Origin of the sequence: Paenibacillus sp. Root444D2 (assembly GCF_001426375.1) — a bacterium.
Lineage (GTDB): Bacteria > Bacillota > Bacilli > Paenibacillales > NBRC-103111 > Paenibacillus_E.
Map to the genome: position 1 here is coordinate 57,672 of NZ_LMEO01000012.1, position 115,343 is coordinate 173,014.

Here is a 115,343-nt window from a genome sequence, read left to right on the forward strand (position 1 = left end):
CCTTCGATATTTATAAAGAAGAAAGCCGCAAAAAATCTTGGTTGTTAGCTGCGTCCTATGCATTCATTTATATTTGCAATGTTTATCTCATTATTGGTTTTTCCAGTAAAAACTTGCTGTGGATGTATGCTCTTACTAGCGTCTTTGGTTTTACCGCGGTAGCCTTATTCACACGAGCAGCTTATTCTACAATTAGACAAGCAGATTCTTTAAGAAATGAACGATCTTTATACGCGCAAAAGGATGCGCTAACAGGATTATATAATTACGAAGAGTCACATCGCAGATTGGAACAATACATACAGCAAAAGCAAAGTCTAGTCCTTATTCTTATTGATTGTACGGATCTGAAGGCAATGAATACTACGCGCGGGTTTCAAGCGGGAAATTTCATTTTGAAGCAAATGGCTGACCTCTTGCAAATCTTATTTAAAGATTCCCTCTTTATAGCAAGATACGGCGGTGATGAGTTCGCTGTCGTTATGCCGCTAAATCCAGATCATGATTCAACCACATCTTTTAAGCTAAAGCTTGATTCTGAACTCCCTAAATTGACTGGCATTCAAATTACGTATGGCATTGCTAGCTATCCTTTGGAGGGTTTGACGAAGGATGATCTCATTTTATTAGCCGAGCATAACCTATTTATCAAGAAGCGGGAATCATGGTTAAAGCGCGAAGAGCATATGCTACGATCGGAAAAACTGAGAGTCGTCGGTGAGCTTGCTTCCGGGATGGCTCATGAAATTCGAAATCCGTTGACAACGGTAAAAGGATTTTTGCAAATCTCTAAGGCAAATGGTTACAATATTGAAAATTGGTATGCGATGATCATGGATGAAATTGATCGGATGAGTGATTTAACAGCTGAATTCCTCCAATTCTCAAAACCCCATCGCATTGATTTCCAGGTCGATTCTCTCCATGAGTGTGTACTCAAGGTCATTGCCTTGATGGAATCAGAAGCTACTCGTTTCGGCCACGAAATTCATTATCAAGAATGGATGGATCCTATTCTCGTTTGGATGGACCAAGATAAAATGATACAATTATTACTTAACATTATTAAAAATGCTTGCGAAGCCATGGAAGAGAACGGCATTATCCGCATGCAATTAAGCCGCGATCCGAAGAACGCGACTTTAATTATTGCAGATAACGGCCCAGGCATTCCAAGTGAACAGTTGGAGAAAATCTTCCATCCCTTCTTCACGACAAAAGCTGCCGGTACCGGACTTGGTTTATCTATTTGCTACAAAATCGTTCAAGATCACCAAGGGACCTTGGAAGTTGAGAGCGAACTAGGAAAGGGCACTCGTTTTATCATAACCTTCCCATTAGTTGAAGAAAATTCACAGAATGAAAAAACCGCTTTTCTCTAAAGCGGTTTTTTCATTCTGACATGCAGGATGCCAGCATCATAAAAAGGCTCATCCGAGATGACTTTATAACCAAGTTGGCTATAAAAGCCTTCTGCTTGACATTGTGCATCGAGGATCGCAGATGTACAATGCTCTTCGCGAGCTTGCTGCTCCATGGCAAGAATCATTTGTTTACCCAGGGATCGGCCCCTGTATTCTTTCAATACCGCTACCCGCTGCAGTTTAGCCGTATGAGGCTGATATTCATACCAACGAGCTGCTGCAACTGGCTGATCACCATCTACCATTAGAAAATGATGGCACGCTTCAGGTGATTCATCCTTTTCATCAATTTCCTCGTGCTCAGGTACTTGCTGTTCTTCAACGAACACTTTGAACCTTACTCCAAAACAGGCTTTTAATTGATCTTTCGTTGTGACTCGAATGATTTCCATGTGAACTTCTTCCTTTCTAAGAACATTTCTTGATCTTATCCCATTCAAGAAAAGTTGTCCACATGTACCGATTCATACTATTTCTTGTTTTCCAGCATATAACTAAAAGCACCTATGGCAATACCCAGAAGCGCTCCTCCCACGACTTCTCTTGGCAAATGACCTAATCGTTCCTTAAGTGCTTTACGTCTTCGTGCATGGTACAAACCCGGATGCTGTTTAGCCAATCTTTCGACTTGCTCATCAAGGTCATTCACTTCAACTGCAATCTCTCCAGCAGCCCGCCGGATTCCCATTGCATCATACATGACGACCGCTCCGAAAACCGAGCTCACGGCAAAATCAATTGCAGAAAGGCCTCTTTTCATCGCTATATAGGTTGCAAGCGCTGATACTCCCGAGGAGTGCGAGCTTGGCATCCCTCCTGTTTGGGTCAGTTGCGACCAATCCCACTTTCCAGTTTTCAAATAGAAAAGCGGTAATTTCATTACTTGAGCAGTACCAATTCCTAGGACTGCAGTTGTCAATGCTCGATTCATAACTTTCACCTCACTTCTAGCATCCATCACAGGTTTAGATTCTATTCGAAAAGTTTGATACAATAGACATGTTGAACAAGTTTTCCTACTGAAAACTAAGCCTATGCTTACGAAGAAAGTTTTCCTACTGAAAACTCTAAGGAGTGTTAATGAATGAATATTGCTTTTTTCCTTTTGCCTAAATCCGAAGTTATAACAACGACATTGCAAGCAACGCTTCGTCAAACATTAGAACGTATGGAATATCACCGCTATACGGCTGTGCCTATTCTTTCCGATGATGGTCATTATGTAGGTACGGTTACTGAGGGAGATTTATTGTGGTTTCTTAAAAATTCAGATGGCGTTGGCTTCGAAAATGCTCACCGCCATGTGCTGGCCGAGGTTCCTCTGCGTGTGCAAAATAAACCGGTACATATTCATGCCGAAATGGTCGATCTTATCGATTTGGCCAAAGTGCAAAACTTCGTTCCGATCGTAGATGATTCCGATAAATTCATCGGGATCGTTCGTAGAAGCGAGATTATCGAATACTGCGCGAAGCAGCTCGTGTTTAAATCCCCCTCCGCTGCAGGAGAGAGGTAGTCCAGGCGTTATGAAGTAAGCAGATGACTTGTGAGATCAAATAGGCGCTGCCCAGCATTAGAAATGGAAGCATACCGTACACATAACGATCTACCGGAATAAACACCATATGGACACCTAAGAACAAGAGAAATGCCACTGTTATATATTGAATTAAAGGCTTGCGAAAGCTGAAAATGATCATCGATATACTGCCTGCACCAATTAAGAAAGTGTGCAACTGTGTAAGTGCATTCGCATACCACGCTGGTACGGAAAAGGGATACGGTCCCACCCACATCGTTTTAAAAAATACAAGCAATTTTCCTATTGTCATCCATTTCATCCATAATAACGGTTCCTGGGCCAAACCTTCTTTAATCCGTCTCACACCTTCAGCGAATTGATGATCTGTATCGATATGGTCCCAATCAATTGTTCCTCGGAAATAGGGGTCCGTTCCTCCAAGGAACGGATTGCCTGCTTCCCCATTGGCGATAAAAATAAAAGAATGAAAAGTTATCCAATTCCGAATCCACCAAGGCATCATGATACAGGCAAAAGACGCAGCTGCTAGTAATCCATAGGCTGCGTCTATTTTCTTCGTTCTTACCCAAAGAAACATATAAGGAACAACAGCAAGGGGAAGTACATTCGGACGAATGAGGACGCAAAGCCCAAGCAGAGCCCCCATCCATAGATGATCCCGCCATTTGTTATCTTGTATGATACGCATCTGCATGTAGAGTAGCCCCGTAAAAATAGTCAAAAACGGAACCTCCGTCAAGATCAGTGAAGTTGACCAGACGTAGGAAGGATATACCGCGGCAAAAATGCCAGCGATTAGCCCTGTTATGGGGTTAAACATCCTTTTTCCAATCAGGAATAGGAATAGTATCGCTCCCAGTGAAATAAAGCAATTCATGATACGAACGACCATTAATGCCGGCTCCAGTTGTTCATGACCTGTAAGGCTAAATACAGCCGCTAAGAGCAGCGGAAATCCGGGTGTCACGAGTGAGTTAGGCACGGTATCGCGATAGGCGAATATGCCTTTTTCGAGCAATTGAATTGCTGTCTTCGTGTACTCTAATTGATCCCACTCAAGTGGTGGGTATTCAGCTTCAAGCACATAGTGCAGGCGTATATACAAAGCTGCAGCCATGAGCAGCAGCAAGCCAAGCCAAACTCCGCGTTTCATAAGATCCTACTCTCCTTATTAGAACGAACCTATCTAGCTAACAAGAAGGCGCCTCCAACTAAGAAGAGCAGCCCTACCCATTGCGATGATGTAAGCGTTTCTTTTAAAACCAACCAACCGAACAACGCACCTAGTACATACGCGATCGATTGGAGCGGATAAACACGACTTAGATCAAATCGGCTAAGAGCATAGAACCATATCAACGTAGCGATGCCATAAAGTAAGCACCCCACAAGAATATAAGGCTGCATCAGTACGGTTCCTAAATTTTGAATTCCTGTTAATGGCGTTCGATTGAGCGCTATTTTCCATACAATTTGACCACACACCAGTAAACATACATTTAGGAATACAATGAGAAGCGGAGCCGTCATCCGTATCATTCAGATCCCTTCCCTCGTAATTGTTCCTGCAGCAGTGCGACTTCCTGAATAAGTCGGGTTAGTTTGCGGTGGAGCTTAGATATGACAAGCGTTAAATGCATGATAAATACGAGTGAGAATAACAATCCCACCAGAAATAGCAACGAAGGTGCGTAGTAGATATGCATTCTGTGCGAAACCAAATCCAATAAGCTCGGAAACACACTAAACAATGCCATGATCAATCCTAGTACTAGCCAAAGAATGGCGTACTGCTCCTGTAGTTTTTGCCTACGAATAAGCTCTACGGAAATGAAAATAAACACCAAACAAAAAGAGATTGCCCAAACATACACATTCACGAATTATCAACTCACATTACGAATTCTTGTCATGCATACAGCTAGAGATACTTTAACCATATAGTAAAGCGATTTCACTGGGGTAATGGACGAATGTCCCGCTTTCCTCGCATGCATCAAAACTGATACTTCTTTCACTCTGAATTGCTGCCGTTCCAGTAAAACTACAGCCTCTACCTCCGGATAATCCTCCGGGTAATAGCGGGCGAAAAGCTCAATGATGGGTCGGTTCACCGCTCTAAAACCCGATGTAGGATCAGTGAAGGTTTTGCCAATCATCCAACTAATCATCCAAGTGAAAAAGAGAATGCCTAGTCTTCGATTCCATGCGGAACGATACGCGGTCTTCACCAGAAATCGAGAGCCGATGCAGCAATCAACATGCCCAGTCAAGATTGGTTCCATGATTTGAGCCAACGCTTCGGGATCATGTTGACCATCTGCGTCAATCTGAATAGCGATATCGTAGCCATTCCTTGCTGCGTACATGAAACCCGTTTGCATGGCGCCTCCAATGCCTAAATTGACAGGTAAATCGATTACAGCCGCATGTTGTAACGCACGTGCAACCGCTGAGGTACGATCCGTGGAACCATCATTGACAATGACAATATCCATTTCAGGCTGCTCTCGTTTTATGGAGGCCACCACGCCTGCTATTGTCATATCTTCGTTATAAGCCGGAATGATGGCAAGTGTCTTCATGAGGTCATTCCTTCCCTCCCTAAGTTCATCCATTCTTAACCATTTCTATTCCCAAGCATACCCCCTTCTTCATCTGATTAAACCAAATGGCAAGAACACTAATGGATAGGGCCCGTCGTAAAGAGACAAACTAAGAGGAAAACTTTGCTTGGAAAGGAAGGATATCCTTTTATTCGATTTTTACCGCAAAAAAAGAATGGGGTTTGGGTCCCATCCTTCCCATTATTAAAGCATCAATTAACCATTATACAATCAACACTTCCGTTATTTTCGATAAGGAAAAACCAAACTCCATTTAAGCTCTGACGAGACACGACTATTTAATGTGATGAGAGCAAACGTTGAAGCCACTTGACCCCAATAAATTAAAAACCTATGAAGAAGCCGTTGTGAAAACATGTGAAACCCTGATCATAAATTTGCTGAAGAAGTTCCAAAAAGCAAATGTGGATCCGTTAGGCTTTGGGTTGGATTATAGAGCTCATCACTTTGGCACAGTAAAAGAAGAATGGAAAGCGTGGCAAGCCCTCTATCATGAGTTAGAGTTTAACGTGAATATCCAGGTGAAACTTGATGGCGTGGGAGTTATTAAGTAATTTAGGAAGTTTCCATCGATGTGTCGATAACGCATGTACGTTCAACTTCCTCTTGTTGATCTTCTTGATCTCGCAGCTCTTGCCATTGTGATGGCTGAATTCCAAGCTGACTCATGACGTGATTAATATCGATTTCTCTCACGATTGCAACACCCCATCCAGGTTTGTCTCTTTCTTTTTGTCTACACTTTACTTTATCGGTCATTCTGCCATCTGTAAATATGGACATATTGTCGAATCGCCTAAAAAATCAACAAACCTTTCATTAAGTTCACTTAATGAATTAAGTTAGAATTCGACAAAAAAGACAAAAGAGCTGCTTTTTGCGGCCCTTTTGCCTTTTCATAGACGTTTTAAACTATTGTACTTGCCCATTCGACGATGCTCTGGATGAAACAAATTCGCTTGCCCAATCTACCATACCATTCATTAAAGTCAAAATAAGATTGACCGCATCTTTCTCATTTAATGTACCATTGGACTGACTGCTAACATATTGGGACGTTTTTTGTTCTAACTTTTCTACGAGATCCTTGATTTTCAATAAATCATTGGCTAAGTCCGTTACTTGCTGACCGTTCGCGTCACCTTGACCGGCCCTTTTACTTTGATTCTGATTCTGATCTTGGTCTTGGTCTTGACCCTGCGCCTGTTGATTAGAGTTAGAGGTTTGCTGATCACTGCTGCTATTATTAAATTGTTGCTGCCCCTGGCTTCCTTGTGAGCTTTGAGAGCTGTTAATCAACATCTTCTTTACTTGCTCTAGCTCGATGAGTACCATATCATTTTGTTTGGTTAGTTCATCCATTTGCAGCTTGAGATCCTGTGTTTTAATCATGTTGTCAGACAGCTCCTTCCATTATTTCACAACACCGCATGCAATTCGATTACCCGAATTACCGGATGGATCCGTCTTCAGATCATCTTCTTTCTCATGGATGACCAGACTAGCTCCCCCTTGCTTCAACAATGAATTAGGCTTGTCTAGAAGCAGCACTGCCGACTTTGTAATGGCATTGAACTTTCCATTTCCCTGTGCATCCACGACCAAATTGGGGAGATCCCCTGCATGGAAACCTTTAGGATTATGAAACCCGTGTTCCTTCTTAAATGGATTAAAGTGAGCGCCTGCCGATTCAAAGTTGGGGGCTTCACAGACTGCTTTTTCGTGAAAGTGTAAGCCATGTTTTCCTGGTGTCAGCCCGCTAACTTGGAGATCAATTTGAACTCCATCCTGAACAGATGTTAAATGGGCAGTACCTATAGGTTGGCCGCTCGAACCAATAAGTGAAACTTGCAGCTCTGAAGGTGGTGCTGCGGCTTCTGTCGTTACTGTGCTCTTCACACTTTGACATGCGGTAAGTACAAGCAACCCCAGACTGGCAGTCATGATGATCTTAATTGTTTTCATACTGGCGATATCCTCCCGAATACTTGGCTTTTACATAATCTACCCTTAGGATGCACAACTGCATTACACTGTAACCGCATTAAAAGAACAATTTTTTCATAATAAGCGTTCTATAGCAAAAAGCCCGTAATCTCTCGATTACAGGCTTGATTCATTTCATTATCTCATTATAAGATCGTCATAAGTTTCGCAATGATTTGCAGATTCTCTAGCTTCCTCTTGTAGAAATGGAACTCGACCTTCGTATGCTCGACGGCGTCTTCCATTCGCAAAACTTGCTGCTGTAAATCTTTGGTGTATGGCCACATCTCCGCTTGTCGGTGAAGCTCATTTTTCCCTGTAACCATTCCGTCCCCAATAACTTCACATTCTTTGGCTAGAAGCTGATGCTTTGCCCAGGCCAGTTCCGATACCGCATCCACATAGATGGCTTCTGCTTGTTTAAGCAATTCCGGTACAAGTTGTAACTCCAAAATAACATCCGAGCGATTCATTCGGATTCCTCCTAAGAGTTTTCGTAAGAAAACTAACTTCGTAAGCATAAGCTCAACTTAGTAAATCGTGAACTTTTACTGCTTCGCCTCATGTATATTCATAGAAAAAATAAAACATGCTTAATCGTACTATCAGGCGAAAACAAAGCATTTTCTCGTAGGATACGACTTATATTGCTATACGAATTTCACATGGAATGACAAACCGATTAAGGTTACATTAAATCTATCAAATCCCCCACTCCCCTACTTGTTTAGCCTGCTAGAAGCCGCTATGATGATACTATACGTATCAAAGGAGGTGACAATATATGAGCCAAGAGGAAGAAGTTGTACAAAATGAAGAAGAAACCGCCCCAGAGTCCACCGAAGAAGTGGTGAACGAAGAGGTGTCTGAAGAAGTTGCAGAAGCTACCCAAGAAGCTGCTGCTGCGGAAGAAAGCACGGAATCCGAAGAGGAATAATCATCCTAATTATATATTCTCCCCCAACCTATTGGTTGGGGGTTTATTGATGTTTGGAAGACAGTAAAAAAACTTGTAAATTTATTTAAATTTCATGAATAAATAATCTGAACATTCAAATAATACTGGTGTACCAAAAAAAAGGAGATGATTATGAATGGCTAGAAACAACACTTTAGTCGTACAACAAGCAAAGGCAGCATTGGATCAACTGAAGTATGAAGTCGCTCAGGAAATTGGTGTCCCTCTCTCCCCTAATGGTTACAACGGTAATTTGGCAACACGTGATGCCGGTGCCATTGGTGGCAACATCACGAAGCGATTAGTGCAAATAGCTGAGCAACAACTTTCCAGCTTCAAACGCTAATCCTTTGATGTAGGAGCAAGCAAAAAAGACTGATTCACTCGATCCTCCTTAGAGTGAAAATCAGTCTTTTCTTTTTTTCCTTCGAAATGATCATGTATTCCTTCAAATTCCTCACCAGTTTCCACGGAAGTATTCTATTCTGGAAATAGTTCTAGTATGATTACGTTGTCCGTCATCTGATAAAGGAGTGTTTACCTTGACTGAACAATATGAAATATTCCGTGATCCCTATCGCATGCTCATTCTTTTGGCTACATTAGTTAGCGAACAAAAAGGCGAAAAAGCTCTGCAATTTGACAATGTACCTTATTTCGAGAATGATACGTTCCTCATCCAGAACGAAAAGTTTGTATACAAAAAGATTCCCACCGAAATCACTTGGTATCAATTCCTAGGAAGAGACATTGCCTGCAATAAAGACTATACCCGCGAAGAATATAACAAAATGTTCGTTGATTGCCTTGCTTCTCTATACAACATCACATAATACATACACGGAGGCTGTAACAGCAGCCTCTTTTCATTGCATATGAAACCAAAAAAAAACGCTATCCATCGGAATCATCCGACTAGAATAGCGCTTCATTTTGAATCCTTATTTCTTTTTCACTTCTTCAACAAATACGTCACTTGCGTCTCGGTTACTCCCAAGCTCAAGGATCGTATATTTCTTCTCGCCAATCATGATGACATCTTCGATTTCTGGAAGCGGATCCCCTAAATATACAGTGCCTAAATATACATTACTGCTCTTCAAACGCAAATTCCAACGATGCTGTTGTTTCGTCATTTCCTTGTTCCTCCCAAGATCTACTGTCATCAAGTTACCATAAATCAAGCCAATATGAAAGCCCCACTATCAAACAAGCCCCTAAATATGGTACAGTAGTGTCAGATTGTCCGGAAGGGTTGACAGCTACTATGACAGCACAAGGAGTCTCAAAGGAAGAACTTTCCGCCCTGCTCCCCATAAAAGACGTAGGCCATGATTCATTGGCGAACATATCTTACATTCCCAGGTCCAAAAAGAAACGAGGAACGCTTCCGTTTTTCCAAAAGCTGTTCCGTAATTGGCGTAAATAAGAATGATAACCATCTGTTGACAATCACTTAAATCCTTGGTATATTACTAATTGTCTTCAAAAAACGACTTGTTAGCTCAGCTGGGAGAGCACTATCTTGACAGGGTAGGGGTCAGTGGTTCGAGCCCACTACAGGTCATACTAAGAAAGTCCTTACATTGTAAGGACTTTCTTTCGTTTTTCACCCCCAGCAAACAAAGGTTTATCATTTATTTACTGAGGTAATACTATCATATGCACTACCATTAGTATGCATGGGAGAGATATGATCGTATATGGATATAAAAACAAAGAATCTATTAATCAATGCACTAATCCTAGGATTAGGTTTTATGGGTGCCGTAGATGGCATCCTTTTTCACCAGTTTTTGCAGTGGCACCATGTCATTGACCACCATAATCATCGGATTGAGCTGTTCTCAGATGGTGTATTTAATTTATTTGTAACGCTGCTGCTAGTGTTTGCCTGCGTTCAAATATTTAAAGATGCTTCAAATGATCATCTGAGTTTCAACTGACGAAACTTTATCGGTTCAATGATTATTGGTGCCGGCGCTTTCAATTTACTAGAAGGTTTAATAGATCATCAACTCTTAGGCTTACATCATGTTAAACCTGCTAGTCCGAATTGGTTGATTTATGATATTGGTTACTTAATCTCAGGGGTGATTTTAATAATCATCGGATGCGATTATGTGAAGTTAAAGATTGACACTAGAAAAAAGGTACGATGAAACCGTACCTTCACGACTGCTCCTCACTCACCACAACGGAATCTCGTATCTGTTCAAAAGAAACAGGCGTATAATCCCAATGCTCCACACTCACATTAAAATAATGACGCCCCTCGTATTTCTGGCTGTGAATGTGGCCGTGTACATTGACGTAGGGCATTTGTTTATTCATATACATCGGCTCATGGGATAGGAAAAAGAAATTCTTATAAATGATCGGGTACTCGCTCACTTCGTCAAAACCGACTTCAAGCCACCAAGTTCTCGACCTTCCCCGATCGTGATTGCCTAGGATGAGGATTTTGTAACCATTTAGCTCCGAAACAATGGCTTTGGTTCGCTCTTTATTCAAGAAGGAAAAATCCCCTAGATGAAATACTTTGTCTTCTTGGCTGACGACAGCATTCCAATTGGTAATCATAGTCGCGCTCATTTCGTCTGCATCGGCGAAAGGCCGAGCTTCGAAATCAATAATGGATGAATGACCAAAGTGATGGTCCGATATAAAATAGGTATTAGCCATTGAATCCCACTCCTCTTCTACTACTTAAACTTCCACTTTTTCTCCACCATAAAGACCACAGCAAAGTAAACACAGGCAAAGCCCAAAGAAAAGGCGCATAGCCAATATACGCCAGTACGGGTACGCCTACTATTGTTCCACAGACGATCGCAAGCATGTTCCACGGAATCATAGCAGCTAGAATGAGGCTTGAATCAGCCACAACACGGGCAAGTTGACTGCGAGGAAATCGCTCTTCCCAAAAAGGAAGTAAACTCCGCCCCGTCATCATAATAGGCAATGTTTGTGTGCACGAAACAAGTCCAAGCCCAAGGCCAAATAGGGATGTTCGTACAGTCGCTGAAAGGAGTGAAGAGGACGTCGCCCCTAGCAGCTTTTGCATATAAGTCTCTAGGATACGATACTTTTCTAAAATGCCGCTGTAAGCACCCGCGAGGGCGATAAGTGCAATTAGCTCGGTCATGTTAGAAAGCCCTTTGGTTTGCAGCGAGTTAAATAAGCTGGAATGGTAACCAAACCACATATCATGCAGCCATTCATTCCAAGTCATTTGTTGCAAGCTCATGCCAATTACGATCGCACAAGCAATCGACAAGAGGAAGCCATTTCTTGTTTTCAACCTTAAAAGGATTGAAATCAATAGAACAAATACTGGCAGCAAGAGCCACAAGCTGTACCTAAAACCCGAAGCAAACTGCTGATTGTGTAACGTGATGTCACTTTGATGCCATTCTCCACGAAAATCGCAAACTAAGAAAAACCCCAGCGCGACACTTAGCGCACCTATTGTTGTGGGTAGTAAGGCTTTAAAAAGGACTTGCATGGATACGCCTGTTGAAGAAGCTACAAGTCTATTTGCACTGGAAAATGGTGAAGTCCGATCACCAACGAAAGCACCTGATACAAGTGCGCCAGCAACCATAGGAAGCGGGATATGCAGCAGCAGCCCCAGACCAATTAATGGGATACCCACAGAACTGAGTGTACCCGTAGATGTGCCCAACACCATAGAGATGCAAACGGAAAGTACAAATGAAAAGGTTAGAAAAAAACTAGGATCAACGATACTAAGGCCCAAATCGATCATAAATGGGATCGTACCGCTCAATGTCCATGTAGGGATAACCATACCAACTAGGGCAAGAATCCAAATGACCTCTTTGGTATGCTTGACACCTTCCAACATGCTTTTCAAGATGTTCCAAAATGTTGTTTCCGCTCGCCAAATAAGGAAAGCCAAGGTCAAAAGCCCCACTGAAAATCCAATCACCAAAGGAATATGTAAAAAATAAGCGACAGCAAGCCCTATAATCGTTATCGTGATAACTGCACTAAGTTGTCTAATCGTTAACATCGTCTAGGCTAACATCCCTTGTATCGTCCGTTTGGTTTCATGAATTGCTTCCTTCAGAGGCTTCGTCTCCCCTTGAAATGGATGAACAGAACCAAAGGTGTGGTTACCCTCAGGAATTCTAATCCAAGCAATGGCGGCATTTTGCTCAACAAGCCTCTTAGAACCTCGGATTCCTCTCTCTCCATCTTCCGTCCCCTGAATAAGGGCGATTGGGAAATTAGCACCGCTAATCCTTCCCACGATATCGAAACGCTCACGATTATGCTCCATATCTTCTAAAATTTCGAGGTCTAGCGGCATGTTTTGCTTCGTGCGACCGTTCATCGTGTACGTTCGTCCTGTTGCCCGCATCTCCGCTTTATTTTCCTCCGTAAACAAATCGACATTCGCAATCCCGTTCCAGCTAATCACACCGGCAATGTGTTCAAGATGATCAAGTGCATAGATCAAGCACACAGCTGCCCCCCTGCTATGACCTAAAAGAAGAACGGGTTTCTGAGTGGCTGAGCCTTCACGGTTACGAATATCATTCACAACAGCATCCAAATCTTCTAAATCTTTGGAATAAGTTTCTCGAGCAAATTTCTCAAGCTCCGTAAACTCAAGTAAGTCAGCTCCCACGCCGTTGTGCGAAAAATTGATCGAAATCACATCGACCTCTTCGGCTAACGCCTCAGCCGCATGCGGAAACATTCCCCAATCTTTGAAACCTTTGTACCCGTGACAAATAATTAAAGTCCCTCTGGCCGGTTGTGACAATGCTTCATAAAAGTCACCTCTTACAACACGATCAGTCTCTATCCATAGTTCAAACGGTTTACCCGTGCTTAGTTTCATTCGTATTTCCTTCCTCTCCAAACCGTGTTCTAAATCCTGCATACTTCTGTTATTTTATCACAAATCTAAATAGATCAGCATTAGCAGGACTACTGGTCATAAATTTAAGACATTTAGTAAAAACTTGATTATGTGCTTATAAAACTGAATGAGGAGGAAGCTAACCTATGCATCCACTCCGAGCAAACAGCTTGCTCCTAAAGCTGTTTTACTCACTGTTGCTTACAAACCTTCTTACAGCTGCAATAGGTATAAACACATGGGCTCACGGCTATATGCCACTGCTTGAAGAAACCGCGAGTTCCGGAGAGTTCCATCTGATCGTTAAAGTTTCACCTCATGCGGCTTATCAAACTGAAGCTATATTTGTAGATAAAAAATTGCAACGAGAGCTTGAAGATGGAGGAACTGGTACACCATTCATCGCACCGCTTCCCCCGGACACCACGCTTTCCTTTGACAAAAAAGGTGTGCCACAACGTTATGGTGTCACCCCGAATGGAGAAGTGGTAGATCTCGCGGCGAGACTCACGTTAAACATTTCAAGCACCGCTCAAGAAACACTGCGTTCGCAAGTTCAAGTTGTTAGAGCCAAGCATTATGGTGAAATACTTCCCTGGGAGGAGGCTAGTGAAGTCCTCCCCAAATACAGTAAATTCACCATCGTAGACGTGGAGAGCGGTCTCAGCTTTGAGGGGCAGCGCCGCGCAGGCTCGCATCATGCGGATGTACAGCCGCTGACCAAATCCGACTCTGCGACGCTCAAAACCATTTACGGCGGCGCCTGGAGCTGGGACCGCAAAGCAGTCCTCGTGAAGCTGAACGGCCGCACGCTGGCCGGGTCCATGCACGGCATGCCGCATGGCGGGGATGGTATACCGGGAAATGACTTCAACGGTCATTTCTGTATTCACTTCCTCGGGAGCGTGACGCACGGCTCCCGCTCCGTCGACCCGGCGCACCAGGTCATGGTGCACCGAGCGGCAGGCTTGCTGACGGAATACATCAGCAAGCTCTCGCCTTGGGCGCTGATCGACGTATGGATCAGCGCAGCGAACCAAGGTGACCTGCAGCTGCTGCAGGTCACCACAGGGCAAGAACAGGCGCTGCATGTGCGAAGCATGCGCCGCCTGTCCAAGTTCCCGGAGCGGGACGTGTCCCAGCTCCTGCAGCTTGACACCGCGGTCGACGTTTCGGCTACGCCGGTACGTCCTTCCGCGGTTGCGAACAGGCGCGTGCTCTTTCATCTCGAAAGAGCTTCGCTGGATGAGCGCTGGTATATCCGCAGCGCTGTCATGCAATAATAAAGCCCGGCATCTCAGGAGCTAGTCGAGAGATGCCGGGCTTATCATTTTTATTTTACAGTAATTTTACCCTTCATGAAATTCTTATGAGGCTCACAGAAGTACGTATACTCACCTGGCTTAGCAAACGTAACACTTTCCGATTCACCCGTCGCCAAAAGCGCTGTTTGGAAACTGCCATCATCCGCGACAGCGTTGTGTTTCACTTTATCCTTATTCGTAAAGATAACAGTCGAGCCTGCTTCAACGGTAATATCCCCTTCTTTGAAAGCAAAGCCCTCAATATTCACGTAATACGTTTTAGCTACCTCTTGCTCGGATCCAGAAGTCCCTCCGCTAACGAGATTAACCGTCCTCGTTGCTTCATCATACATGACCTTAATACCGAACACTTCAGCCAAAAAACGGGAGTGAACGAAGGTTGAACTGTTAATCAACTGAGCAGGACCGACCATCGATACTTTGGCGCCATCCACATTGGCTTCTGAGGATCCGATCATGAGTTTAACCGTTTTTGCGTCCTTCTTTACGGTTACCGTTTGGGTAGCGGCATCATAACCTACATCTGATCCAATGCCTTCTGCAAAGGCACGGTACGGCACAAACAAAGAGTTATCAATAAGGTAGGACTCATCGAGCTGCAAGGGCTTGCCATTCAAAGTGAGCTTCATATCGGATTTTACCTGCTGTTGTACCGCTGCTTTCATACTCATGTCAGCCGCCATGCTATCATGTCCAGGCTCATGTTCCTGAGCCGAAACTGATAAGATGCTTGTAGTGAGCAAACCGAAACCGAGTACAACCGCGAATAAACTTTTTTTCATATTAAAAATCCTCCTTTGAATTTGTACATCTACTCTATAGAGTAAACGTATCAATGGAGGATTCGGTTTACTTTCGAGCGATTATTGTTCCGGTTGACCCGAAACTCTGCGCAGCTCATTAGCCAGTCGATGAAATTCTTCCCTGGCAGCAGTGGACGACGTCGCCTCATATCCGGCCGAAAGGAAGGGTATAATTACATTGGCATCTTTAGGAGACAGCGGATACGACTCGGGAGGCTCGGGTACTGTTATCGTACTCCACCAACCTTCTTTTCCATACGATTCATCGTAATCCACGCCAATCCCATGCTCAACCACATCGTTCAAGTATTGATAAATGTTTATGAAATTAGACTTTTTACCTCCGCTCCAAGCATACGTTTGCCAAAAATGAGAGCAAGCACCCACATTACGGACGGCTTCCATCACGGCATAAGAACCATATACACCGGTCGTATACTCGGGTGTCGCCTCACTTGCTGCCCGGAGATAGGCAATAATGGTTGGCATTTGGGCACTTGAGGCGTCAAAGTCGACAGCAAAGTAAATACAGCTGCCAGGTGGTTGGCCCAGATCATGAGCAACCTGCACAGCCGTTGCCCCATCAGCCAAACCAGCACTTCTTCCTCCGAGAGCGCGATTCGCCGTTGTTTCGAAAACGGATACGATTTGGAGTCCTGCCTCGCTGATCGTGTCTGCTTCACTTTTGGTTAACGCCTTGTAACCACTCGGAACGAGATATCTGGCTACAAACAAGTAGCCATCATTGACGAAAGCAGCGGCGGTTTGTGCCGTTAAAGGCGTTGAACAATCAAAACCTTTGATCACTTTCTATCACCTATTTTCTACTAGTTTTCATACAGAATATGCATAACGAGGCTTGAGCGCTACAAGGACAAGTTGAAAGCCTATCCATGTAAACACAAATAAGGCTCTTTCCTTTAAAGAAAGAACCCGTAATTACTTCATCTTGGATGTCATTAACCTTCTTTTGTTCCGAACCTTTTTGCATTCCTAGCACGCGCACGTTCGACCTCGACCTCACGATTACGAGGCTCAGCATTGGTTACAAGCGAGTCCAACAGATTCCGGGCAACTAAACTAACCTCTTTGACAGCTTGATTGAAGGCCACCTCATTCGCCTTTGAAGGCTCAGTAAAGCCCGAGATTTTCCTTACAAATTGCAGCGAGGCCGCCTGAATTTCATCATCAGTAGCCAAAGGATCGAAATTGAATAGTGTTTTAATATTTCGGCACATAGCTTTCTCCTTTTGATATCGTAATAAAATTAATTTTACAATAACATCCGAAATTAAGCACACTATCCATTCATCGCGGCAAATAACCGATGCAGCTGGCGCATTTTCTCGATTATTGAAATAAACGAATAAAGGCCGACGAATATCGTCAGCCTCTATCTTTTTTCAACTATTCATTCTTGGTATTACTGATAACCTCGGTACGAAGAACCGTATGAATTGCCATAATTCGTTTGTTGTTGAGGTTGCTGCATATTTAAAGACTGAAAGCTGCTTTGAGCCGTTTGTTCAAGCTGTCTGCACAGCTGGGAAACTTGTTGTAATTGTTGAATAGCCATTTGGTGGCCTTGCAGCGCGGATTGTATGATTTGGACGGCTTTTTGTTCCCGTTGTGCTAGCTCTTCAAGTCTCAATGCGTTTTGCTGCTCTTGTTGAAGCATATGTTGGTACATCTGTGAAGATTGTTGCGTTTGGTTTATGAGTTGTGCAATGATCCCTTGCGTTTGTTGAAATTGGCTATTGATATTTTGGTCTTGATACATTGTAAATCCTCCTCATATTTGGATCTTAAGCTTCTACTAACTCAGGTCTTTTGATTTGTAGAGGCGGGGGGACAAGCCACCCCTTTTCTTTGCTTAGTCGAAGAGCCTTTAATCCGATAGCAGCCTTGGTGACATGGTACTTTGCAAAAAGAGCACCTACGTCTTCACGAATAGACTTGCCTATTACCTGACTGCAAGTGATCAGACCCGCCGCCAAATCTGCCGATACCATAGCTGCGATCTCGGGATCAGTGAATCTTGCCCCGATAGGTATCTCCTCTAATTTCGCTTTCGGGCGGTCAGGATGTACCGGATGAGGAACGATACCATTACTATTAAGAATTTCGTCGCACTCTTTGACTTCTAACTCGGCTTGGTTGATGACATCGCCGATGATTTCTTTTAAGTCTTTATCTCCAGCATGATAGCTTAAGGCTCTATAACCAGAAATACATCCCTTCGCTGCCATGGAGAGCTGCCAAACATCATAAACCTCCCCGTAATGCAAGGGCTCGTCTTTGGGTTTCCCGCTTAAAATCCCCATTCAAACCTCTCCTTCCTTATCTCGCTTTTAGCAACCTTGTATAAGATTTCTCATCGGGGTGACTTTTATTCCCACAAAAACAAAAAAACCTGATTTCTCAGGCTTTCGTCGATTTGCGTTATTGCCTTGATTGACTAGGATTGGTTAAACCATTCATTCTTTTGAACAATTCCTTATTGCATTGATATAACTCTCTAAAGAAAGCGTACTGCTCTTCGTAGACGGATCTGTTCTTCAAAATAGGCGAAATCGGTTTCTCAGCTTGCTTCACCACGATCTCACACGCTTCCTCTATAGATCTGTATACTCCTACCCCTACTCCTGCCATCATAGCCGCGCCAATACAGGCCTGCTCTTCCATAATGGATGGAAATAACTCACAGCTTAGCACATCTGCAAGTATCTGCAGCCATACGGCACTTTTAGCTCCACCACCGGCCATCACGATTCGGTCAACTCTTACACCCAATGCCACCAATACCTCCAACCCATCGCGCAGCCCAAAAGCTACTCCCTCCATGACTGCCCGAACCAAATGGGCTTCATTGTGCTTTAGCGTTAAACCGAACATAGCTCCTTTGGCGAAAGGGTCCATATGCGGGGTTCGCTCCCCTGTCAAGTAAGGTAAGAAAAGAAGCCCTTCTGATCCTGGGGAAACCTGAGCGGCACTTTCATCGAGTGATCTGCTATCCTTATTGTGGAGGATATTTTCTGTTAGCCATCTATGAGATAAGCCAGCATTCAGCATCGCCGCCATCATATACCATTTGCCTGGGACAGCGTGGGTGAAGGTGTGCGTTCGCAGCAAGGGATCATAGATAGGTGTTTCTACAGGGACAAACCATTGTCCACCTGTGCCCAATGTACATGAAGCCTGTCCCGTGTGTAAAATCCCATTGCCAATAGCCTGCATGGGTTGGTCTGCGCCGCCAAAGACAACAACAGTACCTGCTGGTATGGCACAATCATTTGCTACCTCAGTTGTCAGCGTTCCTGCAACCTCCCAAGGCTCATGAACGGTTGGCAGCAGTTCCGGATCGATGCCGAGCTGTCCCAACAGTTCACTAGACCAACACTTATTGGCTACATCATAAGCTAATGTGCCTGATGCATCTGTTGACTCGGTTCCTACTTCTCCTGTTAGCCTATACCTGATATAATCCTTTGGCAGCATGACTTTCCAAATCTTCTCATATGTATCCGGTTCATTCTGCTTTAACCACAACAGCGATAAAAGCAGAAACCCGGTCGCAGCCCGGTTCTGTACTAGCTTGCCAATCTGCTCGAGAGAATACTTCGCCTCAAGCTGTTCCTTTTGTTTGATTGAACGCTGATCGCACCAAATAATCGCCGGCCGAAGCACCTGTCCGTCCATCCCTATCGCAACAAGTCCATGCATTTGTCCAGATAAGCCAATAGCGTAACGGTCGCTGCTACGTATTCCTGCTTGCCTGACAGATTCAGATAAGGTTTGTTGTACTGCCTCCCAACATAGCTGAGGCTCTTGCTCCGCATAGCCGACCAAGGGCGAATGAATGTCATAACTTTGTTGAGATAAGCCTATCATCCGTCCCGCGGGGTCCATGGCAGCCGTCTTCACGCTGGAAGTCCCTAAATCTATTCCGAGAAGTGTTGTCATTATATATCCCCATCCATTTCTGCAAAAGTTCAGCCTGTTTTTACTGTCCAGTATGCTCATATCCCATCAGTGCCAGCATCGTGCATGAACAATTCTTCGACACTCAAGGTCGTTGTCCCTTTAGGAATATTTGATAAGCGTGCGACATTTCGGTCTAAAACGTAAAAAAAGCCTCTCCATATCATCGAAAAGTGATGAGATCGAGAGGCTTTTTTGATGTTATAAAATAATAAAAACCCTTATATACCAAGGGTTTCCGTGCTATGGGCCCAGAGGGACTCGAACCCCCGACCAATCGGTTATGAGCCGACCGCTCTAACCAACTGAGCTATAGGCCCACGATAAATTATTGGTTGCGGGGGCAGGATTTGAACCTGCGGCCTTCGGGTTATGAGCCCGACGAGCTACCGGGCTGCTCCACCCCGCGTCATTAGCTGCCGCTCAACAGCGACAAAAATAAATATACACTAAATGCGCGGTCTAAGTCAAGCGTTAATTTCTAGGGTACTTAGTGTAAATTACGTGTTATAACGTACGCCAAATCGCCCTTTTTTGGACTTAAATACTTCCACTTCTTGTGGACATTCATAGCCATAAATCCACCAATCTTCTTCCATTCTTTTCGCCAGGCAGCCCGCTTGAAACTTGGAATCGTATAATTTAGCCCAATATATCCAGTTCATTACATTCACTCCGTTATGTTCATATCGTTAATCCTATCTTATCCAAAATAAGGCCAGCTTATGAGCACTCCCCCCTAAGCAATGAGTTACCGCTCAATATAAAGCAAAAAAACTACTTGAAAGTGATCTAGAGATCAGCTCCAAGTAGCTTTTTCGTTGAATTATCTATTGTTTGAAAGTAGTCAACAACCGTTTAACAGATTCACCATATTCGTTCGTGAAAGTCTCAAATACTTTGACCTGAATCGGAAAGTCCAGTTGGTTGGATCTTGCATTTAGGTTAATTGTGTTTGTTCCATTGTACAAACGTCCTTCGCCTGACAAGGCTTCAACTGATTTGCCAACCGGATTTCCAACATTATCGAATAATTCGAATGAGAGCTTACTATTAAACTTATCTACCGTTACTTGCTTATCCGGTTTAATGTCCAGATCCAGCTTCAGCTTATAATCATACGTCATATTACCTTGGAAAATAGCTGAAATTGTCCAATCTTTAATAGTAATACCATACGGATACACGTTCAAAGTTTTGCTCGTTGGATCATTCTTCTGAACAGGTACTTTCGCCGTCGCAAGCAGTGATTTATAAGTCGTTTCTCCACTCACTTGTTGGCTGTAAAGGTTCATTTTGAGGCCTTCACCTTTTTCAGATGCTGGAAGTGCATACGAATAACTAACGACATACGAGGCATTAGGAACAACACTTAGTGCAGTAGCTTCCTGTCTTCTGCCTCCGTATGCATAACCATCTTTACTAACAAGCTCCGTTTGGATCGCCGGAATTGGGATCGGACGGTCACTGTTGTTCGTCAGTTTAAACTTCGCCACTGCCGTATTAAAGCCATCGTCTTCATTACTTGTTACATGTAATTCAACCAGCGAAACATCGACATTGGAAGGAACGAATTTATTCGTAGAATCCAGTTTAACTGGTGTACCTAAGGTATATTCAGGGGCTGGAATGACTCCCTGCGTCACAGCTCCTGTAGGGAGAAGAATATTAACACGTCCTACCCGATAGGTGTCTTCGTGGAACTTTCCATCACCCGTTGCAGTGGCAAAACTCTCTGGTGTCACTACATTCAAGCTAGTAAATTCCGTATCTAGATCTGTTGGAATAACAATATGGATATATTTCTTCTCACCTGGATCTAGTACGACGGAAGCTTCGGCGCGACTGCCGGAATAAACGTTATTTTCTGTTTTCCCATCAATCCCAAAGTTAGGTACGGTTTGACGTTCTTTGGTCGGATTCACGACTTGAATTTGAACAACTGTGGAAACGCCTTTGGCTGTGATTTCCTTATGAATGTCCACAGGTATGAATCCTAGAGTCGAGCGCAAAGAAGGTAAGGTAAACGCTTCTCCCCATTTCAGGATCGCGGTTGGTTTCGTTATGGTGCTGTCACTGCCATTCCATACGATACCAGAGTCAACGGCCACAGTAAGCAGTGTTGTTTCTTCTTTTGGATATACCTCAAGATTCACATCTACAAAGCTGAGATCGGTAAGAGCAACATCGTCAGTCCTTTCAACCGTCGTTAGGTAGCTGAGTTCCTGCTGGCTCTTGGGTTGAATAGATTTAGGGTTTTTGGCACTTGGCTGCAGCGTATATTCGATGCCATCAGCCATCCGAACCCGCAGTTCAAAGTCAGGTACACGAGAGATTTTACCACTCGTATTTTTAATTCGAATTACGGCACCCAATTTCGTTGAATCCGACTCGTGCTCATTGAGCATGCTTTTAATTTCGACCTCAATCTTATCCTTTAGCGCATAGCTTATATTTGTATTTGCTGCAGCTGCTGCTGCCAAGTTCAGATCATCCGCAGCCCATGCAGGAAAAGATGCTGTAGTTAAAAGTGCTGCTGTTAGAACAATGGTAGCTAGTGATCTCTTCATCGTCTTATTCACTTATTTCTCCTCCAATTATAGGGATCTTTGAGCAGGAGCTCAAAGTCTCTCCTTTTTAAGCTTCTGTTAGTTACCGACTTTTACTTTATCTTGATCTTTTAGTTGATGTTGACCGGATATAACAAGAATTTCGTCTTCTTTGACGCCGGAAATAACTTCCTGATTGGTCTCATTCAAACGGCCAAGTTCAACTTTACGCTTCTGTACCGTTTCACCATTCACAACAAAGACAAAATTATTACCGCCTTCGCGGACGATGCTAAGACTTGGAACGACAGGTACGTTTTGTTCATCATCTTTGGTGAGTTCTACTTGTGCCTTGGAGCCTGGTTTCAGCTTGCCATCCGGATTTGGAACCTCCAATTCCAGATCATAAGCTTTGGATTGTCCGTTAATCACATCCGATAAGTAAATCACTTTGGCTCCGGCTTTCGTCGTTACCCCTGGTATGTAGAAAGTCAATTCGCTTTTGCCTCTAACAAGGTTAGCCGATGCTTCGGTAAGCTGAGATTTGATTTTGACCGGATTCGTCTGTTGAACTTCCCCTACGCGGCCACCTGGCGCTAACGTTTGACCGACAGTAATATTGAGATCCGTTAACACGCCGGAAGCAGGTGCTTTTACCTCAAGATTGCTAAGAGTCCTCTCAATATTCCGCGCATTTACTTGCGCTGTTTCTAAACTAGTCTCTACTTGTGCGAGTGAATTCGTCTCTTGCAGTGTTTTCAGTGATCTACGTGCGCTTGCTAAATCTTTCTTTTTATTAATAAGCGCCGTTTCCGCCTGCTCTAGTTGAGATTTCGTTGCTGTGCCCAGATCATATTCATTGCGAACCGTGTTGTAGGCTTTCTCTAGATCACTAACGGAGGTCTCCAACTTAGAAACGCCATCCTTGGCATCTTCAATCCCGTTCGAATTCCTCTGTTTAGCCTCTGTAAGTCCTGCTTGCGCACCTTTTATATTAACAGAATTCAAATCCTTCTGAATCAAAACATCCGTTGGATCCAAACGGAAAAGCACATCGCCCTTCTCTACGATATCTCCGCGTTTCTTCACGATTTCAATGACTTCGCCACCAGACTTCGCGACAATATCTAATTGAACGGATGATACTACGTCTCCGACTTGTTCGACAGGCTCACCAATCTTTTGCTTGGCAATTTTGGCCGTTTTTACTACCTTAACCCCTTGCTCTGCTGCAGCAGTTGTTGCTGCTGGGCTTGCTGCTGGTGATGCGGAACATCCTACGGCTATCGCCGCGCTGAGCGCGACGACACCGAATAATTTAGTACTCTGTTTTATCATAAACAACTGACGTTTCATATTCGTTTTCTCCTTTTCCCCTGTTTAGCTTATTGGAGGGCAGATGTTGCTTGCTCCGATTGAATAGAATTCGACTTTCCTTTTTTCTTGAAGAGGCGGCCTTCTCTTTTCTTAAATAAGATCTCATACATAATAGGCACAATTACGAGTGTTAGTAGCGTTGAAGTTGTAAGACCACCAATAACAACGACAGCCAAACCTTTGGAAATAATCGTTCCTTTGGATAATCCAAGTCCAAGGGGCAATAATGCAATGATTGTTGCACCTGCCGTCATGATAATAGGTCTTAACCGCGTAATTCCCGCTTCAATAAGGGAGTCACGAATCGAATAATTTTGTTCTCTAAGCTGTTGTACACGGTCTACGAGTACAATCGCGTTCGTAACAACGATACCGATCAGCATGAGGAAACCGATGAGTGAAGTTACATTGATCGATTCGCCCGTTACTAGGAGTCCCAAAAGGCCACCAATTGCAGCAAGCGGCAGTGAAAACAGAATGGCAAGCGGTGCTCTAGCGTTTCCAAAGGCAATAACCATAACCATGTAAACAATGAAGATGGAAGCGATGATGGCCATAAACATTTGCATAAAGCTTTTATTAATATCATCGGATACGCCTTTCACTTCCCTAGTAACGCCTGAAGGAAGTTCTAACTTGGCTAACTCTTCCGTAATTTTCTTGCTGACGCCGCCTTTATCCGTGGCATCAATTTTCGCTTTTACACTGACGATTTGCTCTTGGTCTTCACGACTAATGTTATTTGGCGCTTCAATCTGCTTGACTCGAGCGACTTCATTTAACTGAATCGTTTGACCGGTAGGAGTCTTAACTAAGAAAGTACCCAGTTTATCCACAGAATTCTTGTAAGCAGGATTCAACATAACTTTGGTGGCATAGGTGACGTTATTAAATTTAAGATCGCCAAGCTTCTCTTCCGCAATCCAGGCGTTGACCGATTGTAAGATTTGAGCACTCGAGAGTCCATACAACCGTGCTTTGTTTTGATCTACTGTAATCTCTACTTCGGTTTTGGAATCACTCAAGCTATCTTTAATATCGTTAAGCTCAGGGAACTCCTTCAACTTGTCTTTAACCAGCTGCGATGCTTGCTTGAGATAAAGCTGGTCATCCCCTTTAAGGGAATAAGAGAAATCGGATCCAGTTGAGGTAGGAGGTCCACCGGTAAACAATTGTATATTCGCATCGGATCCTGGAGGCATCAGTTTCAACATATCTTCCTTGTACTTTTTGACACCTTCCGTCGCATCGGTTTCTGCTGTTAGCTCGAAAAACATCATCGCTCGATAAGCATATCGGTCACTGCTCTGGTTATAACCTACAAGGGATTCAATATACTTGAATGCGGGTTTGCCAGCTTTGTCCGTATGTAATTTCAAGTCTTTTTCAAGTTCTTTGGCCTTCTCATTCATCATTTCGATCGATGTTTCTCGTGGCATTTTAATCTCGATAACCCCTTGTTTAACGGCTTCACTATTGGGCATGAAAGCCACAGCTAAATTAGGAACTGTAATGATGATCGAGAGTATAAGGGCAACACCAGCCATCAATAATGTTTTGATGCGGTTATTTAATGACCATATAATTGCTTTTTTGTATTTCTCGGCCATAGGTCCCACGTGATTATCATCGTGATTGGTAAGCTTCTTGCTTCGAAGTACCATTAGCTTCGCAAGCATCGGGATCACCGTTAATGCAACGATCAATGAAGACATCAAGGCAACGACAAGTGTAATTGCAAAAGGACGGAATACTTCACCAACTACCCCGCTTACAAATCCAATGGGACCAAATACACCCACTGTTGTAATTGTAGAGGAAGTAATCGCACTAGAAACCTGTTTTGTCGCTAATTTAATAACAGATTCGTTACGCTCTTGAGCTCTTTGCAGTTGACTGTAGATATTCTCAATAACGACAATACTGTCGTCCACGACCCGCCCGACTGCAATGGCCATTCCTCCTAACGTCATGATATTAAGGGAAATGCCTAGAGGTCCCATGACTAGTAAGGTAACAAGAATGGAAAGAGGAATCGAAACAAGTACGATGATCGTCATACGTATATTACGCAGGAAGAGCAAGATCATTAATGAGGCAAGCACTGCGCCTAATCCGCCTTCTTGCACCATACCGTGGATGGAGTCTTTAATATCGTTGGCTGAATTATAAATTTTGTGGAATTTCACGCCAGGCAGCGTTTGTCCCCAATCTGTCATCAGCTTATCTGCACTATCTGCAAACTCTACAGCATTCGCTGCTTTCGTTTTGTAAAGCAGTACGCCAATGGCTGGTTGATCATCTAATCTTGCAATGAACTTGGACTCGCTGATAGCTTCAACTTTAGCAATTTGTTTGAGAAGAAGCGTATCGCCTGTTTTCGTTGTGATTTTCAAATTGTCCAAATTGTAAATCGTATCCATTTCACCTTTGACTCGAACCATCTGCGTGTTTCCATTGAAATCTACCGTACCCGCAGGGCTAGATACCAATGAGGCTTTGATCAAACCCGATACATCTGCTGGCGTTAGACCATAATTATTTATCGCAGGCGCATCCAGCTTAATGGTAAGTACTGCATCCTGATTGCCTACAGAATCGATATGGTCGATCCCTTTAAGCGCATTAAAGCCAGGAAGAATCGTGTCTTTGTAGGCTTTATCCAGCTCGGTTTGGTTCATTCCCGCCTCACCATAAACCGCTAAGTAATAGACCGGTTCGGAAGAAAAGCCTGCTGTTAACACTTTAGGCTTCTCAGAGCCTTGAGGCAGCTTAACATTGGAGATCAGGCTCTCCACATCTTTCTTAACATCTTCAGGCTTCTTGTCTTGGTCTAACTCCAGGATAATCTGTGAATAATTGTCCTGTGATCCGGAGCTCAGGGTTTTGAGTCCATCCAACCCTGCGACAGCCTTCTCTAGCGGCTTTGTAATTTCATCCAGCACATCCTTCGGAGGTGCTACATATGTAGTGCTAATAATGACGACCGGAAATGTAATATCTGGCATACTTTCTACCTTTAATGTGGTTGTAGAAAACGTTCCTCCTACGACCAACAGCAGCATGACGATGAAAACCGCTGCCACATTTTTCATTGAAAACTCGGTTAACTTAGACATTCTCACTTCTCCCCTATCACCAGCTTTAATACCTACATCCTTCGTTCTCACTCAATTATCATACTTGGAATTTCTTAACAAAACATAAACTAGAATTGAAAATTTTATTTTTTTCTCGGTCAGGATTTATTATAGCTCTTCATTTTGATAAAAACAGGTGAGTGAAGTCATATTCCAGTCATATATTGGTCATATGAGCAGCTAAACACTTATGACTTCTTGTGACCAAAATGAAAAAAGCGAAGGCTGAATGCCCTCGCTTCCAATAATGAATTAGTCCGTAGTGATAAACCAATCAGCTTTCTGTGTGGCCAGCAGCTTTCTCTGGCCTTGAAACTCGTCATAAATACTGAGTGTATACTTCTCTAAGAATTTGGTGTTATAAATGAGACCCGGATCTGGATTTGTAATCTTGAAATTCTCTCGCTTACCAAGACGCATCTTCGTATCTTCATCAGCGGTTGAGTCCCCGTTGATAACGTCGAAATCTTTGAAATCAAACTTTTTCTCAAATCGTTTAATCCCACCGCCATCTTCAAAAACAAGCAGCAAGTTATGGCCTTCGGTATTAATCTCTGTCAGTTTTTCTTTCGTTAGCTCGTAGTTGAATTTTATAGTAAATACTTTATCCTCAATCGATGTCCCAATTTTATCAATCGTAATGGTATAGGGGAATAATTCTACATTTTTAAGCGTTGTCGCAACATTCGTCTTCTCATCAGGCAGCCAGTAGGAAACTGGGTTCACATAGGAATCTGCAACGGCTTTCTCCCCTTCTGACAACTTCCCTTCTGTCACTGCTTCTCCAAGAAGTAAGCTCAAATTTGCTGTGGTGTAACCTTTTGGCACAGAAGCCCATACATTTAATAACGCTTTTCCAGTTGGACTAATCTTGTTCTTTACTTCAGCGACAGTTGCCGGGAAAACCGTTCCATCCGATGATCGGAAATTGGCGACGAACTTAGATACATTCGTGAAACGCTTCTCCAAATTGGTTGCTTCCACCATAGCGGAGTACATGATATTCGTTTTATCCTCATAAGTGGATACACTTCGAACTACATACTTCGCTTTACGTCCAATATCATTGGATGTGTAGGACTGCCCCATACCAATGAAAGGAATGGCCTGAAGCTCCGCCTGTGTGGAAAACTCCAGCACATCCGTTGCTGCAGTACTGCTTGTACCAGTATCCGTTCCTGTCGGAGGTGTATCTCCTTCATTCTCTTGAAGAACTAATTTAATTTGAGAAAATTCATATGTATATGGCACTTTACCAGCAATTTGCAAATTAACGCTCGCTCCTGCTCCCAATCCGATTACTTTAGCCGTCTGAATGAGCTTGGCATCGATTTTCACAGCGCCATCAAGAAGGAAATACCCTGATAATTTCGGGATAGGAAGTGACTCCTCACCTTTATTACTTAGTGTCAAATCGGCCGTTAACAGATCTTGATCTTCCCAAGGCAGTCGGTGCAAGCCATTAAGCTGCGTTGTATAAATACCTGATTTACTTGTGAAGGAATACTCCTTACCTACAGAGCCGCCTTCTTGCTGTGTAACGGCAGGTAGCCCAAAATTCGCAACGGAAACATTCAATTTCAAGTCAGGAATTGTTTCTGCAACTGCCAATTGCCAAGCTTCCGCGGTAACGGCTACCGGAATAGAACCGGATAGCTGAATTTCTTTGGTTTCCTTCGGATTGATCTTCAAATCTTTCAATCCTTTGGCTTCCAGCGGATAAAGCAGACCTTCTTTCGTGCGAATCGAGAAGAGGTAAGAAGGAATGGTAACGGTATGATTGCCAGCGTTCTCTAAAGTCAAATATACGGTGGGAACGTGATATTTTTCATTCTTGTTACTGACAAACTTTTTAATTGAAGCTTTCACGTTGGTTCCATTTACAGAAATTACTGCAGCACCATCTGAAGGCGTAACATCTGTATAGGTATCCGGTACCGCGACTTCACCCAGGACACGTTCAAAATTGGACTGGCTAAAATCCCATTTGATAAATTGGACAGCAAGATCTTGCAAGTTCGTGCTTGTATTAACGGTCGCATAGAACGTTAAATCTGTCGTTGAACCGGGAGCAACCCGGTTCTTATCCTTATCTGCAGGCAGCAAGCGTGCTGAAAATTGATTGCCGGATTTGCTTTTCAAACGAACCCAATAATCAATAAATTGCAGCTCACTGCTCCCTTCGTTGTGAATCGTAATGGTAAATGTCGCGAGCTTCCCGTTTTGATCAGGCAAAACATGGATCTGTTTCAATTCAAAGTAACTGCTGCCTGTGATGGAAACCTTACCGATAGTCGTAGTTATAGCAGATGGACTGCTATCTGCCAAAACAGGCGTTACAGCTCCGAGCGCCAATGCGGCAGACAAGGCAATGGTTGCCAAGCGATAGCGTTTCTTGATGTACATGATAATGAGATTCCTCCTTCATAATATGATCTTATTTGAAATTCCCTCCTGCCTTAGCCAGCAGGTACAGCCTGTTGTATCATCGGGTTCATAGGCGTATTCGGGTTTTCCTTCATTTGTTTAAGCATCGCATCGCCCTGGGTTTGCCATTGCTTGAGCGCTTCGCGAGCTGTCGTTTTCCCTTGAAGGACATTCATAAACTGAGTATGACCAATTTCTTGTACCTGATAAATGTTAGGATTAGTGCGATAAATTTTCGTGTTATTATCCATTGGAGCTGGTGTCACATTGTAGAAAGCTTCCATATGGAAGTCCAATCCATCTTTGGGCTTCAAATATTTGGAGCGGGCAACCAAGTTATAGGAGCTATGAGATTTCAATTTTGCCCAATCCTCGCCATTAATGAATTTTATGAATTTCCAAGCATCATCAGGGTTTTGCGCTTTGGCATTTATACCCATAATACCATTCATATAGATGGATCCGCCAACACCTTTTGCTTCCGGATGGGATGGGATCGTTACGACATCCCATTCGATTGGTGTATAGCCTTTAAAATTGGCTGCATTTTTGTTAGCATTCGCAAGCTGTTGAATTTGACCATAATTGATAATCGCCATAGCCAATCGGCCTGACATGAAATCATCATACGCAAAAGGGTTATTTTGATCATACTGACGGTTCATTTGCTTTTGCGGATCCATCATCTCTGGGAACACTTTTTCTTTTTGCATCTGAGCCATTTTTGTCCAAACTTTTTCCCATTGGTCCGTATCCACCGTCATTTTCTCACCGGCATCATCAAACATTTTCAATTGCAGTGGAGCTGTGTACATTTGCATGCCATAGAACAAATCTCCGCCTTGAGATTGCGTTGTAAAGGAGAAACCATTGATTCGACTCTCTCCTTCCCCTTTAACAAGGCGTTTGGAAAGATCGAAAGTTTCATCCCATGTCATCCCATCCTTCGGAAAATCGACTCCCGCATCTGTGAACATTTTCTTGTTATAAATGAGTGCCGAAGAGCTGAATGTCGGAGCAAGTGCGTAAAGCTTCCCGCCGCCTGCATTTTTCATGCCATCGATAACCGCCGGAACGATTCCTGCGGTGTCGAATTTATCTTTCGTTATTCGTTGATCCAGCTGTGTGAGCATGTTGCTTTCAATCATTTCCGGCAGCTGTTCATATCCAAGCATAACCACATCCGGCGGATTATCACCCTGCATCACTTCCTTCAGCTTCTCCATTGGATCGGGCATTTTCTCTCCAGGTTGAATGTTGCCATAGCGGTACTTCTCATCCATCGTTGGAATCATTTCAATCTTAATATTGGGATTGGCGAATTCAAATATTTCGGTGAATTGTTGTCTGAAATACTCATCATCACCTCCGTACATCATAGAAGTCGCGATCTTAAGCACGCGCTCCTGTTTATCATCGGTTTTTTCCCCTTTGGTACAAGCAACAGCTAGTGGAGCTACCATAACCAGTGTTAGGGTTGTAGCAAGCATTTTACGCGATAACTTTTTCATTTTGATTTTCCTCCAACGGTTTGTGAATTTGATTCCATTCGTTCGTTATCTTCACTCGTAGATAAATCTTTCGGTGCTTTAATCATAATTTTCTCGCCGTCAAACTCCATCGTAGCTTTACCGTCAATCTGCAGTGCGTTCAAGTAGGCCTTCGGAACCTGCAACCGTCCCGCACGGTCTAGAACCACATATTCCTCATGGTCTTCACTTGTGAGCCCAGCCGATGTTCCATCAAGCGTCGAAAACGAAGGATTGCGGGCAATAAACTCCGAACTTGTCATACCGTCTCGAATGGCAACGACTCGCCCTACTTTGCCTGCCATGGACATATCATGGGTAACAATGACAATCGTCACTCCCAATTCTTTATTCAGCCGTTGGAAAATAGAAAGAATCATATCCGCCGTCTTCGTATCCACCGACCCCGTTGGTTCATCCGCTAGCAGCAAACGCGGACGGTTTGCAAGCGAAATCGCAATAGCCACGCGCTGTTGTTCCCCACCTGACAGTTCTTGCAGCTTGTTATTCAAGCGGTGGCTGAGGCCCACCCATTCAAGCAACTGTTTCGCGTAGACAGGGTCATAGTTCCCGCTGAGCATCATTGGCATTTCCACATTCTCGAGCGCGGTGAGGTAAGAGACAAGATTGCGCGCATTATTTTGCCAGATGAAGCCGACCGTATGTCGTTTGTAATCAACCAGCTGCCTATCAGTAATCTTCAGTAAATCCCAATCGCCGACTTTCACTTGACCTGCAGAGGGGCGATCAAGCCCTCCTAATATGTTCAGCAATGTGGACTTGCCGCTTCCGCTATTCCCGATAATGGCCATAAGCTCACCGGCATCGATCTGAATGTTTAGCCCTTGCAAAGCGACAACTTCAATCTCGTCTGTTTTATAAATTTTGACTAAGCCTTCGCAAGTAATCACGCTATTTCTCCTCTCCCAGCTTCACAGCCTGATGAACGCGCAGCCTTCTAATGTGTAAGAACAGCAGCAGTGCCCCTGTTATCATCATGAAAGCAACCACGAAATATAGCTGATAGGTGTCTTTGGAATCGAAAACAACTCGGAACGGCGGCACCTGCGTCTTCACATTCTGGGAAGTTTGAAGGAAGGGCAGGAAGAAATAACTCGTTAATTTACCAATTCCGATGCCTAACGCGATGGACAACCCAGCTGTAAAGCCTTGCTCAAGGAGCAGCATGCCAGTCAATTGTTTGCGGGAAAGCCCCATGGCGCGAAGCACCCCAAACTGTACAACTCTGCTGGATAAATTGAAGAACCAATACAGCATATAGCCGATTAAGGACACGATCACAGAGACAAGAAAGCCCAGGCTAAGAATGCCAAAGACGCCGCCTCTTGCTGGAAGCTTCTTCTGAACAATAAGCTCGTTACGTACATCCTTTACGGAGGCTAGCTCAATCCCTTTGGCTTGCAGAGTTGCAACAATCGGTGCAACTTTAGCGTCAGGTTTCATTTTGAGCCATACTTCATAGGGAGTAGTAGGTGCCTGATCGTATATGTAATCCAAATTTGCTATGAAAAATGGAGCCTGATCCGGATATTGACTCGGCCAATATGGCAGGATACCAACAATCACGAATTCCACAGGTTGCTGACCGATGGTTATCGAAAGCAGATCACCCGCTTTAAGCGCATATTTACTTGCATAATTCGAAGGTATAATGACAGCTTGCTCATAGCTCCCGAGCAAATTCAAGTATTGATTCGGATGAGCTGGAAATAAATCGGGTCGGAACCAAGCAACTTTAGCAAAATCGGCATTATCGATTCCCATGATCATTCCCTGACCGGTTGATTTACCAGAAACAACAACGTTTCCTTTCATTTGCAAAACTCTGGCCGCAGCCTGGACGCCCTCAAGATCACGGAACATTTGAAAAGGCGGCTCGACGTAACGAATCTTGGAGGGTGCCTCCTCTCCAGGTTTCGGACCACCTTGACCTTGGCCTCCACCCGCTCCAGAGCCACCGCTGCCACCGTTATTACCTCCGGCACCAGATGTCCCGCCCCCCTGAGCTCCACCGCCGCTTTTCCCTGCGTTCGGATCCTTCGGCAGTTCGTCTGAGAATCCTTCCCATACGGTTTGCAGCACAACATCGGTACCATATTGATACATGATCCTCTCCGTCGAGTTCAGATCGATCGTACGTGCAGCCGAAGAATTGTACACGCCTAGGCCGAGCGTAAGAATGAGCAGAAGCATGAGCGGGTAGTAGGATTTGGCTGAGCGTGAAAGCTGAACAAGCGTCAAGTATAGCGGCACGGGAAGGAATTTCCGTCCAAGCCAGCCGAACAATCGCAGCAACCACGGAAAAATGCGCAGAAAGAAAAGTCCTAGCGCAAAGATCGAGAGTGCTGGAACGAAAAACAGCAGCGGATGAACCTGTAATTGATCGGTCGTTAGCCCTGTTTGTACGGACAATACTTGGCGTTGATCAAATAAGTAGAAGCCGTAGCCAACAAGTCCTAACAGTACGATATCGATGAACCACCGCTGCCATAGTGGCGAGCGATCTGACCTTGCGAGCTGCTGCTTATAGTTGACGATCGAAGATCTTGCGAAAAGGACAGCTGGAATCACACTGGCAAGAATCGCAATCAGAACTGCGAGCCCGCCGTAAAGCATCGCCTCATTCGTAAAACTAACAGGAATCGATTTACGATCAACGAACGTTAGAAATCCGCTGGAAGAGCCGATACTTTTGGCCATGAACCAGCCCATGAAGGGTCCAATCAGCAGTGCAATCGCCCCAAGTAATAAACCTTCCAGAAAGTATATTCCCACAATCTGCTTCGTACTGCCCCCACGGCTTCGCAGGATGGCAATCACACCACGCTGTCGATCAAGCGATTGTCTGGCATTCATCACAATGTAGTAGAAAACCATCGCAATCATTGGTGCCGCTAATGTGAATAATAAAATCTGCATCTGTAGACTTTGAGCTTTAAATTCAGTAAGAATCGGTTTAAACGAAACATCTACCTTTGTATTCTTGAGTTTTTGGAACAAATCGATATCCAGACGCTCCAAACGGTTCTCAAGTGGCGATAATTGACTGGTTTGGATATTCCGCAGATCGAATGCATAATACCAATTGGCGAGTTGAAGCGGAATCTTCTTCTCCGTCAACAACGTTTTCATGAAAACATCATCATGAATAATAAGTGCGTTTACTAACCCTTCTAAGCCTTGAAACCAATAAGCACTCGTTTCACTTTTGGGTTTGAAGGAACCAACGATCTTCACTTTTAACAATTGACTCCCGCCTGCACCCGAGACCGAATAACTGAATATATCCCCTACATGCAGATCGTTTCGAAACAAAGCTTCTTCTAGGACCACAGCTTCCAATATCCCATTTTGCACTTGCCCAGAAGCCATCTGGCCGATTGACCATTCAACCTGATCGGTTAATCCGCTTAATGTCGTTAATGTCATTTGTCGACGTTTACTAGGGTCTGCTTTTGTCCCATTTGCGGGAGTTAGCTGCGCTCCTTTGATGGTATAGCTTCTTGCATAGGTCTGTAATGGAAAGCCAACATCTTTCGGAATTTCATCTTGTATATACACATTGACGTCATTGAGCTCTGTAAGCCCTGCACGTTCTGTCCCAACAGCTTGATAGCGCATGAGCAATGAGCCTGCTGGAAGTCCCTCGCTCTTTTCTTCTAAAGATTTGGCGACGACTCGCTTCAGTGACCCATCGGCATACATCGGAATGCTCGTGGTAAAAGCAACAGCCATCACTAGTCCAAGCAAGGTGCTGAGCGTTAGCCAGCGGGTATTCCACATTTTCCGAAATAAAAACCGCAGCATCGGCATGGACATTAGCGACCCACTACTTTCTGTCCAGCTGTGAGACCTTTTACAATCTCCACATCCGTTGACGTCTGCTGACCAATTTCCACGTCCACTTCCTTCTTATTTCCTTGATTATCAATGACTTGGACATAATTCCGACCCGAATACGAGCGAAGTGCAGCCAGAGGGATCGTCGTGGCGTTTTCTTTTCTTTGTGTAATAATCGTGACACTTAGCGGTGTTCCTCGATTCAGCCCTTTCGGAAACTCACTAAGCTGAACGACCAAATAATTATCGATCGTGTCCTGCTCACCTTGCCCACCTTGACCAGGAAACCCGCCGTTATTATTGTTGTTGTTTCCAGCTTGCGGATTCGGAAGCTGCTTCACTTTCCCTTTGTGCTGGCCGGCAGAATTAATATCTACCTGCACATCCATGCCAATAGCTACTTTCTTCGCATCATCTGCACTAATACTTGCGGCCACAGTTAGTTCATTCAAATCAGCGAGAGTCGCAACGGATTCTCCGGACTTCACGGTATCGCCTTTCTTGGCTGTTACAGTGACAATGGTTCCGCTGAACGGAGCGAGCAGCTGCGCTTTACCAACTTGTGTTTCAAGCTTGGTCAGTTCTTCACGCTTCAACTCAAAATCAATCTTGGCCTGCTCGATTTGCTCAGGCGACATTTCATCCGCTTTACGTAGTGTTTCGATCATCGTAAGCTCATCCTTACGAGTTTGAAGCTTCTTTCGCTTCAGATCGCTCGCCATATCCGATACATCAAGCTCCGCGATCGGCTGCCCTTTTTCCACGGAATCCCCATTCTTCACAAGAATGGCACTGATCCGTTTGGCGGACATATCTTCGGAGAAAAACAGCTTCTCCTCTTGCAAAGCCATTAAACGCCCACTCCCTCTCACTTTCGTTTCAAGGGTTTCCGTTTTCACCGTGTATTCGGGCTTTTTGGAAAGCTTAGGTGGATTAATCGTCGGAAGCGATTCTTCTTCCTGCTCCATAGGCAAAAGTGAACACCCAGACGCAAATAGTATTGTTGAACATACAAGAAGTGCAGCTAATGGCTTCATCGTCCAATTACGTGACGAATCTTCCGTCCACCATTTCGTAAACATGATCGGCAACCTCCAAAATTGTAGGGTCATGTGTTGTCATACATATCGTGACTTGCTCTGCTTTCATAATGCTGCGGAAAACGGACATAATCTGCGCCCCCATTTGCGAATCCAGCTCAGCTGTAGGCTCATCCGCCAAAATAAGGGAAGGCCGATGCGCAATCGCCTTTGCAATCGCCACACGCTGCTGCTCACCACCGGAGAGCTCATACGGACGATGGTGCATCCGCTTGCCAAGCCCAACGAGTTCCAAGCAATGCTTCACTCGCTCTTTCCACTGGGAACGCGGAATACCTGCCATTCGCAGCGCTAGCTCGACATTTTCCCAAGCAGACAGCAAAGGCATTAAAGCATAAGATTGAAAGATAAAACCAATTTCCTTGCGACGTATCAACGTCCGTTCATCGTCACTGCTGAGATGAAAGGCATGCTCTTGAAACAAAATCTCCCCCTCATTCGGCTGATCAAGCCCCCCAATTAAATTAAGCAGCGTTGTTTTCCCGGAGCCGGATCGGCCTTTGAGCATGACAAGCTGCAGCGGTTTGAGCTCCATCTCAATCCCTTTCAGTACCTCTAACTTCTGGCCTCCAACTTGAAAGGAGCGGTGTACACCACTGACCGTTAATAACGGAGAATGAAGTTGGCTGTGACGAAAAGAGCGTTCATCAGAATGCGGCTCCTCATCGATAGCCAAAGCGTCAATTGCGCTTCTTTTGCGAAACCAGCTTGCCATTTGGTATAACTTCCTTTCATTTCCAAACTGTATGTATGATAAAATAGACGGCAGATCTTTCCAAAAGGTTTCATGAAACTGAAAATTTCCTGAAAGCTTTTTGACGATGTATCCGTTTGTATGAATCTATTAAAATATACTATGAAATGGAAAATATATCCATACATCGAATTGCCTATTTATAATAGCTCCGCTTCTCATCGCTATTTCCTCCTTCATCCTTATATTTGTAGGATAAAGCAGTTTTTTTAAGAAAAAAGCAGGGCAAATATAAAGTTTTTCTTAAATTATTGCAGTAGACGAACTTCAAACAGTGTTCGTTATTGCCTGTATGACGACCATCCCGGATACTTGATAACCGTTAATATCTACGAATAGACCTTCATTTTCATAGCATATCCATACTGGAATAATCATGCATCTAATCCAATTCAGAGGGAATAATAATATCGATCGAATTTCCGTTATGAATTGGGGAGGGCAATCTACATTGGCACTGTTTTTTACAAAGAAAAAGAAACGAAAACTACAATCTTCACATCCTACGCCAACCCCTTCTACCCAACAGAAGCTCGACTGCTCACTTTCAATGAATGCTTATGAATTACATGATATATTCGAAAATTGCAGTGAAATCGTCTTCAGAGAAATTACTTTCGGGACGTCTCAGAAGATACAAGCACAGATGATCTGGGTTGATGGCTTAGTCGAGCGTGAGCAACTTGAAAATGAAATTTTAGAGTCCTTATTACATAAATCTTCAAGTACGAAACTTCATCCTGATTCGGATAAGGAATCAATACTTGAATCAATAAAAAATAGTGTTTTAAGTGTTGCTCAGGTTAGCGAGCTAACAACCATCGGTGACGTTGTAGATAAAATTTTAACAGGTGAAACCATCGTACTTTTTGACCGCATCTCCATCGCCCTATCCATAAGCACCAAGGGCGGTGCGGTTCGCACGGTTTCTGAACCCCAAACAGAGGTCGTTGTTCGTGGACCTCGACAAGGATTTACTGAAAGCTTAAGAACCAATACAACGCTTGTTCGCCGAATATTAAAAACACCTAAACTAAAAACAGAAGTTTTCAAAATAGGTGTTTTAACAAAAACAGAAGTAGTGATTGCCTACATTCATGGGTTAGCAAGTCTTGAAGTGTTAGATGAGGTAAGAGAGCGACTCTCACAAATAGATGTGGACACTATTCTCGATAGTGCCTATATTGAAGAGCTTATTGAGGACCATTCTTATACGTTGTTCCCTCAAATTGCCCACACGGAGAGACCGGATAAGGCTGCAGCAGAATTGGCGGAGGGGAAAGTAGTTCTCTTTGTCGATGGCTCACCTTTTGTATTAATCATTCCCACAATTTTCTTTCAATTTTTTCAATCCAGTGAAGATTACTATGAACGATTTCCAATGGCATTTGCGGTTAGATTAATTCGCTATCTTTTCTTTGCTATTGCTCTCGTTTTACCATCTTTCTATATTGCAGTCATAACCTATCATCATGAAATGCTGCCTGCCCAATTACTCATTAGTATAGCAGGATCCCATGAGGGAGTACCATTCCCCACATTTATTGAAGCACTGTTAATGGAAATTACCTTTGAAGCGCTACGAGAAGCCGGGGTTAGACTTCCCAAACAAGTGGGACAAGCGGTAAGCATTGTCGGTGCTTTAGTCATTGGTGAGTCCGCCGTCCAAGCAGGTATTGTATCTACTGCGATGGTGATCGTAGTTGCCATTACAGCTATAGCTTCCTTCACCATCCCAGCCTTTAGCGTAGGTATTAGTATCCGATTAATGAGGTTCCCCTTGATGTTATTGGGTGCGGTCCTTGGTTTATATGGTATTATGCTTGGTTTGTTAGCCTTGTTGGTGCATCTCTGCTCACTAAGTTCGTTCGGGGTACCCTACTTCTCTCCCATTGCTCCATTTAAATGGAGAAGTATGAAGGATCTAATTGTTCGAGCCCCAATATGGGCAATGAACAGAGTCCGTTTGAGAAAACCAAACAGACTACCGAAGAAAGGAACGGAATGAAATGACTAGAATAGCTTTACGATTAAGCTATATGTTCATAATTCTTTTAATGATTGCCGGTTGCTGGGATCGGCAAGAAGTCGATAAGCTAGCCATTGTCATTGGTCTGGGAATTGATGTCATCTCTGGGCCGGAGCCGTTTCTAATTACTGCACAGGTCGTAAGCCCCTCTACTCAGAAAAGCGGCCAAGATGGAGGACAGGATAATCCATTTGTCATTCTTGCTCAAGGAAAAACAATCTCGGAAGCCATCCGTAATTTTTCCAAAGATACACCAAGAAAAATGTTTTTTGCTCACAATAACATCATTGTTATCGGTGAGAAGCTTGCCAAAACAGGCATTCAGGATTTCATGGACTTTTTAGATCGGAGCCCTCAATTTCGGAGAAATGCATGGCTCATGGTAACGCCTAAAACGGCTAAAGAAGTCTTACAGTCCAAATGTGATCTTCAAAAATACTCAGCAATCGGCATGAAAGAAATGATTTATGAAAGATATCATCCCTTCTCTAACAAAATGCAAAGAAAAGATACGATGAGCAGGCTAGAAGGCCCATCCGCTGCAGCCCTCGCATTAAAGGTTGATATCCTAGATGAGAATCAGCTTGAATCAAAAAAATTGAAGGAAGCAGGGAACACGGTTCAAAATCTGGATAAAAATTCAATTACAATTATGAAACAACTTCGGATTAGCGGTTTATCTGTATTCAATAAAGATAAATTTGCTGGGTACCTGAATGATGCTGAAAGTCAGGGACTGCTTTGGTTCCTTGGTGAGCATAAAGAATATCCGATAAGACTCTCTTGTCCAAATTCTGAACAAAAGTATATAGTTTTTCTTTTGAATCAAACGAATAAAAAACTGAAGCCAGTTTTGGATCATCAGCAATTGGGGATGAAAGTTGAGATTGGTAATAATGCTATTGTTTCGGAAAATAATTGCCCGGATCTAAGTCTTTTTAATCAACAAGATAAAACGAAGTTAGAGCAGCAATTGAATTTAGCCGTAAAGAAGCAAATGATGCAATCCCTAGATAGAGTAAAAGAATTGGGAACGGATGTCGTTCATTTTGCTGATGCCTTTTATCAAGAAAATCCCGCTGAGTGGCAGATGCTCGCCCATTCTTATGAGAAACGATTTTCGGAAATACAAGTTACGGTAGATGTAAAATCAAGGATTCGGTTAACCGGCATGACATCTGAGGCTCATACTCGCAACTAAAAGATGTCAGCTCTTTTTAGTACGAAGTGTCCCAATTATCCAGAGCAAGGACGGAATACCCAAGATCAGAATCGGCAGCGTAAACATTTCGGTAAAATATTTAGGATAATAGTAATCCGACTCCATAATGTTTCTTGGCAAGAGTGCAATAATGAAGACAATAGGAGCATTAAACCAGAGTATGTTCTTCCAGTTTTTCAGCTTCAGAAATTGCCCCATCCCATAGCAGGCTGCAAAGAAAATAACCGATAATCGAATGAATACACTAGCTAGCCAGACAACAACGAAAATGACGTCCACATTTTGAATAAAATCAACAACAGAGATCACTCGAATGATTTCAAAATAGGGATACCACATCTTTGCAGGCATATGGGGTCCGAAGGTTGTAATCACAAATAAAGTCGTCAAAGCAACCAGAAGACTTGCTACGAATGTTCCTATAACTGCAGCTGAAATCCCAGGTTTAGGGTTGGGCATAAACTTAATAAGCATAATGAGGATCACATTCTGTCCTATGATTGCTGCAGGCGGAAGTGCTCCTTTTAGAAGGGGCATGAGAGGAATGTCCTTAAACACGGGTAAAATGTATTCGGTGCGCCAGTTATTCAAACTTAGCAGTAACGTCAAAAAGACAATAAAGATGATTAGTGGCCCAATAAATTCAGCGCACCTCCCAATCACTTCAATACCTTGACTAACTGCGTACACAACAACAGCTAAAATGCCTGCGATAATGACCCAGGAAGGAGTGTGAGGCATAATTAAATTCATACGGTTCGTCAATTCACGCATAATCACACCTGTCACGGAGTACCATTGAGCAAAATAAATCAGTACCACAAAGCTTCCTAACCATTTTCCTAAAATCAACTGTGAATATTCAACAAAAGATTGATTGGGATAAAGTTGACTAAGCTTCGCGGCTGCATATACAGCCCATGCGCAGATCCCCCCGCAAATTAACATGGAGATCCAGGCATTTTTATGAGAAATGGCTATCGTTTGACCAATCGTTAACAATAAGGCTACACCAACAGCCATCGTGGTCATGAGCCAAAATATTTGATTGGCGGATAGCTGTGTTTTTGCTGGCCTCACTTAGCAGACTCCTCTACACATTATCTGACCAGTATTGACGTTAATCATTTCAAATATAACCAAAAAAAAGCTTGAGGTTCATCAAGCTTTTCGATTCCGGACCGTATTCTTATTAGACGATGATTTCGATATTTCACTAAAACAGATGCCCAGTAGGATTAAAATAACACCAACCCATCGAAGCCAGGATATCGTTTCGCCAAGTAAGAAATAAGCGCTAATAACTGTAATTGGAAGCTCCACAGCGCTAAGTATACCAGCCATTCTGCCGCCAATTCTCGGAATTGACACGAGCATAAATAATAAAGGCAATGCTTGTCCGACTAAACCTGTGATAATCCCCCATCCGAATAGTCCATTCCATAAAACCCCAGATGTTAAGTATGTGGGAGGATACATCGGAAATAGCGAAAACGCTCCTATGGTAAGGGTCAGTGCTGCGCGAACAATCGGTGAAGACTCATTACTCATATACTCGGGTAAATATAAACTTATTGCGAAACAAAGTGCAGCTAGTAAACCATATCCGATCGCTAACAATGAAAGATTCGGAAGCTTCGTTTGGAATAAGCCAACCGCTAATACCGTTCCCCCAAGAATGAAGGCTATTCCAATCCATTTCTGCGGCGATGGCAGTACACGTTTAACAATAACATCCAATAATGTAACCATCCAAGTGACTTGGAAGAGCAAGACAATACTTAAGGAAACAGGTAGAAGCGTTATCGATTTAAAATAGAAAAATATGGCCCAAGCTGATGTTATACCTGTTCCTATGATAAAGAGCCAATCCTTCCCTTGTGGGAACTTAACACGCTTAATAACTGGCAAAATCATCAGCCATAAAATAATCACGGCGAACCCATACTGTGCATTAGTCAAGTCCATGATAGTGAAGCCTTTATTATATAAGTAATCTACTAAAGGGGCTGTAAAGCCTAAGAAAGATGCTGCCAATAGCATAAGAAGTGTATAAATCCATGTTGAACGGAACATCGTTACCCTCCATTTATAAAACCTTGCTGCTAAACAAAATGCTCAAGTGCTATTTATTTCCCATAGGAGTATCTGCTTTAGGAGAATATACACCGAAATGGTCAAGACTTGATTCGCCATTTACTTGACCGGAAGCAGTGAAGTTAAATTTCAATTGATAATCTCCAGCATTATAAATAAGAACTTGTTGATTGTTGATTTGATCAATCTTATCAGGATTCCCTAATATTTTCTCAATTATGGATCTGGTTAATTGGGAAACATCTCGTGATGGGTCTGCTAGAGAACCATATGATCTAATTTCGTCAATGACCTCTCCCTTCCCAACAACAAAAGTAAAGCTTCCATGTCCCATCCCTAATGAGTAACTTTCCGAGTATTCACCTGTGGTATTCTTTGCATCAGGTTGACCTAGCTTCTGATGGATGTCATTGATCAATGTTTTGCCTACAATAAAATCTGTTCCTGAGACTTGCCCTTTTTGGGCTAACTCTTTCATTTGTTCCAAAATGACTGAATGATCAACAGAACCGGTGTCGGCGACTAGTCCATTATTTACCAATCGATCAAGTAATGTCGCTGCTTCAGCACGGGTTATAATCTTCTGAGGTAGGAAGAGGTTCATATCTTCACCCTCAATCACTTTATTTTTTATAGCAGTGGCTACATAAGGACGAAGCGAAATCGAAATATCTTTTAAATCGGAGAACCGTGTGCTCAGCAAGTCATCAGCCGATGTCGCATCAAGTAACTGAATTTTGGAATTTTGTTTGATAAGGGCTTTTAAGATAACTGCAGCGGCATCTTCTCTTTTTACATGTTGTAGAGGACTAAAGTCTATACCGCCATTCGTATTTGGATTGGAAGTAAAGAAGTCTTTCGTTTCTTCCACAAAATGATATGACCAGCGGTTCAGCGGAACATCATTAAAATCTTGATTGGTTGACTCGTTTTTCAAGTTGAACATTTTTGCAACCATAGTTGCCAATTCTTCACGATTAACGGGGTTATCGGGGTTAAATTGATTATCATTATCCCCGTCTACAATTCCTTTTCCAATAAGGTCTTTAATGTTTGCTTCAGCCCAATGGCCTACGATATCGCTAAGAATTGGCCTTACGCCTCCGGCAGTGTTTACTGGCAGTCCCGAATCGTTGAATTTGAATTTTTCTCCGACAAGTCCACTAGAGATATTTACACGTTGTCCGATATCATTGATTTGTTCTTTGACTCCTTTTATCGGATCTGAAACTTCCGAATTTGTTGCATATACAAATGAAGCTCCGCCAACTAATAAAGAAGTAATAGCAATTGAACTAATTAATTTAAAGTATTTCATTAAAAGAATCCTCCTAATACGTACATTATTATTTCCAATGGAGTGGATAATTAGTAACCGTAGGCACTTCAATCATGATAGCTTGCATACCTTCTATTTTGGATTGAAATATTACTTCCGACTCAGATTCCGACTCTATAATGACAAAATCCTTAAGGTTAAGAGAAAGATTTAATCTGAATCTTATTAAACAACCAAAGGACATTTCGACTTTACAAACATACAAACCATTGATCAATATTACTATTTCTATGATAATGATAAATTTTAGCAATGATAATGAAAGACACACAAAACGTACGCACTCCTGGTATCCAAGAATAATTACCCATTTAATAAATTTCCATTGAAGAGAATGATAAGAGTTCGAATAAACAGAACTAAGAGAACAACACTTAGTAACGCAAGAATCACAGCCGCGATGTCCATTAACAACCATGAATTTACAAACATCGCATACTTCAAAGCTGCATTACTAAGTGCCGCCATTGGAAAGCTTACAGCCCACCAAGAAGCCCCGAACGGTACCGACTTTTTGAACACTTTGACAAATAAGACAACGAATAAGAATAAACCAAAATAGAATAAGATTGATGCAAACTGATCAATACGCTGCATGAAATTCGTATAACCAAGAAAACCAACCTCAAACGGTGCAATCAGTATGATCAGTGATGGCGTTAACCCTGCTGGCATAGGGGCTTGATGAATGAGTCTTGAAACAATCATGGTGAAGAAAACTAAGGCAACAATACCTCCAATAGCCAAACACAAGAGATTCACCTCATGTGCCCATGTGAATGGCATTGTTCCTCCTGCAACAGCCACATCGATTGTAGCTACCCCGGGAATAAGCCATGCAGGAACCGCATTACCCTGTTCTTGGTTCCCGTTCAACAATCGAGAAACGATAACATAGCTTAGTATTAACGTTGTCACAGTCCCGATGATCCAAATAACCTGTCCCAAACTTTGGCTGTATGAACTAAGCACAGAAGAAAGCAGAAGAAGTGCAATTGTAATCGTACCGAAAAAATTTCCTGCTATGGGATGTGTAAATTCCCCCACAACTTTACGTGGATATAATACACATTTAGAAATGTAAGCAATGCTTAGCGCGATAAACATGATGACAGCAATGAGACCAATCACTTCTGCAATGATTGGGGATGTACCGAACAGTTTGCTAGATTGTCTCCATGCTAAAGACAAACCCGAGATCCCCATAACCGACCCGAATAAATTAACGGGCAGGAATTGTATAGAGCCCATTCCCTTGTGTTGCTGCACCACAGATGTTGTTTCCATAACAATCAACCTTCCTTTGTTTCCATTAATATGTTACCTAATTGATTGGTTAACCTGTTATCTATTTTAATATTCAACCTACCTTCCTGTCAACATAATCATTTGAAATCATTAATTTAAACCCCTACTTGCAACAAATAGACAAATTGTTTAAGCTTAACATATCCAGATAACTAGTCATTTATGAAAGTTGGTGATCATCCTTGACCTTAAAAATAGATTCGCTTATAACGATTGATTCACAATCACCATTACCAATTAACATTCAAATAAAAGAACAAATAAAATTGCTAATTGGCAGCCAAGTACTTTCTCCTGGAGATGATCTTCCTTCGACTAACCAATTAGCCGATCATCTTTCTATTAATCGAAATACTATCCAATGGGTTTACTCTCAATTAAAAGATGAAGGACTGCTAGTCATTCAAAAGGGTCGCGGAACTCGCATAGCAGATGAAAATAAAATCGAAGAATTTAAGCGAAGTAACCCTTACTATCCATTCGTTAAAGAAATGATGTCCCAGTCAAGTGAGGCGGGTTATCACTCAGAGCACTTACTTTTGGCAGGGTTTGCCTATTTGCAGCTTTATGGCAAACCTGTCAAAACCCATTCCACCTATTTGTTTGTCGAATGCAAGGTGCAATCATGCTACTTTTATTTAGATGAGATTGTAAAAAATACATCTGCTGAGATCCAGACGATTGATATCGATGCCCCAGAACACGAATTATTAGACTCGATTCGACGTGCTGATGTTATTGTAACGACATCGGAGAGAGGTGATCGTGTTAGAAACCTTAGCGGCGCTGCTGGTAAAACAATCATCACAGTAGGCGACCCGAATGATGTATCTTTGCTTCTCAATCTTATACGTCCATAAGTCTCCAAAATAGTAAAAGACCATTAATCGCCACCTTCATAGCGATTAACGGTCTTTATTTTTTAAATATATTTCACAAACTCGCCAATCGGTTTACGATAACCGCGCGGCCGCTGGCTTGACGTATCTTCTTTCCCTATCGTAATTAACATAGCTGGAACATAGCGTTCATCTATTTGAAGAGCCTCAATGAGCTTGTCTGCTTCAAAACCGATCATTGGACAAGTATCCCAGCCTTGATCTTTCGCAGTAAGCAACATGGCCGATAGACTTGCATTCCGGATCGCCTCATCTCGCTTGAACGGCTCTCCCCGTTCTTCATAGAAATTTGTCACTTGCTGCACTTCGGCATCTAACTCTTGTTTACTAAAGAATCCTAAATGGAAAAGTCCTTCATTTATTCTTGCAGAATCCTTATAGGCTTCCAAATCGCCAAGAACTACAATAACTGCAGACGAGCTTAGAATTTTGTACTGTTTATAAGAGGCATCATACACCTTCTGTTTCACCAAAGGGTCTGTGACAACAACATAATTAGCATGCTGTAAGTTATAAGCGGATGGTGCAAATTTAACCAGGGCAAAAATTTGCTCTAATTCTTTTTGTGAAATATCGATCCCTTGCGTGAATTTGCTTGCAGATCTTCTAGATTTTACAACCGATTCAAAATCATTCAACGTAAAGTCCCCCTAGCAATTTATGTAATAGATGCTCAATACTTTATTCTAGTAGAGTAATGACTCGATAGCAATATGAAATTACATTTTTCGACATTTTTCTATGATTCACCTAACACTGTTCAAGAAAGGTTCGATTACGAATCACATAATCCAGAACTTATTTGCAGGAATTTACTTGCATTTGGGGAACTTAAAAGAAGCAACAATCTAAATGGCTTATAAAGAAGGAGAAAACAAACATGATTGAAACGATCAAAACTTATTTGAATGAGCAAAGGGATCAACACATAGAGGAATTAATGCAGTTTTTGCGGATTCCGAGTATAAGTGCTGTCGCCGAGCATCAACCAGACATGATTCGTTGTGCAGAATGGACGGCTAAATCTTTGAAAAAAGCCGGTCTTGAGAACATTGAAATTATGTCTACTGGGGGACATCCCGTTGTCTATGCAGACTGGTTGCATGCTCCGGGTAAGCCAACTGCGCTTGTCTATGGACATTATGATGTTCAACCGGCTGAGCCGCTAGAGCTGTGGAACACACCTCCATTTGAGCCTGTGATACAAGATGGCAAGCTATTTGGCCGCGGCAGCACCGATGATAAAGGGCAATTGCTGCTTTATGCCAAAGTGATTGAAGCTTTTTTACGAACGCACGGCAGTCTGCCTGTTAATGTGAAGTTTTGTATTGAGGGTGAAGAAGAGATTGCGAGTAAGCATCTTCCTGCCTTCGTTGAAAAGTATAAAGATAAATTACAAGCCGATACCATTGTTCTTTCCGATACACAAATGCAAGGACCAGGAAAACCTGCACTTATGTATGGTCTTCGCGGGCTAGCAGGGTTTGAAATTACGGTCGATGGCGCAAATAGTGACCTTCATTCGGGCCTGTTCGGCGGCGCTGTTCAAAATCCGATTCACGCTTTATCGAAGGTGCTGAGTTCCTTCCATGATGAAAATGGTCGAGTAGCCGTAGAAGGCTTCTATGATCGCGTCATTGAGCTCTCAGACAAAGAACGCGAAGCCTTTAAACAAGTAGAACCCGACGCGAACAAGGTTCGATCGGACTTACATGTTGAAACACTATATGGGGAAAAAGGGTTTTCGTTCTACGAACAAACGACTTCTAGACCAACCTTGGAAATCACGTCCGTGAGCGGCGGCTTTCAGGGTGAAGGCATTAAACCAATCATTCCTAATCGTGCTAGCGCGAAAATAGCTTGCCGTCTCGTTGCCGCACAAGTACCCGAGGAAATCATGGATGCGGTTGAAAATCATATCCGCGCCATCTCGATGCCTGGTGTAAAAGTAACCCTAGACCGCCAGCTGCGCGGAAATCCTTTTATCACGCCAATTGACGAGCCAGTTATGGTAGCAGCTGCGGAAGCTTATGAGGATACCTATGGCGTTTGGCCTGTATATACTCGAAGCGGAGGTTCAATCCCTATTGTTGAAGTGTTGGGACGTGTATTAGACGCCCCCGTAGTGCTGCTTGGCTTTGGTTTGCCAGGTGAAAACCTGCACGCACCGAATGAGCATTTCCATTTGGTCAATTGGGATAAAGGTACAGAGACCATCAGCCGTTTCTGGCTGAAACTAGCCGCAATGAGTAAATAAACACTGAAAGGAAAGATCCTTAACATGAGTACGAATCACCTAACGATCCGCAATGCCAGCTTGGAAGACTTAGCAGAAATTGTACGAATTTATAATTCTACCATTGAAGGACGCATGGTTACGGCTGATACAGAACCCGTGACCACTGCGAGTCGCGAAGGCTGGTTTCATGAGCACTCAGCGGATTTCCGCCCTTTATGGGTATTGGAAAACGGCAGCGGTATTTGTGGATGGCTCAGCTTTCAGTCCTTTTATGGCCGCCCCGCCTATAACGCAACAGCAGAAGTCAGCATTTATGTCGATGAAGCTTTTCGCGGCCAAGGCATTGGTCGTTACCTGATGGAGCACGCAATAGAGGCTAGTCCAAAGCTGGGACTGAAGACACTGCTCGGCTTCATTTTCGGTCATAATGATCCCAGCCTCCACCTTTTCCGTAAATTCGGCTTCGCCAATTGGGCCCATCTGCCCGGCGTTGCTGAACTTGACGGAATCGAACGCGACCTCATCATTCTTGGTAAACGTGTAGGATAAAAAATAAACAAAGAGCGCTTTCCCCTTATGCCCGCGATTTCAAATCGCCTTCTAAGGGGACAAGCGCTTTTTTTAATAGAATTTATATGTTTTGGGTAAGGGGTAAGCAAAGCTTACCCCTTATTTGTTCGAGCGCTCCAGGTAAAGCGCGTTTTCCGCGCTTATTTGTACTAATAAGCCTTACTACAAGCCACTCAATTCGTCTACCATCTGAGCTTCAACCTCAATCTCTATCAACAACAAAGGATCAATTAAAGCCTTCACTTCAACCATCGTTGCCACGGGCTGCACGTCACGGAAAAACTCCCCATGTGCCCTGCCGAACTCCTGCCATAGCGAAATATCCGTCACATACATACGTGTTCGAATCACATCTGACATTTGCCCACCGAGTTCTTGCAGCGCCTGCTCAATCGTCTGGAGGACGAACCGCGTTTGTTCATACGGATTACCGATGCCAACTACCTCTCCATCCCTCATTGCTGTTGTGCCAGCAACTTCGATCCGGTCCCCCACCCGAATCGCCCGACAATAGCCTACAACCGGTTCCCAAGGTGAACCTGTAAATACCCTATTACGATTCATAACTCTCTTCCTCTCATTTTTGTAAATAAGCAGCTAACTTCTTCTGCAAGCCTTCTGTCACAGAAAGCAGCGGCAACCGAAGTGTTCCGGATTCAATGATACCTTGCTGCTCAAGCAGCCATTTGAGAGGTGCTGGATTTGGCTCTTCGAAAAGTAATCGAATGAGTGGCAGCAACTCATCGAATAGCTTTTTGCTCATCTCGTGTTGTCCCGCTTCAAAATGCTGATAAAACGATACAAACCGCTCAGTCATTACGTTCGCTGACGCGCTCATAACCCCTTTAGCACCGGAGCTAAGTGCCTCAAAAAGCAGTGAATCCTCCCCACACAAGACGGGCTTGGAGCCTAAACGAGTAAGCTCAGACACCAATCGGGTGTTAGGCGTACAGTCTTTCATACCTATGACACCATCGAGTTCAAGTATCGTACGCACGGTATCAAGTTCCAACGTCACTCCTGTGCGATGCGGTATTTCATATAAAATGACAGGCACACCAACGCTGGCTGCCCGGCGAAAATGTTCAATGATCCCTTGCTGACTCGGCCTATTGTAGTAAGGCACGACGACTAAAACGGCGTCAGCCCCTAATTTCCCAGCAGCCTCCGTCTTTTTCACCGTGGACAACGTATCATTCGTTCCTGTACCAAGTATGAGTGAAGCGTCTACTTGCGCAGCCTCGCGAGCTGCTTGTGCCGTATCGAATAAGATCGACATCTCCTCATTCGTAATCGTCGGCGATTCCCCTGTTGTCCCATTGACGACCAGTCCGTCTACCTCATCTTGAAATAAATTATAAGCAAGATTATAAAAAGAGGATGCATCCACCTCGTGTTCCTCATCAAACGGCGTAATAATGGGAACATAGATCCCATGTAAGTCTTTCTCTCTTAACATTCCAATCATCTCCCAGTCCTCATTCATTTGTATATTCACTTTAGCATGGATCATTGGATCACAGTTAGCTATAATAAATGATAAGACTCATCAAAAATTTTGATAATAAAGCGAGGGGTTCCCATGGATTTAACCTATTTCCGAACCTTTCGGGAGGTTGCACGGAGAAAGAGTTTTACACGAGCTGCTGAAGAATTGGGCTATGCGCAATCGAGTATTACGATGCAAATACAAAAGTTGGAACGAGAATATGGGGTCCCTCTTTTCGAAAGATACGGGCGTCAGCTTCGGTTAACTGCACCCGGTGAAAGCTTGCTAAAGCTAGTCTTGCAAATGCTTGACCTCTATGATCAATCCAAAGAAATGATAACAAGCGAAGTCAGTGGAACACTGACGATAGGTACGATTAACTCACTCGCTGCTTACTATTTACCACCCTATTTACATGTGCTGAAACAACAATTTCCTGGACTGAATATCCAGCTCTTCCCTGATAGTGAAGCTTCCCTTATTACCAAAGTAAGAGATGGGGACTATGACATTGGACTCCTACTAGATCGTTATCCTGCAGATACCACACTTGCTTGTACAAAGGTCAGGGAAGAACCTTTAGTTTTGGTGGCACCGCTTGAGCATCCGCTAACGAAACGAACACAAATACAGCTAACTGATTTTCAGCAAGCCGAATTTATCGTTACAGAAGAGGGCTGCATCTATCGAGGTATGTTTGAAAAGTTACTAAAAGATCATGCTGTCCCGCTTCAAATTGGATTTGAACTCGGTAATTTAGAAACCATAAAACACTGCGTCATGAATGGGCTCGGTATTGCCCTGCTGCCCCAAATTGCTGTACAGAACGAACTGGAACAAGGAAAACTTGCCCATCTTCCTTTTTCACATTCAGACTTGAAATTGGACCTTCAACTGCTGCTGCACCCCAAAAAGTGGATGTCCCAGCCTTTGCAAACATTCATTCGACAACTGACAGAAGGTTAACCTCCTCCAGAAAGAAAAACGGATACTTCGTCCTTTAGAGTCGATCAGCAGCTTTGTGAAGTTAGATGGGCTATACTGGTTACACGCCTAAAGGCTATTTGGCAAAATTATAGTTGTACCTCATTTCGAACCCATTTGTTACGAAACTGCCTTAATAGGACCAAATTGTTGTACGTTATGCAACATCTAAGGGAGATTAGATGGATTTAGGCAGCAATTGTTGCACTCTCTGCAACATCTTTCAACAACGAATAAGCCTTCATTCATCCAGCAACCTCAATCCAGGATATATGACAATTTATCCGGACCTCAATGTAGAGTAAGATTGGTCGAATGAATTGACGATCTCTTTTCTATAACATAGCCATCAGAGTTCTCACATGCTAAGTTACTTTAATTTAGGCCCGTCGCTCTACACTGTAAGTTCTCCCACAGAAGAGAAAAAAACATCACCCAAAACATATTAATTAAATAATGAAAAAAGAAGCTCTCCTTTTCGTAAAGGTAGAGCTTCTTCTGTTATGAACTTATATGCGGATATCGAGATTGCCACCCAAATGCGGTGTCGCTGAAGCGGTAACCAGCTGTTGGGATTTAGCAAAATCCTGTACTAAAGTACTAGATGAAGCTGCTTGCATATCACTTACTTTGCTTAAAAGCTGAAGGCCAACGGCTTGCTTCAAAGCATCTCCACCACTAATCGCAGTTAGAACACTATTGATATTCACGAGCACTCCTCCTCTCATCGTTCGGTAGCTGGCAAGCATACGGTGTAACCGAGTAGCCCCTATAGCTTTGCGTCTGTCGCTTTCGCGTCATTTGCCATTTCGCAGATGTTAGGCAGTACCTATCACTTATCCAGTATAGGATATACTTACATAATTCGTCAATCCTCGCAATTGAGCAAATACAGACCTACACACCAAACGCAGCAGGATTCAATCTCCAAGAACGAAGCAATTCCATGTCCTCTTGTTTGATTTCCCCCTTCTCCAGAGCCACTTCAAGCAGTGTAGAGTAGTTGGAAAGTGTGTACAGCGGCATATCAGCAGCTTGGAATGCATCGGTAGCTTTATCTAGCTGATAGGAGAAAATCGCGAGCACACCCAACGCTACAGCGCCAGCTTCTTTGACAGCAATAGCTGCTTTCAAAGAACTGCCACCCGTAGAGATCAGATCCTCAATCACGATCACCTTTTGACCTGGTTTCACAGTACCTTCAATCAAGTTTTCCTTGCCATGTCCTTTGGCTTTATCACGAATGTAGATCATCGGGAGACCTAGCTTCTGAGCAACCCAAGCGGCATGAGGAATGCCCGCTGTTGCCGTACCAGCAACAACCTCAGCATCCGGGAATTTCTCTTGAATCAAAGCTGCGAAGCCGTCGGCGATCGCTTCACGTATAGCCGGGTGTGACATCGTCAGACGATTGTCACAATAGATTGGCGACTTCAGGCCAGAAGTCCATGTAAAAGGCTGCTGCGGTCGAAGTGCCACCGCTTCTATATCTAATAATGACGCTGCAATATGCTGCGCGATTGTTTCGAGTTGACTCATATTCCTACCACCGTTCCTTCCGTTGTTAGACCAAGCATGCTAAACAATTGAATCGATAATCGCTTCAATTGCTGCTCTTGGATCCGCTGCGCCTGTGATCGGTCGGCCGATCACGACATAATCCGTCCCCTGCGCGAACGCCTCAACTGGTGTCATGATGCGCGATTGGTCGCCCACGTCGGCTCCCGCAGGGCGAATGCCTGGCGTCACGGTGACGAACCCGTCACCGCATGCTGCCTTAATCGCGGTCACCTCAAGCGGTGACGCGACGACCCCCTGAAGCCCCGCAGCATGCGCCAAGCGGGCATAACGAATGACGGCCTGCTCAACCGTACCGGTCAGGCCGATCTCGTCATTCAGCACCTGTACACTAGTGCTGGTTAATTGCGTCACGCCAATAACGATCGGGCGCGAACCACCTGCAGCTAGCCCCTTGTCAACACCCTCCAAGGCGGCTTCCATCATTTGCTTGCCTCCGGCAGCATGGACATTGAACACGTCCACCCCAAGGCGCGTCACGCTTTCCGCGCCGCCTTTGACCGTGTTCGGAATGTCATGCATCTTCACATCGAGGAACACCTTGTAGCCGCGATCCTTCAGACTCGCGACGAAGCCAGGACCCGCAGCATAGAACAGCTGCATGCCTACCTTCACGTAGCAAGGGATGCCTTCGAGCTGCTTTAGCAGCCCTTCAGCACCTTCTGCGTTCGCATAATCCAAAGCGACCATAATGCGTCCAGTAACATCTGTACGAGTTAGTGTACTCAAGTTCGTCACTCTCCTTAGAGTTTTGCTTTAGCAAAACTGACTTCGTAAGCATAGTCTTAGACATGAATTGGCATTGCACGTGAGGAGAAGTTGATCGCTTCAAGCATATTAACAAGCGCTCTTACTGTATCAAGTGATGTCATACAAACCACACCGTTCTCTACTGCTTCACGACGAATGCGGAAGCCGTCACGCTCTGGCTCTTTACCTTTGGTCAGTGTGTTCACGACGAATTGTGCTTCACCGCTGCGGATAAGATCCAGAATGTTAGGTGAACCCTCGCTCAGCTTATTCACAGTCGTTACCGGAAGACCAGCTTGTTCGATCGCTGCTGCCGTTCCGCCTGTTGCAATGATTTTATATCCAAGTCGATAGAAGCCCTTTAAGATTTCAATCGCTTCTTCTTTATCTTTGTCAGCAACCGTTACTACGACAGATCCTGCTGCAGGAATTTTCATCCCCGCTCCAATTAAGCCTTTATAGAGAGCTTTGGCAAAATTGATATCGCGCCCCATTACCTCGCCCGTCGATTTCATCTCAGGTCCGAGCGTCGTATCTACACGGCGCAGCTTCGCGAAGGAGAACACTGGCACTTTAACTGACACGTACTTGTCTTCCGGCCATAAGCCGCCTTGGTAGCCCATATCAGCCAGCTTTTGTCCCATAATGACGCGTGTAGCCACGTTGGCCATCGGGATGTTCGTTACTTTGCTCAAGAAAGGCACGGTTCTGGAAGAACGCGGGTTGACCTCGATCACATATACTTGATCGTTATGAATAACGAACTGGATGTTGACCAGACCAACTACGTTCAGCTCAAGGCCGATTTTCGTCGTAATGTCGATAATTTGTTGTTTAATCTCATCTGAGATGGATTGCGGCGGATAAACCGCGATAGAGTCACCGGAGTGAACCCCTGCGCGTTCAACATGTTCCATAATTCCTGGGATTAGAACCGTTTCTCTGTCGCAGATGGCATCAACCTCTACCTCTTTACCAAGCATGTAGCGGTCGATCAGGACCGGATGCTCAGGGTTGATTTTCACGGCATATTCCATGTAGCTCAGCAATTCTTCATCGGAGTAAACGATTTCCATTGCGCGTCCACCTAGGACGTAGGAGGGGCGAACGATAACCGGATACCCGAATTTCGCTGCTGTACCCACAGCTTGGTCAACCGATGTAACGGTGCCGCCTGGTGGTTGAGCAATCGAGAGCTTGCTAAGTAAGGCTTCGAATTTCTTGCGATCTTCCGCTGTATCGATACTTTCCAGATCGGAACCGAGAATGCGTACGCCCGCTTTGTGTAAAGGTGCAGCCAAGTTAATCGCTGTTTGACCACCGAATTGAACGATAACCCCGATTGGGTTTTCGCGTTCGATCACGTTCATCACATCTTCAAAGAACAGAGGCTCGAAGTACAAGCGATCGGACGTATTGAAGTCTGTTGATACGGTCTCTGGGTTGTTGTTGATGATAACCGCTTCGTAACCTGCCGCCTGGATCGCCCAAACCGCATGAACCGTGGAGTAATCGAACTCAATCCCTTGACCGATACGAATCGGACCGGAGCCCAATACGACCACTTTTTCTTTTGTTGTTTCCGTAACTTCATCTTCTTGCTCATAAGTTGAATAGTAGTATGGCGTTGAAGCTTCGAATTCTGCTGCGCAAGTATCTACCATTTTGTAAACCGGCTTGATATTTTGCTTCAAACGGTGCGTTCTGACTTCAGCTTCTTTGGTGAATGTCGAACAACCAGCCAAAGTACGAATCTCAGCAATCGCACGGTCTGTAAAGCCTTTGCGCTTCGTTTCGAATAGCAGCTCGTTTGTAAGTTCGCTAGCTGCAATCTCTTTCTCGTATTTAATCAGACCGTCCAGTTTGTTCAAGAACCACCAGTCAATCTTCGTCAAATTCTGCAATTGTTCCACGGTGTAACCTCTGCGATACGCTTCTGCGAGTAAGAACAGGCGCTCATCGTCTGGTTTTTGCAGGCGGTACTCGAGTGTTTCTTGATCGATAAGATCCGTCTCTTTTAGGAACAAGCGGTGTACGCCGATCTCTAGGGAACGAACTGCTTTATGAATGGACTCTTCGAATGTACGGCCAATCGCCATAACTTCGCCAGTCGCTTTCATTTGCGTACCCAGCTTCCGGTTTGCCGCTGTAAATTTATCGAACGGCCAACGTGGAATTTTGGAAACGATGTAATCCAAAGCTGGCTCGAAGCAAGCATAAGTTTGGCCTGTTACTGGATTGACTAGCTCATCGAGCGTGTAGCCAATCGCAATTTTAGCAGCCATCTTCGCAATCGGATAGCCAGTTGCTTTGGATGCAAGCGCTGAGGAACGGCTTACACGCGGGTTAACTTCGATTACATAGTATTGGAAGCTGTGCGGATCAAGCGCGTACTGTACGTTACAGCCACCTTCGATGTTCAAGGCGCGAATGATTTTCAGCGAAGCCGAACGCAGCATTTGATACTCGCGGTCCGACAAAGTTTGGCTTGGTGCTACAACGATACTATCTCCGGTATGTACACCTACTGGATCAAAATTCTCCATGTTACATACCACGATGCAGTTATCGTTCGCGTCACGCATGACTTCATACTCGACTTCTTTCATTCCCGCAATACTGCGCTCTACTAGACATTGACCGATTGGGCTGTAACGAATTCCGGAAGCAACGATTTCCGTCAACTCTTCCATCGTGTTACAGATACCGCCGCCCGTTCCGCCTAATGTGTAGGCAGGTCGAATGATGATTGGAAAGCCGATTTCGTTAGCAAAATCTACCGCTTGAGCAACCGTCGTTACGATAACGCTATCTGGTACAGGCTGCTCTAATTCTCTCATCAAGTCTCTGAAAAGGTCACGATCCTCTGCTTTCTCAATCGCCGTAAGCTGTGTTCCCAGAAGCTTCACGTTCTCGCTTTCTAGAACACCCGCACGAGCTAGTTCAACAGCCATGTTCAGACCAGTTTGACCACCTAGTGTTGGAAGCAATCCATCCGGACGTTCTTGACGAATGATTTGCGTTACAAACTCAAGAGTAATCGGTTCGATATATACTTTATCCGCCATGTTCGTGTCCGTCATGATCGTTGCAGGGTTGCTGTTGATCAGGATAACTTCCATGCCTTCTTCTTTAAGTGCTTGACAAGCTTGCGTACCTGCATAGTCAAATTCCGCTGCCTGACCGATGACGATAGGACCGGAACCGATAACGAGAATCTTTTTGAGTGTATTATTTTTTGGCATATTGCAGTTCCTCCTTCACAGATGTCGATGCCGTGGAAGCTTTCCACTGTGCAAGCATTTGCGCTTGGCGCGGCTGCTGTGGGTTATCGATTTTGTGCTGACGAATCAGCGAGACGAAATCATCGAACAAGTAGCTGGAATCAAATGGCCCCGGTGCTGCCTCAGGGTGATATTGAACCGAGAAGGCAGGGTATTTCTTATGTTTCAAACCTTCAATAGTACGATCATTATTGTTGATGTGCGTCACTTCAAGGTCGGTTCCTTGTACGGACTCTTCCTTAACTGTGTAACCATGGTTTTGCGATGTAATGTAACAGCGTCCAGATACGAGATCTTTAACCGGATGGTTACCGCCGCGGTGACCGAACTTCAGTTTATCAGTGTCAGCGCCGCAAGCCAGTGCGAACAGCTGATGACCCAAGCAAATGCCGAAGAGCGGGATATCGCCGAGTAAACCTTTAATCATTTCGACAGCGTGAGGTACGTCTTTCGGATCCCCAGGGCCGTTAGACAGCAGTACACCGTCTGGCGCAAGGCGACGAATTTGTTCAGCTGTAGCATCTTGAGGTACAACAACAACGTCACAGTCACGTTTGCTTAGATCGCGGATGATTCCGCTTTTAGCTCCGAAGTCTACGAGAACGATACGTTCTTTGTGTCCAGGTGCGCCGTATACACTTTTTGTGGATACACGAGCGACTTGATCCGTCATAAGTTGCGTTCCTCTTAGGATCTCAGTAAGCTCAGCAATGGATTTATTGGATGTTGTCAAAAGGCTTTTCATAACGCCGTGATGACGGATTTTACGTGTTAACATGCGCGTATCGATGCCGCTGATCCCAACGATGCCGTATTCTTTCAGCAGGCTACCCAGCGTATATTGCGCTCTCCAGTTACTAGGAATCTCTTCATGCTCACGAACGACAAAGCCATGAATGAAAGGACGTACGGATTCAAAATCATCCCGAATCACACCGTAGTTCCCCACCAAAGGATACGTCATGGTCACGATTTGACCGCAGTAGGAAGGATCGGAAAGCACCTCCTGATAACCTGTAATTCCTGTATTGAATACAACCTCGCCGACGGATTCACCTTCACTACCGAACGATTTTCCTGTAAAAAGAGTGCCGTCTTCCAGCAACAATCTTGCCTGCATGTTCTTTCAACTCCTTCGCTATTGTCAAACGATTCTCACGAACCGCAGATGTCATGCCTACAACTTCCATTTTATTGCATAAGACTTGCATAAAAAGCAATCATTCTGTATAAATATACACGATTTATCGATCTACGTACAGATCTTATTGCGGATTTTAGCTTGATTTAAACACGATTTAAGAACAATTTATGACCAAACGACTTTACCGGAAGCGATTGTAACAACTGGCCAGCCTTGCAGCTTCCAGCCGATGAACGGCGTGTTTTTGCTGCGTGAAACGATTTCTTCTTTGAGAACTTCGCGCTCTGTTTCCAAATCCACGATTGTGATATCAGCTGCGCTGCCTACTTCCAAAGTTCCGTATGGAAGACCGAATACGTCGGCAGGTTTTTTCGTCATTCGATCTACGAGGAAGCCTAATGACCATTTACCTGTAAGCACAAATTTCGTGTACAGCAGAGAGAACGCAGTTTCGAAGCCGAGTATGCCGAATGGAGCGAGCATCATGCCCTTCTCTTTCTCTTCTTCGGTGTGCGGCGCGTGATCTGTTACGATAATGTCTATCGTTCCGTCTTCCAAACCTTCAATGACAGCCTGCACATCGCGCGGTGTGCGCAGCGGCGGGTTCATCTTCCAGTTGGCATCGAGCCCTGGAATGTCTTCATCCGAGAGCACGAGGTGATGCGGACATACCTCGGCAGTTACTTTAATGCCGAACTGCTTCGCATGTCGGATCAGACGAACCGACTGCTCGGTGCTTACGTGGCACACGTGGTAGTGAACACCCGTCGCTTCAGCTAGCAGCACGTCGCGACCCACATGAATCGCCTCGGACTCGTTCGGGATTCCCTTCAGTCCGTGCTTCTTCGCGAACGCACCTTCGCTCACCGGCGCGCCAACCACAAGCGTGTCATCCTCGCAATGAGCGATGATTGGCATACCGATGGATGCAGCCAAGGCCATTGCATCTTTCATCATTTGCGCGCTTTGCACGCCGACGCCATCATCGGTGTAGCCGATGACGCCCGCTTCTTTCAGCGCAGCGAAATCGGTCAACTCGCGGCCGAGCTCGTTCTTCGTAATCGTGCCATATGGGAGAACACGGACGACACCTTCCGTCGCTGCTTTATCCAATATGTAGTTCACCGTCTCAACAGTATCGATCACAGGCCTTGTGTTGGGCATGCAAGCGATGGTTGTGAAGCCGCCTCTTGCAGCGGAACGTGTTCCGGTCGCGATATTTTCTTTATGTTCAAAGCCAGGCTCTCTCAGGTGGACATGCATATCGATGAATCCTGGAGTCACCAGTTTACCTGAGGCATCAATGACTTCATGGCCTTCGGTTTGTGGAGCCGAACCTTCTACTGCATCTATAACCTTTGCAATTTTATCGTTCTCTACCAAAATGTGTTTCTTCGCTTGTACATTATTTACATCGACGGTAAGTCCGTTTAAGATCCAGATACCCATTGTGATATTGTCCCCCTGTTTTATGATAAAGCTCGTTCGATGACCGCCATACGAATCGGAACACCATGAGCAATTTGTGTGAAAATTTTGGATTTCTCGTGTTCTACCAGCTCATCATCAAGCTCTACATTTCGATTGACCGGAGCAGGATGCATGATGATTGCGTGAGGAGCCATGCGGCTTGCACGCTCTGCAGTTAACCCGTATTGCTCGCGATATTCCTCTGCTGAGCGGATGATTCCTTTGTCGTGCCGTTCAAGCTGCACACGCAGCATCATAACTACGTCAGCTTTCAGTGCTTCCTCGAAGGACACATACGGTGCGAACTCAGCCAGCTCCGGTGCTTGCATGCTTTCCGGTGCGCAGAACTGAACTTTAGCTCCCAAGGCGATGAGGCCCCATAGGTTGGAGCGAGCGACGCGGCTGTGCAAGATGTCTCCGATAATGGAGACCGTCAAGCCTTTGATGGCGCCGAACTGTTTGCGCATTGTGTAGAAATCGAGCAGGGCCTGCGTTGGATGCTCGTTATTGCCGTCCCCCGCGTTAATGAGCGGGATTTTGATTTTCTCAGCCAGCTCTTGCAGGACACCATTCGGCTTTAATCGGATGACTCCGGCATCAATGCCCATGGACTCGAGTGTACGGACTGTATCGTAGATGGACTCCCCTTTTTGTACACTGGATTCAGCAGCGGAGAAATTCAGTACATCAGCTCCGAGCCGCTTTTGCGCCAGTTCAAAGGAGAACCGAGTTCTTGTACTATTTTCAAAAAACAAGTTGGAAACGAATTTGCCTTGAAATTGATTCGTCACTTTCGAAGAAGATTGTTCCCAGTAGGCAGCACGATCGAGTATGCTCGTTATCTCCCCTGCGCTTACGCCTTTCAATCCTAGAAAATGCTTGGTTTGTGTACTCACTATGCTCACTCCTGTTTCCCCCTCTGTTGAAGTATCATGACGCCGTCTTTATCATCGATTTCCGTAAGCAGCACTTCAATACTTTCACTTTTGGAGGTAGGTACGTTCTTTCCTACATAATCAGGGCGAATGGGCAATTCACGATGCCCCCTGTCCACTAGTACGGCAAGTTGAATCATTTGTGGTCTGCCCAGATCGATCAATGCATCCATGGCTGCCCTCACTGTTCTTCCGGTGTAAAGCACATCATCGAACAGGATGATTTTGCGGTCTTGAATTTGGATCTTGCCGCCTTCCTGGACATTTTCCACTGATTTCACCTTAACGCGATCATCACGATAAGAAGTGATATCAATCTCACCGACAGGAATCGGCACACCTTCAATTTCAAGAATTCGATCTGCTACTCGACTGGCCAAGTAAATACCGCGGGTCCGAATCCCAATCAAGGTACAATTCTCTACCCCTTTATTCTTTTCCAGTATCTCATGCGCAATCCGTGTTAGCGCCCTGCGAATTCCCATTTCATCAATAATCGTGTGTTCGGCCGTTTCATTCATCTTTTTCGCCTCCTGAGAGTTTTGCTTTAGCAAAACTGACATCGTAAGCATTAACTGAGTTTTCCGTAGGAAAACTTACATCGTAAGCATTGGCTGAGTTCCCTTGGAATACTGGCATCGTATGCATTCGCAGGTTTTCCTTTTGCAAAACCAAAAAACTCCTTGCCATTTGTTGGCAAGGAGTTACGAGTGCATAAAGATACAGAGCGGGGCATAAGGATGCGCACATCCCTAAGCTTAGTCATACACTGAATCCGCGACTCAGTATATCCCGTCTTTTCTCATCGACTACCTTGCCAGTCTCTCTGGACTGTTTTTAAAGGTACATATTTAATTAAAAGAATTATCCCACTTTCGACACGATAAGTCAATATCTATTTCAAGAACTTGCTTTGAGCTAGCGCTCAGCCATGTGTTATAATTTACATATGAGAAAACCTCTATCTAGGCCATTCATAGATGAGCGATCGCGTTTAACGCGGAGAGACTTTGGTCTACGACCAAAGATCCCTATATGAGGCTTTATCATCAATAAGAAAGCGGTTTTCGGAAACCAAAAACTTATACTTTCTTATGTGGTAAAAACACGAGCTTCGCCTGTTTTCTAACGAAAACTCAGTAAGGCTTAAGATGCCCGTTTTACTAGGGAAAAACGCTAAGGAGGAACCTATGTTCAAATTGTTTCGGCTTCTGAAACCGTACAAAGCTTCTGTGGTTGCGATTATTACTTTGATGCTCTTGCAATCACTGGCGCAGTTGTACCTGCCCACACTGCTCGCTGACATTGTCGATGTCGGGGTTGTGAAAGGAGATATTCCTTATATTCTCCGGTTTGGCGCTTACATGCTTTTAGTAGCGATGGGCGCGATGCTTTGTGTTATCATCGCAAGCTACTTGTTGGCACGAACGGCGACAGGATTCGGCAGGGATTTACGACGAACACTTTTTACCCATGTAGAAAGCTTTTCCTTGCACGAATTTGATAAACTCGGTACTTCCTCCCTCATTACCAGAACCACGAATGACATCGCACAAGTTCAGCAAGTGATTGTCATGATGCGCATGTTCATCGGCGCACCTACAATGCTAGTCGGCGGAGTCATCATGGCCACTTATAAGGACGCCCATCTCGCCATTGTATTAATCTCCATCATCCCGATTCTTGCACTAGCTATTGTGGGAATCATGCGTAAAGGACTTCCCTTATTCAAAGCATTACAGCTCAAAATCGATGGCATTAATCTCGTGCTGCGTGAAAATTTAACCGGCATCCGCGTCATTCGCGCCTTTAACCGTTCCGATCATGAAAAACGTAAATTCGAAAAAGCGAACTTGGATTATACGAAAACAGCCATAAAAGTAAATGTGATCATGGCTACGATGATGCCCATCATGATGCTTGTATTTAATCTTGGAGTTGTCGTCATTCTTTGGTACGGCGGAGTTCGTATTGATGCCAATCAAATGCAGATTGGTGACTTAATGGCCTTCATCCAATATGCCATGCAGATTATGTTTTCTATGTTCATGATGACGATGATTTTCATGATGATTCCACGTGCATCAGCTTCTTCTGTCCGTATTAATGAAGTTTTAGCCCATCAATCTAGCATACATAGCGCTGAAACGGCGAAATCTCTTGATACCAATCAAGCTGCAGTTGAATTTAAGCATGTATCCTTTAGTTATCCCGGGGCTGAACAACCAGCAATCCGTGATCTATCCTTCCGTGCTGAGCCTGGTGAGGTAACAGCAATTATAGGAGGAACAGGATCGGGAAAGACGACCCTCATTCATTTACTGCTGCGCTTCTATGATGTAGAGTCCGGCTCTATCCTCTTAGATGGTCATCCCCTGCCTGCTTTGAAGTTAGAAAGTCTAAGACAGCAAATCGGTTATGTCCCACAAAAAGCGGCACTTTTCTCAGGAACAGTTGCGGATAACATTCGTTTTGGACGTGAGATGGCAACGGATGAGGAGATTCAGCATGCTGCAACCACTGCGCAAGCAGCCGATTTCATCGCTGAAATGAATGAAGGCTATCAAGCTGTTCTCGCCCAAGGCGGAACGAATTTATCCGGTGGCCAGAAGCAGCGGCTTGCCATTGCTCGTGCACTTGTTCGTAAACCGAATATCTATGTATTTGATGATAGCTTCTCAGCCCTTGATTTCAAAACAGATGCTAAACTTCGTTCAGCTCTCAAAACTGAAACCGAACAAGCAACGATGATCATTGTCGCCCAACGTGTCAGTACCATTATGGACGCAAACCGGATTATCGTACTGGAAGAAGGACAAATTGCAGGGATCGGCACCCATTCAGATCTGATGAAAACATGTGCTGTGTATCAAGAAATTGTTGCTTCTCAGCTGTCAGAGGAGGAAATTGCATGAGCGTGAAACCAAAAGAGAAAGCTCCTTCTCAAGCGGGGGTAAATCCCGGTCACTTTGGCCGAGGCGGCATGGGTGGCATGGGAATGCCGGTCCAAAAGGCTAAGGATTTCAAGGGAACTATACGACGGTTGTCCAGGTATATGAGTCCTTTCCGTGTATCTATCCTATTTGTTTTTATCGCGGCTGTTCTCAGCACACTCTTCAGTATTATTAGTCCCAAACTCATGGGTAACGCAACAACCATATTGTATGAAGGCTCTGTCGCGAAGTTCAAAGGTGTTGCCGGCGCCAAAATTGACTTCGATGCCATTTTCCAAATCATCATTATTCTTGCAGCCCTCTACATCCTTAGCGCCATACTAACCTTCATCCAGCAGTGGATTATGGTCGGTGTCACACAAAAAATAGTATTTAATCTTCGTAGAGATATTAGTGAAAAGCTAACCCGAGTACCTCTCTCCTTATTCGACTCTCGCAGTCATGGGGACACGATGAGCCGAGCTACTAACGACGTAGATACGATTAGTTCTACCATGCAGCAAAGCTTGACGCAGTTGATTACTTCAGTTGTGACCCTAGTCGGGATCATTATTATGATGCTAACCATTAGTCCTTTGTTGACTTTAGCCACGATCGTAACCTTACCGCTAAGCATTTTGGGAACGAAGATGATTGCATCACGGTCTCAGAAGTATTTTAAAGGACAACAGAAGACACTCGGTGAACTGAATGGTCACGTGGAAGAAATGTATACGGGGCATACCATAGTCAAAGCTTTTGGCCGTGAGCAGAAATCTGTTGAGCAATTCAATGTAATTAATGAACGCTTGTATCATTCAGGCTGGCGTGCACAGTTTATCTCGGGGATGATATTCCCCCTTATGTCCTTTATTGGGAATATCGGCTATGTATTGGTCAGTGTGATTGGTGGCATCATGGTAACAAATGGGGCTATTAAAATCGGAGATATTCTTGCGTTTATTCAGTATTCAGGACAATTTGGGATGCCCATCGCACAAGTGGCTAATATAGCCAACGTGATTCAATCCACAATCGCCGCCGCGGAACGTATCTTCGAGTTATTAGATGAGACTGAGGAAGTACAAGAAATCACCCATGTAAAAACAGCCAAGAATGTCCAAGGTCATGTTCAATTTAAACAGGTTACCTTTGCTTACAAAGAGGATACCTCATTAATTCAAGATATGAATATCCATGTAGAGCCAGGACAAACGGTTGCCATTGTTGGCCCTACAGGGGCGGGTAAAACTACGATTGTCAATCTACTGATGCGTTTCTACGAATTAAAGGGTGGAACGATTTCCATTGATGAGGTAGACACACGCGAAATGTCACGCAGTCATCTTCGCGGACTGTTCGGTATGGTTCTGCAAGATACATGGCTGTTCAACGGAACAATTCGCGAAAATATCGCTTACGGACGTGATGGTGCCACAGAAGACGAGATTGTTAGTGCGGCTCGCGCGGCCTATGCCGATCATTTCATTCGAACCTTGCCGGAAGGTTACGATACCAGACTGAATGAAGAAGCATCCAATCTTTCACATGGGCAAAAGCAGCTTCTGACCATTGCTCGCGCCATACTTGCGGATCCAACCATTTTGATTCTTGATGAAGCAACGAGCAGCGTAGATACACGCACGGAAGTTTCCATCCAAAAGGCAATGAATAACCTGATGGAGGGTCGCACAAGCTTCGTCATTGCCCATCGTCTTTCCACCATTCGTGATGCTGATCTCATTCTTGTTATGAATCATGGCTCTGTTATCGAACAAGGAACACATGAACAGCTGTTGGAACAGCACGGCTTTTATGCAGATCTGTACTATAGTCAGTTCGCTCAAAAAGCTCTATGAATACACATTGGCTCAAATGCCGCCTTTCTGATAATATAGGAGAGTCAATCTAAATTTTAAGGAGATGTCACCATGAGCGAGATGAATACGTTAGAAATTATTCAGTTTATTAAAGAAAGCAAGAAAAAAACGCCTGTTAAAGTATACGTAAAAGGAAACCTTGAAGGTATTAACTTTGGCGAAGGCAGCCAATCCTTTATATCCGGCGGAAGCGGCGTTGTTTTTGGCGAATGGAGCGAAATTCAGCCTGTTCTTGAAGCAAACAAAGCGCAAATTGCGGATTTCGTCGTTGAAGCAGATCGTCGTAATTCTGCGATTCCAATGCTTGATCTGAAGCCAATCAATGCGCGAATTGAACCAGGAGCAATTATTCGTGATAAAGTACATATCGGAGATAACGCCGTTATCATGATGGGCGCTCTCATTAATATTGGTGCTTCTGTTGGCGATGGTACTATGATCGACATGAATGCTGTTCTTGGCGGTAGAGCACAAGTCGGCAAAATGTGTCATATCGGTGCTGGTGCAGTCGTTGCAGGCGTTATTGAGCCCCCTTCCGCACAGCCTTGTGTGATTGAGGATGATGTACTTGTTGGAGCGAATGCAGTGATCTTAGAAGGTGTTCGCATCGGAAAAGGATCTGTTGTTGCTGCCGGCGCTATCGTTACACAAGACGTTGAAGAATACACGGTTGTAGCAGGAGCACCTGCACGAGTGATCAAGAAAGTGGACGATAAAACGAAGTCCAAAACAGAAATTTTACAAGATCTGCGCACCCTGTAAGGTGTTCTGGAGGAATTCACCATGCTTAGCCCTTTTATAGAGCTGCGCCGTCAGCTTCATCAAATTCCGGAGCCGGGCTTTCAAGAGTTCAAGACGCAACAGCTACTCCTTGACCACCTAGCTAAGCTTCCTCAGGATAGACTGACGATTCGCACATGGCGCACTGGTATTTTGGTTTATATCAAAGGTACTAATCCGACCAAACGCTTCGGATATCGAGCGGATATGGACGGACTGCCCATTACGGAAGAGACTTCTCTTCCGTTTCCTTCCCAGCATCCAGGTTACATGCATGCGTGCGGGCATGATTTTCACATGTCGATTGGGATGGGTGTTGTTACCCATTTCGCTCAGCAGCCGATGAAAGATGACCTGGTTGTATTGTTTCAGCCAGCTGAAGAAGGTCCAGGCGGCGCTTTACCTATGCTTGCTGCTGAAGAATTGCAGGATTGGAAGCCCGACCAAATGGTGGCTCTCCATATAGCTCCTGAGTATCCAGTAGGCACGATTGCCACTAGGCCGGAGATCTTATTTGCCAATACGTCTGAGCTGTTCATTGACCTGCTGGGCAAAGGCGGACATGCTGCTTATCCGCACCAAGCGAACGATATGATCATAGCGGCGACACAAATGGTTGGTCAACTGCAAACCATTGTTTCTCGTAATGTGAATCCGCTTGATTCGGCCGTTATTACCATTGGTAAAATGGAAGCTGGCACTAAGCAGAACATCATCGCGGAAAAAGCCCGTTTGGAAGGCACAATTCGTACCCTTTCCGCTGATTCTATGAACAAGATTAAGAAACGCATCGAAGCCGTAGCTGCAGGAATCGAAAGCTCCTTCGAGTGTCAAGTCTCTATTGATTATGGCTCGAATTACCGCCAAGTGTTCAATGATCCTGCTTTGACAGTGGAATTCATGAACTGGCTGCGCGGTAAAGATAACGTACAGCTTGTGGAGTGTACAGAAGCGATGACAGGCGAAGACTTTGGCTACTTTTTGGAGCAAATACCTGGCTTCATGTTCTGGTTAGGGGTAGACACCCCGCATGGGTTGCATAACGCCAAGCTTGATCCTAACGAGAGTGCTATTGATGTAGCCATAGATACAATAACAGCCTATTTGCGGTTTAAATCTAGTTAAGTAAAGAAAAACCTCCAATCTACTTCAGAGTAGATTTGGAGGTTTTTCGTATTTTCATTTACATACCGTCGACTTATCAAATGCTTTACAATTAACTAGCTCACGCTAGCTTGTTTACAAATCGCTCAAGACGATCTAATGACTCTTCCAATACTTCTTGTGAATAGGCATAAGAAATGCGGATATAGCCTTCTCCATAAGAGGTAAAAGCATCTCCAGGAACAACAGCAACATGTTCCTCATGAAGCAGCTTCATGGTAAAGTCCTGAGAACTCAATCCGAATTTAGCAATGGATGGGAACAAATAAAATGCCCCATTCGGCTTCTCCAACTCGAAGCCCATTGCAAGCAGACGATCGTAGACATAATCCCTACGAACTTCATAGGCATTGCGCATAGGCAGCGCATCATCTACACCAACTGTTAAAGCCTCTAATGCCGCATACTGGCTTACAGAGCTTGCACAAGTTACATTATACTGATGCACCTTGACCATATGCTCCGTAATGTAAGCCGGCGCTAATGTAAATCCAACACGCCAGCCTGTCATAGCGTGGGATTTGGAGAGGCCATTAATGACAATCGTTTTCTCGCGGAGCTTGCCCATCGTTGCAATAGACTGATGACGAACACCGTACACAAGCTCGCTGTAAATTTCATCGGATAAAATAAACAATTCCCGATCTTCTAATAATTGAGCCAAATCGGTCAATTCCTGCTCCGTGAGTACTTGGCCTGTTGGATTAGATGGGTAGCATAAGATAACGCAGCGCGTGTTAGCTGTTAAATAAGGCTCGAGTAACTCAGCCGTTAGTTTCAAGCCATTCGGCCTGGTATCGACATAGACAGGGACTCCCCCTGCCAATCTGATTAATGGCTCGTACCCAGGGTAGATAGGTGCGGGAATAATAACCTCCGCCCCAGGTGTAAGAATGGTACGTAACGTAATGTCTACCGCTTGACTCGCTCCAGCGGTCACGATAATTTCATCAGCTGCGCGGTATTGTTGGCCGTATTTCGTGAGCACGAAATCGGATACCGCTTCACGCAATTCCAATAGTCCTGGATTTTGCGTATAAACCGTCTTATTTTGATCCAGAGCCCTTTGTCCCGCCTCAATTATATGCCGAGGCGTCGGGAAATCAGGCTGTCCAATCGTTAACGTCAAGGCACCCGGAATCGTGCTGACGAGGTTAGATATTTTGCGTATGCCTGAAATTTGAATGTCTTTCACTTGCGGATTAATCAGATGCTCCATGTGATTCACTCCTCTCCCACTCTGAAGAACCCTAGGATGTTCGAATTGTTTGCAGAAGATTGTCCATATCAGTTGGAATTGGCGCTTCAAATTGCAGCCATTCCTCTGTACGCGGATGCTTAAAGCCTAGAATGGCAGCATGCAGCGCCTGACCATCCATCAGCATCCCTTTGCTCTTACCATACATTGGATCACCAACAAGCGGGTGACCAATGAATTTCATATGCACACGAATTTGATGGGTTCTTCCTGTTTCCAGCTTCAGCTCCACCAAGGTAAAATCACCAAACCGTTCGATTACTACGAAATGAGTTACAGCATGCTTACTATTTTTCTCCGTTACTGTATACATCTTACGGTCATTTGAATCGCGACCGATCGGAGCGTCAATCGTACCTTGATCATGCTGTAGATTCCCATGTACCAAGGCAATATATTTGCGATTGACCGTATGAGCCTTTAACTGCTCAGCTAAGCTAGCATGTGCTTTGTCGTTCTTTGCTGACATGATAAGACCGGATGTGTCCTTATCAATCCGATGTACAATTCCAGGACGCAGCTCTCCATTGATGCCAGATAGATCCTTACAATGATACATCAATGCGTTAACCAATGTACCTGAGTAATGACCAGGCGCTGGATGAACGACAAGTCCCCTCTGTTTATTGATCACGATGACATCAGTGTCTTCGTATACCACATTAAGCGGAATGTTTTCCGCAGCAAGCTCAACACCCTGGGGTTCAGGAATGCGCAAAGAAATAACATCTTGTTCAGACAGCTTATAGTTTGGTTTTATGGCTTTCCCATTCACTTTAACATGCCCGTCTTTGACCCATTGCTGGACGAGTGTTCTTGATACATCTTCTTCCAATGCTTCGGTAATGAATTTATCAATACGTTCACTGGCATACTGCCCTTCAACCGTCCATTCGATAACATCATTTGCCGCGGCCTCAGATGAGGTCTGATTTGTGTTCATTCGTTGCTCCTTTTTTCTCTTTTCTCCAAGTAAGTAACGATTCTAAGAAAATCAGGATTACCCCGATCACAATGGCCGAATCAGCTAAATTGAAAATCGGATAAATATAATAAATGGCTTTGCCGAACAAGCTAAAATCAAAGGTAAACTGCAGGAAATCCACAACTTCACCGAATAAAGCTCGATCAATGAAATTACCGATTGCACCTCCTAGTAGAAGACTAAGCGCAAAAGATAGCAAAACTTTTCTTTCACGGATCGTTCGACGCATGTACCAGAGAATACCAATCACTACAATAAGGGTAATCACGATGAAAAACCATCTTTGGTTTTGCAAAATGCCAAATGCCGCGCCTCTATTACGATGCGACGTCAGGATAAAGAAATCACCCAGTACTGGACGCTCCTCGCCAAGCGGAATCCGTTTTACAATAAACCATTTGGATACTTGATCCAAAATAAATACGATGAGCGCATAAAAATAATATTTCATTATCTTTTCCTCCTAAGAGTGCTTTAGCAAAACTTATTTCGTAACAAGTTCCTTATTTCCTTAGTTTCAAGGAATTACCTCACTAAAAAAAGCTGTCACTCGGCATTATAACGGTATGCATCAGCTGTAAGAAAGGAGCTGTACACGACCTATGAGCCATTTATCCGAGGAGCAATTAAAAGAATTATATTTGCAATTATTGGAGGAAAAGGTTTATCTCGAGAAACATTTTGCCATAAATGATAATTATGGCCTGTCCAATTCTTTTAAAGATAGTACGGGAGAGCTCTCCATGTACGATAATCATCCAGGAGATATCGCCACAGAAATTTACGAACGGGAAAAAGATATTTCACTCAACGAACATGCTGAATTTCATTTAAATCAAGTCAATGAAGCCTTAGCTCGCATGGAGAGTGGAGAATACGGTATATGTGTGTTCAGTAAACAACCGATTCCCTTTGAGCGTCTTCAAGCTATCCCTACAACCATTTACAGCTTAGAACACGTTCCAGATCCTGACCGGTCATTCAGAAGACCTGTTGAAGAACAAATACTCTACCCACCTTTTGGCCGAACCAGCTTTGACGAACGTGACGATGAGACCGAATTCGATGGGGAAGATGCCTGGCAAATCGTTGAAAGTTGGGGCACCTCCAATTCGCCTGCCTTTGCTGAAGATCCCAATGTGGATCACTATAATGAAATGTATGTGGAAGCCGATGAGCACGTTGGTTATGTTGAGTCCTTTGAGAGCTTTGTTGCGACAGACCTGTATGGTGAACATGTCACTATTGTTAGAGGCAAGGCCTACAATGATTATATGCATAAAGGCGAGGGCGATCCTCTACTCGAACCAGAAAACCTTTCCTACTCGGAGGATGAGCAGCTCTAGAAAAAATAGGACTAACGAGCTTCGCATAAGCGAAAGCTCGTTTGCTTCCTTTTACTCGTGGTAATGAGCCGAAACAACGTCATTACATCTGGCACAAAGTGTCGGATGTTCTTTACTTTGCTCCACCTCAGGAGTCACTATCCAGCAGCGCTCGCACTTCTCGCCTTCAGCTACAGTGATAGCAATGGCAGCGTCCTTCGATTGATACACCTCAGCAGGAGTCTTTGTTCCGGGTTTATGCAGGCTCACAGCAGACACGATGAACAACTGATCCAATTGCTCCAATTGCATTAGTAAGTCGTAAGTAGCTTCATTCGGATATAGATGAACAGCAGCTCCTAATGAGTTACCGATGACCTTCTCTTTACGTGCTTCTTCGAGAGCTTTGAGAACTTCATCTCTAACATCAAGGAAGCTATTCCATTTATTTTCCAATTCTTCGTTGTATAAGCTTGAATCCACTTCCGGCAATTCTGCTAACTGCACGCTGCTAAGCTCAACTCCAGGAATGTACTTCCATACTTCATCAGCAGAATGCGGAAGAATAGGTGAGATCAGTTTCGTGATCGCAATTAAAGAAGCATATAACACGGTTTGCGAAGCTTTCCGAGCTGGATCATGAGGAGCGTTTGCATACAAACGGTCCTTGATAATATCTAGGTAGAATGAGCTCATTTCAACCGCGCAGAAATGATGAATCGTTTGGTAAACGACATGGAATTCATACGCTTCATAAGCCTTTACTACCTTCTCAATCATGCGATTCAAACGAATCAAGGCATAACGGTCGAGCTCCGACAAACTCTCCGTCGCTACGCGATCTGTTTCTGGATTAAAATGACTCATGTTCCCCAGCAGGAAACGCATTGTGTTGCGAATTTTACGGTAGACTTCCGTCGTTTGGTTCAAGATATTATCCGAGATCCGGTGATCCGATTGATAATCGACTGAGGATACCCACAGACGCAGAATATCAGCGCCTAGCTTACCACACACAACATTCGGATCAATCGTGTTTCCGATCGACTTGGACATTTTCCGTCCTTCTCCATCCAGTGTAAATCCATGGCTGAGAACGCCTTTATAAGGCGATTTCTCTCTTGTGGCAACACCTGTAATGAGTGAAGAGTTGAACCAACCACGGTACTGGTCAGAACCTTCTAGGTACAGATCCGCAGGCCACTGCAGCTCAGGACGCGATTCAAGGACAGCTACATGGCTAGAACCAGAATCAAACCATACATCCATGATATCCGTTTCCTTACGGAACTCACCATGACCACATTTGGAGCAGCTAGTTCCCTGAGGAAGAAGATCCTTCTCCTCCTTGATAAACCAAGCATTTGAGCCTTCTTGTTCAAATAACTGAGCTACATGTTCAATGGTTTGCTCATTGACAAGCGGTTCGTTACAGCTTCGGCAGTAGAAAATTGGAATAGGAACACCCCATGCACGCTGCCTCGAGATACACCAGTCTCCACGATCTGCAATCATGTTATGCAGGCGGATTTCGCCCCACTCTGGCGTCCACTTCACTTGCTTGATCTCATCCAGCATCTCTTGTCTGAATTTATCGATGGACGCAAACCATTGCTCTGTTGCTCGATAAATAACAGGCTTCTTCGTGCGCCAATCATGAGCGTATTGATGCTGAATTTCGCCAGCTTTAAGCAATAGACCTGATTCTTGCAGCTTTTCGATAATCAGCTTGCCGCCTTTTTCGTAGAACATGCCTTCAAAACCCGGTGCTTCAGCTGTGAAATGCCCTTGATCGTCAACAGGACACAGCACTCCGATGTTATAACGTTGTCCAATTGCGAAATCGTCTTCCCCGTGTCCAGGAGCTGTGTGTACGCAACCTGTACCCGCTTCCAGTGTGACATGCTCGCCAACCATCACAAGCGATTCACGGTCATAGAACGGATGCTGGCACGTAACGAACTCAAGCTCACTGCCTTTAACCGTCGACAATACTTCGTAATCGGTCCAGCCAATTTCCTTAGCTGCTGCTGCAAGCAAGCCTTGTGCAAGTACATATTTCTTCCCACCGGCTTGAACAACAGCATAATCGAACTCAGGATGAAGTGAAATGCCCAGGTTTGCAGGCAGTGTCCATGCCGTTGTCGTCCAGATCACAATCGCAGCATCCTGCGGCAGCTTGCCTTTGCCGTCTTTAACAGGGAACGCTACATAAATGGAAGTGGAGGTTTTTTCTTTGTACTCAATCTCAGCTTCTGCAAGGGCACTTTCGGAAGATGGGGACCAATAGACAGGCTTCAAGCCTTTGTAGACAAAGCCTTTTTGCACCATTTTACCGAACACTCGAATTTGCTGAGCTTCATAGTTCGGCTGCAGTGTGATATACGGATTCTTCCAGTCTCCGCGGATACCCAGACGCTGGAATTGGCTCTTCTGTTTCTCAACAGACTGCAAAGCATACTCTTTGCAATATTCACGAAACTCAGGGACGGTCATTTTTTTACGATCAACTTTTCCGCTATTTGTAATGACTTGCTCAATCGGCAAGCCATGCGTATCCCAGCCTGGAACGTAAGGTGCATCAAAACCTTGCAGCGTTTTAAATCGCACGATGATATCTTTTAACACCTTGTTCAGCGCATGTCCGATATGAATATCGCCGTTCGCGTACGGCGGTCCGTCATGGAGAATAAACTTGGTTCTGCCCTTACGACTCTCCTGTACTTTGGCATAGATGTCATCAGCTTCCCAATGCTCTTGCATTTTCGGTTCCGCCTGCGGCAAATTGCCTCTCATCGGAAACACCGTTTGCAATAAATTTAATGTTTTGCCATAATCCATGCCAACCACTCCATTCCTGCCTCAATCTTTATGTTGTCATACAAACAAAAAAAGCCTCTCATCCCCAAAAGGGACGAGAAACTTTAGCTCGCGGTACCACCCTCGTTAAAAAGCTAAATGAACTTACACCTCTGGTGTAATGAACACAAGCTTAATCACTCGATCATGTGTAACGGCATGACCCGTTTCTCTCTACTCGCTTCAAGAGACGCTCCTGGGGGATATTCGGTACGCTGCAGAGATTAGGTTCACACCAATACCCTAATTCGCTGACACTGCTAATACGACCTACTCGTTCCAGTCATAGCTTTGCTGAGATACATTTAACAGGAGTATAACCAATTCGTTAGGCATAGTCAATATGACAGCTACCTAATATCGATTCCTACTCTTCTTTATTTTCAAACTGCATACTTTGCCAGCCTTCTGTGCCCAGCAGCTCTAATTGTGCTTCAAGCAGTGTACGGAAGCGTGTGCGATATATGGAGGCTTGTTTCTTTAACTCTTCAATCTCCAAAGCAACCTTGCGTGAACGCGTCAAGGATTCGTTAATAATCCGGTCTGCATTCTTCTCAGCTTCCTTCAAGATCAGCTGTGCTTCTTTTTTGGCATTACTTCGCACTTCATCCGCAGCTTCTTGCGCAACGATAATCGTTTTGCTAAGTGATTCCTCAATATTCGTGAAATGGTCCAAACGTTCCTGTAGTGTCACCGTTTGATTCTGCAAGTCTTTATTCTCACGAATCAATGCCTCGTAATCCTTAATGACTTGATCCAGGAATTCATTCACTTGATCTTCATCATAACCGCGGAACGAGCGGGAAAACTCCTTATTATGTATGTCTAGCGGTGTTAATGGCATCAGTGCCCCTCCTTAGCGTTTTGCGCAGCAAAACTGACTTCGTAAGTATAAGCTGAGCTTTCTTCCAAGAAAGCTAGTTTGAACCCACATCTATACTGAATCAGTTCGACAGAAAATAAGCAATTCCTGCAAAGTTCGTGGATAAATGTTCCACATTCATGCAAATTTGCCGATCTTCACACGAATTCGTCCTTTTTTCGTTACGCCTTCCACTTCAAGCACCTTAAATCTGCCAAATCCTTGCAAAGACACCATGTCCCCCTCTTTAAGAGGCTTACTAGGATCTTCCTCCAGCTTCCAATTGACGCGACAGCGTCCAGCTTGAATGGGAACCAGTATTTTAGCTCGGCTTAGCCTGAATACATCGCTTACAATCCCGTCCATGCGCATCGATGCAACAGACAGACTCAGCTCGTCCAATTGTACTTGAGCAAGTTCCAGCTTATCTAACGCCAGCAATTCTGTCTGTACATGAACCCTATGTACTTGGGACAAGTTCAAATGCAGGTAATCCGCAGCATCCTGGGTAACCAAACAATGGCAGCCGCCCTCTATAACATGAATATCGCCAACCTTGTCTCGCTTCATGCCGAGTCCAAGAATGGCGCCCATGTAATCTCCATGTTCTAATGTTAGAAATTTGCCGTCTCCGGAAGAAACGGACAAGACCGCCATTGCCATATCTTCCCCATCCAAAGATCGGTAATCTGGGGCAATCAGAGCCCTTCTTCGTTCCGCGGCCGAGTATCCGCCATCTAGACGGCAGTGCACATCAGGGTGCCGATTCACGAGTGATGTCAGTATAAAAGCCTGTCTGGGATCTAGAAAATCCGTTAACTTTACAGCATGCTGTTCAGCTGCACGTTCTACCCAATCCCAGGCTTTATCGACAAAATGGTGTTCATCCGAATGAAAATGACCATAGAGTTCTTTTGGCAATGTTAGAACAACCCCACAATGAAATCGAGCACAGCTATAATCCCCATAACCACAAATCGCAGTGCGATTAAGGCCACAATCGGCGAAAGATCAATGAACCCTATGCTTGGAATGATTTTCCGGAAAGGGCTTAAATACGGTTCAACCAATTTTCCAAGGAGTCCTCCAACGAAGCTATCACGTGCATTAGGAAACCATGAGAGGATCAAATAGCCGATAATCATGAAATAATAAATTTCCATCAAAATACTAAGATAATAGTGAACGTAATTCACGTATGCATCCACCTCTGTGTTAGGATATGCGCCTATTCTTCACCCATCATCTCGGAGATGTGACCATGAATATCAACTGAATCTGGAGTACAGAGGAAGATATTTGGTCCTAGTTTGGATATAGACCCACTCAAAGCATATACCGTCCCGCTTAAGAAATCTACGATACGTATGGCTTGATCACCACGAACTCGCTGCAAATTGACGATCACAGCTCTTCTGGAGCGAAGATGATCTGCAATATCCTGTGTCTCTTCATAAGTTCGAGGTTCACTTAGCACGACACGTGCATTTTTCTGTGAATGAATGCTGACGACATTCGCCTTATTTTTATTACGTAATTCATAAGGATTGGTTTCAGGTTCTTCTGTGGCCTCCACAATACGCTCCCGCTCCACAACCTCTTCCTCTTCTTGCAGCCCAAGAAAATTCATAAATCGGTTATAAACACCCACTGTAGTTCCCTCCTTATCTTGTTCTTAAATCAGGTTAACTAAAGTTCTTTCCCTACTAAAACAGTACCCAAACGAACCCAAGTTGCACCTTCTTCAATTGCTACTTCAAAGTCTCCAGACATGCCCATGGATAACTCCGTTATCTCATACGGGAAAATTCTCCGTTGATTTAGATGGTCTCGCAATTCTCTCAATCCACGGAAGACAGGTCTTGTTGCATCGGCTTCCATCTCGTAAGGTGCCATGGTCATCAAACCTGTGATATGTATATGTTTTAGCCCACTAACTTCTGCAGCAAAATCAAAGAAATGCTCAGGTGCAATACCATACTTTGACTCTTCGCCGGAAACATTCACTTGCAATAAACAATTCACTTCAATTCCCAAAGCTGCAGCCTGCTTGTCCAGTTCTTTGGCTAGAGAAATCCGATCCAACGAGTGAATATAGGCGAATTTGCCAATGACGTCCTTTACTTTATTCGTTTGCAAATGTCCAATGAAATGCCAGGTTCCCCGTTCGTGGAGCGCTTCCCACTTCGGCTTTACATCCTGCCAGCGATTCTCACCGATGTGCAGAAGTCCTGCATCCAAAACGCTTTTGGTCGTCTCTAAGGAAACGTATTTCGTTACAGCAATAATCTTAGCTTCGTTCTCTTTCCGTCCTGACCGCTTACATGCTGCGGCGACACGGGCTTCAACCTCATCTTTACGGGATAGTAAACTCACTTATGCAGACACCTCAATTCAACGCTGTGCTTGCATCAATCTCCTCAAAGAAGACCAATCCAAGCAATCATTCTACCTGTAGAACCGCCTTCTTTTCGATGTGAAAAAAAGAGATCCGTGCTACAACTCGTACATAACTGAGATACTTCGATATGGGACGACAAAATTCCTGCTTGCAGTAACAATTTTCGGTTCAATTCTTGCAAATTCAGCATATACTTGCCATTTCCTTTGTCGACCATAACAGTTTGACGCTCTTCAGATGATGCTTTGACATCCGAAAGTACATGGTTCACACGATTAGCTACAGTCTCATCAACCTCATAGCAGCAAGCTCTTATGGATGGACCAATTGCCGCGCGAATGTCTGAGGCCTGACTACCAAAAGTATGTGTCATTAAGGATATAGTAGCCATGGAAATGTTTAACACTGTGCCTTTCCAACCTGCATGAGCAAGCCCGGCAACACGCATAACAGGATCATAGAAAAATAACGGCACACAATCTGCAAATTGCGCACAAAGAACGATCCCCTTCTCACTCGTTATGAAGCCGTCCTTCGCCTGAATGGCCGTTTCCCTGGATGTTCTGCCCATGCCCTTTTCCTGTAGACTTACTACAGTGACTTCGTTACCATGCACCTGCTCTGCATACGTAAATGCTTCAAACGGCAGTCCAACGGTTTCAGCGATCAACTCACGATTCCTCACCACATGCTCTGGTACATCGTTCACATGCAACCCGCAATTAAGTGTCGAATACGGCGCCTGACTCACTCCGCCATGGCGGGATGTAAAACCAACTGTTAATTCCCTGTACTGCTCCATCCAGCTTGCGATCGTAAATAGGACTGGCCCCTCTTCTTTCGCTTGTTTCACAAATGGTTCCACGGTTGTCTCTCTCCCCACACTTGGATCTTTACTTCCTTTTACTTTAGCACAAAATAAAAAGACACACGATGTTTGCTTCGCCTGCCCATAAAGCAGCAGCCTTCGCTCGTGTGCCTTCCGTCAATTACGGAATTGCTGATTGAACTCATAAACACCTTCGTTATCATCCGTTTGACGATAAGGCCGGACATCTTCTAATTTCACAAGAACGACATCCGCACCGATTTTCACAATATGCTTCCAAGGTATAATGACATCTGTCCCTGAACCAAACAACCCGAAAAATCGGCTTTGATTAGGTACAACAATCGATTCGATACGACCCTGACGCAGATCAAGCTCCAAATCACTGATTTGCCCGAGCTTTTTACCATCGACAATATTGATTACATCTTTCGTCTGGAAATCAGATATTTTCATGAGGCTATTCACCACGAATCTCATTAGGATTTTTAACTGATTTTGTACTAGTATATGTGCGGTGTGGGCAAAATGTCCTGAAAACCAAAAAAAGACCTTCACGGCTTGTCACAGCCGATCCAGTCTTTATGTTAATTACGATTTCACATGTTTCTGCATCTGACAGATGGCCGATTTCTCAAGCCTGGAAACCTGAGCTTGGGAAATGCCGATCTCATCGGCAACCTCCATCTGCGTTTTCCCTTCAAAAAATCGCATAGAGAGAATCATCTTCTCCCTAGCATTTAATTTACGCATAGCTTCACGAAGAGCAATCCCTTCAATCCACGACATGTCCTTATTGCGCTCATCACTGATCTGGTCCATAACATAGATGGGATCTCCGCCATCATGATAAATCGGTTCGAATAACGATACCGGGTCTTGAATGGCATCAAGCGCGAATACTACATCCTCCTTGGGCACATTAAGGGCCTCGGAGATTTCGTAGATCGTAGGCTCGCGTGAATTCTGATTCGTCAAGCTGTCTCTGACTTGCAGAGCCTTGTAAGCAATATCTCTTAAGGAACGAGAAACGCGAATCGGGTTATTATCTCGTAAGTAGCGGCGAATCTCACCTATAATCATCGGTACAGCATAGGTCGAGAACTTGACGTTTTGACTTAAATCAAAGTTATCAATGGCTTTCATCAAACCAATACAGCCAACTTGGAAGAGATCGTCCACATACTCTCCGCGATTGTTGAACCGCTGGATCACACTTAGAACTAACCTTAGGTTCCCATTGACCAATTTCTCTCTTGCAGCTCGCTCCTGTTTCGTCTGCAAATCAGAGAACAGTTCACGCATTTCAGCATTGGTCAGAACAGGCAGTTTGGCGGTATCAACACCACATATCTCAACTTTATTTCGGGTCACCGTGATTACCTCCCAAGGAGAAACATTACTGTTAATTATCCCCGTGAGCGGTTGATTTATTCCTGTCCTATCCCATGAAGAGCGACTTGACAAAAGGGTTTCGACTCGCTCCCTCCCGTGACTGCTGAACAATTTCGACATGACCCGTCAAAAAATATTTTTCAGACCATCTTATTAAATTCTTTACGAAGCCTTTTAATAATGCGCTTTTCCAATCTAGAGATATACGATTGTGAAATGCCCAGCAAGTCAGCGACGTCCTTTTGCGTTTTTTCCTCCCCGTCTTGCAGGCCAAAACGAAGCTCCATGATGATGCGTTCCCGCTCTGTTAACTTATCAAGTGCTTTATGAAGCAGCTTTCGATCTACCTGTTCTTCAATATTTCTGTAAATGGTGTCATTCTCGGTCCCTAAAACATCAGATAAAAGAAGTTCATTTCCGTCCCAATCAATATTAAGCGGTTCATCGAAAGAAACTTCCGTACGTATTTTACTGTTTCGTCTCAAGTACATGAGTATTTCATTTTCAATACAGCGGGAAGCATATGTAGCTAGCTTGATCTTTTTCTCAGGATCAAAAGTGTTCACCGCTTTAATTAGGCCGATGGCACCGATAGAAACCAAATCCTCGATATTGATGCCAGTATTTTCGAACTTTCTAGCTATATAGACAACCAATCTCAGGTTGCGCTCAATCAGCATAGCTCGCACTGCAGCATCCCCGGACGGTAACTTTTCCAATAAGTACTCTTCTTCTTCTCGCGTAAGTGGTGGCGGTAACGCCTCACTACCACCAATGTAGTAGATTTCTTCGCCTTTGAGACCTAATAGCATTAAAATACGATAGTACGCTAGTTGAAAAAGCATTTTCCACTTCAAGAACATGTTAGTTTCCTCCTAAGAGTTTTGCGTATGCAAAACTTTCATCGTAAGCATATGTAGAGTTTTGCTGCTAGCAAAACAAATTTCCTAAACCGAAGAAGTGGTGGTTTACGTTACTTATTACTCACCTTCATTTTGAAAGCGCTATCCTGCTGAAATCAAAGCTGGATGGATAATCGCTTGATAAGTGCCGTCACTGCATAGCTTTCCTCCATCAAGTCCGATAAGCACCTTAGACGCTTCAATTTGCAAATGATTATGGGTGATCACCACCTTATCCGGTTTAATGGCCAGCATGAATTGGGTATTCCGATTAACGCCACGGTATGGCACGAGACGCAATCGATCCTGCCAAACAAATTCCTCTACACCCAAACCACTTATGATCTGATCAACATCTGCCGATCGAATCCTTTGGAGCCATTCTACAGGCAATACATCCCCCCACTCAGACACTTCCATGACCATTACAGGGGTTCGTGTCAACGGGTCATACAATTGATTCCCCGTGTCTATTAAACCTTTACAAGAGGCTGTATAATCACCCACATGAATCGTTACTTCCGCCAAATAAGATGTCAACACCTCACGCTGTTTCGAACTCTGAAACACCGTTCGAAACCACCATAGCAAAGGTAAGAGCAGCACAAGCACAAACAGGAGGCCTCCAACCTGCACCTGAAACATGGCCACACCTGTTTGCGTAAACACAATCCCCTTCATCACATCAGACGAGGATGCCAGTACATAATGAATGCCGAACATACCACCGGCCACAGCAAAATTCACTAAAAGGAACGTTCCGATGTTTCTTAATAAATTTTGTAAGGAGCCAAACCCAAAAGCAGTCATAATCATACCGACACAGAACATACATTTCACAGAAAATGTAAAAAGAAATAACGGCACTGGCAAGAACATAATGACCACATAGGAAGCTCCCAAAACCGACGAACCTACGATTCTCCACCACTTGAACGATATTTTCCGCGTTTTAGCCGTTACGATAAGCATGGCCGCATCCATCAGAAAGTTCAGCAGGAAAATGAGATCCGCATAGACGACCACAATTTCCTCACCTCCAAGACGGATGCTTTTATAGTAATTTTTCTGACGAAACTTTAAGGTTCTAAATCAGTATATGGGAATCCAAATTCAAAGTCTGTCTAAACTTGCTAGTAGGATGATACTTTTTTTGTCAGTTGACGCGGCCTATTCCAAGCTAGAAAAGCCCTAAGAACAACAAAAAACCGAAGCCTCTACATCATGTAGGGCTTCGGTCTCTTTACAAATATTGTGTAATTATTTGTCGGTATTCCGTCCGCGATTACGCAGAAACGTCGGAATATCTAATTGGTCGTTAGAAGGTTGTGAACCAAAAGGTTTCAAGTTGTTCAAACGATTGTCTGGTGCAGGAGTTTCTGGTTGACCCGTGCCAGGACGTTTGATCGGTTGATGAACAGGCGCTGCCTTATGCTCGAAACCAGTTGCAATAACAGTAACGAGAATTTCATCTTTGAGTTTATCATCAATGACAGCTCCGAAAATCATGTTCACTTCGATATCAGATGCAGATGCAACGATATCAGCTGCTTCATTGACTTCGTACAAGCTGAGATTCACGCCACCCGTAATGTTCATCAGAACCCCGCGCGCTCCTTCAATGGAAGTTTCCAACAAGGGGCTGGAGATCGCTTTCTTAGCTGCTTCAGCTGCACGATTCTCACCTGTTGCCACACCGATACCCATGAGGGCCGAGCCGCGCTCTGTCATAATCGTTTTGACATCCGCAAAATCGAGATTGATTAATCCAGGTACAGCAATTAAGTCTGAGATCCCTTGTACACCTTGACGAAGTACGTTATCTGCTTCGCGGAAAGCTTCAAGCATAGGTGTCTTCTTATCTACAATCTCTAGTAGACGATCATTCGGGATAATAATAAGCGTGTCTACTTTCTCTTTCAATGCTGCAATTCCTTGCTCAGCTTGCAAAGAGCGTTTGCGTCCTTCAAACGTGAACGGACGTGTAACAACACCCACTGTTAAAGCGCCTACTTCTTTGGCGATTTCAGCAATCACCGGTGCTGCTCCAGTACCCGTACCGCCACCCATACCGGCTGTAACGAATACCATGTCTGCGCCGCGAAGCGTATTCAGAATTGTCTCCCTTGACTCTTCTGCCGCTTTCTTACCTACTTCAGGGTTCGCACCTGCACCTAGACCGCGTGTCAGTTTATCCCCGATTTGTAATTTATGCACAGACTTAGCTAAGTGTAAAGCTTGAGCATCTGTATTAACGGTGATAAACTCAACGCCTTTAACACCGTTCTCGATCATCCGGTTTACTGCATTGCTTCCGCCGCCACCAACACCGATGACTTTTATTTGAGCCAATTGGTCTAAATCCATATCAAATTCAAACATGTGAGTCATATCCCCCTAACTTTGCGTTCACTATATAAATTCACTGAAAAAATTTTTTACCCGTTCAAGAAAACCTGGTTTATTACTATCGGAGGATTTTTTTGCTGTTGTCTTCGTTACTACTTTCTTCGAGAAACCCGAATTCCGATTTTTCATATATTTGGATACGAATTGAATGATACCAACGCCACTCGTGTAGGAAGGATCACGTACTCCAATGAAATCCGGAACAGCGATACGTACAGATGTTGCAAGTTCAGCTTGTGCGACCGCAAGTATGCCTGGCATACAAACCGTTCCGCCTGTAAGCACATAACCACCAGCTAAATCACCATATCCTAAACGATGAACTTCCGCACGAATCATTTGGAAAATTTCTTCAACACGGGGTTCAATAATATTCGCGAGGTCTACTTGCGAAAACTCTTTTTCCACATTGCTTCCCATTCTCGTAACCTTAAAGACTTGATCGGGCGCTGAATCATCTACAGAAGCACAACCGTATTTCAGCTTTATTTTCTCTGCGATTTCGAGCTGAGTCCGGAGTCCAATTGCGATATCATTACTGATGTACTCGCCACCGATTTGAATCGTCGACGTTGCCACAAGATTACCTTGTTCAAATACAGCAATCGTTGCTGCCCCTGCACCTACATCAACAAGAACCGTTCCAACAACTTTCTCATCCTTTGATAAGGCTAACTGTCCAGATGCTAGCGACATCAAGATGAGGCCTGCAACCTTCAGTTCGGATTTTTCCACAACACGGATTAAATTATGTATCCCTGTCTTCGCTCCAGTGATAATTGTTGCTTCCACTTCTAAGCGAACACCAATCATGCCACGAGGATCATTAATACCTTCTTGTCCATCTACTAAGTATTGCTTAGGTACAACTCCAATAATTTCACGTTCGGGAGGTAATGCGATGACTCTAGCCGCCTGAATAACACGATCAATATCCTCTTCTCCGATTTCTCGGTCTTCATTAGAAACAGCGACAACACCATGACTAGATTGAAGAGCAATATGATTACCTGAAATTCCTACGTAAACCTCGGAAATTTGTACGCCGACCATTCGTTCAGCATGATCGACAGCGCTGCGAATTGAATTCACAGTTTGATCAATATCAACGATTGCGCCTTTACGAATACCCTCTGACTCGGCAGATCCCACACCTATTATATTAATGGTTCCGTTTACGACTTCCCCAATAATAGCTCGAACCTTGGATGTACCGATGTCTAAACTAACAATGATGTCATTGTTGCTCAAGCCCCTGGCACCTCCTGTAACTTGGGTAATAAAGTGAATTCCTCACAAATACTTCTATACGTATTCCACACAACCGCCATATTCCCTCTTTTTTCTACATTTTTTTTGCTAGTAAAAAAAGTCATTTACATATCTAGTCTTAATGATGAGAAAATGATATAGATCCTGTCTAGTAAATACTTAAATCAATGTAATGAACTGATAGATACCTAATTAACCATAAATCTAATTTTAACATTATTTTAAGTGATTGAGTAGCCCATTAAACGTTTTTTTGTCAGGAAGGACGCGCTGTTTCCTTTGGTGATGGTTTGGGCGTCGCTTTTGGAGTCGCCTTCGGGCTTGTCTTACCCCCATCTTTGTTCGAATCAGGTGTAGGACTTGGGGAATTGCCCCCAGCTTTCTGACCGGATGAATTGTTCGCTTCATTTTTGGAATCTTCATTGGGTTCGAAAGGAGCGTGATATTCTACTTCTAGCATTTTGATAACACCACTCGTAATATGATCTTCTTGTAAGCTTGCTATATAAGCAGGTAAATTGTCAATTTTCTCAGGTAAATAGGCAATGGTTGTATACACTTCAAATTGGGATCTTGTGTACAGTTTGATCTTGTCAGGGTATGGTTCCGATGGGTCCGGTTTAATTTCGGATATGTCAGAAAGCGCACTCTCCGGAATTTCTCCAAGCACTTTGCAAAGTGCGGCCTTATTCGGATCGCCGTCTGTCCACCCCGTCAAAATTGGCATATCTAAGGGAATGCTTCCTGCAGAAAGCTGCACGACAGCACCATCAGCAAGCACAGCCTGCTTCTTACCATCTGCTCCAATTTGGAACGCCACTTTCGGGAATTCTTCTACATTAATACGGATAATACCTGGAAAATGCTTCTTCACGACGGCTGTTTTGATCATAGGCATCTTGGCAATGCGCTGCTGGATAGCTTGTGAGCTAACTGCAAAGAAACGATCACCGATAGCAATTTGACTAGCTTGTCCAATTGCTTCTGAGGCCATGAGTTCATTTCCTTCAACCTCAATGGCACTTATTCGGCTAAGGGAAGATTGAAAAAACAAAATGATAAGAACAGTGATGAAAAAAACGAACAAGAAAATGAGCAGCTTCCGATTCGTACGCGCACGCGGCTTAGGAACAGGCAGAGTGGGTACTTTGCGGTCTTCTGACAAGATGGGCACCACCTATTATTTTCGTATGATAAACAAATGAAAACCGTGTATCCCCACCTGCAAGCAGGAAGGGATCCGCGGAAGTCATTCAAACATTCTACTCGCTTGGGACGGGTGATTGGCGATGCACGGAGGCTCCCAGCATGGAAAGCATATGTTCAATTCTATCATAGCCTCTATCAATATGATGAATTTGCTCAACGATCGTTGTGCCATGCGCAGCCAGACCGGCAATAACAAGCGCTGCACCGGCTCGCAAATCAGTCGCTTCAACTGTAGCTCCATATAGCCTTGGAACCCCTCGGATAAAGGCTGAACTCATATCTACACGGATATCCGCTCCCATACGGGAAAGTTCATCAACGTGTTTAAATCTACCTTCGAATATCGTTTCTTTCATTACGCTCAGTCCATCTGCTAGAGATAACAGCACCATGACTTGCGATTGAAGATCCGTTGGAAAGGACGGATGCGGTGAAGTAACAATTCGTTCGACCGGCTTCGGTCTAGTCGGACAGCTTACATGTATTATATCACCGTCCGTGATGATTTGAACACCTGCGCGCTTGAGGACATGGATAACCGAGGTTAAATGAGCAGGGTTCACCTTTTCCAAGGTTATATTTCCCTTCGTCGCAGCTGCTGCAACAAGGAATGTTCCGGCTACAATACGATCGGGTATGATGCGGTATGCGCAAGGAGACAATGACTCCACTCCGCGAATCGTAATGGTGTCCGTACCTGCGCCAATGATATCGGCGCCCATCGCATTCAGGAAGTTTTGCAAATCCTGAATCTCAGGCTCACGGGCAGCATTGTAAATCGTTGTGATGCCCTCTGCCTTAACAGCAGCCATCATAATATTTTCTGTTGCACCAACACTTGGGAAGTCTAGAACAATCTCGCTGCCGTGCAATGAATCTGCCTTACAAACAATTTTGTTGGCGAATTCTTCAATGTTGGCTCCTAGAGCCTGCAGACCTTTAAGGTGCAAATCGATTTTACGTTCACCAATCGCGCAGCCACCCGGTTGATAGACCGTAACACTGCCGAATCTAGCGAGTAGCGGACCCATTAGAAAGATGGAAGAACGCATCTGCCCCATCAATTCTTCTGGGATATGAGAGGAATGAGCTGTGGATGTTGTAATGGATACTGTATCCCCTTGCTGCTCAGCACGACAGCCCAGCGCGCGAAGAATGCGCAGCATGGTGTCAATATCGAGCAAATTAGGAACATTATGCAAGGTATGAGTGCCGCTAGCCAGGATGCAGGCTGCTAAAATTGGTAATGCGGCGTTTTTCGCGCCGTGTATCTGGATGGCTCCCGTAAGAGGTCTTCCACCTTCGATAACGAGCTTCTCCAAAGTTCCACCTCCGATTTACCTCTCACCCATCACCAGAACTTCCGGTACTAGCGATATGCCGTACTGTTTCTGTACGATTAGCTGTACCTCGCCTATGAGAGTGAGAACGTCCTCGGCTGTAGCATCTCCAGTATTAACAATGAAATTGGCGTGAAGCTTAGAGATTTCAGCTCCACCGACACGTTTGCCTTTCAGGCCAGCTTCTTCGATGAGCTTAGCTGCGAATCCCCCTTCGGGGTTGCGAAATACACTCCCAGCGCAAGCTAATTGAAGCGGTTGCGTGCGGAGGCGCCGATCCCGGTAAGCCGCCATGGCTCCCGCTATTTCTTTGCGCTCTCCAACCTGTAATTCAAAGACAGCTTCCGTTACAATGCCAGGCAATGTTTGCAGAATGGAATGTCGATAGGCATACTGCAAATCCTCCGCCTGCATCGTGACCAATTCCCCTGTGTCCAGGATGACTTCAGCCTGCTTGAGTATGCGTGACACATCGGACCCATGAGCCCCTGCATTCATGTAGACGGCGCCTCCCACAGAACCGGGAATGCCAGAAGCAAACTCCAGTCCGGTTAAACCCTCTTTGGCCGCTAGTACGGACAATTTAATGAACGAATAGGAACCACCTGCGTAGACCATCGCACCATCAAAGCGAAGCGTTTCTAACGCATTGCCAAGTTTAATAACGACCCCTCTAATGCCTTTATCACTTACAAGCAGGTTAGATCCTCTACCGATGACCGTCCATGGAACACCGCGTTCATATAGAAATCGGATGACAGCAGCTACCTGCTCTTTCGTTTGGGGGATAACGAGGCAATCAGCCGGACCGCCGATTTTCCATGTCGTATAAGGGGCTAGTCGTTCATTCGTTCGAATCTCGCCAATATTTGCTGCCTGTAAGTCGGATATTAACTGTTGCATGGGAAAACCTCCTTCACAGAACGTAGGGCGAAATTATCTTGAAAAGCAGCTTCAAGCTTCATAATTTCATAATACGGACCGAGTCGAAGATGGCCGGTCTTCGTTGTTTGGCGCCATATTAAGCCTTAGGTGTCTGTCACGGTTATAGTGTAGTTTATGTAAAATCGGATAGAGTGTGACAATCGCCTATTCGGTTTAGTAAAATCAAGGCGATAAGCTATAAGTTTCAATCAGTTTTACGATTGATGCAACCGCATCGCTTTCTTTTCGCGATTGCATCGCTGCCTTGTAGGCCTCTCGATTCGTATGAAGAGCTTCCACACGCTCTACGAGCGTATCGGCTGTTAAGGCTTCTTCTTGTATAACGTCCGCGTAGCCAGCTTTCTGAAAGGATTCCGCATTTAGAATCTGGTCTCCTCGACTTGCCTGCAGCGATAAAGGAATAAGCAGCATTGGCTTTTCCATGACTAAAAATTCATAAATAGATGTGGCACCGGCTCTTGAAATAACAAGCTCTGTCATTGCCAAAATATCGGGGAGCTCTTCATTCAAATACTCGAATTGTTTATACCCCCGGGTATTAGCAAGCTCTGATGCAATATTGCCTTTCCCGCATAGGTGTACGATCTGAAATTGAGCAAGTAATTGCTCCAGGTTGCCTCTGACAGCTTGGTTAATCACTTGTGAGCCTAGGCTGCCGCCCATCACCAAAATGACCGGTTTTTGCGAATGAAAATCACAAAGCTGGTAAGCGCGAGACGCTTTACCACTGAGAATGTGTTCACGTATCGGTAAACCTGTCAGCTCAGCCTTGTCTCTTTGAACATGCTGTAAGGACTCCGGAAAGGTTACGCAGACCTTGGTTGCAAAAGGAATTGAAATTTTGTTCGCAAGCCCTGGCGTTATATCCGACTCATGAATAATCACCGGAATTTTATTCATCCGACTGGCAAGAACGACCGGGACGGAAACGAACCCGCCCTTCGAAAAGACGATGGCGGGCTTCAAACGACGGAGCAATCTATAAGACTCATAGACGCCTTTCATCACTTTGAAAGGGTCTTTGAAATTTTTCAGATCAAAATATCGACGTAATTTTCCAGACGAAATCGAATAAAAAGGTACCCCTTCGCGTTCAATGATGTCTTTCTCGATGCCCGTAGCCGAACCTATGTATTTAATTTCCCAACCTAACTGCGCAAGCTTATGCATCAGCGCTATGTTAGGTGTAACATGTCCTGCGGAGCCTCCTCCGGTAAAGACAATCGTTTTCATTCCCCTGTCACCTCGAATAGCGGGATATATTGAGCAGGATGCCGACCGATGTCAGCATAAGCGTCAATGAAGACCCTCCTGCACTTATGAATGGCAAAGTAATGCCGGTTACCGGGAACATCCCAATAACAACACCAATATTAATAATGACTTGAACGGCAATCATGCCGATAATGCCTACAGCGATCAAACTGGCAAACGTATCTGGTGCAGTAATAGCTGCCCGCATTCCGCGCCATACAAGAATCGTGAAGAGCAGCAGCACAAGCGTACCGCCGATAAATCCAAGTTCCTCAGCAATAATGGAGAAAATGAAGTCCGTTTGCGGCTCTGGCAAATAGCTGTACTTCTGACGGCTCATACCAAGACCAAGCCCTACAAGACCTCCCGGTCCAATCGCATAGAGTGATTGAATCGACTGATAACCTGCACCTAACGGATCCTGCCACGGATCCAAGAATGCTGTAATTCGCTTCAAACGGTATGGGGCGGCAATGACGAGTCCGATAAAACCCGCAACCCCTATCATACCTAGATAAGAGAGATGAAGCAATCTCGCCCCCGATGTGTAGATGATGAGCAGCGAAGCTCCGACGAGAACAGCACCTGTTCCAAGGTCAGGCTGCAGCATAATGAGACCGAACGCTAAGCCCATAATGCCAAGCGGTGGCAATAATCCTTTTCTGAATAAGGTTATTTTCGCTTGGTTTTCGGATAACAAGTTGGAGAGAAAGAGAATCATCCCAATTTTCATAAATTCGGACGGCTGAATACCAAAGGCACCAATACCTAACCAGCTTCTTGCCCCACCGCGAACAACCCCGATGCCGGGAATCAGAACGATAATCAACATGGCAAAGCAAACAAAAAGCGCTACTCGGGCAAACCTTTTCCAAACTAAATAATCAACATTCATCGTAAAAAACATGGCGATAACACCCAAAACAGCAAATATAAATTGACGTTTCAAGTAGTAAAGGGAGTCGCCAAATTCGCGAAATGCAAGAACACTGCTAGCGCTGTAAACCATAATAACGCCAATTGTCAAAAGCAACAAGGTTGGAACAATAATCCAAATGTCAGGAGCGGACCGTGCTTTACCCATAACAGACACCTCTTCGTGTGTTGTGGGCGTCATCCATGATACATATCAGCAAGCAGCGACAATATCGCCAACCAAACAGCATATGTGGATAAGCCCTATTTAAAGGTTATGCACGGACTCCTTAAACATGCGTCCCCTGTCCTCATAGGAGGGGAACATATCCCAGCTTGCACAAGCAGGTGAAAGTAGAACAATATCTCCAGGTTCACTCATTTGCCAGGCTAGCTGAACGGCTTGTGCCACCGCGTCCGCTGCATCCTTAGCAGTATCGACGGTTTGAATGCGGCTAATCCCTGCCATCTCGGCAATATGCGTAATTTTCTCTTTCGTTTGACCTAAAGTAACGATACCTTTAATCCGCTCACGAAAAGTAGGCAGAAGTTCCATATAATCTGACCCGCGATCCAAACCTCCTGCAATCAGAACAACACGCTGGTTGAACGCCTCAATCGACTTTATCGAGGCCGCTGCATTCGTCGCTTTGGAATTGTTATAGAAGGTCACATCCTTCAACTCTCTAACGAGCTCCAGACGGTGTTCTACGCCTTGGAAGCTTCTGAGCACATCTGCTATGGCATCCAGCTGAACACCAGCGGTAATGGCTGCTGCCGCCGCTGCTAACGCGTTCTCGACGTTAAAGCTGCCTGGGATCCCCATTTCACTTGCCGGCATTATCGGCTTCACTTGGCCTAGTTCATTTGCATAAACAATGACCTCAGTCTCTACATCGAAGTAGACGCCAAAAGCGAGCTTTTCTTTCATAGAAAAAGGGAACAGCTTAGCCTTCAGACTAGGAATTAATGACTGGCAGACCTCATCGTCCCAATTCAGGATTGCCGTATCTTCTTCGGTTTGATTCGCAAATATTTTAGCTTTCGAAGCGATATAGTCATCCATTGAACCATGATAATCCAGATGAGTTTCGTACACATTTAACAAAAGGGCAATCGTTGGTCGGAACGAAGTCGTTCCTTTCAGTTGAAAGCTGCTAAGCTCAACAACCATCCAGTTATCAGCTGTAACTTCAGGCGCAGCCTCGGTTAATGCGCGCCCGATATTACCCGCTACAACGGGAGATAAACCAGCTGCGTCCAGCATTAAACCAATCAATGTTGTCGTCGTGGTCTTGCCATTCGAGCCCGTTATACCAATAATTGGAGCTTCACAGAATTGATAAGCAACCTCAACCTCTGTCACGACTTCAATTCCGAGCTCTTGTGCTTTGCGAATCGGCTCTATCGTATAGGGAATTCCTGGGTTCTTCACAACGAGAGAAACACCCTCATGCACCAAGGACTCCGGATGAAAGCCGCATACAACAGAAATACCCAGAGCCGTAAGTTCGTCGGCTTCAGGGCATGCGCTTCGCTCTTTTTTGTCGTTGACCGTGACCAAGGCTCCTTTTTGATGAAAAAGCTTAGCCGCAGCGACTCCGCTGCGAGCCAAGCCCAAAATAATCACTTCAAGTCCACGATAATCCCGCGGATGCATCATGCTCTACAACACCTCATTCATATATAATCCGAGTACAGCAAGCACGAGACCTACGACCCAGAATGTGATAACAACGCGCCATTCCGACCAGCCAACCAATTCGAAGTGATGATGGATCGGACTCATTTTGAAAACACGCTTGCCTCTCGTCTTGAAAGAAACAACTTGGATCACAACAGAAAGAATTTCAACCAAGAACACACCGCCAACAATCGCAAGCAGCAGCTCAGCCTTGGTCAAAATGGCAACAGCCACAAGGCCGCCACCAATCCCGAGCGATCCCGTGTCACCCATAAATACTTTGGCTGGATGCGCATTAAAAACGAGAAAGCCGAGTACGGCCCCAACCATGGCTGCCGAAAAAATAGCCGCTTCCGGCTGCGTATTATTCATAGCAATAACCGTGTAAGCACCAAATGCAATGGCACTTGTCCCTGCAAGCAGTCCATCAAGACCATCTGTAAAATTCACCGCATTCGATGCACCCAACATCAGAATGGCCATTAACGGAAAGTACAACCAGCCTGGGTTGAAGTGGAAAGCCACAAATGGAATATATAAGTCCGTGCTGTGCCCTTGTATGACAAGCAGGTAACAAACAATGGCGGAGATCAAGAGCTGACCGAACAGCTTTTGTTTCGCTGTAAGACCAAGTGATCGCTTGAAAATAATTTTGATATAATCGTCGAGAAAGCCAACTAACCCATAGCCTAATGAGGCTATTAACAGGATTAGAAGATCCGTATTTTTATCCGCAAAACGAAGCGTAGCAAGGGCCAGCGCGAGTAAAATAATGACCCCGCCCATCGTCGGTGTCCCTTGTTTTTTCAGATGCCCTTGCGGGCCATCCTCACGAATTTGTTGTCCGAATTTCATACGCCGCAAAATGGGTATAAAAAGCGGTCCCATAATAAGCGCAAGCACAAAGGCTACGCCCATCGTTAATAAAATTGCGTTTTCCACGTTGGTTCCCCCTGCTCGTTTTCGTCTTTCGAAAACGATCTACTGTTTCATCTTATAATTAAATATAACCGCCATCTAGGCTAGTAAGGCATTAACCACATGTTCGAGACGCATGCCGCGCGAGCCTTTTACGAGCACAAGGTCATCGGCTCGTACCTCAGCCCCGAGCTCTGCCGCGAGCTGCTCTTTGTCATCGAAGGCGCGTACGCACGCCTTCGGGAATTGCTGAGCCGCTTCATCCGCGATGTAACGGCCAAGACGGCCGAACGTGAAGACATAGTCTACACGTTCCGGAGAGAGCATCCGGCCAATGCCGCGATGGAACTCCTCTTCGTGCTCACCAAGCTCCAGCATGTCGCCGAGCACGAGGAACTTGCGACCGAAGCCGCTCAGCTGCTCGGTCAAATCGATCGCTGCCCGCATGGATGCCGGGCTGGCGTTATACGCATCGTTAAGCACAGTCAGCCCTGAGGCTGCTGTCAGCTTCTCGATGCGCATGCTTGTCATCTGCAGCGAGCGAAGTCCCGCTGCAATTCCCTCGGGCGAGACGCCGAAGGCCTCGCCGATGGCAATGGCTGCTAACGCATTAATTACATTATGCGTGCCAAGCAAGGGAATGAACAATTCCGGGTACACCGGTGAATTGATCTGGAAGTGCGCCCCGTCCGCATCCATCTGGATGTCGGTCGGGAACAGATCATTGCCCGCGCCGCTGCCGAAGCGGATACGGCGCAGCCCCTCTGGCAGGCCTCGCTCCGCGAGGGCCTGTTCAACCAGCGGTTCGTCGCCGTTGTAGACGAACAGCCCACCGCTGGGCATTCCGCTAATAATCTCGGCCTTAGCCCGAGCTATTTCTTCCCGCGAGCCCAGCTGAAGCATGTGCGATTCGCCGATCATCGTAATGATCGACGCTTCCGGCTCAGCCAGATGGGATAGCAGTTCGATCTCACCACGTCCACTCATCCCCATCTCGACCACGGCGAATTGCGTGGTCTCCTCAAGCTCGAGCAGCGTGAGAGGTAAACCAATATGATTATTCAGGTTTCCCCTTGTTTTATGCACTTGAAACGTACTGCCCAAAACGGCGGCAACTAAATCTTTAGTCGTCGTTTTGCCATTACTCCCCGTAATGCCAATAATGCGAACCGGCAGCTGCTTGCGATAAGATTTAGCCAACTGCTGCAGAGCTGTTAGCGTATCCTTGACGCGAATGATAGGCATGCCTTCTGGGGGGTGAGGATGGTCATCTTGCCATAAGGCAGCCGCAGCACCCTTGCTGTAAGCATCTGAGGCATAAGCGTGACCATCGAAATGATCCCCGATCAGCGGCACAAACAAACTTCCTGGTCGTATTGTACGTGTGTCGGTAGATATACCCATTATTGATATATCCCTATCCGCTGACGTTGAGGTCACCAGCACACTTTCAACGCCTAGCATGTCTGTCATTTGTTCCAACGTGCGCTCTATCATCGTCCTCTCCCCCTTATCGCAGCCTTAGCCACCAATCGATCATCGAAATCATGCTTGACCCCCATGACATCCTGATACGTTTCGTGGCCTTTTCCCGCTATCAATATTACATCTTTAGGGCCTGCCCCTTCAATAGCCTTTTGTATCGCTTTTTTGCGATCCACGATTAATTCATACTGTTCCTTTGGGAAATTAACCTCTTTTAGACCAGGAACGATATCATCCAGAATGGCATCTGGATTCTCCGTACGCGGATTATCTGAAGTCACATATAAATAATCACTATACTTGGCCGTAACCTTACCCATAAGAGGGCGTTTCGTTCGATCACGGTCACCACCGCAGCCAAACACAGTAATTACCTTACCTTCTGCAAAGTCACGTACAGTTGACAGGGCATTCTCTAGTCCATCTGGGGTATGAGCATAATCAACCAAGACTAAGTAATCCTGTCCCTCATTCACAACCTCCATGCGCCCATCTACGACCGAAATATCTTCTAAACTATTCCGGATCGCTTCAAGGGGAATCCCTTCAGCCAGTGCCGCTGCAATGGACCCGAGCGCATTGTACACGTTAAATTTACCAACTAATTTCATTCTGAAAAAAGCCTCTCCCGCAAAGGAAATAAGCTGAAATTCCGTGCCTTGAGCCGTAATTCGAATCTTTGTCGCCCTTACATCACATTCGTTCTCTATCCCATATGTAATAATTTGCGCCGCTGTCAGCTTACTGAACGTATGGGAAGCAGCGTCATCCGCATTTAAAATAGCATACTGACGCTCTTTGAAATCAGCTGAGAAACCATTCCCCAATCTAGAGAAGAGCAAACCTTTTGCACCTGCGTAAGCATCCATCGTTTTGTGATAATCCAAATGATCTTGCGTTAAATTCGTAAAAATACCCGACCGGAAATGAATGCCCTTCACTCGACCTAATTCCAAAGCATGGCTGGACACTTCCATAATGCAGTAATCCGTCTTTTGTTCACACATTTGGCGAAAACTGCGCTGTAAATCAACAGCTTCTTGCGTTGTGCGCTCCATTTCTGTATAGGTATCGCCGATTTTCATTTGAATCGTTCCCATAAGTCCCGTCGTGAAGCCTTGATCCCGCAATATTTTCTCGATTAAATAGGTCGATGTCGTTTTGCCATTCGTACCCGTAATCCCAATTAATTTCAGTTCTTTGCTGGGATAGCCATAGAAATGGGCTGATAAAGCTGCCATTGCATATCTCGCATCTTTCACAACAAGCTGGGGAATTGGCAAGTCAAGGACTCTTTCCGTTACAAGCGCAGAAGCCCCAAGCGCAATCGCTTTTGGGGCATAATCGTGACCATCTGCTGTCAGTCCAGGGATGCATAGAAACAAATCCCCTGCTTTTATTTTACGAGAGTCTGCTTCAATCCCAGTAATCTCTGTTTCAGCATCTCCATGTATGTGGGTAATGAGCAGTGCGGAAGCAAGCTCCTGAAGTTTCATGAGCAACCCTCTCCTTAACGTTTTTGCTACCTATTATTGACAATTTTATGCCTATGGAAAAGCTAAACATGTCTTACTTGCAAATCTTTTTTCGGGCCGTCCAAACCAGATTACTGCGGCGGTGCATTATTCGAGAGAAAAATGCGTATTGTAGAGCCTTGATCTACACGTGAACCCGGTTTCGGCGCTTGACTGATTACATATTTGCCACTGCCCGACTTAGCCAGCCTAAAATTCATGTTCAGATCTTCTAATATATCATCAACGGAGGCTCCAACCAAGTCCGGCACCTCAACAACCGGTATTTCACCATAGCGATACTCTTTATCAAGCTGGTTTTTATCCGGTTCGACTTTCATATACCGCAAAGCATCAGCCATCATATTCTTCACAAGCGGAGCTGCTATCAGACCTCCGAATTGAATCCCTTGAGGATCATCCACAGCTGCATAGATGACAATCTTCGGATTATCGGCTGGCGCGAAGCCAATGAAAGAAACAATATGCTCATCCGGCGAATAACGTCCGTTAATGACCTTCTGCGCTGTCCCCGTCTTCCCACCTACGCGATAGCCGTCGATAAACGCATTGCGCCCTGTGCCTTTGGCAACTACGCTTTCAAGCGCTTCGCGTACTTGCTTTGATGTGTCCTCCGAGATGACATTGCGCACAAGCTCGGGCTCTACAACATCAACAACCTCACCCGTATCCGGATTCGTAAACGATTTTGCTACATACGGCTTAAAAAGTCTTCCTCCGTTAATAGCCGCAGAGACAGCAGTAATTTGCTGGATCGGAGTGACCGACACCCCTTGACCGAATGCCGTCGTCGCAAGCTCAACAGGACCCACCTGAGACGGCTTAAACATAATCCCATTTTCTTCGCCGCCGAGGTCAATTCCCGTCTTTTTCCCAAAGCCAAACTTTGAAATGTAATCAAACAACTTTTCCTTGCCTAAACGCTGTCCCATAACGACGAATCCGGGGTTACAGGAGTTTTGGACGACTTGCAGCATCGTTTCACTGCCATGACCTCCGCGTTTCCAACAGCGGAGTCTAGCTCCTCCGACCTCAATAAATCCGGGATCGTAAAATTGTTCATTTTTTAAATCAACCTTTTTTTCCTCTAACGCTGCAGCTAGCGTAATTATTTTGAAAGTAGATCCCGGCTCATACGTTTTCCAAATCGGTAAGTTCCTGTTATAGGTTTCAGCCGGAAAATCCTTATAATTGCCTGGTTCATACGTAGGCCTGCTCCCCATAGCAAGGATTTCTCCATTATTAGGATCCATCATGATGGCAATAACATTTTGCGCCTTATACTGTACCATAGCCTGATCTAATTCTCTTTCAAGCACCGATTGCAAGTGACTGTCAATTGTCAGCTTCATATTGAGGCCGTCTTTTGGCTTCGTATAAGTATCCGTTGTCCCTTCCAACGTTCTTCCTGCTGCATCAGTCATATAAGATATGCTTCCGGCTATTCCCGTTAATTGGCTGTTATATTTTGCCTCAATGCCTGTCAACCCTTTATCTAATCCAGCAAAACCAAGAATATGGGCAGCTAACGAGCCAAAAGGATAATATCGTTTGTTATCTTCTGCTACTACAATACCAGGAAGATTTAGATTTCGTACTTCCTGCGCTTTTTCAATCGTTATTTTGCGTCCAGAAGGCTTGATATCGTTTTGGGATGTTTTCTTTGTAATCTGTTTATAAATGTCATCTTCGTTCCCTTGCAGCACTTCGGCAAGTTTGGCCGCAGTACTTCGAGCGTCTTGAATTTGAACAGGAATAGCGACTATCGTAGGTGTACTCATACTGTATGTCATTGTAATCCCATTGCGATCTTGAATTTCGCCTCGCTTGGGCGCAAAGTCTATTTTTCTCCGCCAACTATCCTCTGCTTTATTCGCTAAGTCTTGTCCAATCCATAGCTGGACATAAGCAAGACGGAGAATAAGTGCTGTAAAGATGACAGTGCCAATGATAAGCGCAGTAAACAATCTGCGACGAACGGTAACGTTAGAAACACGCATGAACGTTCAGTCTCCCTTCCCAATAAGTCAAGATCATTCCTAACATGACTATTCGGGACAAACAGGAGTTAGAACAAGCTCTCCATTAAGGCGTCTTTTTGGCCGTAGACCGCTGTGCTTCTGTTTTCGTATTCGACGTTGGTGTTGGCGTCGGTGTAGGTGTTGATGAACTTGCAGTTGAAGATTTATCACTTAGTGGTTTAAGCTGCAACGTCACACTTCTTCCCTCGCCTTCCCCCGTAGTGGCCTGATCCGAGACATATCCTTCACCGGAAGTTTGGCATTCTACTTTAAAGAAGGAGCAGGCTTCAACGGCATCTCGAAGTGATCTACCAACCAAGTTAGGCAGCGGCATTTCGTCAACAGTTTGCATCGCCACATATATTCGTTGTGTAGATAAGATTTCTGTACCTGCTTTCGGAAATTGATCAACAACCTTGGCTCCCTTACCGAAAACCTCAAGTGACAAACCGCTCTCTTTAGCTGTAGCCTTGGCGCTTTCTGCTGTCACATCTGTAAAATTAGGCACAGTTAGCTTATTCGCTTCTTTCGGCACCATTTTAGTTTGCTTATTCGAAGCTACGCCCATATATTGCAGCGATTCACCAACAATTTCTTTAAAAGCAGGAGCTAATACCTGCCCTCCTAAGTGATAGTTACCGCCAAGATCAGGTTGATCAGCGATTAACGTAACTAAGATACGAGGATTTTCAACAGGAGCGTACCCAATAAAAGATATAACCCACGAATCCGTGGAATAGGTCTTTTCACCGGGAAGGACTAAGTTAGCTGTCCCTGTCTTTCCTGCGACGCGGTAATCCTCCATAAAAGCAAGCTTACCTGTACCAATTTCTTGGTCAGATACAACTTGTTCTAAATATCCGCTTACTAGACTAGCTGTCTTTTCACTTACGACTTGCCTAACGACTTGTGGCGCAAAAGACTGAATGCTTTTCCCTGTTTTCGGATCGACAATATCCTTAACAATGTGCGGCCACATCAATTTACCACCGTTAGCCATCGCAGCATAAGCGGCTGTTTGTTGAATGGCTGTAACAACGACCTTTCCTTGTCCATACGTTGCTGTCGCAAACTCAGATGGATATTTCATATCGATTAAACCCGAAACTTCATTCGGCATATCAATATTCGTTTTTTGATCGAACCCAAATTTGTTAATGTATTCTTTCAACTTTGGAGAAGTTAGTTTCTCGTAACCCAATTTAACGAAGGCCACGTTACTAGAGCGCTTAAGGCCATCTAAGAAAGATATTTTCCCCCACCCAACGCGGTTATGGTCATGAAGCTCTCTGTCTTCAACCTTAATACTACCGGACTGGTACATCTCATTCGGATTAAATAGACCCTCTTCTACTGCAGCAGCTAAAGTTACTAGTTTAAACGTAGAGCCTGGTTCGTAGCGAGAGGCTACCGCATTGTTTTTGAAGTCACTTTGATCTTTAATCGTCCAATATGTATTGGGGTTAAAGGTAGGCGTATTGGCCATACCCAGAATTTCCATCGTTTGCGGATCAACTGCAATCGCCGTCAGGCTCTTCGGGTGCCACTTGTCATTTACTTTGGCGAGCGCGTTTTCCAAATAAAACTGAATATTTTTATCAATGGTGAGTCGCACATTGTTCCCGTCTTGCGCTGGCTTGAAATTGATCTTGGAATCAGGAAGTTCAACACCCTTTCCATCCTTCTCATAGCTTAACATCCCGGGAACCCCCTTAAGGGTTTGGTCTAATTTAAGTTCTAATCCTAGCGCAGCTTCGCCTTCTTTATTCGTATACCCTAGAATGTGAGAGGCTAGTGTTTCACCTGGATAATAGCGTTTCTTGTCTTCTAAAATATTAATTCCTACGTTAGCTTTTGCGTTTAACTTGAGTTTTGTTTGAAGCTCTGAAATTAACGCACGAACTTGATCTGCCTTCTCTTTCTCAATCTTCCAACCTTCATTTCTAATCTCTGTATAGACAGCAAAATCCGACCCATCCGGCTTCATTTTCGTTGCCCGCTCACGGATTTTATTGACAAGCGTAGGCTTCGTTACATCCGACTCTTTCAAAATTTCCGCTAATCCTTGCGTAACATTCTCAGCGATATGATAGCCATCAATCATTTTGGGATTAAGTGCAATGGTATACGACGTTGCTTCAACGGCTAGTACTTTGTTATTTCTGTCCAGGATACTTCCTCTAACAGGGGCTATCACCTTATCTGTTTCCCATTTCTTCTCGGCCTCCCCAAGCAACCATGAAGCTTCTACCACTTGAATCCAATAGACTTTAGAAATGAGGACAACAAAAAGAAGGGTGAAGAACCCTCCAATTAGCAAAGATCGCAGCTTAATTTTTTTTGTCATATGGAATACCTGCCCATTACGGTTTAGAAACTACTTTATTATTTTTGCTACTGCTTGTATTTGATTTTGTTTTCTCTGGAGTGACCAAACTTATTTTCTTTTCATCTCCTAAATTAAACCCAAGCCGTACAGCCTCACCCTTCATACGTTCAGGACTTTGCAGTTTCTCTACTTCTTGCTTCAAAGCACTGTTTTGAGCTTGCATTTCACGAATATCACTTTGCATTTTCAAAATATTAGCATTCATCTGATAAATAGCCGCGTAACGCCAGATAATAACACCCGCCACAATGACACAAAGGATTACTGTGAATAAATATAGCATTTTCTCTTGTGTCGGTAACGTTTTATTGCGATAAACAACCTTTGTTGTTTCTTTAATCTTCACTTTAGGTGCTGGAGCCGAACGTTTTGGATCGAGAGCCAAATTGCCTTGGATGTAAGATGGCATATTTTATTTCCTCCTTTGTGTCAAAGCTTTTCAGCGATTCGCAGCTTCGCGGATCTTGCTCTTTGATTGACTTCAAGCTCATGTTCACTTGGCACAATTGGTTTTCGTGTTACTAATTTTACAACTCCGGTCTTCTCGCAAACGCAATATGGAAGATCCGAAGGACAGGTGCATTTTTCAACGTTTTTCACAAAAAACTGTTTGCATATGCGATCTTCCAGTGAATGGAAGGTAATGACAGCAACTCTGCCTTGAGGGGCAAGACAACGGAGTGATTGCTCCAGTGCTTCTTCAAAAGCTCCTAACTCATCGTTCACCGCGATACGCAGCGCTTGGAAGCTTCGCTTCGCTGGATGACCGCCGGTCCTTCTCGCTGCAGCGGGAATACCTTCTTTGATCAGCTCGACCAGCTCACCTGTGGTTTCAATGGGCTGTTTGCTCCGAGCTTCTACAATAACGCCTGCGATCCGCCTGGAAAACTTCTCTTCGCCATATTCGAACAAAATTCGTGCGATTTGGTCAGCAGGCCACTCATTAACGATCGTTTTGGCAGTTAATGCCGTCGAACGATCCATCCTCATGTCAAGCTCTGCATCATGGTTGTAGCTGAAACCGCGATCCCCCTCATCAAGCTGAGGAGATGACACGCCAAGATCGAAGAGAATTCCATCCACCTGCGGCTTGCCATCACGAAGTGCTCTAGGCTCATTCAGGAGCACCTGCTCCAGCTCTCTGAAATTGCTTTTTACGATTTTTACGCGATCCAGGTAAGGCGCTAGCACAGTTTGAGCATTCGTTAGAGCGACTTCATCCTGATCTAAAGCAATCAGCAAGCCATTAGGACCTAACTTAGAAGCAATCAGGGAACTATGCCCTGCTCCGCCCATCGTACAATCCACGTAAACGCCATCCGGCTTTATATGTAAACCCTCAACAGATTCTTCCTTAAGTACCGTCACATGATGAAACACTTGGTGTCCTCCTAAGAGCTTTGCTTTAGCAAAGCTTTCTACGTAAACCTCTATAAATCAAAATTAAAATCGACGAGTTTCTCAGCTATTTCATTGAATGACTGTTCGGATTCATTGGCATAGCTTTCCCAAATTTGTTTACTCCAAATCTCAACTCGGTTGGAAACACCGATAACCACACAATCCTTTTCAAGTTTGGCATGGTCCACAAGGTTACCTGGAATGTTCGCTCTGCCTTGTTTATCGAGGTCACACTCCGTAGCACCGGAGAAGAAGAACCGGGTGAAGGCACGCGCATCTGATTTCATTAACGGCAGTGCTTTGAGCTTCTGCTCGAGTATCGCCCATTCCGATTGCGGATAAACGAATAAGCACTGATCCAGACCGCGGGTGATGACAAATGAGTCGCCGAGGGCTTCGCGAAACTTGGCCGGGATGATCATTCGGCCTTTCTCGTCGATGCTATGTTGATATTCACCCATGAACATAGCATGGCGCCCCCTTTTCCTCCACTTTGTACCACTTTCCACCACATTTGAATCAATATTCGCTAAAAATAAAAGAAATCCTGCTTTGAGAGCAGGATTTTCAAAATTATTTTCAATTTTAGGTCTATTCTGCGTCTTTTGTTCCTTGTTTCTCATCTTCAAGTGCGTTTAAAGAAGCATTTTGATCTTTGAGCTGTAATCGCATTTCTTGCAGTTGTTTATTTCTTTTGCGCCTGAATACCCAGATCGGTACACCAATCAACAGGCCAATAACGAGAATCGGGAATGCAGCTGCCAGGAAAACGAGAATACCTTGCATGACAGCAACTAGTACATTTAGGCTAGAATTCCATGCTTTTTGAATGCGTTCCTCTAATGTTAGCTTATTAGGATCAGATAACAGCGGCTTATTTCCCGTTTGCTGGTACATACGAAGCTCAATCGTCGAGAATGAGACATTTTGATCTAAATACCTTATTCGACCCTTTATCTGTTCAATCGCTTCTTGTACCTTGGAGAGCTCGTTTGAGAAAGCAAGCAGCTCATCCGTTTTTGAAGCCTTCTCCATAAAGCCCAATAATCTTGTTTCAACCATTTGTTTTGCTTTGAGGCGTGAATTAAGATCCACATACTCCTCTGTGACGTCCTGCCCCTGTACATTCCTTTGCAGCGATGGACTCATCTTCTCAAGGCCATCTAGCAAGGAGACAAACCCATTTGCTGCGACTTTGATCGTATATGTCCCGCCTCGTTCCCCCGTATTCGCATTTTCCGAAAACTGCAGAATGTAAGCCCCACTTAGCGCTACCAGGTCGCGGAGGGCCGTCTGAGCCTTGCTGTAGTCATCTACAGGCATGACCAAGTTAGCTCGGTAGATTAACTTACGATTAAATCCCGCTGCTTCATCGCTTCCGGTTGCTGGCATGACCGTGATCGGTGCATTTTTTACGTCAGAAGGCGCTTGCTCAGCGGCTCCGTCTTTTGACTTGGTCAAGGCATCTGCGTTGCTTGTTTTTCCTCCAGCAGCTGCAGCAGCGGGAGCCGCTGATTTAGCGTCAACTGACAGTGCCGAATCAGACTTTACAGCGTCGTTCGTCGCAGCCATTTTCATTTCTTTTGATGATGCTGCCGAGGAGTCACTTTTTGAAGAACTGCAGCCTGATAGCAGACTAATCAATAGTATACATGTTGCTAGCAGGAAAGAAATTTTCTCCCGATCAAATCTATACCTCTTTGTTTTGTTAGCCGAAATGCTGCTCTGCACGAACCTACAATTCCCTTCGCTTTTTAAGACCCCCATCTTGTCATCCCCTCGCTACCAAATATAGGTTATACACCCTATAAACGGGGGTTATGTTGGAAAGGTTGCAAGTCACCGAGTCACTTCAGCAAATAATTGCTGATAAAATAACCTTAGCCAATCCGTTGTTGCCCTTACACAAAAAAAAGAAAACCTCTCAGCCCACTCCAAAGTGGTCTGAAAGGTTCTCCAGAGCTTTTGAAAGCTCTCCAAAGCTCCCTAGATCTTAATGCTCCGCCCAGCTGTCCAGGTACATCTTCTGCTCTTCTGTCAACGAGTCAATGCTAGTTCCAAGGGATTCCAACTTGAAGCGAGCAACTTGCTCATCCAGCACATAAGGTACATTAACAACCGTTTTGCCTAATTTCTTGTACTCATCATTTACATATTTAAGTGACATAGCTTGCAGCGCAAATGTCATATCCATAATTTCAGCCGGATGACCGTCGCCTGCAGCTAAGTTAACCAAACGTCCCTCAGCAAGAATGTATACTTTACGACCGTCCGTCAGTTGGTATTCTTCAATATTACGTCTTACTGTACGCTTGGAAGAAGACATTGCTTCAAGTTCCGGTTTGTTTACTTCAACGTCAAAGTGACCTGCATTCGATAGAATCGCGCCATCTTTCATTACTTTGTAGTGCTCTCCACGAATCACATCACGATTACCCGTAACCGTTACGAAGAAATCTCCCAGTTTCGCCGCTTCCAACATTGGCATTACAGCAAAGCCATCCATGTAGGCCTCGACACCTTTAATTGCATCAATTTCGGTTACAATGACATTCGCACCCAAACCTTTTGCACGCATGGCCACACCTTTACCACACCAGCCATAACCGACAACAACAACAGTTTTACCAGCTACAACCAAATTAGTTGTACGGTTGATGCCATCCCAAACGGATTGACCTGTTCCATAACGATTATCGAACAAGTATTTACAGAAGGCATCGTTAACCGCGACCATCGGGAATTCAAGCTTTCCTTCTTTCTCCATCGCTTTCAGACGAAGAATACCTGTTGTTGTTTCTTCAGCTCCGCCGCGAACTTGTACAGCCAAATCTTTACGTTCGGAATGCAGAATAGAAACCAAATCGCCGCCATCATCAATGATCAGGTCAGGCTTCGTTTCGAGCGCTTTAATTAGCAGCTCTTTGTATTCTTCCGGACTCGGATTGTACTTCGCAAAAACGGTAATACCGTCCTCAACAAGCGCTGCACAAACGTCATCTTGTGTTGATAGCGGATTGCTTCCCGTAATCGTTACTTCAGCTCCACCAGCTTTTACTACTTTTGCTAAATAGGCTGTTTTCGCTTCTAAATGTAAGGAAATAGCGACTTTCAATCCTTTAAAAGGCTGTTCCTTCTCAAATTGCTCACGAATACGATTCAAAACAGGCATGTGCGCCTGGACCCAATCAATTTTCAAATGACCTTCAGGTGCTAATGCTATATCTGCCACAATACTTTTTTCTACAGTCGACATGTTAGTCTCCTCCTATAAATAATAAATTCGATGCAAACCATCCACAGGAATTGGTGTCTCAAGTAAATCTCGGAGCCATTCATTCCCATACCGATTCATATAAGCACACCCATTATACACTCTTTCTTGCGGCTTGGCGAACGGTACTATCGTTAGTCTTATGCGTTCTAATTGTCGTAACGCTGCATCGAATTGCGCCTTATATGCTTCTCCTGCTTTATTACGCAAATATTCGATTTGCTCCAGGATTTTCTCCAGATTCGTTTCTCCCAGCTTTTTAACCCCGGGATTGATCGCGGCTAGAGAATTCACAAGCGGCGCGTAGTTCACACTGAAATCCGATTTTACGGCATCGAAGCGCTCATTCAATTGCAATGTATCTTGCGCATCCAGCCATTCTTGCTTCTTGTGCTCAAAGCGCTCAAGCACGTCTTCAAATGTAAAACCATATTTGTTCATTTGCTTCTGAACCGTACCCTCGATCAAAGTAAACTCCATTCGCGGTGCTATGATCGGCATTTTCATGCCAAACTGTTCAAAAGCATGCTTCGTCAGCGACCAGTAAGCAATCTCACCCGGTCCTAAAACAGTAGCCAGAACAGGGAATAAAAATTCCTGCATCAGAGGCCGCGACATCACGTTGTTGCTCAAATTCTCAGGCATTGTTAATGCTAAATCTTGAAGCTGCTGTCTAGTATAGCAATTGTCCTGCTTCTTATCTGTAAATCGTTCACCTTCACGATGCAACAGCAGTCGCTGTCCATCTGCAAATACAAACAAATTAGCTCCGTCTTTGCTTATTTCAGCTTGACTCTCATATCCTGCTTGCCAGGCAGCATCCTGACTCTTCTGTAACGATCCAGAGAATGCTTCATTCTCAAGGATCAACTTCTCAAACATGGGCGCTTCCAAAGCTCGTAGGGAAGGTTCATCGGAATCAATGAGGACAAGCCCGTATTCGCCAAAGAGGATAGCCATCCAGCGAGCAAAAGCTTCAGATAATGTCGCCCCATCCTCTGTTATTCCCTCCAGCTTAGCAATTAGAGAAGCTTTAAACTCTGTATCCATTAGAGATTGATCTAACGCCGTCAAGGCCTCTTTCCATGCTTCAGGTTCAATAGGCAGCCTACTAACGGATGTGCGGCGCCCTGTCGGATGATCAACCTTGATTTTCTCAATATGCTGAGCATTCGATAGCGTATACGTATGGTTCACTTCATCGAAATCATGATCCTCACCAGCAATCCAAAAGATCGGCACAACTGGGCGTTGTAATTTCCCGCTCCATTCACGCGCCAATTGAACAATGGTTATGGCTTTGTACAAAACAAGCAGCGAACCGCCGAACAATCCGGCTTGCTGGCCACCCACAATGGCAAGTGCATTCTTATCAGCCAATGCTGAGATTTGGTCAAATGCAGCCCGTGCATTTCCTATTCTCTTATTATATTGCTGTAAAACTTGAACTAAGCGCCCTCGATCAACTTGGAGTGAGGTCTTTGGTTCATCTAACCATTGCACTCGGGACTGCCAGTCTTCCAAGTTTCCAAAGTGGTAAGGATACAAAGCTTTAGCTTTATCCGTTTGAGCTATGTAATCTTCCGCTAACTTCTGATTTTTCTTCCAATGAAAAGTTTCCATTTGCATACGCGACTAGTGTCTCCTCTTCATACCAAATAAAACGACTATTCTTTGATTGTACACGTAAGGTCAGCAATCGTCAAAACTGTATTTTTAATAATTACAATTGGACGTTAAAAAGCCGCCCCCTGCGGGGGCGGCTGGACAATTTTAATACAAATGACAAGCTACGAAGTGATTTGGTTCCACTTCTTTGGATGGCGGCATCGATTCCGCACACTGCGGCATTGCTTGCGGACAGCGTGTACGGAACGGACATCCGCTAGGCGGATTAAGCGGACTTGGTACATCACCTTGTAGAATAATGCGCTCACGTGTACGCTCAATTTCCGGATCTGGGATCGGAATCGCAGAAAGCAGCGATTGTGTGTAAGGATGAAGCGGCTTCGCGTAAAGTGCGTCTGACGTGGTCACCTCAACGAGGTTACCAAGGTACATAACGCCGATACGATCGGAAATATGCTTAACCATCGCCAAATCATGCGCGATAAACAAGTAAGTCAAGCCCATTTCCTTCTGCAATCTCTTGAACAGGTTGACAACTTGAGCCTGTACGGAAACGTCTAATGCAGAGATCGGTTCATCCGCAATAATAAATTTCGGCTCAATCGCAAGTGCACGGGCAATCCCGATACGTTGACGCTGACCGCCGGAAAACTCATGCGGGAAACGATTGGCATGCTCATCGTTCAAACCAACGGCACGAAGCAATTCCATCACGCGCTCTTTACGTTTAGCGCCTTTGTACAAACCATGAATATCAATACCTTCAGCAATGATATTTCCAACCGTCATACGAGGGTTCAAGGAAGCGTAAGGATCTTGGAATACCATTTGCATATTCCGATTAAAATCTTTCAGCTTCTTGCCCTTCAACTTATGAACATCTTCACCGTCGAAAATAACTTCGCCTTCTGTTGCATCATAAAGCTTGATAATCGTTCTACCCGCGGTCGATTTCCCGCATCCGGATTCCCCTACGAGACCAAATGTTTCACCGCGGTTAATTTCTATGGAGAAATTGTCAACAGCTTTCAATATTTTACCGTTGCCAAGATTAAAATGCTTCTTCATGTTACGAATTTGTAAAATAGGTTGATTAGATTTAGACATGTTGATGACCTCCCACTCCTACAGGACGTTCAACCTTCGGTGCATCTGGGTGCAACAGCCAGCAAGCGGCACTGTGTGTCTCAGAAATCGAAGTATGCTCTGGATCTTCTTCCAAACAATGATTCATAGCATATGGACATCTAGCTGCAAATGCACAACCTTTTGGAGGTGCGAATAGATCTGGAGGCGTACCCGGAATCGGCACAAGCTCTTCATTGCTATTCGTATCCAATCGCGGCACTGAACGAAGCAAGCCCCATGTATATGGATGCTGCGGCTCGTAGAAAATTTCATCTACTGTGCCTTGTTCAATAATTTTCCCAGCGTACATAACGACAACACGTTGAGCCATATCAGCTACAACACCAAGGTCATGTGTAATTAAGATAATAGATGAGTCCGTTTTAACAGAGATCGTCTTCATCAAATCAATGATTTGCGCTTGGATCGTCACATCAAGAGCCGTTGTTGGCTCATCCGCGATAAGCAGTTTAGGCGAACAAGCAAGTGCGATAGCAATCATAACACGCTGACGCATACCACCGGAGAGCTCATGCGGATATTGATGAATACGGCCCTCTGGAGAGTTAATGCCTACAAGCTTAAGAATTTCAATCGCTTTCTCTGTTGCAGCCTTTTTGCTCAAACCTTCATGTTTGATCAAACCTTCAGTAATTTGATCGCCGACTTTCATCGTCGGATTCAATGAAGTCATCGGATCCTGGAAAATCATACCCATTTCAGATCCACGAATTTTCTCCATTTGTCTGTTGGAAAGCTTGGTAATATCCAATTTCCCGTCAAACATGATAGAACCGCTTTTTATATAACTAGGCGGAGTAGGAATTAAACGCATGAGCGTTTGTGCCGTAACGGATTTACCGCAACCGGATTCACCTACAATCGCCAACACTTCACCTTTTTTCAAAGAAAAAGATACGCCGCGAACAGCTTGAACTTCTCCTGCATACGTCCGGAAAGAAACTCTCAAATCTTTTACTTCAAGTAAATTGTTATTGGTGCTCATCATTATTCACCCCTTCTTACTTGCGCATTTTTGGATCAAGCGCATCACGAAGCCCATCGCCGAGTAAATTGAAGCTTAAAAGAATCAAGCTGAAAATAATAGTCGGGAAAATAAGGCGATGCGGATATAACCGGATATAGTTGGCGCCGTCAGATAGCAAGTTACCCAGCGATGCGAGCGGCGGCTTAACACCAAGACCAATGAAGCTAAGGAACGCTTCCGTAAAGATAGCAGCTGGAACAACAAACGTAATTTGCACGATGATGATACCTAACGCATTAGGAATCAAGCTGCGCATAATAATTCTCATTGGTGATGCACCAAGTGTACGAGAGGCAAGCACGAACTCTTGCTCTTTCAACGTTAGCATTTGACCACGCACCAAACGCGCCATTGGAACCCAACCTGTTATGGCCATAGCCAAAATAATAGATGGAATACCAGAACCGATAACCATAATGAGTAGAATGGCGATTAGCAAGAAAGGAATCGCATATACGATTTCAATCGTACGCTGCATCACTTCATCAACTTTCCCGCCATAGTAGGCAGAAATACCGCCATAAATAACACCAATAACCAAATCAATGATAGCTGCGATAATCCCAATGAATAATGAGATACGTGTCCCCCACCATACGCGAGTCCATAAATCGCGGCCGAAGTCGTCAGTACCAAACCAATGTTCTCCGCTTGGAGGCACATTTTTTACTTTTAAGTTTTGAGTCTGATAATCGTAGCTTGAAACAAAAGGAACAATAATCGCAAACACGATTAAAGCAACTAATATAATTAAGCCAGCCATAGCCAGTCTATTTTTCTTAAGTCGTCTCCAAGCGTCCTGCCAATAATTGAGCGATGGTCTAACAATTTTATCGCCAGTTAGAGATTTATTTGAAACGGGAGCAAACTTGTAGTTATTCTCTGTTGATTGATTTGGAGTTTGCATTGTTTATTTCCCGCCTTTCCCAAGACGAATTCTAGGGTCTACAAAGCCATACACTACGTCTGTAATAAAGATTACTAAGATAAGAATGCTTGAGTAGAAAATGGTTAATCCAGAAATCATCGTGTAATCATTGGAATAAACCGATGTTACAAAGTGTTTACCCAAACCTGGCACAGAGAAAATTTGTTCAACAACTAGCGTTCCTGTGATGACGTTTACAAATATTGGACCTATAATTGTGATAACTGGTAAAATGGCATTTCTTATCGTGTGCTTAACAACTACTGTGAAATTGGTTAAACCTTTGGATTTAGCTGTCTTAATGTAATCCTGATTTAGAACGTCCAACATGGACGTACGCATCAAACGTGCCAAGATGGCAATGGTTCCGAATGAAAGCGCAAGTGATGGTAAAATACGATAGCTTGGACCTTTCCATAATCCTGCAGGGAGAATACCCCATTTAACACCGATATAATAAGAAAGCAATGGACCAAGAACAAATGATGGGATAGATACACCCAGAATCGCAATAAACATGGCCGTGTAATCGCCTGCTTTATTATGCTTCAAGGAAGCAATAATCCCTAAAGCAAGACCTGCAATAATAGCAATAGCGATAGAGATTAACCCAAGTTCTAGTGAAGAAGGAAATGCTTGTTTGATAATATCAGTAACTTTGTGAGCAGGGAATTGATAGGAAGCTCCTAGATCGCCATGGATGATATTGTTCATGAATGTCAAGTACTGTTCCCATAATGGCTTATCTAAACCGTATTGCTTCATCAGCATCTCTTTCGTCGCTTTAGGAATCCGTTCAGAGCCTTCTCCAAGTGGATTACCTGGTAAGTTTTTCATCAATACGAATGTAAATGATGCAATTAGCCATAACGTAATAAGCGCATATAAGAAACGGCGAAGAATGAACTTAACCATATTGCTCCTCCTTTATTAAAATTAACTACTGCTTAGAAATTTAGAAGAGGCCGCTCCACGAGGTGCGAACGGCCCCTTCTTGTAACAACTTAACTATGAAGCTTTTGATTACTTAATACTAGTCCATTTCAGTTCCCATTCTTGACCAAATGATGGAAGAATCAAACCGTTAACTGAAGGTTTTTTCAAGTAAGCACGTGTACGGAAGTAAAGTGGTGCTACACCTTGATCATCCATCAGGATTTTCTCAGCATCAATCATTGCTTTCGCACGTTTGGAAGGATCGACTTCTGCTTGAGCTTGCTTAATTAGTGCGTCATATTGCGGGTTGCTGTAGTCGCCTTCATCAAACTCTCCGCCAGTTACCCACATATCTAAGAATGTCATTGGATCGTTGTAATCCGCGCCCCATAGGGAAAGAACGATTTCGAAGTCATGCTTCGAGGACAACTCGATACGCAATGCATGCGGAACTGGGTTCGCTTCTGCTTCGTATCCAAGGTTTTGTTTCCATTGTGCAAGGATGAACTCAAGTGATTTTTTCGCAGTTTCTGTATCATCCGCGTTCACTTTCATTTTAGGAAGAGCTGTTAAACCAGCTTCTTTCAAACCTTCAGCAAGCAATTGTTTTGCTTTAGCTGCATCGAACTTAGGTTGAGTTTCGCCAGCAGATTTACGGAAGTCGCCGCCTGCACCGTCAGAAGTACCGCCAGGCACTAGACCTGTAGATGCTACAGAACCGTTAGCAAGAACTGTATCAACATAAGCTTGACGATCGATCGCCATACCTAGAGCTTGACGAATTTTCTTGTTAGCCAAGGCAGGAACTTTTTTCGTTTGGTACATCAAGTAAGAGTTAGTCAACTCAGGTTTAGGCAAGTTATCTGGTTTACCTGCATAAAGTTTAAGTTGATCGCGGTTGATTTCAGCCAAATCAGCTGCATCTGTTTCATATAGGTTAAGTCCTGTATTTGTATCTTTTACGATATTGACAGTTGCTTTCGTAAGTTTAACGTTAGCAGCGTCCCAATATTTCTCGTTTTTAACAAGTTCAAGTGTTTGGCCATGATCCCATTTGCTCAAAATAAATGGACCTGCACCAATTACTTTATCAGCTTCTGCTCCATATTTATCGCCAGCTTTTGTAACGAAATCTTCTCTTTGTGGCAAGAAAGTTCCGAACGCAAGCATTTGTGTAAAGAAGGTAACTGGTTTCTCAAGTTTAATTTCAAGTTGTTTGTCGCTAATTGCTTTTACGCCAAGTGCATCTTGGGCTTTTTTAACATCTTCAGGTGTTTTCGCTTTTGTTACAGCTTCTCCACCTTTAATCCAAGCTACTACGAAGCTATATTGACCTTTTGTCGCTGGATCTAATGTACGTTTGAAAGAATAAACGAAATCTTGTGCTTTTACTGGTTGACCATCAGACCAGTTCGCATTGTCGCGAATGTCGATTGTGTAAGTTAGACCATCAGCAGAAATTTTAGGGAAATCTTTTGCAAGTCCAGGAGTTGCTTTGCCGTCTTTGTCAGTACGATAAAGACCTTCGTTAAATGCGCTAATGAATGTGAAAGCAGCATTAGCTGTTGCTTTGGAGCTATCCATAACAGGTGGCTCTGCAGTAAAGTTGATTTTAATTTCTTGCGGTTTGTTAGATGCCGCAGGAGCTGTTGTACCTTTAGTATCCCCAGTCGGAGAAGCAGATGGTTCCTCTTTTTTGGCACAACCAATTGCCACACTACCCATAAGCGTTAATGCTACTGCTGTAGAAACCCATTTCGTCGCTTTCATAAAACTCCTCCTTTAAAATATGTATCTAAACATCTATGGTTAGGTGTTTTGATAGTTTTATTCACATAAACCTTACACCTTAAACCCAAAAACAAATGAAACCGCTTCATACGTGTCAGTATATCTGACTCGAACCTCTGGTAAAAAAAATTACTAGACTCCACGCAAGGAATTATAACATATAACTATGCTTTGTCCAGAACTAATTTCATCTTCATCAACCTAAGATAAAATTTTAATTCACCTTTGTTAAAATAATATGAAGAAAAAGGTCCTATACGGTTTCTAATTATACAACCATCGGTCAATAAAATCTAGACGGATTTCATTGTTATTTTCTACAATTCTTAAATAAATATTACAAACATACACTAAAAATTGATTTATTCACATTATTTCCACAAAATCGTCTTGCTTAGGTCGAAAATATATAATTTTTCCCGATATGCAGGAAAAATAGCAGGATGTAAAGTGCTGATAGACCCAGAAAACTAAGCCTCCAAACTACCCTGCTGACCTTTAATAATTCGGTTTTTCCTTTCAAATGCGTCTGATAACCACCAATGATCCCAAAAGCGATGAGCAGCACGAGCGCAATTAGCCAGAAACCAAAATTCGTATGAAACAATTGATTCCACATCAATGAAACAGAGCCTAACAGAAATAACGTCGTCACGTCCATGGTAAGTCTCGTTGTCATCTTCTTATCTCTAAGAAAAACAAAGACTAGAAACCACAAAAGGATAAACGTAATAAACGGTGCCACTGCTAAGACTGCATATAACGTAGAAATCCAACTGGCTAACACATTCATCATCAAGAATTCACCTACTTATTCTAGGGCTTTCACTAATTGGAACACGGTTTGGTGAGTCGGAATCTCAAGATTTAATTCTTTTGCCATTTTTACTAGGCTTCCGTTAATATAATCGATCTCAGTTCGTCTGGACTGTTCAATATCCTGAAGCATAGATGAATGATTTAAGTTAGTGGCTTTACAGACACTTAGCAGCGTGTCCCATAGATCATCAGGCAGTAAAATCCCCTTGGCAGTCGCCACCATACGAGTTTCTTGGTAAAGGTTATTCATGAGGGAGAGCGTCCAGGGTGAAAGCAGCAGATCTCCGTTTTTCACACGTAAAATGGCCGTAAGCGGATTAATTACAGCATTTATCGTCAGCTTGCTCCAAATCCTTACATCCATGTTCTTCGACATCATTGTATGAAATCCTGCCTTCTCAAGCATCTCAACTAACAAAATATGTGTTGAATTTACAAAATGATCTGAATCTTCCGATGTTCCTATATAACTGATACCATGTCCGGTGTGAGTAACTGCTGTTAAGCCCTCTCGTCTAGCCCCTTCCGTCGTCACAGCGAGCAGCAAGCGATCCCGCCCAAGCTCTTCTCCTAACCTCTCTTCATGCCCTATTCCGTTCTGAAAACTAATTAAGTAGGTGTCTTTAGACATTTGGGACTTCAAATTGTTGATTAATTCTTGTGTAATCGCAGGCTGTTTGACCATGAGAAATATGTAGTCAAAATGATGTAAAGACAGTTTAACCGTTTCTGCCTCTTCTATATAATAACGAAAATCTATGTCCCCATTACGAGTAGTCTTAATTGCTTCTGCAGTTCCATCCAACTCGATCCCCATCTGATCTAGCTTATCTGCTTGTTCTATCGTTCTTGCAATGACTGTCATATGTTCACAAAAAGCAGACAACTTGGCAGCGAATAGCAGTCCTAAGGAGCCTGCACCAATAATCATAATGCGCATCTCATGTCCCCCTTTACATACAATTCCCATTATACAACAAAAAAGCCCCAGTCCAAGGGCTCTCCTTGTTCTGAAGCTTCTATATGTAAGGACGGGCGGCAAACTCAATCTACTCTTTCTAGGTTACCATTCGCATCCATCTTGAACCGCGGCTTCTCTTCTTCCTCTTCTTCAACGAGGAAGGCCATTTTCCTAGCACGATCCATAATTTGAATCAATGCTTTATAATCATCATTCACAACACGATAATCGGTCTCAACTTCATTAACTTGCTTATTCAACTTGTTGTTTTCTCTGCCCAATCTATCTAGTTCGTCCTCTTTGTCTTGCAGCTCTTTTTCCAAATTTTTAATATGACGATTCATATCTTGGTACGTGTTTCTCCATTGTCTTAGAAACCGGATCACAGCGTCAATCGATAATGTTTCTTCCGTGAATGTCTCTACTTTGCCTGTAGACAACTCAGGTCCATCCAGCAGTCCAATGGAAGAAGAACCGGAAATCGAAACGGCAGCATGCTTTTTGAGCTGCGTTCTTTTCTGACGTTGTGCTTTGGCAATCTGAATAGCCGCTTCATATTTTTTCCTTACAAAACTGTTCCAACGGAATCCACATGCTGCCGCTGTACGCCCAATGCGCTCTCCAACCTCTTCGAATGCAGATAATTGTGTGCTACCCTCTCGTATGTGACGCAGTGTCACTTCCGCTAAGATTAAGTCGTCTTCATCGCTCCAAGCATCTTGTCTAATTGCTGACATATGGTCGAACCTCCTAACATAATATAGGGATCTTTGGTCGGAGATCAAAGTCTCTCCTCTGTGGGATCTTTGGTCCATAGATCAAAGTCTCTCCTCTGTGGGATCTTTGGTCCGTAGATCAAAGTCTCCTCCGCGGGAACTTTGGTCAAAGATCAAAAACTCGCCTATTGGGGATGCATCATAATAAAGAATCAATTCGTAGAGAGCAGGGATAAATTGATTCGTGCCATTATTATTATTTCTATGCCCGTACTAGAGTTCATAGAATCTATTTGATACTAAATGGTATTGCCAAATTTTTTGTCACTCATACATGGGATCCCGATAAAAAGACATACTACTACTATCTGATGAAATGTTTTCAATTTCGTCACCGTTTGACGGTTTACACCGCTCATTTCAAACGGTATAATGTGTTGTAGTTAAAGTGCAACGTGGTATGAGAGGGGGATGTTACGAGAATGGATCGCATGTTTCGGGTTCTAGGTTTTTGGACACTTGTTATCGCACTAATGAGCTTAGCTGGCGATATGATACCTATGTCTCTGATTTTCTTTTTTCAAACTGCCGTATTCGTCATTCTAGGCTATATGCGCTTGTCAGAACGAACTTACATATTGTTGTTCTGGGGATATATGATTATTTCCTTCAGCGGATTTACGTATTGGTCATTTTTCAAAATGTCTGTCTAAACCCCACAACAATAACAACAAGCAAAAGGGTGAACCGACTGTTACTCAGCGGCTCACCTTTTTTTCATTGATAACTGCATGTTTGCTTGCAATGAACACTTTGAATAACTCACTCATTTGATCACTTAGCAGCAACTGCCTAATTGACCGATTCCGCTTAGACACTTCACTAAAAGGGTTCGGATCAAAGTGGTCTTGAAGTCTTTGCAATATCCCTTGCTCCACCAGAAACTCCCGTTGCGTCTGAAGTTTGCAGTAAGTAAAGCCACTCTGTTTTGCAACTAATTGACAAGAACTGAAATTAACATGTGATGTCATATCCTGCTCACCCTGGTGGATGAATGGATTATCTTGAGCTTGATGTTTGCGATAGCACATTAAAGTTCCATTATAACGGTGAGGAGCGAATAGTTCTTCTGCTGTATCGCCATAATCAATGATGATGCAGCTGCCGCTTTGGATCCGTTCAGCCACACGTGAGACCCAACTTTCAGCTTCAAGGTTTATCTCCCCTATTTGACCATCCAACCATTGAACTTTGGTGCGTTCTAGGAAGTCTAATATATGTCGGGAGCTGATAGTAAGCCAAATTTCTTGAAAAATCTGCTCCTCCTCTTGCCATTTCACATAGGACTCTTGGAAAAGCATATCTTTATAGCGTATTCGGTGGATCGGGAAAGCATCCAATAGCTCATTCGCAAGAACATAAACCTGATCTTTCGGCGTCTGAGCCAACCATTCTGTTTCACTTGAGAATTGAATAACTTGTGCGTGTTCTTCAAGCGCTGTTCGCTGCTGCTGACGGTGATATGTACTAGATTCAATGATTGTATAGGTTAATCGAGCATAAACGGCGGGATCAGTTCGCTTTATTTCGCCCATGATGTGAAGGGCCATTCGCCCGTTGCCTCCCCCCCATTCAACAATATGAACGGGTTCTATATGAGGACTTTCACTATTCAGCTGCTTACAAATAAATGATGCCACTATTTCCCCCATTACTGAACCAATAGAGGAACTTGTATAGAAATCTCCCTGTTTACCAATTTTCGGCCTCTCATTTCGATAATACCCATATGGTTCGCTGTATAGACAAATATCCATATAGTCTCTGAATGTGATGGCTTGCAATTCCGCTGACTGAATGGCCTCTTTTAAGGCTGTCACAACACTTGGGTGTCCGAGCTGATGATTCAATGAAGAACCCTCCAATTCTTTACTTAAAGACAAAACATAAGGAAACCATTATAATGAAGAAGGATTTATGGAAGGAGAGACAGAAAAGCATGTCAAAGAAGTGGATTACCTTAACAGCGGTATCGGCAATCAGCCTAATATCGTTAACAGCTTGTACAGACAACACGAAGATCAAAGAAGCACTCGAACAATCCCTAACTAAACAAAAAGAAATGAAATCTTACACCTTCGATGG

At 44.3% G+C, this 115,343-nt stretch carries 108 protein-coding genes, 3 tRNA genes, 1 pseudogene, 1 riboswitch and 1 other annotated feature (2 of these 114 cut by a window edge); of the genes and pseudogenes, 22 read left to right on the forward strand and 90 right to left on the reverse strand.

Annotated features, from left to right (window positions below):
* On the forward strand, positions 1 to 1,382 hold the 3' portion of the coding sequence (locus ASD40_RS08985; protein WP_057302979.1) for an ATP-binding protein. The gene continues 238 nt to the left of window position 1, outside the view; 1,382 of the gene's 1,620 nt are visible here — the last part of the coding sequence; its start codon lies off the left edge, out of view; its stop codon occupies positions 1,380 to 1,382.
* On the opposite strand, the gene ASD40_RS08990 is transcribed toward ASD40_RS08985, so the two are convergent.
* Both ASD40_RS08990 and ASD40_RS08995 read right to left on the reverse strand, forming a co-directional pair.
* A complete protein-coding gene (locus ASD40_RS08990) occupies positions 1,379 to 1,816 on the reverse strand; it encodes a GNAT family N-acetyltransferase (protein WP_057302980.1) in 438 nt (145 codons plus the stop codon). The two genes, ASD40_RS08985 and ASD40_RS08990, sit on opposite strands and share 4 nt — an antisense overlap.
* A gap of 77 nt (positions 1,817 to 1,893) precedes the next feature.
* Positions 1,894 to 2,355, reverse strand: a complete 462-nt coding sequence (locus ASD40_RS08995; RefSeq protein WP_057302981.1) for a divergent PAP2 family protein — start codon at positions 2,353 to 2,355, stop codon at positions 1,894 to 1,896.
* 153 nt (positions 2,356 to 2,508) lie between these two features.
* On the opposite strand from ASD40_RS08995, the gene ASD40_RS09000 reads away from it, so the two are divergent.
* The gene (locus ASD40_RS09000; RefSeq protein ID WP_057302982.1) at positions 2,509 to 2,940 is read left to right on the forward strand and encodes a CBS domain-containing protein; all 432 of its coding nucleotides are present in this window, start codon (positions 2,509 to 2,511) and stop codon (positions 2,938 to 2,940) included.
* Here ASD40_RS09000 and ASD40_RS09005 read toward each other — a convergent pair.
* Genes ASD40_RS09005 through ASD40_RS09020 form a run of 4 tightly spaced genes read right to left on the reverse strand, consistent with a single transcriptional unit; the run spans position 2,909 to position 5,552 of the window.
* Positions 2,909 to 4,120, reverse strand: coding sequence for an ArnT family glycosyltransferase (locus ASD40_RS09005; RefSeq protein WP_057302983.1), 1,212 nt, complete (start codon positions 4,118 to 4,120; stop codon positions 2,909 to 2,911). The genes ASD40_RS09000 and ASD40_RS09005 overlap by 32 nt on opposite strands.
* Before the next feature lie 29 nt (positions 4,121 to 4,149).
* Positions 4,150 to 4,506 carry an EamA family transporter gene (locus tag ASD40_RS09010; RefSeq protein ID WP_057302984.1) on the reverse strand — a complete coding sequence of 119 codons (357 nt, stop codon included), beginning with the start codon at positions 4,504 to 4,506 and terminating at the stop codon, positions 4,150 to 4,152.
* Positions 4,503 to 4,847: a DUF2304 domain-containing protein gene (locus tag ASD40_RS09015; RefSeq protein ID WP_057302985.1), complete on the reverse strand. Its 345-nt coding sequence runs from the start codon at positions 4,845 to 4,847 to the stop codon at positions 4,503 to 4,505. The genes ASD40_RS09010 and ASD40_RS09015 overlap by 4 nt, the downstream gene beginning before the upstream one ends.
* Positions 4,848 to 4,853: 6 nt before the next feature.
* On the reverse strand, positions 4,854 to 5,552 hold the full coding sequence (locus ASD40_RS09020) for a glycosyltransferase family 2 protein (protein WP_057302986.1): 699 nt from the start codon (positions 5,550 to 5,552) through the stop codon (positions 4,854 to 4,856).
* A gap of 341 nt (positions 5,553 to 5,893) precedes the next feature.
* On the opposite strand from ASD40_RS09020, the gene ASD40_RS09025 reads away from it, so the two are divergent.
* A complete protein-coding gene (locus ASD40_RS09025) occupies positions 5,894 to 6,148 on the forward strand; it encodes a Ger(x)C family spore germination C-terminal domain-containing protein (protein ID WP_057302987.1) in 255 nt (84 codons plus the stop codon).
* A gap of 1 nt (position 6,149) precedes the next feature.
* Here the strand turns inward: ASD40_RS09025 and ASD40_RS09030 are convergent, their stop codons facing one another.
* The 4 genes from ASD40_RS09030 to ASD40_RS09045 all read right to left on the reverse strand — a co-directional run bounded on the left by ASD40_RS09030 (position 6,150) and on the right by ASD40_RS09045 (position 8,053).
* Positions 6,150 to 6,377, reverse strand: coding sequence for a hypothetical protein (locus ASD40_RS09030; protein WP_057302988.1), 228 nt, complete (start codon positions 6,375 to 6,377; stop codon positions 6,150 to 6,152).
* Between the two features lie 129 nt (positions 6,378 to 6,506).
* Positions 6,507 to 6,986, reverse strand: a complete 480-nt coding sequence (locus ASD40_RS09035; RefSeq protein ID WP_057302989.1) for a hypothetical protein — start codon at positions 6,984 to 6,986, stop codon at positions 6,507 to 6,509.
* A gap of 21 nt (positions 6,987 to 7,007) precedes the next feature.
* On the reverse strand, positions 7,008 to 7,559 hold the full coding sequence (locus ASD40_RS09040; RefSeq protein WP_057302990.1) for a superoxide dismutase family protein: 552 nt from the start codon (positions 7,557 to 7,559) through the stop codon (positions 7,008 to 7,010).
* A gap of 167 nt (positions 7,560 to 7,726) precedes the next feature.
* Positions 7,727 to 8,053, reverse strand: coding sequence for a hypothetical protein (locus ASD40_RS09045; RefSeq protein ID WP_047672455.1), 327 nt, complete (start codon positions 8,051 to 8,053; stop codon positions 7,727 to 7,729).
* A gap of 311 nt (positions 8,054 to 8,364) precedes the next feature.
* Between ASD40_RS09045 and ASD40_RS37125 the strand changes: the two genes are divergently transcribed.
* From ASD40_RS37125 to ASD40_RS09055, 3 genes are all read left to right on the forward strand, one after another.
* Positions 8,365 to 8,517, forward strand: coding sequence for a hypothetical protein (locus tag ASD40_RS37125; RefSeq protein WP_156389946.1), 153 nt, complete (start codon positions 8,365 to 8,367; stop codon positions 8,515 to 8,517).
* Positions 8,518 to 8,674: 157 nt separating this feature from the next.
* Positions 8,675 to 8,884: an alpha/beta-type small acid-soluble spore protein gene (locus ASD40_RS09050; protein ID WP_057302991.1), complete on the forward strand. Its 210-nt coding sequence runs from the start codon at positions 8,675 to 8,677 to the stop codon at positions 8,882 to 8,884.
* A 187-nt stretch (positions 8,885 to 9,071) separates the two neighbouring features.
* A complete protein-coding gene (locus tag ASD40_RS09055; protein ID WP_235549209.1) occupies positions 9,072 to 9,371 on the forward strand; it encodes a hypothetical protein in 300 nt (99 codons plus the stop codon).
* 108 nt (positions 9,372 to 9,479) lie between these two features.
* Here the strand turns inward: ASD40_RS09055 and ASD40_RS09060 are convergent, their stop codons facing one another.
* Positions 9,480 to 9,674: a hypothetical protein gene (locus ASD40_RS09060; RefSeq protein WP_057302992.1), complete on the reverse strand. Its 195-nt coding sequence runs from the start codon at positions 9,672 to 9,674 to the stop codon at positions 9,480 to 9,482.
* A 358-nt stretch (positions 9,675 to 10,032) separates the two neighbouring features.
* Here ASD40_RS09060 and ASD40_RS09065 point away from each other — a divergent pair.
* Positions 10,033 to 10,105 (forward strand) — tRNA-Val (locus ASD40_RS09065).
* A 136-nt stretch (positions 10,106 to 10,241) separates the two neighbouring features.
* Positions 10,242 to 10,700, forward strand: a pseudogene (locus ASD40_RS38530) (DUF2243 domain-containing protein).
* 10 nt (positions 10,701 to 10,710) lie between these two features.
* On the opposite strand, the gene ASD40_RS09075 reads toward ASD40_RS38530, so the two are convergent.
* Genes ASD40_RS09075 through ASD40_RS09085 form a run of 3 tightly spaced genes read right to left on the reverse strand, consistent with a single transcriptional unit; the run spans position 10,711 to position 13,414 of the window.
* The gene (locus ASD40_RS09075) at positions 10,711 to 11,223 is read right to left on the reverse strand and encodes a metallophosphoesterase (protein WP_057302994.1); all 513 of its coding nucleotides are present in this window, start codon (positions 11,221 to 11,223) and stop codon (positions 10,711 to 10,713) included.
* The gene (locus tag ASD40_RS09080) at positions 11,216 to 12,577 is read right to left on the reverse strand and encodes a Na+/H+ antiporter NhaC family protein (RefSeq protein WP_057302995.1); all 1,362 of its coding nucleotides are present in this window, start codon (positions 12,575 to 12,577) and stop codon (positions 11,216 to 11,218) included. Before ASD40_RS09080 ends, ASD40_RS09075 begins: the two co-directional genes overlap by 8 nt.
* Positions 12,578 to 12,580: 3 nt before the next feature.
* Positions 12,581 to 13,414, reverse strand: coding sequence for an alpha/beta hydrolase family protein (locus ASD40_RS09085; RefSeq protein WP_057302996.1), 834 nt, complete (start codon positions 13,412 to 13,414; stop codon positions 12,581 to 12,583).
* A gap of 167 nt (positions 13,415 to 13,581) precedes the next feature.
* Here ASD40_RS09085 and ASD40_RS09090 point away from each other — a divergent pair, with 167 nt between their 5' ends.
* Positions 13,582 to 14,718, forward strand: coding sequence for a hypothetical protein (locus ASD40_RS09090; RefSeq protein WP_057302997.1), 1,137 nt, complete (start codon positions 13,582 to 13,584; stop codon positions 14,716 to 14,718).
* 50 nt (positions 14,719 to 14,768) lie between these two features.
* Here ASD40_RS09090 and ASD40_RS09095 read toward each other — a convergent pair whose 3' ends face one another.
* The 18 genes from ASD40_RS09095 to ASD40_RS09175 form a co-directional block, all read right to left on the reverse strand.
* Positions 14,769 to 15,542 carry a stalk domain-containing protein gene (locus ASD40_RS09095; protein ID WP_057302998.1) on the reverse strand — a complete coding sequence of 258 codons (774 nt, stop codon included), beginning with the start codon at positions 15,540 to 15,542 and terminating at the stop codon, positions 14,769 to 14,771.
* An 81-nt stretch (positions 15,543 to 15,623) separates the two neighbouring features.
* Positions 15,624 to 16,370, reverse strand: coding sequence for a DUF1906 domain-containing protein (locus tag ASD40_RS09100; protein WP_057302999.1), 747 nt, complete (start codon positions 16,368 to 16,370; stop codon positions 15,624 to 15,626).
* A gap of 152 nt (positions 16,371 to 16,522) precedes the next feature.
* Positions 16,523 to 16,801: a DUF2277 domain-containing protein gene (locus ASD40_RS09105; RefSeq protein WP_057303000.1), complete on the reverse strand. Its 279-nt coding sequence runs from the start codon at positions 16,799 to 16,801 to the stop codon at positions 16,523 to 16,525.
* A 185-nt stretch (positions 16,802 to 16,986) separates the two neighbouring features.
* Positions 16,987 to 17,343: a hypothetical protein gene (locus tag ASD40_RS09110; protein ID WP_057303001.1), complete on the reverse strand. Its 357-nt coding sequence runs from the start codon at positions 17,341 to 17,343 to the stop codon at positions 16,987 to 16,989.
* Between the two features lie 25 nt (positions 17,344 to 17,368).
* Positions 17,369 to 17,887 carry a DUF3231 family protein gene (locus ASD40_RS09115; protein WP_057303002.1) on the reverse strand — a complete coding sequence of 173 codons (519 nt, stop codon included), beginning with the start codon at positions 17,885 to 17,887 and terminating at the stop codon, positions 17,369 to 17,371.
* 118 nt (positions 17,888 to 18,005) lie between these two features.
* The gene (gene xylB, locus ASD40_RS09120) at positions 18,006 to 19,526 is read right to left on the reverse strand and encodes a xylulokinase (protein WP_057303003.1); all 1,521 of its coding nucleotides are present in this window, start codon (positions 19,524 to 19,526) and stop codon (positions 18,006 to 18,008) included.
* A 264-nt stretch (positions 19,527 to 19,790) separates the two neighbouring features.
* Positions 19,791 to 19,864 (reverse strand) — tRNA-Ile (locus ASD40_RS09125).
* Positions 19,865 to 19,876: 12 nt separating this feature from the next.
* Positions 19,877 to 19,953 (reverse strand) — tRNA-Met (locus ASD40_RS09130).
* Positions 19,954 to 20,044: 91 nt separating this feature from the next.
* Positions 20,045 to 20,209 carry a hypothetical protein gene (locus ASD40_RS38175; protein ID WP_164484139.1) on the reverse strand — a complete coding sequence of 55 codons (165 nt, stop codon included), beginning with the start codon at positions 20,207 to 20,209 and terminating at the stop codon, positions 20,045 to 20,047.
* 165 nt (positions 20,210 to 20,374) lie between these two features.
* Positions 20,375 to 22,126 (reverse strand): hypothetical protein, encoded by a 1,752-nt coding sequence (locus ASD40_RS09135; protein ID WP_057303004.1) that lies wholly within the window; start codon positions 22,124 to 22,126, stop codon positions 20,375 to 20,377.
* 66 nt (positions 22,127 to 22,192) lie between these two features.
* Positions 22,193 to 23,449, reverse strand: a complete 1,257-nt coding sequence (locus ASD40_RS09140; RefSeq protein WP_057303005.1) for an efflux RND transporter periplasmic adaptor subunit — start codon at positions 23,447 to 23,449, stop codon at positions 22,193 to 22,195.
* A 29-nt stretch (positions 23,450 to 23,478) separates the two neighbouring features.
* Positions 23,479 to 26,589 (reverse strand): efflux RND transporter permease subunit, encoded by a 3,111-nt coding sequence (locus tag ASD40_RS09145; RefSeq protein WP_057303006.1) that lies wholly within the window; start codon positions 26,587 to 26,589, stop codon positions 23,479 to 23,481.
* A 273-nt stretch (positions 26,590 to 26,862) separates the two neighbouring features.
* Positions 26,863 to 29,016, reverse strand: a complete 2,154-nt coding sequence (locus ASD40_RS09150; RefSeq protein ID WP_057303007.1) for a hypothetical protein — start codon at positions 29,014 to 29,016, stop codon at positions 26,863 to 26,865.
* A 53-nt stretch (positions 29,017 to 29,069) separates the two neighbouring features.
* Positions 29,070 to 30,548: an ABC transporter substrate-binding protein gene (locus ASD40_RS09155; protein WP_057303008.1), complete on the reverse strand. Its 1,479-nt coding sequence runs from the start codon at positions 30,546 to 30,548 to the stop codon at positions 29,070 to 29,072.
* Positions 30,545 to 31,477: an ABC transporter ATP-binding protein gene (locus ASD40_RS09160; protein ID WP_082562139.1), complete on the reverse strand. Its 933-nt coding sequence runs from the start codon at positions 31,475 to 31,477 to the stop codon at positions 30,545 to 30,547. Before ASD40_RS09160 ends, ASD40_RS09155 begins: the two co-directional genes overlap by 4 nt.
* Before the next feature lies 1 nt (position 31,478).
* Positions 31,479 to 34,406, reverse strand: a complete 2,928-nt coding sequence (locus tag ASD40_RS09165; RefSeq protein ID WP_442952641.1) for an FtsX-like permease family protein — start codon at positions 34,404 to 34,406, stop codon at positions 31,479 to 31,481.
* The gene (locus ASD40_RS09170) at positions 34,406 to 35,509 is read right to left on the reverse strand and encodes an efflux RND transporter periplasmic adaptor subunit (protein WP_063860117.1); all 1,104 of its coding nucleotides are present in this window, start codon (positions 35,507 to 35,509) and stop codon (positions 34,406 to 34,408) included. The genes ASD40_RS09165 and ASD40_RS09170 overlap by 1 nt, the downstream gene beginning before the upstream one ends.
* On the reverse strand, positions 35,472 to 36,242 hold the full coding sequence (locus tag ASD40_RS09175; protein WP_082562140.1) for an ABC transporter ATP-binding protein: 771 nt from the start codon (positions 36,240 to 36,242) through the stop codon (positions 35,472 to 35,474). The genes ASD40_RS09170 and ASD40_RS09175 overlap by 38 nt, the downstream gene beginning before the upstream one ends.
* Before the next feature lie 490 nt (positions 36,243 to 36,732).
* Between ASD40_RS09175 and ASD40_RS09180 the strand changes: the two genes are divergently transcribed.
* The gene (locus ASD40_RS09180; protein WP_057303009.1) at positions 36,733 to 38,289 is read left to right on the forward strand and encodes a spore germination protein; all 1,557 of its coding nucleotides are present in this window, start codon (positions 36,733 to 36,735) and stop codon (positions 38,287 to 38,289) included.
* Between the two features lies 1 nt (position 38,290).
* Positions 38,291 to 39,511 carry a Ger(x)C family spore germination protein gene (locus tag ASD40_RS09185; RefSeq protein WP_057303010.1) on the forward strand — a complete coding sequence of 407 codons (1,221 nt, stop codon included), beginning with the start codon at positions 38,291 to 38,293 and terminating at the stop codon, positions 39,509 to 39,511.
* A gap of 6 nt (positions 39,512 to 39,517) precedes the next feature.
* Here ASD40_RS09185 and ASD40_RS09190 read toward each other — a convergent pair whose 3' ends face one another.
* The 4 genes from ASD40_RS09190 to ASD40_RS09210 form a co-directional block, all read right to left on the reverse strand.
* Complete coding sequence (locus tag ASD40_RS09190; RefSeq protein ID WP_057303011.1) at positions 39,518 to 40,612, reverse strand: GerAB/ArcD/ProY family transporter; 1,095 nt, start codon at positions 40,610 to 40,612, stop codon at positions 39,518 to 39,520.
* 81 nt (positions 40,613 to 40,693) lie between these two features.
* Entirely contained in the window at positions 40,694 to 41,608 is a 915-nt protein-coding gene (locus tag ASD40_RS09195) for an EamA family transporter (protein WP_057303012.1), read from the reverse strand.
* Between the two features lie 49 nt (positions 41,609 to 41,657).
* Positions 41,658 to 42,947, reverse strand: a complete 1,290-nt coding sequence (locus ASD40_RS09200) for a DUF4309 domain-containing protein (RefSeq protein ID WP_057303013.1) — start codon at positions 42,945 to 42,947, stop codon at positions 41,658 to 41,660.
* A gap of 324 nt (positions 42,948 to 43,271) precedes the next feature.
* Entirely contained in the window at positions 43,272 to 44,255 is a 984-nt protein-coding gene (locus ASD40_RS09210) for an SLAC1 anion channel family protein (RefSeq protein ID WP_057303015.1), read from the reverse strand.
* A gap of 203 nt (positions 44,256 to 44,458) precedes the next feature.
* On the opposite strand from ASD40_RS09210, the gene ASD40_RS09215 reads away from it, so the two are divergent.
* Positions 44,459 to 45,136, forward strand: coding sequence for a GntR family transcriptional regulator (locus ASD40_RS09215; RefSeq protein ID WP_057303016.1), 678 nt, complete (start codon positions 44,459 to 44,461; stop codon positions 45,134 to 45,136).
* Between the two features lie 62 nt (positions 45,137 to 45,198).
* Here the strand turns inward: ASD40_RS09215 and ASD40_RS09220 are convergent, their stop codons facing one another.
* Positions 45,199 to 45,813 carry a nitroreductase family protein gene (locus ASD40_RS09220; RefSeq protein ID WP_057303017.1) on the reverse strand — a complete coding sequence of 205 codons (615 nt, stop codon included), beginning with the start codon at positions 45,811 to 45,813 and terminating at the stop codon, positions 45,199 to 45,201.
* Positions 45,814 to 46,055: 242 nt separating this feature from the next.
* Between ASD40_RS09220 and ASD40_RS09225 the strand changes: the two genes are divergently transcribed.
* Positions 46,056 to 47,432 carry a dipeptidase gene (locus ASD40_RS09225; protein ID WP_057303018.1) on the forward strand — a complete coding sequence of 459 codons (1,377 nt, stop codon included), beginning with the start codon at positions 46,056 to 46,058 and terminating at the stop codon, positions 47,430 to 47,432.
* Between the two features lie 24 nt (positions 47,433 to 47,456).
* Positions 47,457 to 47,963 carry a GNAT family N-acetyltransferase gene (locus tag ASD40_RS09230; protein ID WP_057303019.1) on the forward strand — a complete coding sequence of 169 codons (507 nt, stop codon included), beginning with the start codon at positions 47,457 to 47,459 and terminating at the stop codon, positions 47,961 to 47,963.
* Between the two features lie 183 nt (positions 47,964 to 48,146).
* Here the strand turns inward: ASD40_RS09230 and ASD40_RS09235 are convergent, their stop codons facing one another.
* Positions 48,147 to 48,548, reverse strand: a complete 402-nt coding sequence (locus ASD40_RS09235) for a RidA family protein (RefSeq protein ID WP_057303020.1) — start codon at positions 48,546 to 48,548, stop codon at positions 48,147 to 48,149.
* 13 nt (positions 48,549 to 48,561) lie between these two features.
* Positions 48,562 to 49,443 carry a 4-hydroxy-tetrahydrodipicolinate synthase gene (gene dapA, locus ASD40_RS09240; protein ID WP_057303229.1) on the reverse strand — a complete coding sequence of 294 codons (882 nt, stop codon included), beginning with the start codon at positions 49,441 to 49,443 and terminating at the stop codon, positions 48,562 to 48,564.
* Between the two features lie 123 nt (positions 49,444 to 49,566).
* Between dapA and ASD40_RS09245 the strand changes: the two genes are divergently transcribed.
* On the forward strand, positions 49,567 to 50,439 hold the full coding sequence (locus ASD40_RS09245) for a LysR family transcriptional regulator (RefSeq protein ID WP_057303021.1): 873 nt from the start codon (positions 49,567 to 49,569) through the stop codon (positions 50,437 to 50,439).
* 527 nt (positions 50,440 to 50,966) lie between these two features.
* Here the strand turns inward: ASD40_RS09245 and ASD40_RS09250 are convergent.
* The 9 genes from ASD40_RS09250 to ASD40_RS37130 all read right to left on the reverse strand — a co-directional run bounded on the left by ASD40_RS09250 (position 50,967) and on the right by ASD40_RS37130 (position 60,287).
* The gene (locus tag ASD40_RS09250) at positions 50,967 to 51,167 is read right to left on the reverse strand and encodes a putative motility protein (RefSeq protein WP_057303022.1); all 201 of its coding nucleotides are present in this window, start codon (positions 51,165 to 51,167) and stop codon (positions 50,967 to 50,969) included.
* A 20-nt stretch (positions 51,168 to 51,187) separates the two neighbouring features.
* Positions 51,188 to 51,273: riboswitch (cyclic di-GMP riboswitch) on the reverse strand.
* Positions 51,274 to 51,354: 81 nt separating this feature from the next.
* Entirely contained in the window at positions 51,355 to 51,996 is a 642-nt protein-coding gene (pyrE, locus tag ASD40_RS09255) for an orotate phosphoribosyltransferase (protein WP_057303023.1), read from the reverse strand.
* Between the two features lie 39 nt (positions 51,997 to 52,035).
* Positions 52,036 to 52,725: an orotidine-5'-phosphate decarboxylase gene (gene pyrF, locus ASD40_RS09260; protein ID WP_057303230.1), complete on the reverse strand. Its 690-nt coding sequence runs from the start codon at positions 52,723 to 52,725 to the stop codon at positions 52,036 to 52,038.
* Between the two features lie 95 nt (positions 52,726 to 52,820).
* Positions 52,821 to 56,030 carry a carbamoyl-phosphate synthase large subunit gene (carB, locus tag ASD40_RS09265; protein ID WP_057303024.1) on the reverse strand — a complete coding sequence of 1,070 codons (3,210 nt, stop codon included), beginning with the start codon at positions 56,028 to 56,030 and terminating at the stop codon, positions 52,821 to 52,823.
* Positions 56,017 to 57,189, reverse strand: coding sequence for a glutamine-hydrolyzing carbamoyl-phosphate synthase small subunit (gene carA, locus ASD40_RS09270; protein WP_057303025.1), 1,173 nt, complete (start codon positions 57,187 to 57,189; stop codon positions 56,017 to 56,019). The genes carB and carA overlap by 14 nt, the downstream gene beginning before the upstream one ends.
* A 189-nt stretch (positions 57,190 to 57,378) precedes the next feature.
* Entirely contained in the window at positions 57,379 to 58,662 is a 1,284-nt protein-coding gene (locus ASD40_RS09275; protein ID WP_057303026.1) for a dihydroorotase, read from the reverse strand.
* A gap of 20 nt (positions 58,663 to 58,682) precedes the next feature.
* Positions 58,683 to 59,588 (reverse strand): aspartate carbamoyltransferase catalytic subunit, encoded by a 906-nt coding sequence (locus tag ASD40_RS09280; RefSeq protein WP_057303027.1) that lies wholly within the window; start codon positions 59,586 to 59,588, stop codon positions 58,683 to 58,685.
* Positions 59,585 to 60,139, reverse strand: coding sequence for a bifunctional pyr operon transcriptional regulator/uracil phosphoribosyltransferase PyrR (gene pyrR / locus ASD40_RS09285; RefSeq protein ID WP_057303028.1), 555 nt, complete (start codon positions 60,137 to 60,139; stop codon positions 59,585 to 59,587). Before pyrR ends, ASD40_RS09280 begins: the two co-directional genes overlap by 4 nt.
* Entirely contained in the window at positions 60,132 to 60,287 is a 156-nt protein-coding gene (locus tag ASD40_RS37130) for a hypothetical protein (protein ID WP_156389949.1), read from the reverse strand. Before ASD40_RS37130 ends, pyrR begins: the two co-directional genes overlap by 8 nt.
* 521 nt (positions 60,288 to 60,808) lie before the next feature.
* On the opposite strand from ASD40_RS37130, the gene ASD40_RS09290 reads away from it, so the two are divergent.
* The 4 genes from ASD40_RS09290 (at position 60,809) to ASD40_RS09305 (ending at position 66,336) form a co-directional block, all read left to right on the forward strand.
* Positions 60,809 to 62,533, forward strand: coding sequence for an ABC transporter ATP-binding protein (locus ASD40_RS09290; RefSeq protein WP_057303029.1), 1,725 nt, complete (start codon positions 60,809 to 60,811; stop codon positions 62,531 to 62,533).
* Entirely contained in the window at positions 62,530 to 64,410 is a 1,881-nt protein-coding gene (locus ASD40_RS09295; RefSeq protein ID WP_057303030.1) for an ABC transporter ATP-binding protein, read from the forward strand. Before ASD40_RS09290 ends, ASD40_RS09295 begins: the two co-directional genes overlap by 4 nt.
* 72 nt (positions 64,411 to 64,482) lie before the next feature.
* The gene (gene dapD / locus ASD40_RS09300; protein ID WP_057303031.1) at positions 64,483 to 65,193 is read left to right on the forward strand and encodes a 2,3,4,5-tetrahydropyridine-2,6-dicarboxylate N-acetyltransferase; all 711 of its coding nucleotides are present in this window, start codon (positions 64,483 to 64,485) and stop codon (positions 65,191 to 65,193) included.
* A 21-nt stretch (positions 65,194 to 65,214) separates the two neighbouring features.
* Positions 65,215 to 66,336 (forward strand): N-acetyldiaminopimelate deacetylase, encoded by a 1,122-nt coding sequence (locus ASD40_RS09305; protein ID WP_057303032.1) that lies wholly within the window; start codon positions 65,215 to 65,217, stop codon positions 66,334 to 66,336.
* Positions 66,337 to 66,436: 100 nt separating this feature from the next.
* On the opposite strand, the gene ASD40_RS09310 is transcribed toward ASD40_RS09305, so the two are convergent.
* From ASD40_RS09310 to lspA, 3 genes are read right to left on the reverse strand one after another with little or no spacing between them, the layout of a single operon-like run.
* Entirely contained in the window at positions 66,437 to 67,594 is a 1,158-nt protein-coding gene (locus tag ASD40_RS09310; RefSeq protein ID WP_057303033.1) for an aminotransferase A, read from the reverse strand.
* 31 nt (positions 67,595 to 67,625) lie between these two features.
* Complete coding sequence (locus tag ASD40_RS09315; protein ID WP_057303034.1) at positions 67,626 to 68,576, reverse strand: RluA family pseudouridine synthase; 951 nt, start codon at positions 68,574 to 68,576, stop codon at positions 67,626 to 67,628.
* On the reverse strand, positions 68,551 to 69,069 hold the full coding sequence (gene lspA / locus ASD40_RS09320; protein ID WP_057303035.1) for a signal peptidase II: 519 nt from the start codon (positions 69,067 to 69,069) through the stop codon (positions 68,551 to 68,553). The genes ASD40_RS09315 and lspA overlap by 26 nt, the downstream gene beginning before the upstream one ends.
* A 151-nt stretch (positions 69,070 to 69,220) precedes the next feature.
* Between lspA and ASD40_RS09325 the strand changes: the two genes are divergently transcribed.
* Positions 69,221 to 69,964 carry a molecular chaperone DnaK gene (locus tag ASD40_RS09325; RefSeq protein ID WP_057303036.1) on the forward strand — a complete coding sequence of 248 codons (744 nt, stop codon included), beginning with the start codon at positions 69,221 to 69,223 and terminating at the stop codon, positions 69,962 to 69,964.
* Positions 69,965 to 70,015: 51 nt separating this feature from the next.
* On the opposite strand, the gene ileS is transcribed toward ASD40_RS09325, so the two are convergent.
* The 38 genes from ileS to ASD40_RS09515 form a co-directional block, all read right to left on the reverse strand.
* Positions 70,016 to 72,784 carry an isoleucine--tRNA ligase gene (gene ileS / locus ASD40_RS09330; RefSeq protein WP_057303037.1) on the reverse strand — a complete coding sequence of 923 codons (2,769 nt, stop codon included), beginning with the start codon at positions 72,782 to 72,784 and terminating at the stop codon, positions 70,016 to 70,018.
* A 66-nt stretch (positions 72,785 to 72,850) separates the two neighbouring features.
* Positions 72,851 to 73,098, reverse strand: a binding site (T-box leader).
* A gap of 71 nt (positions 73,099 to 73,169) precedes the next feature.
* Positions 73,170 to 73,646 (reverse strand): DivIVA domain-containing protein, encoded by a 477-nt coding sequence (locus ASD40_RS09335; RefSeq protein WP_057303038.1) that lies wholly within the window; start codon positions 73,644 to 73,646, stop codon positions 73,170 to 73,172.
* Positions 73,647 to 73,802: 156 nt separating this feature from the next.
* Positions 73,803 to 74,585 (reverse strand): YlmH family RNA-binding protein, encoded by a 783-nt coding sequence (locus tag ASD40_RS09340; RefSeq protein ID WP_057303039.1) that lies wholly within the window; start codon positions 74,583 to 74,585, stop codon positions 73,803 to 73,805.
* Between the two features lie 2 nt (positions 74,586 to 74,587).
* A complete protein-coding gene (locus ASD40_RS09345) occupies positions 74,588 to 74,827 on the reverse strand; it encodes a YggT family protein (protein ID WP_057303231.1) in 240 nt (79 codons plus the stop codon).
* 65 nt (positions 74,828 to 74,892) lie between these two features.
* Positions 74,893 to 75,315, reverse strand: coding sequence for a cell division protein SepF (locus ASD40_RS09350; protein ID WP_057303040.1), 423 nt, complete (start codon positions 75,313 to 75,315; stop codon positions 74,893 to 74,895).
* A 38-nt stretch (positions 75,316 to 75,353) separates the two neighbouring features.
* The gene (locus tag ASD40_RS09355) at positions 75,354 to 76,040 is read right to left on the reverse strand and encodes a YggS family pyridoxal phosphate-dependent enzyme (protein ID WP_057303041.1); all 687 of its coding nucleotides are present in this window, start codon (positions 76,038 to 76,040) and stop codon (positions 75,354 to 75,356) included.
* A 44-nt stretch (positions 76,041 to 76,084) separates the two neighbouring features.
* A complete protein-coding gene (pgeF, locus tag ASD40_RS09360) occupies positions 76,085 to 76,930 on the reverse strand; it encodes a peptidoglycan editing factor PgeF (RefSeq protein WP_057303042.1) in 846 nt (281 codons plus the stop codon).
* A 120-nt stretch (positions 76,931 to 77,050) separates the two neighbouring features.
* Entirely contained in the window at positions 77,051 to 77,350 is a 300-nt protein-coding gene (locus ASD40_RS09365; RefSeq protein ID WP_047672367.1) for a YlmC/YmxH family sporulation protein, read from the reverse strand.
* Between the two features lie 135 nt (positions 77,351 to 77,485).
* A complete protein-coding gene (sigG, locus tag ASD40_RS09370) occupies positions 77,486 to 78,268 on the reverse strand; it encodes an RNA polymerase sporulation sigma factor SigG (RefSeq protein WP_057303043.1) in 783 nt (260 codons plus the stop codon).
* Positions 78,269 to 78,429: 161 nt separating this feature from the next.
* On the reverse strand, positions 78,430 to 79,152 hold the full coding sequence (sigE, locus tag ASD40_RS09375; RefSeq protein ID WP_047672364.1) for an RNA polymerase sporulation sigma factor SigE: 723 nt from the start codon (positions 79,150 to 79,152) through the stop codon (positions 78,430 to 78,432).
* Between the two features lie 141 nt (positions 79,153 to 79,293).
* The gene (gene spoIIGA / locus ASD40_RS09380) at positions 79,294 to 80,217 is read right to left on the reverse strand and encodes a sigma-E processing peptidase SpoIIGA (RefSeq protein ID WP_057303044.1); all 924 of its coding nucleotides are present in this window, start codon (positions 80,215 to 80,217) and stop codon (positions 79,294 to 79,296) included.
* 234 nt (positions 80,218 to 80,451) lie between these two features.
* On the reverse strand, positions 80,452 to 81,573 hold the full coding sequence (ftsZ, locus tag ASD40_RS09385; protein WP_029196512.1) for a cell division protein FtsZ: 1,122 nt from the start codon (positions 81,571 to 81,573) through the stop codon (positions 80,452 to 80,454).
* Between the two features lie 30 nt (positions 81,574 to 81,603).
* Positions 81,604 to 82,851 (reverse strand): cell division protein FtsA, encoded by a 1,248-nt coding sequence (ftsA, locus tag ASD40_RS09390; RefSeq protein ID WP_057303045.1) that lies wholly within the window; start codon positions 82,849 to 82,851, stop codon positions 81,604 to 81,606.
* Positions 82,852 to 83,128: 277 nt separating this feature from the next.
* The gene (locus tag ASD40_RS09395; protein WP_082562156.1) at positions 83,129 to 84,046 is read right to left on the reverse strand and encodes a cell division protein FtsQ/DivIB; all 918 of its coding nucleotides are present in this window, start codon (positions 84,044 to 84,046) and stop codon (positions 83,129 to 83,131) included.
* A gap of 88 nt (positions 84,047 to 84,134) precedes the next feature.
* Positions 84,135 to 85,403 (reverse strand): UDP-N-acetylglucosamine 1-carboxyvinyltransferase, encoded by a 1,269-nt coding sequence (murA, locus tag ASD40_RS09400; protein WP_057303047.1) that lies wholly within the window; start codon positions 85,401 to 85,403, stop codon positions 84,135 to 84,137.
* Between the two features lie 15 nt (positions 85,404 to 85,418).
* Complete coding sequence (gene murB / locus ASD40_RS09405; protein WP_057303048.1) at positions 85,419 to 86,324, reverse strand: UDP-N-acetylmuramate dehydrogenase; 906 nt, start codon at positions 86,322 to 86,324, stop codon at positions 85,419 to 85,421.
* Positions 86,325 to 86,528: 204 nt separating this feature from the next.
* On the reverse strand, positions 86,529 to 87,599 hold the full coding sequence (locus ASD40_RS09410) for an undecaprenyldiphospho-muramoylpentapeptide beta-N-acetylglucosaminyltransferase (protein ID WP_057303049.1): 1,071 nt from the start codon (positions 87,597 to 87,599) through the stop codon (positions 86,529 to 86,531).
* A 7-nt stretch (positions 87,600 to 87,606) separates the two neighbouring features.
* Positions 87,607 to 88,704, reverse strand: a complete 1,098-nt coding sequence (gene spoVE / locus ASD40_RS09415; RefSeq protein WP_057303050.1) for a stage V sporulation protein E — start codon at positions 88,702 to 88,704, stop codon at positions 87,607 to 87,609.
* Between the two features lie 99 nt (positions 88,705 to 88,803).
* On the reverse strand, positions 88,804 to 90,198 hold the full coding sequence (gene murD, locus ASD40_RS09420; RefSeq protein WP_057303051.1) for a UDP-N-acetylmuramoyl-L-alanine--D-glutamate ligase: 1,395 nt from the start codon (positions 90,196 to 90,198) through the stop codon (positions 88,804 to 88,806).
* A 3-nt stretch (positions 90,199 to 90,201) separates the two neighbouring features.
* Positions 90,202 to 91,137: a phospho-N-acetylmuramoyl-pentapeptide-transferase gene (mraY, locus tag ASD40_RS09425; RefSeq protein ID WP_057303232.1), complete on the reverse strand. Its 936-nt coding sequence runs from the start codon at positions 91,135 to 91,137 to the stop codon at positions 90,202 to 90,204.
* Between the two features lie 99 nt (positions 91,138 to 91,236).
* Positions 91,237 to 92,634 carry a UDP-N-acetylmuramoyl-tripeptide--D-alanyl-D-alanine ligase gene (locus ASD40_RS09430; protein ID WP_057303052.1) on the reverse strand — a complete coding sequence of 466 codons (1,398 nt, stop codon included), beginning with the start codon at positions 92,632 to 92,634 and terminating at the stop codon, positions 91,237 to 91,239.
* Complete coding sequence (locus ASD40_RS09435; RefSeq protein WP_057303053.1) at positions 92,631 to 94,118, reverse strand: UDP-N-acetylmuramoyl-L-alanyl-D-glutamate--2,6-diaminopimelate ligase; 1,488 nt, start codon at positions 94,116 to 94,118, stop codon at positions 92,631 to 92,633. The genes ASD40_RS09430 and ASD40_RS09435 overlap by 4 nt, the downstream gene beginning before the upstream one ends.
* A gap of 110 nt (positions 94,119 to 94,228) precedes the next feature.
* Positions 94,229 to 96,157: a stage V sporulation protein D gene (locus ASD40_RS09440; RefSeq protein WP_057303054.1), complete on the reverse strand. Its 1,929-nt coding sequence runs from the start codon at positions 96,155 to 96,157 to the stop codon at positions 94,229 to 94,231.
* Between the two features lie 85 nt (positions 96,158 to 96,242).
* The gene (locus ASD40_RS09445) at positions 96,243 to 98,525 is read right to left on the reverse strand and encodes a penicillin-binding transpeptidase domain-containing protein (RefSeq protein ID WP_063870747.1); all 2,283 of its coding nucleotides are present in this window, start codon (positions 98,523 to 98,525) and stop codon (positions 96,243 to 96,245) included.
* Between the two features lie 16 nt (positions 98,526 to 98,541).
* Positions 98,542 to 98,976, reverse strand: coding sequence for a septum formation initiator family protein (locus tag ASD40_RS09450; RefSeq protein ID WP_063870748.1), 435 nt, complete (start codon positions 98,974 to 98,976; stop codon positions 98,542 to 98,544).
* A gap of 20 nt (positions 98,977 to 98,996) precedes the next feature.
* Positions 98,997 to 99,947: a 16S rRNA (cytosine(1402)-N(4))-methyltransferase RsmH gene (gene rsmH / locus ASD40_RS09455; RefSeq protein WP_057303055.1), complete on the reverse strand. Its 951-nt coding sequence runs from the start codon at positions 99,945 to 99,947 to the stop codon at positions 98,997 to 98,999.
* Between the two features lie 50 nt (positions 99,948 to 99,997).
* A complete protein-coding gene (gene mraZ / locus ASD40_RS09460; protein ID WP_029196525.1) occupies positions 99,998 to 100,435 on the reverse strand; it encodes a division/cell wall cluster transcriptional repressor MraZ in 438 nt (145 codons plus the stop codon).
* Between the two features lie 124 nt (positions 100,436 to 100,559).
* Positions 100,560 to 101,735 (reverse strand): DUF4349 domain-containing protein, encoded by a 1,176-nt coding sequence (locus ASD40_RS09465; protein WP_057303056.1) that lies wholly within the window; start codon positions 101,733 to 101,735, stop codon positions 100,560 to 100,562.
* A gap of 226 nt (positions 101,736 to 101,961) precedes the next feature.
* On the reverse strand, positions 101,962 to 103,224 hold the full coding sequence (locus ASD40_RS09470; RefSeq protein WP_057303057.1) for an adenosylhomocysteinase: 1,263 nt from the start codon (positions 103,222 to 103,224) through the stop codon (positions 101,962 to 101,964).
* A 12-nt stretch (positions 103,225 to 103,236) separates the two neighbouring features.
* Positions 103,237 to 104,871, reverse strand: a complete 1,635-nt coding sequence (gene bshC / locus ASD40_RS09475; RefSeq protein ID WP_057303058.1) for a bacillithiol biosynthesis cysteine-adding enzyme BshC — start codon at positions 104,869 to 104,871, stop codon at positions 103,237 to 103,239.
* 144 nt (positions 104,872 to 105,015) lie between these two features.
* A complete protein-coding gene (locus ASD40_RS09480) occupies positions 105,016 to 105,978 on the reverse strand; it encodes an ABC transporter ATP-binding protein (protein ID WP_057303059.1) in 963 nt (320 codons plus the stop codon).
* The gene (locus tag ASD40_RS09485) at positions 105,971 to 107,008 is read right to left on the reverse strand and encodes an ABC transporter ATP-binding protein (protein WP_057303060.1); all 1,038 of its coding nucleotides are present in this window, start codon (positions 107,006 to 107,008) and stop codon (positions 105,971 to 105,973) included. The genes ASD40_RS09480 and ASD40_RS09485 overlap by 8 nt, the downstream gene beginning before the upstream one ends.
* 13 nt (positions 107,009 to 107,021) lie before the next feature.
* Positions 107,022 to 107,954: an ABC transporter permease gene (locus ASD40_RS09490; protein ID WP_057303061.1), complete on the reverse strand. Its 933-nt coding sequence runs from the start codon at positions 107,952 to 107,954 to the stop codon at positions 107,022 to 107,024.
* Positions 107,955 to 107,957: 3 nt separating this feature from the next.
* The gene (locus ASD40_RS09495) at positions 107,958 to 108,890 is read right to left on the reverse strand and encodes an ABC transporter permease (protein ID WP_057303062.1); all 933 of its coding nucleotides are present in this window, start codon (positions 108,888 to 108,890) and stop codon (positions 107,958 to 107,960) included.
* Positions 108,891 to 108,998: 108 nt separating this feature from the next.
* The gene (locus tag ASD40_RS09500; protein ID WP_057303063.1) at positions 108,999 to 110,681 is read right to left on the reverse strand and encodes a peptide ABC transporter substrate-binding protein; all 1,683 of its coding nucleotides are present in this window, start codon (positions 110,679 to 110,681) and stop codon (positions 108,999 to 109,001) included.
* Between the two features lie 415 nt (positions 110,682 to 111,096).
* Entirely contained in the window at positions 111,097 to 111,498 is a 402-nt protein-coding gene (locus ASD40_RS09505) for a DUF3397 domain-containing protein (protein WP_057303064.1), read from the reverse strand.
* Positions 111,499 to 111,513: 15 nt separating this feature from the next.
* Positions 111,514 to 112,461 (reverse strand): ketopantoate reductase family protein, encoded by a 948-nt coding sequence (locus tag ASD40_RS09510; RefSeq protein ID WP_057303065.1) that lies wholly within the window; start codon positions 112,459 to 112,461, stop codon positions 111,514 to 111,516.
* Between the two features lie 104 nt (positions 112,462 to 112,565).
* Positions 112,566 to 113,219 (reverse strand): RsfA family transcriptional regulator, encoded by a 654-nt coding sequence (locus tag ASD40_RS09515; protein ID WP_047672335.1) that lies wholly within the window; start codon positions 113,217 to 113,219, stop codon positions 112,566 to 112,568.
* A 461-nt stretch (positions 113,220 to 113,680) separates the two neighbouring features.
* Here ASD40_RS09515 and ASD40_RS09520 point away from each other — a divergent pair, with 461 nt between their 5' ends.
* Positions 113,681 to 113,911: a DUF2626 domain-containing protein gene (locus ASD40_RS09520; RefSeq protein ID WP_029196536.1), complete on the forward strand. Its 231-nt coding sequence runs from the start codon at positions 113,681 to 113,683 to the stop codon at positions 113,909 to 113,911.
* Between the two features lie 45 nt (positions 113,912 to 113,956).
* On the opposite strand, the gene ASD40_RS09525 is transcribed toward ASD40_RS09520, so the two are convergent.
* The gene (locus ASD40_RS09525) at positions 113,957 to 115,108 is read right to left on the reverse strand and encodes a class I SAM-dependent methyltransferase (RefSeq protein ID WP_057303066.1); all 1,152 of its coding nucleotides are present in this window, start codon (positions 115,106 to 115,108) and stop codon (positions 113,957 to 113,959) included.
* An 89-nt stretch (positions 115,109 to 115,197) separates the two neighbouring features.
* Here ASD40_RS09525 and ASD40_RS09530 point away from each other — a divergent pair, with 89 nt between their 5' ends.
* Positions 115,198 to 115,343: the start of a hypothetical protein gene (locus tag ASD40_RS09530; RefSeq protein WP_156389950.1), read on the forward strand. It continues 820 nt past the right edge of the window; only the first 146 of its 966 coding nucleotides appear in the window; the start codon lies at positions 115,198 to 115,200; its stop codon lies off the right edge, out of view.

Coding starts and splice junctions, on each gene's coding strand:
- ASD40_RS38175 (WP_164484139.1), bottom strand. CDS start 20,209: ATGAACTGGATATATTGGGCTAAATTATACGATTCCAAGTTTCAAGCG.
- ASD40_RS09145 (WP_057303006.1), bottom strand. CDS start 26,589: ATGTCTAAGTTAACCGAGTTTTCAATGAAAAATGTGGCAGCGGTTTTC.
- ASD40_RS37125 (WP_156389946.1), top strand. CDS start 8,365: ATGAGCCAAGAGGAAGAAGTTGTACAAAATGAAGAAGAAACCGCCCCA.
- carA (WP_057303025.1), bottom strand. CDS start 57,189: ATGCAGGCAAGATTGTTGCTGGAAGACGGCACTCTTTTTACAGGAAAA.
- ASD40_RS09470 (WP_057303057.1), bottom strand. CDS start 103,224: ATGTCGACTGTAGAAAAAAGTATTGTGGCAGATATAGCATTAGCACCT.
- ASD40_RS09505 (WP_057303064.1), bottom strand. CDS start 111,498: ATGATGAATGTGTTAGCCAGTTGGATTTCTACGTTATATGCAGTCTTA.
- ASD40_RS09035 (WP_057302989.1), bottom strand. CDS start 6,986: ATGATTAAAACACAGGATCTCAAGCTGCAAATGGATGAACTAACCAAA.
- ASD40_RS09200 (WP_057303013.1), bottom strand. CDS start 42,947: ATGAAATACTTTAAATTAATTAGTTCAATTGCTATTACTTCTTTATTA.
- murB (WP_057303048.1), bottom strand. CDS start 86,324: ATGCAACAGTTAATATCCGACTTACAGGCAGCAAATATTGGCGAGATT.
- ASD40_RS09010 (WP_057302984.1), bottom strand. CDS start 4,506: ATGATACGGATGACGGCTCCGCTTCTCATTGTATTCCTAAATGTATGT.
- ASD40_RS08990 (WP_057302980.1), bottom strand. CDS start 1,816: ATGGAAATCATTCGAGTCACAACGAAAGATCAATTAAAAGCCTGTTTT.
- carB (WP_057303024.1), bottom strand. CDS start 56,030: ATGCCAAAAAATAATACACTCAAAAAGATTCTCGTTATCGGTTCCGGT.
- ASD40_RS09185 (WP_057303010.1), top strand. CDS start 38,291: ATGACTAGAATAGCTTTACGATTAAGCTATATGTTCATAATTCTTTTA.
- ASD40_RS09085 (WP_057302996.1), bottom strand. CDS start 13,414: ATGAAACTAAGCACGGGTAAACCGTTTGAACTATGGATAGAGACTGAT.
- ASD40_RS09080 (WP_057302995.1), bottom strand. CDS start 12,577: ATGTTAACGATTAGACAACTTAGTGCAGTTATCACGATAACGATTATA.
- ASD40_RS09140 (WP_057303005.1), bottom strand. CDS start 23,449: ATGAAACGTCAGTTGTTTATGATAAAACAGAGTACTAAATTATTCGGT.
- ASD40_RS09495 (WP_057303062.1), bottom strand. CDS start 108,890: ATGGTTAAGTTCATTCTTCGCCGTTTCTTATATGCGCTTATTACGTTA.
- pyrE (WP_057303023.1), bottom strand. CDS start 51,996: ATGAGTCAACTCGAAACAATCGCGCAGCATATTGCAGCGTCATTATTA.
- ASD40_RS09020 (WP_057302986.1), bottom strand. CDS start 5,552: ATGAAGACACTTGCCATCATTCCGGCTTATAACGAAGATATGACAATA.
- ASD40_RS08995 (WP_057302981.1), bottom strand. CDS start 2,355: ATGAATCGAGCATTGACAACTGCAGTCCTAGGAATTGGTACTGCTCAA.
- ASD40_RS09110 (WP_057303001.1), bottom strand. CDS start 17,343: ATGTATCAAGACCAAAATATCAATAGCCAATTTCAACAAACGCAAGGG.
- murD (WP_057303051.1), bottom strand. CDS start 90,198: ATGATGCATCCGCGGGATTATCGTGGACTTGAAGTGATTATTTTGGGC.
- mraY (WP_057303232.1), bottom strand. CDS start 91,137: ATGGGCGTAGCCTTTGTGCTTGCGCTTATTATGGGACCGCTTTTTATA.
- ASD40_RS09095 (WP_057302998.1), bottom strand. CDS start 15,542: ATGAAAAAAAGTTTATTCGCGGTTGTACTCGGTTTCGGTTTGCTCACT.
- ASD40_RS09520 (WP_029196536.1), top strand. CDS start 113,681: ATGGATCGCATGTTTCGGGTTCTAGGTTTTTGGACACTTGTTATCGCA.
- ASD40_RS09235 (WP_057303020.1), bottom strand. CDS start 48,548: ATGAATCGTAATAGGGTATTTACAGGTTCACCTTGGGAACCGGTTGTA.
- ASD40_RS09050 (WP_057302991.1), top strand. CDS start 8,675: ATGGCTAGAAACAACACTTTAGTCGTACAACAAGCAAAGGCAGCATTG.
- ASD40_RS09435 (WP_057303053.1), bottom strand. CDS start 94,118: ATGAAACTTCAGGAGCTTGCTTCCGCACTGCTCATTACCCACATACAT.
- ASD40_RS09040 (WP_057302990.1), bottom strand. CDS start 7,559: ATGAAAACAATTAAGATCATCATGACTGCCAGTCTGGGGTTGCTTGTA.
- ASD40_RS09090 (WP_057302997.1), top strand. CDS start 13,582: ATGCATCCACTCCGAGCAAACAGCTTGCTCCTAAAGCTGTTTTACTCA.
- pyrR (WP_057303028.1), bottom strand. CDS start 60,139: ATGAATGAAACGGCCGAACACACGATTATTGATGAAATGGGAATTCGC.
- ASD40_RS09230 (WP_057303019.1), top strand. CDS start 47,457: ATGAGTACGAATCACCTAACGATCCGCAATGCCAGCTTGGAAGACTTA.
- xylB (WP_057303003.1), bottom strand. CDS start 19,526: ATGACAACACTTCTCGGAATAGATTTAGGGACTTCCAGCGTGAAGACG.
- ASD40_RS09500 (WP_057303063.1), bottom strand. CDS start 110,681: ATGAAAGCGACGAAATGGGTTTCTACAGCAGTAGCATTAACGCTTATG.
- ASD40_RS09170 (WP_063860117.1), bottom strand. CDS start 35,509: ATGTTTACGAAATGGTGGACGGAAGATTCGTCACGTAATTGGACGATG.
- ASD40_RS09005 (WP_057302983.1), bottom strand. CDS start 4,120: ATGAAACGCGGAGTTTGGCTTGGCTTGCTGCTGCTCATGGCTGCAGCT.
- spoVE (WP_057303050.1), bottom strand. CDS start 88,704: ATGGGTAAAGCACGGTCCGCTCCTGACATTTGGATTATTGTTCCAACC.
- ASD40_RS09075 (WP_057302994.1), bottom strand. CDS start 11,223: ATGGCTAATACCTATTTTATATCGGACCATCACTTTGGTCATTCATCC.
- ASD40_RS09275 (WP_057303026.1), bottom strand. CDS start 58,662: ATGGGTATCTGGATCTTAAACGGACTTACCGTCGATGTAAATAATGTA.
- ftsZ (WP_029196512.1), bottom strand. CDS start 81,573: ATGTTTGAATTTGATATGGATTTAGACCAATTGGCTCAAATAAAAGTC.
- ASD40_RS09105 (WP_057303000.1), bottom strand. CDS start 16,801: ATGTGCCGAAATATTAAAACACTATTCAATTTCGATCCTTTGGCTACT.
- mraZ (WP_029196525.1), bottom strand. CDS start 100,435: ATGTTCATGGGTGAATATCAACATAGCATCGACGAGAAAGGCCGAATG.
- ASD40_RS09295 (WP_057303030.1), top strand. CDS start 62,530: ATGAGCGTGAAACCAAAAGAGAAAGCTCCTTCTCAAGCGGGGGTAAAT.
- ASD40_RS09365 (WP_047672367.1), bottom strand. CDS start 77,350: ATGAAAATATCTGATTTCCAGACGAAAGATGTAATCAATATTGTCGAT.
- bshC (WP_057303058.1), bottom strand. CDS start 104,871: ATGCAAATGGAAACTTTTCATTGGAAGAAAAATCAGAAGTTAGCGGAA.
- ASD40_RS09150 (WP_057303007.1), bottom strand. CDS start 29,016: ATGTACATCAAGAAACGCTATCGCTTGGCAACCATTGCCTTGTCTGCC.
- dapA (WP_057303229.1), bottom strand. CDS start 49,443: ATGTTAAGAGAGAAAGACTTACATGGGATCTATGTTCCCATTATTACG.
- ASD40_RS09480 (WP_057303059.1), bottom strand. CDS start 105,978: ATGTCTAAATCTAATCAACCTATTTTACAAATTCGTAACATGAAGAAG.
- ASD40_RS09445 (WP_063870747.1), bottom strand. CDS start 98,525: ATGACAAAAAAAATTAAGCTGCGATCTTTGCTAATTGGAGGGTTCTTC.
- ASD40_RS09245 (WP_057303021.1), top strand. CDS start 49,567: ATGGATTTAACCTATTTCCGAACCTTTCGGGAGGTTGCACGGAGAAAG.
- ASD40_RS09440 (WP_057303054.1), bottom strand. CDS start 96,157: ATGCGTGTTTCTAACGTTACCGTTCGTCGCAGATTGTTTACTGCGCTT.
- ASD40_RS09115 (WP_057303002.1), bottom strand. CDS start 17,887: ATGGGGATTTTAAGCGGGAAACCCAAAGACGAGCCCTTGCATTACGGG.
- ASD40_RS09000 (WP_057302982.1), top strand. CDS start 2,509: ATGAATATTGCTTTTTTCCTTTTGCCTAAATCCGAAGTTATAACAACG.
- ASD40_RS09515 (WP_047672335.1), bottom strand. CDS start 113,219: ATGTCAGCAATTAGACAAGATGCTTGGAGCGATGAAGACGACTTAATC.
- ASD40_RS09335 (WP_057303038.1), bottom strand. CDS start 73,646: ATGCCATTAACACCGCTAGACATACATAATAAGGAGTTTTCCCGCTCG.
- ASD40_RS09310 (WP_057303033.1), bottom strand. CDS start 67,594: ATGGAGCATCTGATTAATCCGCAAGTGAAAGACATTCAAATTTCAGGC.
- lspA (WP_057303035.1), bottom strand. CDS start 69,069: ATGAAATATTATTTTTATGCGCTCATCGTATTTATTTTGGATCAAGTA.
- dapD (WP_057303031.1), top strand. CDS start 64,483: ATGAGCGAGATGAATACGTTAGAAATTATTCAGTTTATTAAAGAAAGC.
- ASD40_RS09490 (WP_057303061.1), bottom strand. CDS start 107,954: ATGCAAACTCCAAATCAATCAACAGAGAATAACTACAAGTTTGCTCCC.
- ileS (WP_057303037.1), bottom strand. CDS start 72,784: ATGGATTATGGCAAAACATTAAATTTATTGCAAACGGTGTTTCCGATG.
- ASD40_RS09345 (WP_057303231.1), bottom strand. CDS start 74,827: ATGGAAATTTATTATTTCATGATTATCGGCTATTTGATCCTCTCATGG.
- ASD40_RS09060 (WP_057302992.1), bottom strand. CDS start 9,674: ATGACGAAACAACAGCATCGTTGGAATTTGCGTTTGAAGAGCAGTAAT.
- ASD40_RS09195 (WP_057303012.1), bottom strand. CDS start 41,608: ATGTTCCGTTCAACATGGATTTATACACTTCTTATGCTATTGGCAGCA.
- ASD40_RS09045 (WP_047672455.1), bottom strand. CDS start 8,053: ATGAATCGCTCGGATGTTATTTTGGAGTTACAACTTGTACCGGAATTG.
- ASD40_RS09430 (WP_057303052.1), bottom strand. CDS start 92,634: ATGATAGAGCGCACGTTGGAACAAATGACAGACATGCTAGGCGTTGAA.
- ASD40_RS09165 (WP_442952641.1), bottom strand. CDS start 34,406: ATGTCCATGCCGATGCTGCGGTTTTTATTTCGGAAAATGTGGAATACC.
- ASD40_RS09290 (WP_057303029.1), top strand. CDS start 60,809: ATGTTCAAATTGTTTCGGCTTCTGAAACCGTACAAAGCTTCTGTGGTT.
- ASD40_RS09155 (WP_057303008.1), bottom strand. CDS start 30,548: ATGAAAAAGTTATCGCGTAAAATGCTTGCTACAACCCTAACACTGGTT.
- ASD40_RS09210 (WP_057303015.1), bottom strand. CDS start 44,255: ATGGAAACAACATCTGTGGTGCAGCAACACAAGGGAATGGGCTCTATA.
- ASD40_RS09315 (WP_057303034.1), bottom strand. CDS start 68,576: ATGAACACAAATCAGACCTCATCTGAGGCCGCGGCAAATGATGTTATC.
- pyrF (WP_057303230.1), bottom strand. CDS start 52,725: ATGGTCGCTTTGGATTATGCGAACGCAGAAGGTGCTGAAGGGCTGCTA.
- ASD40_RS09510 (WP_057303065.1), bottom strand. CDS start 112,461: ATGCGCATTATGATTATTGGTGCAGGCTCCTTAGGACTGCTATTCGCT.
- sigE (WP_047672364.1), bottom strand. CDS start 79,152: ATGTTCTTGAAGTGGAAAATGCTTTTTCAACTAGCGTACTATCGTATT.
- ASD40_RS09465 (WP_057303056.1), bottom strand. CDS start 101,735: ATGGGGGTCTTAAAAAGCGAAGGGAATTGTAGGTTCGTGCAGAGCAGC.
- ASD40_RS09030 (WP_057302988.1), bottom strand. CDS start 6,377: ATGTCCATATTTACAGATGGCAGAATGACCGATAAAGTAAAGTGTAGA.
- ASD40_RS09450 (WP_063870748.1), bottom strand. CDS start 98,976: ATGCCATCTTACATCCAAGGCAATTTGGCTCTCGATCCAAAACGTTCG.
- ASD40_RS09225 (WP_057303018.1), top strand. CDS start 46,056: ATGATTGAAACGATCAAAACTTATTTGAATGAGCAAAGGGATCAACAC.
- ASD40_RS09485 (WP_057303060.1), bottom strand. CDS start 107,008: ATGATGAGCACCAATAACAATTTACTTGAAGTAAAAGATTTGAGAGTT.
- ASD40_RS09410 (WP_057303049.1), bottom strand. CDS start 87,599: ATGAAAACGATTGTCTTTACCGGAGGAGGCTCCGCAGGACATGTTACA.
- ASD40_RS09305 (WP_057303032.1), top strand. CDS start 65,215: ATGCTTAGCCCTTTTATAGAGCTGCGCCGTCAGCTTCATCAAATTCCG.
- ASD40_RS09325 (WP_057303036.1), top strand. CDS start 69,221: ATGAGCCATTTATCCGAGGAGCAATTAAAAGAATTATATTTGCAATTA.
- ASD40_RS09175 (WP_082562140.1), bottom strand. CDS start 36,242: ATGGCAAGCTGGTTTCGCAAAAGAAGCGCAATTGACGCTTTGGCTATC.